The sequence below is a fragment of the Clostridium sartagoforme genome, assembly GCF_004794105.1.
GTDB classification, from domain to species: Bacteria; Bacillota; Clostridia; order Clostridiales; family Clostridiaceae; genus Clostridium; species Clostridium sartagoforme_B.
In genome coordinates this window covers 1-112888 of record NZ_SRYR01000009.1, presented here as the reverse complement: position 1 = coordinate 112888, position 112888 = coordinate 1, and the positions used below count along the sequence as shown (strand labels likewise).

The window sequence follows — 112888 nt, the reverse complement described above, 5'->3', positions numbered from 1 at the left end:
AAAGTGTAAATTACATTAATTGAAAGCTTATATATCTTTTAATTTTTATATAAGTTGATTCTGTATTTACTTAACTGAAATATTTTTTATATGAACTAATTTAATAAAATGTAAAAACTTTATTACAACTTATATATTAATAATGTTTTGCAGTTATTAATAGAATAGTTTAAATGAAATAAGTATTTAGAAATGATGGTATATAAATGTATTGCTATAAAATAAATTTAAGCACAATTTATAAATAGATTACATAGTAAATATTAAATTACAGTTTATACGTAAAATATAAGGGTAGAAGTTCTCTATAGGATGAAGGTGTGATATATGAAATTAGATTTTAATTTAAATCTTACCCAAGAACAAAAGTTAATAATGACACAGCAAATGCAATTATCTATTAAGCTACTACAAATGTCTACTTATGATCTAAGAGAGCATATAGAAAAGGAGTTTTTAGAAAATCCAATTCTTGAAGGTGACTTTGATTTTATCCAAGAAGATAAGAAGTTTGAAGATAAAATAGATTATAAGGAAATGATTAAGTACTTAGAGTTTGATAATTACGGAAACCAAAGTTATGGCGATTATAATAAGGATGACGAAGTTTCACCCTTTAATTTTATATCTAAAAGTGAATCTCTTACTGAATACTTACAAGAGCAACTTATTGAATCTGATGAAGATGAATACAAAAAGGCTATAGTATCATATATGATAGAAAATATTGATAGTAGAGGATACTTGGACATGCCTCTAGAAGAGATATGCAAGGAATTAGATATTAATATTGAATTAGGTGAAGAGGCTTTAGAAATTCTGCAAGATTTAGACCCAGATGGAATTGGAGCTAGGGACTTAAAAGAATGCTTAAAAATCCAATTAATAAAAAAGGGAATGTTAGATGAAAATCTAGAAGAGATAATAGATGAGTATTTAGATTTAATTGCAGATAATAAATTTGCTGTTATTGCTAAAAATTTAAATATAACTCCAAAAGAAGCGCAGGATTTAGGCGATATTATAAAGGGTCTTGAACCAAAGCCATCAAGAGGATTTTTTACAGGAGATGATGTTAAATTCATAATTCCAGATGCAGCAATTAGAAAAATAGATGGTGAATACTTTGTAATAATGAATGAAGGTGTAATACCAAGGCTTTCAATAAGCAATTTATATAAGGATATTATTAATAATAAGGAAGATGAAAGTACTGAAAGTTATGTAAAGGAAAAACTTAATAGTGCAATGTTCTTAATTAAAAGTATAGAACAAAGAAAAAGTACATTACTTAGAATTTTAGAACAGGTAGTAGAAAAACAAAAGGAATACTTTGATAAGGGACAAAAATATTTAAAACCAATGACATTAAAGGAAATGGCTGAAATATTAAAGATCCATGAATCAACAGTTAGTAGAGCTATAAAGGATAAATATATTTTAACTAGTTTTGGCACTGTTAAAATTAAAGATTTATTTACTGGTGGATTAAGTACTTCAAAAAATAATTCTGAGGATGTAGCAGTTGTTAATATAAAGAAGCAAATAAAAGAAATGATAGATGCAGAAGATAAGAAAAAACCTCTATCAGACCAAATAATTTGTGATGAACTTAATAAAAAGAAATTAAATATTTCTAGAAGAACTGTTGCTAAGTATAGAGAAGAACTAGGTATAAGATCTTCAAGTAAAAGAAAAAGAATAGAGTAAATGAAAAAAGTTTATACTAGATTTAAAGCTTAAATAAAAATAAAAATTAAAAATGAGTTAAATTATAAAACTTTAGGATAATAAAAGGATTAGCATTATGAGGAAGGTATTACAATAAAGAAATATATCTTCCTCATTAATGAGAATATACTAAATAATTGTAAAAGTTTTAGAAAAGTTTAAAGAAAGTACTTTCAAAATTAATAGAAGTGTTTTATAATATTAGATGTGGGACATATATAATATATATGGGACTTTTTTTGACCAAAGGAGGGTTGGCAGTGCAGGAAATATTATATTTACAGAAAAAAATAGTTCCTGAACTTGTAGAAGTCCTAGAAAAGCGTTATAGTATTCTAAGGACAATATATTACAATCAGCCTATAGGAAGACGTGTTTTAGCAAATCAATTAGATCTTGGTGAAAGAATTGTAAGAAACGAAATAAATTTTTTAAAATCTCAAAATTTAATTGAAATTAATACACCAGGAATGACTGTTACAGAAGAAGGGGAAGAAATAGTTGATAAACTTAAAGAATTTATTCATGAAATAAAAGGTTTATCAGATATTGAAGAAAACATAAAAAATTTCCTTGGATTAAAAGAAGTAATAATAGTTCCAGGAGATGTAGAAAAAAGCAAGACTATCTTAAAGGAAATTGGAAAAGCTACAGCTCAGTGTTTAAAATCTATAATAGAAGATAACAATATTATAGCTATAACTGGTGGAAACACCATAAAAGAGTTTGTTGAAGCTATGCCAAAGATTAACAAGGTTTCTAATATTCTTGTTGTTCCAGCTAGAGGCGGAATGGGAAGAAAAGTTGAAATACAAGCAAGTACATTAGCTGCATCTTTAGCTAAAAAGTTAAATGGTGCCTATAAATTGCTTCATATTCCAGAAAATCTAAGCTTAAATCTCTTAGATACCTTATTAAAAGAAAAAGAAATAAAAGAAGTAATAGATAATATACATAAAGCAAATATTTTAATATATGGTATTGGTGAAGCCTTAGTAATGGCTGAAAAAAGAGATGTATCAAGTGATGAATTTAATAAGCTTAAATCTTTAGGAGCTGTTGGAGAAGCCTTTGGATGTTATTTTAACAAAGATTCTAAAGTAGTTTCAGAAAATACTTCAATTGGAATAAATATTAATGAAGCAAGAAAAATTAACACACATATTGCAGTGGCTGCTGGGGAAAATAAAGTAGATGCTATTATTGCAACCATGATGAATAATCATAATGCCATATTAGTCACCGATGAAGCTGCTGGAATAAAGATTATGGAGTTCATCAAAGAACACAATAAATTAGCTTAAAATTTTTAAAATTTTAAATATAACTATTTTTAGGAGGTAATTGCAAATGGTAAATGTAGCAATTAATGGTTTTGGAAGAATAGGAAGATTAGCATTAAGATTAATGATTGAAAACCCAGAATTTAACGTGGTAGCAATCAACGACTTAACAGATGCTAAGACTTTAGCTCACTTATTTAAATATGACTCTTCTCAAGGAAGATTCAACGGTGAAATCGAAGTTAAAGAAGGAGCTTTCGTTGTTAACGGAAAAGAAATCAAAGTTACAGCTGAAAGAAATCCTGCAGACTTACCATGGAAAGAATTAAACGTTGACGTAGTATTAGAATGTACTGGATTCTTCACTTCTCAAGAAAAAGCTGGTTTACACTTACAAGCTGGTGCTAAGAAGGTTGTTATTTCAGCTCCTGCAACTGGAGACATCAAGACTGTTGTTTACAACGTAAATAATGATATATTAGATGGAAGTGAAACAGTTGTTTCAGGTGCTTCATGTACTACAAACTGTTTAGCTCCAATGGCTAAAGTATTAAACGATAAGTTCGGAATTCAAAAAGGATTCATGACTACAATCCATGCTTACACTAATGACCAAAATACATTAGATGGTCCTCATGGAAAAGGTGACTTAAGAAGAGGTAGAGCTGCTGCTGCTAACATCGTTCCAAACTCAACTGGAGCTGCTAAAGCAATTGGTTTAGTTATTCCAGAATTAAAAGGAAAATTAGATGGTGGTGCTCAAAGAGTTCCAGTTACTACAGGTTCATTAACTGAATTAGTTGTAACTTTAGACAAGAAAGCTACTGTAGAAGAAATTAACGCTGCTATGGCTGCTGCTGCAAACGAATCATTTGGTTACACTGAAGATGAAATAGTTTCATCAGACGTAATCGGAATCACTTACGGTTCATTATTCGATGCAACTCAAACAAAAGTTATGACAGTTGGAGAAGAGCAATTAGTAAAAGTTGCTGCTTGGTACGATAACGAAATGTCATACACTAACCAATTAATAAGAACTTTAAAGTACTTCGTAACTAGATAATTAAATAGTTAGTAATACTTAAAATAGAGCATTAATTATGGGTCTGGTTTTATAGAAAATCTATGAGGCCAGACCTATTTTAAATTAAGAATAGATACTTAAAGGTGCTGTCGCACAATTAAAAATTAATAAAGGCGGCTTCATGCTTATAAATATAAATGAAACATAAAAGTTTCAAAAAATAAATTAAGAGGTGAAATCAATGAGCTTTAATAAGAAAACTATAGAAGATATCGATGTTAAAGGCAAAAAGGTTTTAGTAAGATGTGACTTCAATGTGCCACTAAAAGATGGTGTTATCACTGATGAAAATAGATTAAATGGTGCATTACCAACTATAAACTATTTAATAGAAAATGGTGCAAAAGTTATCCTTTGCTCACACTTAGGAAAAGATGCTTCTAAATCTTTAGCTCCAGTTGCTAAGAGATTAAGCGAAATGCTAAACAAAGAAGTAGTTTTTGCTAGAGATGAAGAAGTAGTAGGAGCTAACGCTAGAGCTGCTGTAGAAGCTATGAAAGATGGCGATGTTGTATTATTAGAAAATACAAGATGCAGAAAAGAAGAAACTAAGAACGTAGAAGATTTCTCTAAGGAATTAGCTTCTTTAGCAGATATATTTGTTAACGATGCATTTGGTACAGCTCACAGAGCTCACTGCTCAACTGTAGGAGTTACAGATTACTTAGATACAGCTGTATGTGGATACTTAATTCAAAAAGAATTAAAGTTCTTAGGAGAAGCTGTTAATAATCCAGTTAGACCATTCGTAGCTATATTAGGTGGAGCTAAGGTTTCAGATAAGATAGCTGTAATCAACAACTTATTAGAAAAAGTTGATACATTAATCATCGGTGGAGGAATGGCTTACACATTCTTAAAAGCTCAAGGATACGAAGTTGGATCTTCTTTAGTAGAAGCTGATAGAATTGACTACGCTAAGGAAATGATCGAAAAGGCAGCTGCTAAGGGTGTTAAGTTCTTATTACCAGTTGACCACAGAATTGCTGCAGAATTCAAAGATGTAGAAGCAGTAGTTACAGAAGATCAAAACATCCCAGCAGGAAACATGGGATTAGATATCGGACCTAAGACTGAAACTTTATATGCTGATGCAATTAAAGATGCTAAAACAGTTATTTGGAACGGACCTATGGGAGTATTCGAATTTGATAACTTCAATAAGGGAACAATTGCAGTTGCTAAAGCTATGGCTGATGCAGATGCAACAACAGTTATCGGTGGAGGAGACTCAGCTGCCGCTGTTAATATCTTAGGATTTGGAGACAAGATGACTCACATCTCTACAGGTGGTGGAGCTTCTCTAGAATTCTTAGAAGGTAAGGCTTTACCTGGAATAGAAGCACTAAATAATAAATAAAAACAAGTTTTATTTATTAATGAAAGAATGAAAAAATGAAAGAATGAAAGAATGGAAATGATTAAAAGCATGGTATTCTAAAAAGAGATTTTTATTTTATTATTTAACGTTGTTGAATAATAACCTTAATTTTTTAATTTCTTAATTCTTTCATTCTTCCAATTAATAATAATACGGGGTGATTTAAATGAGAAAACCAATAATAGCTGGAAACTGGAAGATGCATTATACTCCAGCTGAGGCTGTAAAAGTTGTAGAAGAATTAAAACCATTAGTAGCTAATGCTACATGTGATGTTGTAGTATGTCCTACTTTTGTTTGTTTAGATGCTGTTTTAAAAGCAGTTGAAGGATCAAACATTAAAGTTGCTGCTCAAAACATGCACTTTGAAGAAAAGGGAGCTTTCACAGGAGAAGTTGCTCCAGGAATGCTTGAAGCTATGGGAGTTAGCTATGTTGTATTAGGACATAGTGAAAGAAGAGAATACTTCAATGAAACAGATGAAGCTTTAAACAAGAAAGTTAAAGCGGCATTTGCTCATAACTTAACTCCAATCCTTTGCTGTGGAGAATCTTTAGAGCAAAGAGAAAACGGAACAACTAATGATGTTGTTGGAGCACAAATTAAAGCTGATTTAGAAGGATTATCTAAAGAATTAGCAGAAAAAGTTGTTGTTGCTTACGAACCAATCTGGGCAATCGGAACTGGAAAAACTGCTACAAACGAGCAAGCTAATGAAACAATTATGGCTATAAGAGCTGTATTAGCAGAAATGTTTGGAAAAGAAGTTGCTGATAAGATAAGAATTCAATATGGTGGATCAGTTAAGCCAAACACAATTAAAGATCAAATGGCTATGTCTGACATAGATGGAGCTTTAGTTGGTGGAGCTAGCTTAGTTGCTGCAGATTTCTCACAAATAGTTAACTTTTAATTAATTAAAGCTGTGCAATAATTATTAGATAATTATTACACAGCTTTTTAATTTATAAAAAGTATAGCTATGAAAAGTAAAGTGAAACAGAATAAAACGAAATACAATGAAATAGATAGATACAGAAAGTTAAATTTTTTTGTAATGATAAAGATAAAAAGTAAATATATTTATAGAATTTAGGTGAAATTCAAGTGATTGTATTATTAATTAATAATTATTATCAAAAATATTTTCTTGCAAAGGTTTAACTGGCTTGTACATTTATTGTTAAAATGAAGTAATTGTAGTATAATAAAGGTGAAATTAAAGAAAGATAATATTATATAAGTTGTGGTAGATATTTTGCATTAATTGAATTGTAGTTTAATTTAATAGCGTTTAAGTAAAGTAAGTATTTTAGAGACTTATATAAAGACTAAAATATATATGATTTCAATCTTATTATTTCATTTAAATAAGTTTAATAATTTTAACTTTATAATACATAAATAATATAGATTTAATTGATACATATATATAAGTATTGTCAATATAATTTCAAATATAGATTAAGTAAATTTTGGAGGGAATTATGGCGAAAAAACCTGTAATGTTAATGATATTAGATGGATTTGGAATAGCTCCAAAGTCAGATGGAAATGCTGTAGAAGCAGCACAAAAACCAAATTACAATAGATTAATGACTAAATACCCAAGCACACAATTACAAGCTAGTGGATTATTTGTTGGATTACCTGATGGACAAATGGGTAACTCAGAAGTAGGACATTTAAATATTGGTGCTGGAAGAATTATATATCAAGAATTAACAAGAATAACTAAGGAAATAGAAGAAGGCGGATTCTTTAAGAATGAAGCTTTAACATTAGCAGTAGAAAATGCTAAGAAAAACAACTCTGCACTACATTTATTAGGATTATTATCAGATGGTGGAGTTCACTCACATATTGATCACTTAAAAGGACTATTAAGATTAGCTAAAGATGCTGGATTAACTAAGGTATATGTTCATGCATTTATGGATGGTAGAGACGTTCCACCTTCATCAGGAAAAGATTTCATAGTTGAAATCGAAAAGTACATGAAGGAAATTGGAGTAGGTAAAATAGCTACTGTATCTGGAAGATACTATGCAATGGATAGAGATAACAGATGGGAAAGAGTAGAACTAGCTTACAATGCAATGGTTCTAGGAAAAGGTGAAATTTCTTCATCTGCAGTAGAAGCTATTGATAAGTCTTACCATGATAATAAGACTGACGAATTTGTATTACCATCAGTAGTAGATTCAGAAGGAACTATTAAAAATGGAGACTCAGTAATATTCTTTAACTTTAGACCAGATAGAGCTAGAGAAATAACTAGAGCTATTAATGATAAGGAATTTGCTGGATTTAATAGAGAAGCTTTAGATTTAACATTTGTAACTTTAACTCAATATGACAAGACTTTAGAAGGAGTTAATGTTGCTTACAGACCAGAAGGCATTAACAATACTTTAGGAGAATATGTTTCAAATAAAGGATTAAATCAATTAAGAATTGCTGAAACTGAAAAGTATGCACACGTTACATTCTTCTTTAACGGTGGAGTTGAAAAAGAATATCCAGGTGAAGATAGAGCATTAATTGCATCTCCTAAGGTTGCAACTTATGACTTAAAGCCTGAAATGAGTGCTCATGAAGTAACAGATGAATTACTTAAGAGATTAGATGAAGATAAGTATGATATGATTATCCTTAACTTTGCTAACCCAGATATGGTTGGTCATACTGGAGTTATGGAAGCGGCAGTTAAGGCTATAGAAACTGTTGATGGATGCCTAGGTAAGATTGCAGATAAGATCTTAGAAAAAGATGGAACTTTATTTGTAACTGCAGACCATGGTAATGCAGAGATCATGATTGATTTCTCAACAGGAAACCCATTCACAGCTCATACAACTGACCCAGTTCCATTTATATGGGTATCAAACAATACTGAAGGTAGAAGCTTAAAAGAAGGAAAACTTGCTGATATAGCTCCTACAATGTTAAATGAAATGGGATTAGATAAACCAGCTGAAATGACTGGAGAATGTTTAATAGTAAATAACTAATTGTTATAGAAGCGTAGCTTAAGGCTGCGCTTTTTATTTTTTTAATTTTTATTGAAAATAGGATACTTTAAGAAGAATGACTGGAAGATTTTAAGATTAATTTAACAAATATTAACAGAGATTATGGACAAGACATCTTTATGTATGTATACTTAGTTTTATAAAAGAAAACGTTTTAAAAAGGGGGGAGAAGAAATGAGTAATTATATAGTCTTTGATATAGGTGGATCATCAGTAAAATGGTCTGTAATTAATAACGAAGCTATTATATTAATTAGTGGAAAAATAGAGATATCTGAAACTATAGAAGGATTTTTTTATGATTTATCTAGTAAGGTAAATGAACTAAAGGAAAAATATAGCCTAGAAGGTATTGCATTAAGTGCACCTGGAGCAGTAGATAATGAAACAGGAATTATTGGAGGGATGAGTGCATTACCATATATACATGGACCTAATTTTAAAGAAGTATTAAATAAAATGACAGGACTACCAGTTGAAATAGAAAATGACGCAAATTGTGCGGCATTAGGGGAATGTTGGATTGGAGCGGCTAAGAATGAAAATGATTGTGCTTTTGTTGTTTGTGGAACAGGGATAGGTGGGGCATTAGTAAAAGATAAAAAAATACATTCAGGTGTTCATAAACATGGAGGAGAATTTGGATATTGCTTAGTAGATATAGATGTTCATAACCAAAAATATTTATCATGGAGTAGAGCTGGTTCAACTTTTGCAGTAACAAAATTTATTGCAGATAGAAAAGGAATAAGTATGGATAACTTCAATGGTATAAAAGCCTTTGAGTTATATGATAATGGTGATGAAATAGCTGTAGAAGAAGTAAATAAATTTTTTAGATATATGGCTATAGGTATATTTAATATTCAATATACCTACGATCCAGAGGTTATAGTTTTAGGTGGTGCTATTTGTGAAAGAAAGGGATTCTTAGAGGAAGTAAATAAAAAGATAGATGAAATTAAGAATTCCAATTCAGATGCTAAAATAAGACCAGTAGTTAAGATTTGTAAGTATGGAAATGATGCAAATAAATTAGGTGCTTTATATAACTTTTTACAAAAGCAAAATTTAATATAATTACAAAGGATAATGAGAATAAATAATAAAATGATTAAGAAATGTTTTAATATATAGATTTGATAGAAGGTGTATGAGTATATAATTTGATTTACTTATGCACCTTTTTTATTAGATTAATTTAATGAAGTTTAAAAGAATGATACAAATATAGTCAAATTAAGAAAAGATATATAAATAAAGTTTAAATTCGTATAAAATTTAGTTTCGATTTATTTTTAGAAATAATTACGTATATATAAAACTACATTTAACTAAGAAATAATATGGTATAATTTACTAGAGAAATGTTATATTAATAAATAGTTATTATTCCAAATTTTATTTTTATGACTATAATAATTATTTAGATTTCGAAGGGGAAAGGGATACGATGGATAAGCTTTATGAGAATCAGTTTAATAATAAATCAATAGATATAGATGAAAGGTTTTTAAGGGTTTTTAGAGGCAGAGCTATGAAAAATATTGCTATTGGCTTTATGTTTACTTTATTTACTTTTAATTTTTTATGGTTACAGTACATATTACCAACATTAGCAGCAGTGCTTTTATATATTGGCTTCCGTGATTTAAGAAAGGAAAACAAAACTCTTAAATTAGCTTGGAAATTTTCTATTATAAATATGGCATTTAATGTATTAAGCTTGATATATAAAAGTACACCTTTAAGTGTCAATTTTAACAATGTTTTTTTATCAGCATTAATATTAATAGTCTTTCATATTACTTTTCTTATTATTTTTAGAAAAGGTATAAGAGAAGTTTTTAGTAAAGCTAATGTGGAGCATAAAAAAGATCCTATTATGAGATTAATAATTTGGAGGATTATAGTTACAATAATTGCTATAACAGAATTAGGTCAAATTTGGTTTATTTCTATTCCTATGATTATATATTACTTCTATATAATTAGATTGCTATATAAATTAAGTTATGATATTGAAAGTATCAATTGTATGACTTCAAATACCAAAATAAGATTTAGTAATAAAAGTTTGATATTGGGATATATTACAAGCTGTATTTTCTTAGTTGCAATTAGCTGTGTTCTATCTAATCATATTAGATTAGATTCTGTTGAAGTAACACCTGTTAAGGAATATAGTAATAGAAATTTGTTAATAGATGAAGGAATTCCATTGAAAATTGTTAGAGATATTATAGATGAAGATATGGCTGTCCTTAAGGATATAGTAAATATAGAGACAGTTAATATTGATTTTGATTTCGATAATGATACAGAAAAGGATTTAGAAGCAATAACTATATTTATTGAACTTAAGTATAATGAAATGTATGCAATTGAATACTTTGATTGGGGAGATAATGGACCTTATTGGCAAGATGGAATTGCCATTAGTAATTCAAGAGAGTTAGAGCTTATAAATGGAAGATTAATATATGAAAATAAAGGTATAAACTACGCTTCAGCAATACCTAGATTAAATGGAGGAATAGTAGGAAGCACTGATATTTTTGGTCAGTTAAGTCAAGAAAATAAAATAACAGGAACAATAAATTATCCTCTTAACTCTAAAGAACAAAGAGGTTATATTTTCTACAAAATAAATATGGAAGAAGGTGCATTATTGGGAACGAATATAGCAGACTATATGCACTATAGCCATCCTTTTAGAATTCCTTATACAGAAATTGAAAAAAGTAATTTAAGTTTTAGTAATAATTTAAGACAAAATGCATCCAATTATAGGACTAAAAGTAGGATAGAGTTAGAAAAACAGAATAGTTTATAAGAGTATGATATTACAAAGTGAATCAAAACTATTCATATAGAGGGAGGCAAGTTTTAATGGAGTTTTTAATAAGACCAATAGAAGTTGGAGACGGCAAAGGAGTAAATGCCCTTAGGCGTATGCCAGGGGTATTTGAAAATATACTTGGGATTCCATCAGAAAGAGTAAAACGTAATGAAGATTTCATTATGAATATGGACGGGAACCAACACCAATTTGTAGCTGTAGTTCAAAATAAAAATGGTGAAGAAGAAATAATAGGAACGGCAGGATTAACTATAAATTCAAACCCACGTTTACGTCATAGCGGTGGCATTGGAATTATGATTCATAAAGATTATCAAAATATGGGGGTTGGCACTGCTTTAATGGAAGCTCTACTTGATGTTGCTGATAATTGGCTAATGCTTATTCGCGTTGAGTTAGGAGTGTTCGAAGATAATAAAAGAGCCATTCATCTTTATGAAAAGCTTGGTTTTAAAAAAGAAGGTCTTAAACGTCTAGCAGCTATAAGAAATGGAAAATATGAAAATGAATACTTAATGGCAAGAATTAATCCATCATATATCAAAGAATAAATATGTAGATTATTATATTATCAATAAAAAGGAAAACTATAATAATTATAGTAGTCTAGATTTATAAATACTAATTTGGAGTATTACTAATGTATATTTTAATAAAAGATTATTATAAATACTGCACCAGTCGGAAATGAGAATGCAGTATTTTTATTTTATTTAAATATATTCAATAATTAGAGTTGATTCTTAGATTGTTAATAATGGACTTCTCTGACAATTTGAGCAACATTAATTTAGAAAAATATGGTACACTTAATTATTACTGGAAGATAATTATAATTAATAAGGAGGAGGAAAATGAACTTAAATCGGTTTTCTATTCTAACAATTATATTTGGGATACTTTGTATTGTTTCCATGATATTTTACTTTTTTAATAAGTTAGACAGTAATTATATAGTTTTAATGCTTGGATTAACTCAGTTATTTAGTGGATTAAGTCACATAAAAACATCTAAAAGTTTAGATGGAAAAGAAGGATATAATGGCAATAAGATAATTGGAGTTGTAATTTCAATTATGGGACTATTTTTAGTGATTGCTTCTTGTATTAAAATATTAGAAAAGTAATAAATTTATTAGTAGAAATACTTATGTTCATTTTATGACTTCCTAAGTTCTAGATCGTGTCAGGGGGAGGGGGATATAATATCTTTCACAGAATTATATTTTGAATATCAAAACATTTGACAATGGAATAAATCGAATATATAATATCAGTACAAAATGAAATTTAGGAGTTGAAAAGTATGAGTATAAAATTAATTACGGATTCAGCATGTGATTTATCTATAGATTATATAAGAGAAAATAATATTGATGTAGCATCTTTAATGGTTAATTTAGATGGAGAGTTTATTCTTGATGATCTAGGACAAACTTTAAGCCATAAAGATTTTTATAAAAAAGTGAAAGAGGGAGCTATGCCTTCAACTACACAAGTTAATGTGGGAACTTTCCATGAGCTCTTTGAAAGATATGTTAAGGAAGGTAAGACTATTTTATATATTGGATTATCATCAGGCTTAAGTGGTACAGTTAGCAGTGCAGTAACAGCTAGAAAGATGATATTAGAAGAATATCCAGAAGCAAGTATTAGTATATTAGATTCTCTAAGTGTATCTGTAGGAGAAGGTATATTAATATATAAGGCTGTGGAAATGATAAAAAATAATAAGACTGTTGAAGAAATAGTTAACTATTTAGAATCAATAAAGAGAAAAGTTATCCATGGAATCACTGTAGATGATTTAAATCATTTAAAGAGAGGTGGACGTATCTCTGGGGCAGTTGCAGTAGTTGGTGGATTGCTTGGAATAAAGCCAACTTTAAAAATTGATAATGATGGTGGTGTAGTGCCTGGGGAAAAACTAAAAGGTAGAAAAAAAGCTCTAAAGTATTTAGTTAATCAAATTAAAGAAAAGGGAGAAAATATAGAAGATCAAGCTATATTTATTGCCCATGCAGATTGTTTAGAAGATGCATTAACTGTTAAAGAAATGATATTAAGTGAGTATAATGTTAAGGATGTAATAATCAACTCAATTGGAGCAGTTATTGGAACTCATGGAGGACCTGGAACTCTAGGGGTTGTATTTATAGGTAATGAAAGATAATTTAAGATGCTAGAAATAATGGAATAATTAAAAATGAAAAATTTAAAGAATAAAAGAATTGTTGATAAAGTTTTTTAGTAGCACTGAAAGAATTACATAAATAATCATTAATTTTTAATTATTAACTAGGCTGTTTTTTGAAACAGCCTTTTTTGTGCTTTTATATTTCTCACAAAGGATAATTTAACGCATAAACTAATTACGGGTTGTTATATTTGTAACATTAAAAATAAATTAAAAGATTGAATCACTTTTTAAGGTTTCTGTAAATAATCTATAAGAATAAATAAAAGGCAATTATGTTTTTAAGATAATATTACTCTTAATAGTAAAAAGGTTTAATAATAAATTTAAGTCAATAGCACTTTCAATACTAATTAATAATAAAAACTTTCAAATAAAAATAGAAGTTAAAAATAGGAAGAACTCTATTGACAAAAATAAACAGTATATATAAAATATAGAATATAAGAAATAAAACATATCGGAATAGTAGGAATAGCGAAGCGGGAGTAATGAAAGGTTTAGGAAAAACAAAGAGAGAAGAAAATTGTATTTTAGTTTACGTATTGTGAACTTAACTGATTTTACAATGGGGGAATGTAAATGGACATAGATTTTAATTTTATTAGAGAGATTATACCTACATTTATGCAAGGTACAATTATGACTGTAAAGCTTGCAGTAGTTTCTATAATTTTATCTATTACAATTGGGCTATTAATAGAAACAGCAAGATATTTTAATTTAAAGATTTTAACTATAATTTCTAAGGTGTATATAGAATTCTCAAGAAATACGCCTTTGCTAATTCAAGTTTTTTTTCTTTATTATGGATTAACTAAGTTTGGTATAAAGCTTAGTGGTTTTGCTTGTGGAGTAATAGGACTAGCCTTTTTAGGAGGAGCTTATATGGCTGAAAGCTTTAGAGGAGGAGTTCAAGCTGTTTCAAAATCTCAAATTGAAAGTGGAGAAGCTTTAGGGCTTAGTAAGAAGCAAATATTAACGAGTATCATACTGCCAATTAGTTTTTCAATTTCAATACCATCGATAGTAGCTAATGCTATTTTTTTAGTTAAGGAAACATCAATTATTGCATCAATTGCAGTAGCAGAGCTTATGTTTGTAACTAAGGATGTTATTGGAATGTACTATAAGACAAGTGAAGCATTAATATTAGTAGTTATATTTTATCTTATTATCTTACTTCCAATCTCAATATTTAGTAGATTTCTAGAAAGGAGGTTAAGGTATGGGGAATTTGGCAAATAATGCAATATTTAATATAGATAATTTAAAAAGATTAATGGAGGGACTAGCTGTAACATTAAATATAGCTTTAGTTTCAGTAATACTATCAACTATTTTAGGAATTTTATTTGGAATCATTATGACTAGTAAAAACAAGGTTATTAAAAGCATTTCCTTTATATACCTTGAAAGTATAAGGATTGTACCTATAATGGTATGGCTTTTTATATTTTACTTTGGAATACCTAAAGTTTTAAATATCCATATAGATTCAATATTAGTTGGATATATAGTTTTCACATTATGGGGAACGGCTGAGATAGGAGATTTAGTAAGAGGTGCAATAACCTCTATTCCTAAAATATATTATGAATCTGCTATGGCATTATCTTTAAATAAGGTAAAAACTTATAGATTTATTATAATTCCAATAAGTATAAGGAGGGTTTTGCCTGGAATAATCAATTTAACTACAAGAATGATTAAGACCACTACTTTAATGACCTTAATAGGTACAGTAGATTTAGTTAAAGTTGGCCAGCAAATTATTGAAAGATCTATTTTAACAGAGCCTCTTACTCCATTTTGGATTTATGGCTTTATGCTAATAATTTATTTTATTATTTGCTTCCCTATTTCATTAGGGGCAAAAGCTCTTGAAAGAAAGTTAAACTAAGGGGGAGAAGAATTATGAGTGAAGATGTTTTATTAAAGGTAAAAGGCCTGGAAAAGAAATATGGAGATATAGAAGCTTTAAAAGGAATAGATTTAGAAGTTAAAAAAGGCGAAGTTGTAGTAGTACTTGGACCTTCTGGCTGTGGAAAAAGTACATTTTTAAGATGTATAAATGGCTTAGAGGAAATAAGTAAGGGAGAAATCCATCTTGAAGGCTATGGTTTACTAGGGAAAGAGATACCTTTTGAAAAGGTAAGAGGAATAGTAGGGATGGTTTTTCAAAGCTATGAATTATTCCCTCACTTAAATGTAATAAATAATATACTTCTTGGGCCAACTAAGGCTCAAAATAGAAAAAAGGAAGAAGCAGAAAAACAAGCAGATGAATTACTTAATAGAGTAGGTTTATTTAATAGAAAATTTTCTTATCCAAGAGAATTATCAGGAGGTCAAAAGCAAAGAATTGCAATAGTAAGAGCTTTATGCATGAACCCCGAAATAATGCTTTTTGACGAAGTTACAGCAGCTTTAGATCCAGAAATGGTTAGAGAGGTATTAATGGTATTATTAGAGCTTGCAAAGAATGGAATGACTATGATAGTTGTAACTCATGAATTAGAATTTGCAAAGCATGTAGCGGATAAGATAGTTTTTATGGAAGAAGGAAAATTAGTAGAAGTAACTACTCCTAAAGAATTCTTTAATAATCCAAAAACTGAAAGGGCTAAAAGCTTTTTAGCATCTTTTGATTTATATAAATAAGCAATAAGTAATAAAATATTAAAAATATAAAAAGGGATGGTGTAAATAAAATGAAGAAACTATTATCAATAATTTTAACAATTGTATTAGCAGTGGGGGCGCTAGTTGGATGTAGTCAAAATCCTGCGGAAAATCAGTCATCAATTGATAAAATAAAGGCTGAAGGAAAAGTAAGAATTGGAGTATTTAGTGATAAACCTCCATTTGGATTTGTTGATGAAAAGGGTGAAAATCAAGGCTATGATGTATATTTAGCAAAGAGAATAGCTAAGGATTTACTTGGGGATGAAAACAAGGTTGAATATGTATTAGTTGAAGCTGCTAATAGAGTAGAATACTTAGAATCAAATAAAGTAGATATAATCCTTGCAAACTTTACTGTAACTCCAGAAAGAAAAGAAAAAGTTGACTTTGCAAATCCTTATATGAAGGTTGCTTTAGGGGTAGTATCATCAGATGGATCACCTATTAAATCAGTGGAAGAATTAAAGGGGAAAAAGCTTTTAGTTAATAAAGGAACTACAGCAGAAAGCTACTTTACTAAAAATCACCCAGATATAGAATTAATTAAATATGAACAAAATACAGAAACTTTTGCAGCTTTAACAGATGGTAGAGGAGATGCTTTAGCTCATGACAATACTTTATTATTTGCTTGGGCAAAAGAAAATCCAGGATATACAACTTATATTACTTCATTAGGTGATGAGGATACAATTGCTCCAGCCGTTAAAAAGGGAGATACTGAACTTTTAGAATGGTTAAATAAGGAAATAGATACTTTAACTAGTGAAGGATTCTTTAAGGAAGCCTTTGAAAAGACTTTAGTTCCAGCTTATGGAGATACTGTAAAACCAGAATCAGTTATTTTTGAATAAAGATTTGTTATAATATTTCCAAGGAAATAATAGTATATAGTAATAATAATTTTTGGGGAGAGTTTTATGCCTAGAAGCTATTCTTATTCAGCAGATTTTGATTCAGAAACGGAGGAACTTTTTAAAAGTGCTGAATTTCTTGGGGAGGGTCATAATGGAATAGTTTATGAACTTCCAGGAAATAAAGCAATTAAGATCTTTAAGGAGTCAAAATGTTGCAAGGAAGAAGGAGAAATCCTTAAAAAGGTTAGTAGATCAAAATACTTCCCTAGATTGTACAATATAGGTAGTTTTTATATGGTAAGAGACAAGGTTCATGGGAATAGGTTAGATCATTATATTAAGAAAAAAGGTTTTAATTATGAAATATCAGAAAGCTTATATTATTTAATTGAAGAGTTTAAAAATTTGAAATTTGTTAAACTTGATGCTAGATGCAGAGATATTTATATAACAAATGATAATAAAGTTATGGTAATAGATCCTAAGCAATGCTATAAAAAGAAAGTAAGCTATCCAAGACATCTTATGAAGGGCCTTGATAAAATTGGAGTATTAGATAGTTTTCTTGAAGATATAAATATTATAGATAAGAAGGTAGCAAAAAATTGGAGAAAAAAATACAATCAGTATTTACAAAATAGAGATGATGAAAAATAGTGATTATCTTAGCTGTCTTTGAAATAGCTTTGTTAAATGAGTTGCCAGAATGGTAGCTCATTTTTCAGTTAATAATAAAGATAGAGAAGGTGTTATTTAAGAAGGATTTTCTATAAAGTAGTCTGTTGCAGAAAACGCATTTCTTGATTGGAAGATAATACTTTAATATGATTTTATGACCTACTATTATATGGTGAAATTTTAACTTATGTATTTCTAGTAAAGTGATTTATTAAGTGAAATTACAAATAATGAATTACTAAAGTATCAATTATCGTAACATTATAGAAGAAAATAAGGTATAATTACATTAATATACCTGTATTTACAATGTTTATGTATATAATCATTAATTAATGTAAGCAAAATACTTATAATACGGATTTAAAATAAATTTAATAATAGGGTAATTGTTTACATAAGTAAATACGTATTGAAATATATGGGCAAAGTGGTATAATAATAGTGAAAATGTGATAATGATTATTATTTGCTAAAAAATGTTATTTATTTTAAATTTTTCTTAGTATTTATGCTTTTATGAATAATTCTGTCGCTGATAGAAATAATAATAATGGTATGAATAGAAAAAGGTAAATAGTAACATTAAAATAAAGGAGGAATAAACGTGAAAAATTATAACGAAATAGTAGATGTTGTGGCTAGACAAATTCTTGACTCAAGATGTTTCCCAACAGTAGAAGTAGAAGTATACTTAGAAGATGGTACTGTAGGAAGAGCAGCTGTTCCATCAGGAGCATCAACTGGTATGTATGAAGCAGTTGAATTAAGAGATGGAGATAAGAGCCAATACTTAGGAAAAGGTGTTTTAAAGGCAGTTCAAAACGTTAATGATACAATTGCTGAAGAGTTAATTGGATGTAACGTATATGATCAACCATACATCGATAAGTTACTTATTGAATTAGATGGAACTCCAAACAAAGCTAAGTTAGGTGCTAACGCTATCTTAGGTGTTTCATTAGCTGTTGCTAATGCTGCTGCTAAATCTTTAGATTTACCATTATACCAATATGTTGGTGGAGTAAATGCTAAGGTTTTACCAGTTCCAATGATGAACATAATCAATGGTGGATCTCATGCTGATAACTCAGTAGATTTACAAGAATTCATGGTAATGCCAGTTGGAGCTAAGACTTTCAGCGATGCATTACAAATGTGTGCTGAAGTTTACCATACATTAAAGAAAACTTTACACGATAAAGGATATTCAACAGCTATCGGTGATGAAGGTGGATTTGCTCCAAACCTTAAGTCAAACGAAGAAGCTATTGAAGTTATCATAGAAGCTATAACTAAAGCTGGATACAAAGCTGGAGAAGATATGTTCATAGCTATAGATGCTGCTTCATCTGAATATTACAAAGATGGAAAGTATGTATTAGAACATGAAGGAAAGACTTTAACTGCAGCTGAAATGGTTGATTTCTTAGAAGCTTGGGTTGATAAGTATCCAATTATCTCAATCGAAGATGGTATGGCTGAAGAAGACTGGGAAGGTTGGAAGCTAATCACTGAAAGATTAGGTAAGAAAGTTCAATTAGTTGGAGACGATCTATTCGTTACTAACACTGAAAGATTAGAAAGAGGTATTGACTTAGGAGTTGGTAACTCAATCTTAATTAAGTTAAACCAAATCGGTACTTTAACTGAAACTTTAAATGCTATCGAAATGGCTAACAGAGCTGGATACACAGCAGTAATTTCTCACAGATCAGGAGAAACTGAAGATACTACTATAGCTGATTTAGTTGTAGCTGTTAATGCTGGTCAAATTAAGACTGGTGCTCCTGCAAGATCTGAAAGAGTTGCTAAGTACAACCAATTAATAAGAATTGAAGAAGAATTAGATGATGTTGCTGAATACAGAGGAAGAAGAGCATTCTTTAACATAAAGAAATAGTTTTATTCTTAATAAGCAATAAGAATTAAAATAGGAGATATAATAAGATTTATTAGTTTAAATCTGTTATATCTCCTTTTAGTATTTTAGAGGCTTTTAGTTAATAATAAGTTGTAATAAAGTTTTTATAACTTATTAAGTTATATTTTATGTATAAAATATTTTGGACATGAAATTGCATACTCAACTTATATACAAATAAAAAACATATGATTTCAAGTGCTGTGCTGTACTTTATAATTATATTTACTTAAAGTTACATAAGATGTAGATTATTTATTGAAATACATATAGAATAAAAATGTTTAATTTAATTATATTTGACAATAGTTACTTGTAAAATTATCATCATTATGATAAGATAACCTTATGTAAATACGACCATTTATATCTAGTTGGGAGGTATAGCGATGAAGAATCTTTTATTAGTGTTAGAAGCAGTGTTAGGACTAGTAATTATAATATCAGTATTATTGCAACCAAGTAAAACAGATGCATTAAGCGGATTGATTCAAGGAAGTAGAACTGAAACATTCTTCTCTAGGAATAAGGCTAAGACAAAGGAAGCTATGTTGTTAAAGTTAACGATTGTTACGATGGCTTTATTTGCCGTTAATACAATAGCTTTAAATTTAATATAGGGATTTAAATGAGCTGCTTAAATTATTAGTGGCTCTTTTATGTTTTTATGAGGATTTTTAATGTAGCTGTTTCTGTGATAGTCATAGCAGTAAAATTAGAGTTAAAACTACTGATTTTTTATTTGATTTTGCAATAAACTATTAATGTGAATTATAATAATAGTAAGTGGTTCTGTCGCACAATGTAAAATTAAAAATGTATGATAGCTCTTTAATTTTATAAATAAGAATTGAAGGTATATTTAAGTCTATAAATAAGATCTATGTTAGTTTTGAATTTATAAATAAGTACTATATTTTAGGGTTAACTTTATTTTAACTATATAGTATTTATGAACTGGTGATTATAAATAAGAACTATATTTTAAGTTCAACCTTATAAGTAAGATTATAAGTTAGATTTAATTTAAGAAATGGTTAGTTTAAAATTAATGAATAATATAAAAAAACAAGGAGGGTGTTTTTATGGGTATATTTAATGGTTTAATGGGAAATGCTTCTGAAGTGAATCTGGAAAGCTTAAGAAAAGATTATGAAAAGATACTATCGCCAGGGGAGAGTATTGAAAAGGGGTATAAGCTAGTAAGAGACTTGTTTTTATTTACAAATAAGAGATTGATATTAGTAGATAAGCAAGGGGTAACAGGTAAGAAAACAGAATATCATTCAATACCTTACAAATCAATAACTCATTTCAGCATTGAAACATCTGGTCATTTTGATTTAGATGCAGAACTTAAAATCTGGATATCTGGAACTGCATTACCTATTGAAAAGCAATTTAATAGTAGCTTAAATATATATGAATTACAATCTGTTTTAGCAGAGTATTGTCTAAAATAGTGAAAATATAGATTGGTTAAATATTAACATGAAGATAAAAAGAATATTAAATTTGCAGATAAGAAAAAAAGTGAATAAGTTAAATTTAATATAAAGAGAAACTATAGATGATATATATAAAGATAAAATCATAGATAATAAAAGATTATTAAACTTATATATGGATAAAATATAGAAGTATAGGTAAAAAAGATAGGTCTATATTTATAATAAAGGAAGTGAAAAAATGGGAATAAAGCAAACGGTATTAAGTTTTATGAGAGAAGAAGCTTATAGACCAATGGATATTCAAGAATTAGTATCAGTATTTGATATAAATCCTGATGAATATAAGTCTTTTAAAAAAGTTTTAAAAGCAATGGAAAAAGAAGGCTTAATAGTTAGAACTAAGAAGGATAAGTTTGGAGTGCCAGAAAGACTTGGACTTATCAAAGGAAAGTTAGAGGTCCATCAAAAAGGATTTGGATTCTTATTACCAGAAACTGAAGGAGAAAAGGATGTTTTCATACCTAGTTCTTCAATGAATGGTGCTATGAATGGAGATAAGGTATTAGTTCAAATTACAAGAGAAGACTTCAATGGTAAAAAGCGTGAAGGTGAAGTAAGAGAAGTACTAGAAAGAGTAAATTCTAAGATAATTGGTGTTTATGAAGATAGTAGAAACTTTGGCTTTGTTGTACCTGAGGATACTAGAATAAATCAAGATATATTTATATCTAAAAAAGATAGAAATGGTGCAAGTGAAGGCGATATTGTAATTTGTGAAATAGTAAAATGGGGAGATAAAAGAAGAAGCCCAGAAGGAATAGTTAAAGAGGTCCTAGGTAAAAAAGGTGATAAAGGATTAGATATATTAACTATTATTAAGAAATATGGACTGCCAGAAGAATTTTCAGAGAAGGTTCTTAATTATGCAGAAAATATTGAAGAAGAAATAGATGAAAAAGAATATAAAAGAAGATTAGATCTTAGAGATTTAAGAATGGTAACTATAGATGGAGAAGATGCTAAAGACTTAGATGATGCTGTGTCTATAGAAAGGCTTGAAGATGGAAAATTTAAACTTGGAGTTCATATAGCAGATGTATCTCATTATGTACGAGAAAAGAATCCTTTAGATAAGGAAGCATTAAAGAGAGCAACTTCTGTTTATTTAATAGATAGAGTTATTCCAATGTTACCAAAGAAATTATCTAATGGAATTTGTTCATTAAATCCTAAGGTTGATAGACTTGCCTTAAGTTGTTTTATGATTATAGATAACAAGGGTAAGGTTATAAGACATGAAATTCACGAAACTGTAATAAGAACTTCAGAAAGAATGACTTATACAGATGTAACTAAGATTCTTGAAAATAATGATGAAGAACTTATTAAAAGATATGATTATTTAGTAGATGACTTTAAAGCTATGGAAGAGTTATGTACTATTCTTCGTGGAAAGAGATTCAAAAGAGGAGCTATAGACTTTAACTTTGAAGAGTCTAAGATAATATTAAATGACTTAGGTAAGCCAATTGATATAAAGCCATATGATAGAGCTATTGCAAATAGAATAATAGAAGAATTTATGCTAGTTTGTAATGAAACTATAGCTGAGCATATGTATTGGACTAATTTGCCATTTGTATATAGAATTCACGAAGATCCAGATGAAGAAAAATTAGAAAAGTTCAAAGAATTTGTATACAATTTAGGTCATGTAGTTAAGTGGGGACAAGAAACTCACCCTAGAGCCCTTCAAGATATACTAGAAAAGGTTAAGGGTAAGAAAGAGGAAACTGTAGTTAGTACTTTATTACTTCGTTCAATGATGCAAGCTAAGTACTCTCCAGAATGTGTAGGACACTTTGGTCTTGCAGCAAAATACTACTGTCACTTTACTTCACCAATAAGAAGATATCCTGACCTTCAAATTCATAGAATCATTAAGGAACAACTTAATGGTAAGATAGATGAAAAGAGAAGTGCAAAACTATCTGGAATAGTAGAAATAGCATCTAAGCAATCATCAGAAATGGAAAGATTAGCTCAAGAAGCTGAAAGAGAAGTAGATGATTTAAAGAAGGCAGAATATATGCAAGAAAGAATTGGAGAAGAGTTCTCAGCAATTATTTCTTCAGTGACTTCCTTTGGATTATTTGCGGAACTTCCTAATACTATAGAAGGACTTATCCATATTACAGCTTTAGATGATGATTATTATATTTATGATGAAGCTCATCTATGCTTAATAGGGGAAAGAACTAAGAAGGTATATAGATTAGGTGATGAAGTTAAGGTAAAATGTAGTAGAGTAGATATAGACAATAGAGAAGTATATTTTGATTTAATAGAAGAAGATAATAAAGAAGAAATAGTTCCAAGTGAAAAATTAAGTGAAGAAATTCAAAAAGCAAAGGCAGATATACAAAATGATTTAATTGATGAAGAAGAGTAGTTTTAAGATGCGAATAAAACCGCAAATATAAATAGAATATGCTCCATAAGACAAATGGCTGCAAAAAGAAGCTCTAATGCTCGTAAAAACTACTAAGCCAAGAGTTTTGGTAGAGCTCGCATGCGCTTAGACAAACCAACAACTCTAAGACTTAGTAGCTTTTACTTCACCAAGAGCTTCTAATTTTCCGCCATATGCTTATTTCACATATTATATTTATATTTGCTAGTAGTTCAGCATCTAAAATTAAAATTAAGAATTGAAAGAATGAAAGTGCTGTCGCACAATGAAAAAATTAAAGAATGAAAAAATGAAATTTGTGGTGGATATTATGGTAAGAAAGAAAAATAGTAATTCATTAGCTGAAAATAGAAAAGCAAGGCATGATTATTTTGTTGAAGAAACAATTGAAGCTGGAATAGCATTAGTTGGAACAGAAGTAAAATCAATAAGAGCAGGAAAGTGTAACTTAAAAGAAAGTTATGCTGATGTTGAAAATGGAGAAATAACAATTAAAGGTATGCATATTAGTCCTTATGAACAAGGAAATATTTTTAATGTTGATCCATTAAGAGAAAGAAAGCTTTTACTTCATAAAGAGCAAATTTCAAGATTTGCAGGTCTTGTATCTCAACAAGGATTTACTTTAGTGCCACTTTCTTTATACTTGAAAAATGGAAAGGTTAAAGTAGCTCTTGGCTTATGTAGAGGTAAAAAGAATTACGATAAGAGAGATTCTATGCTTGAAAAAGCTCATAAGAGAGATATTGAAAGACAATTAAAGAATTCAACAAGATATTAATTTAAGAATCAGATAAAGTGATTCTTATAGGAACCAATCTAGGTGCATAGCAGTGCTTAGCCCCCACTTTGAGAAGATGGGAGTATTAACAGTGGCAGAGATTGGATAAATAATTTGGATATTAATATTAAATCTAGATATATAAATAGACATATCAAAATAATTACTTTGATATGTCTATTTTTTTATTAAATGAACTTGATACAAACTCCGCTTTCGATGGCAAATTCTTTATCAGCCTTAGTTAACTTACCTGTTTTAATATCTCTATGGAAAATAGTAATATTATGTGTAAGTTGATGAGGGATAATTAAAAACTTTCCACTTGGATCTATAGTAAAGTCTCTAGGATGGGAGCCATTTGTTTCTGTAATTTCAACTAAATTAAGTTTAAAGCTATTTTCATCTATAGAGAATACAGCAATAGAGTCGAAGCCGCGGTTAGATGTATATAAAAATTTTCCGTCTGGTGATATAGAGATTGCAGCTGCATCAGTTTGTCCTCTGAAATCCTCAGGAATAGCTGAAATTCTTTGAATTATATTAAAGGTACTATCTTCAATATTATAAGATAATACAAAAACTTCTGAAGTTAGTTCACTAAGTAAAAATGCAACTTTATTATTTTCATGAAAAGCCATATGTCTTGGGCCTGCTCCATCTGGAAATTTAATAGAACGTAAAGTATCTTCTTTTAAAATTCCATTTTCATAATCATAAACAACAAGTTTATCAATACCTAAATCGATAGCAAGAAGTTTTTCTTCATTAGGAGTAAGACATACAAAATGTGGATGAGGCTTTTCTTGCCTTTCTTTATTTACTCCAGAGCCAGTATGATAATTTCTAGATTTTAAATCACCTATAGAACCATCAGCTAGTAGAGAATAGCAAGATATTTCACCATTATGATAATTTGCAGTAAATAAGAATGAGTTTTTACTATCAGTAATTAAATGACATGGTGAAGCTCCAGTGGAAATCTTGTAATTTAGAAGAGATAAGCTTAAATCCTCATTTATTAAATAAGAAGCAACTCCTCCCTCATTACCTTTCTTTATTATTGAATATAAAAATTTCTTATCTTTAGAAATGGCTAAGTAAGTTGGGTTCCCAATCTCGCTAGCAAGTTCTATAGAGTCTATTTCGCAATTTACATTATTGAAAGAAAATTTATAAATTCCTTTGCTATTTCCTTTAGTATAAGTTCCTATAAAGCCTTTTGAAATAGTATTTATATCTATTAAAAACACCTCCTAAAAAATAGTTTAATTATATAACATTACTGAAAATTAGTTTGATCATATAACATTACTTAAATATACACTTTAATTATATAACATTTATTAGGGGAAATGCTGAAAATATACAATGTTTATTGGAATATATGATTTAAATGTATGATATTTACTGATATATATAAGTTTAAATAATTATAAATAGATAGTGATAGAGTATAAGTTTAAGAAAGAGGTTTAAAAAGAATTTAGAAATGTTATTAAGATAGTATAGATTAATAGGGGGATTTTCATCTAAAATATCACTATTACAGAAAAATGTAGTAAATATGTATGAAGGAGTTTCAAAAAGGGTTATAGAGGTAGATAAAGTGAAGGATTTAACGATTTTATTTAATGAAAACATTTGTATAAAAATTGGATTTTCATAAATAATGAGTAAGTAGAAAATAAATTCTATAAATTTAGGGAGGTAGTATAGAACTTTTTACATTTATAAGAGAAGAGAATTATATCATGTAGAAGGAGTATTAGAAGCATTAAATTAGACTAGTACATATTATTAATAAATTTTTATATATAAATATATGATTAAGAATTGTATGAATATTAAAAAAATGATAAGATAAAAGTATGTTAAAAATAAAACAGGGGGTACAACTATGTATAAAGTTGTTAGTAAGAGGGAGTTAACTGATAATATATATCTTATGGATATAGAAGCACCAAGAGTTGCTAAGTCAGCTAAACCAGGACAATTTATTATTATTAAAAATGATGATAAGGGTGAAAGAATACCGTTAACTATTGCTGACTATAGTAAAGACAAGGGGACTGTAACTATAGTATTTCAAGCAGTTGGTAGAGGAACAAAGGAACTTGCAAGTTTTAATGAGGGAGATTATGTTGCTGACTTTGTTGGTCCATTAGGACAACCAAGTGAATTTGTTTATGAAGATATAAATGAATTAAAAAGAAAAAATATCATCTTTATAGCAGGTGGTGTGGGGGCAGCACCTGTATATCCGCAAGTAAAATGGATGCATGATCATGGTATTGATTGTGATGTTATAGTTGGAAGTAGAAGTAAGGAATTATTAATATTAAAAGATGACTTAAAGAAGGTTTCTAAGAATTTATATATATCAACAGATGATGGTAGCTATGGATTTAATGGAAGAGTTACTGATTGCTTAAAACACTTAGTAGAAGAAAAAGGTAATAAATATGACCATGCAGTTGTAATAGGACCTATGATAATGATGAAGTTTATGGCTAGTCTTACTAAGGAGTTAAATATACCAACTACAGTAAGTTTAAATCCTATTATGGTAGATGGTACAGGCATGTGTGGTGCTTGCAGAGTTACTGTTGGAGGAAAAGTTAAATTTGCCTGTGTAGATGGACCAGAGTTTGATGGACATTTAGTAGATTTTGATGAATCTATGAGAAGACAAGCTATGTATAAAACTGAGGAAGGTAGATCTCAGTTGATTATAGAAGAAGGAGATACTCATAATCATGGTGGTTGTGGTTGTAAGGTGGATTAGTTATGAATATGCAAGATAGAATGAAAAGGGTACCTATAGCAGAACAAGCTCCAGAAATTAGAGCTAAGAACTTTGAAGAGGTTTGCCTTGGATACTTAGATGAGGAAGCAATAAGGGAAGCTAATAGATGTTTAGGCTGTAAGAATCCTAAATGTGTTGATGGATGTCCAGTATCTATAAATATTCCAGGGTTTATAGGATATATGAAAGAAGGAGAATTTGAAAAAGCTGCTAAAGAAGTTGCAAAATATAGTGCATTACCAGCTGTTTGTGGAAGAGTATGCCCTCAAGAAAGCCAATGTGAAGGTAAATGTGTACTTGGGATTAAAGGTGAAGCAGTATCTATTGGTAAGCTTGAAAGATTTATAGCAGATTGGTCTAGAATAAATGAAGTTGATCTTTCTGAGAGGGAAGAATTAAAAGGTAAGAAAGTGGCAGTTATAGGAAGTGGTCCTGCGGGATTAACTTGTGCAGGAGAATTAGCTAGAAAAGGCTATGATGTAACTATTTTTGAAGCATTACATGAACCAGGTGGAGTATTAGTTTATGGGATTCCTGAGTTTAGATTACCTAAGGATGATGTAGTTAGACCTGAAATTGAAAATATAAAGAAGCTTGGAGTTAATATAGAAACTAACGTTATAATAGGTAGAACCATTACCATTGATGAACTTATGGCTGAGGAAGAGTTTTCGGCTGTCTTTATAGGTTCAGGAGCAGGACTTCCTAAATTTATGGGGATTCCAGGAGAAAATGCAAATGGAGTATTATCTGCTAATGAATTCTTAACTAGGGTTAATTTAATGAAAGCCTTTAAAGAAGAATATCATACACCAGTAAAGATAGGTAAAAAGGTAGCTATAGTAGGTGGAGGAAATGTTGCTATGGATGCAGCAAGAACTGCCTTAAGATTAGGATCAGAATCGCATATAGTTTATAGAAGAAGTGAATCTGAATTGCCAGCAAGAGCTGAAGAAGTACACCATGCTAAAGAAGAAGGAGTGATTTTTGACGTTTTAACTAATCCAACAGAAATCTTAGTAGATGAAAATGGATGGGTTAAGGGAATGAGATGTGTAGAAATGGAGCTAGGAGAGCCAGATGAATCAGGAAGAAGAAGACCTGTAGTTAAAGCAGGATCTGAATATATTATGGATGTAGATACAGTTATAATGTCTCTTGGAACTTCTCCAAATCCGTTAATATCTTCTACTACTGAAGGTCTTGAAACTAATAAGTGGAAGTGTTTAATTGCAGATGAAAGAGGTCTTACTACTAAAGAAGGAGTTTATGCTGGTGGAGATGCAGTTACAGGAGCAGCTACTGTTATACTTGCAATGGGAGCAGGGAAAAAAGCTGCAAATGCAATAGATGAGTACTTAAATAATTTAGATAAAAATTAAGCTAAGCAGCTAGATAAAAGTCTAAGTTAAGTAAATTACCATCTATAACAAAGTCTAAGTTTGAAAATCAGTCTAGATGAAAAATTAAGTTAAGTAAATTAAATAAGAATCTTAGATAAGAAAACTTAAATAATTTGTTTAGATAAAAAAAGATAAATGATTTAAGTAAAAAGCTTTGATATATAACTTAGATTTAGAGGATAAATTAGTAATAAGAAGAAGGAAAAATAGTTCTAGAAAAATTTTTGACATATTAATAAGTTATTAATTTAAAAGAATAATGATGTTTATATGGGTGCTTATAATAGTAAAATCTATTAGGATTCTACTTAAAGACACCCATAAAACAACATAAAATTATAAGATACTATAATAAATGTATGAAATATTAAATTTTTGTAAATAATATATGGTTGATTTAGTAATTAATAGGTGAAATATAGTATAATTAAATAGAAAATTTTATTTAATTTATTTTGCGAATATGTTTACTTTTAAAGTTATTAGCTATACAATTTTTATATTGAAAAAGTTTAAATAAAATTTTTTATAAATGTCCTCAATTACTAGTAGGATTATCTTAAACGAAAGAGGGGTATTAAAATGTATTTATCCAAATTTACTGATTATTCATTTAGATCACTAATTTATCTAGCAGAAAACAGAGACAAACTTTGTACTGTTGAAGAACTTGCAAAAAAACTAGAAATATCAGAGCATCATTTAAAAAAGATAATACATAAAATGGCGAAGACAGATTTAGTTATTTCTATGAAAGGTAGAACAGGTGGATTAAAACTTGGATTAGAGCCTTCAGATATAAATTTGGGAGAAGTTATAAAGATAACAGAAGACAATTTAAATATTGCACAATGCTTTAACAAAGAGAATTGTTGTCCTTATGTGGGGTCAGGATGTAAGATAAAAGGAATAATGAGAAGCTCATTAGATGCATTTATAAATGAGTTTTCTAAATATACATTAGAAGATGTATTATAAGGATTAAATTATAAATAATAGATTAAAATGAAATATACATTTGAGGATAATGTTAAATTTCACTTATAAATAAAGAAAGAGGAACTGAATTTGTACTAAACTTAATTAATAGGTTGTATTTCAGTTCCTTTTTTTTATACAATAGATATATGGAATAATATAACATAAAAATGGAGGGCAGTATGGTTAATATAGGAATAATAGGAACGAACTTTATTACTGATAGTTTAATTGCAGGTGCTAAGGAAGTTAAGGATGCAAAGATTTCAGCTGTTTATTCAAGAACTGAAGAAAGGGCAAAAGAGTATGCAAAGAAATTTGGGATAGAGCATACCTTTACTAATTTAGAAGAAATGGCAAAGAGTGATTTAATAGATGCAGTTTATATAGCATCACCAAATTCACTACATGCTAGTCAAGCAATTTTATTTTTAAAGAATAAGAAGCATGTATTAGGGGAAAAAGCTTTTGCTTCAAATACTAAAGAAGTAGATGAAATGATTAAGGCTGCTAAAGAAAATAATGTAGTTCTTATGGAAGCTATGAGAACTACAGTGTTACCAAATTTTAAAGCTATAAAAGACAACTTATATAAGATTGGAAAGATTAGAAAGTATTTTGCAAGCTACTGCCAATACTCTTCAAGATATGATAAATATAAGGCTGGAGAAGTGTTAAATGCCTTTAAAAATGAATTATCTAATGGAGCTATTATGGATATAGGAATTTACTGTATAGCACCTATGGTTAATCTTTTTGGAAAGCCAAATACAGTAAAGGCTAATGGAGTAATGCTAAAAACAGGTGTAGATGGAGAAGGAAGTGCAATCTTTGGTTATGACGATATGGAGGCAGCAGTTATTTATTCAAAAATAAGCAATTCATATCTTCCATCAGAAATTCAAGGGGAAGAGGGAAGCATAATAATTAATAAAATCAACAACTTTGAAAATGTAAAGATTATTTATAGAGATGGAAGAGAAGAAGATTTAACTTTAGAGCATAAAAAAGAAAATATGTGTTACGAAGTTGAAGAGTTTGTAAACTTAATTCAATCAGGAGAAAAAGAATCTACGATAAACTCCCTAAAGGTTTCAAGAGATGTAATAGAAGTAATAGAAGAAGCTAGGAAGCAAATAGGAGTTATATATCCAGCAGACAGAGACAATTAACAGTTAACAATTAGAAATTAACAATTTAGGAGATAATTCAGGTAAAAAGTAAAAGAGATTATAAGATATTCTTAGAATCAGTATGAAATGGATTATTAATTATATGAAACATTTATATTTAATTAGTGGGACTATGGGAGTAGGAAAAACTACAACATGTCAAATCATGAAGAAAAAACTAAATAGTAGTGTTTTTCTTGATGGAGATTGGTGTTGGGATATGGATCCCTTTATAGTAAATGATGAAACTAAGAAAATGGTAATAAATAATATTTGCTTCTTATTAAATAATTTTATTGAAACGTCGGTATATGAAAATATTATTTTCTGTTGGGTTATGCATGAGCAGAGTATTATAGAGGATATTCTAGCAAGGCTAAATACTGAAAATTGTAATTTACATTTAATATCTTTAGTTTGTGATAAGGAATCTTTAAAGAATAGGTTAGAAAAAGATATAGATAAGGGTGTTAGAACTGAGGATATTATTAATAGAAGTTTAGAACGACTTAAACTTTATGAAAACTTATTAACACAGAAAGTTGATGTATCAAGACTGACTCCAAGGGAAGTAGCTGATTATATTATTATAAATTGTTAATTAGGAAGTAGGGGGAATTTATGAATAGAATTAATATTATTTGTTTAGGTGTTAGAGATATGAAAAAATCTATCCAGTTTTATAGAGATGGACTAGGATTTCAAACAGATGAAAAGGAAGATAATCCAGCTGTAATATTTTTTAATACAACAGGAACAAAGTTTGAATTATATCCTTTAAATCTTTTAGCAGAAGATATTAGCTCTGATAATCCACCTAAAATAGGTACAGGATTTTCAGGTGTTACTTTAGCACTTAATGTTAAAAGTAAAAATGAAGTAGATGAAGTAATTGAACTAGCTAGAAAAGCAGGAGCAACAATAGCAAAAGAACCTCAAGATGTTTTCTGGGGGGGATATCATGCTTACTTTGCAGATCCTGATGGATACTACTGGGAAGTAGCTTGGGGTCCAAATTTTAAGTTTGATGAAAATGATATGCTTGTATTTTAAGTATATTAGAGAGTTATTATGGAGTAGATAAAAGTGTATTAGTTTATTATTGTTCTAAAGACAAAAGTTTATTATCCATTAGGAATTAATAATAAAAAATTTCTAATGGATAAAGTAATTTGTTTTAAATTACAAAAAATAAATTGATTACATACTATGAGATTAAGCTAGAGTAAAAGAAAGAATACTTATATTATAACTAAGATATAGTATGAGTTTTATAAAGGAACTATAAAGTCAGGCTAAAACTATAATTATCCTCAAAATAAATGAATTATTTAGCTAAGTATTTAAGACTATGTAATTTAGGGAAATCATAGTTAAAATGCATGATTCAAGGCTGTTGACAGAAAAAAAATTATAATATATAATTACAACACGGAATGAAAATTGAATATTTCGCGTTAAACTAATTTTAACCTGGGGGCGTTTTGGCTTCGACGGGGGTAAGATGGGTTTGATAAGCGAGCCGAGGCAAGCATGTCACCTCGATAATAAAGTATGCATTAAAGATAAACGCAGAAGACAATTTTGCATTAGCAGCTTAATATAGCCGCTCATCAGCCCGAGGTCCCCACGCTTCGGATCACTGGTGTCATTGAAGTGGGAAACGAAGTTTAGCAAAGCTTTGAGCTAAAGGGGTATTAATGAAGCTAGGGAATTAGGAGTTTGTTTGTGAGCGAACTAAGGACCGAAATTTTAGTCACAAACTACGCTCGTAGAAAGTCAGATTGGTCTGCTTTCGGACAGGGGTTCGATTCGTAAGATGAGTCGCCTTATGAAGTGATTCATAAGTGATAACTTGGCTTTATCGGTGAACCCGTAACAGATAATGCTGACGGCAATACCGAGAGGTATGTGAAGAAATTCAACAGCCTCGTATCGACTTATAGGTTCCTAAAGTGAAAGCGATGGAATACTAGGATAGAAGACATAAACTATACTGAGCTTCTATAATACGCCAAGAGTGTACAGAACTTGTACACTAAGATATAGTCAGTGCCATTAAGAAATTATGGACGCACATGACCCCTCGCCTCCACCATGAAATCCACGATAGAGATGTCGTGGATTTTTACTTTATACCAATAAATTCATTATAAAATTCTTCTTTCTCAACTAGCATTTCTTCCGTATATCTACCATTCCTAGGAGTAAGAGATTTATATTTCTTTAAAATCAATTCAGTCCTTTTTCTTTTAACATCAATTACTAGATATGGTTCTATATCTATCAATAAAGAAATAGCATAATTTCTTCGTAAGACGTAGCTATAACAATCTTTATGTATTTCTAAATTATAATTTTTCTTTTTAGTAATAGTACCTTTTCCTACTACTTTCTTAATCCATTCTAATAATTCTAAAGTGGTTGAAGCTATTGATATACAAGGAGATGGATGTTCATTTTTATGTATTTTTTGTAGCATAACGCTGCCCTCACCATCTATAATTCCAGCAATATAGGCTTTTTCTGTTTCAGTCATAAAGTAACCTTTTTCTAAGAATTTTATTTATTAATAATAGTATGTGACTTTAAATAGAAAACATTTCTTGGAATTAGACAATTATTCATACTAGTAAAATCAATAACCTTACAATCTTTTTCATTTATAATCTCTATAGTATCAGCAGGTTTTACAATCCATACATACTTTTCATATCCAAAGGCTAATTTAATAAATCTGATTAAAACATAAATAAGATCTATTACATATTCTTAAAACAATAGAATTTATAGCTATTTCATTATATTCATAAGATAAATTCACATTAGTTTTATATAGGGGTAATATAGTATAGCTAGGTTAATTTTAAGGTGGGATTTTAATGGGGACATTTAAAAGAGCATGGTTATATAACTAGAAAGAAAGTTAAAAGTATTATTATGTTTTTTATATTACTTGGAATAGCAACAGCTCCATTAGATGAACTTTCAATAAAAAAGGCTACATTAGCTAATAAACAACTATGATCATTAGAATCATAAGTACTATTCACTATAATAATTTAAGTAAAGTAACTGTAATAAAGTCAAAGCTTTGTTACAGTTATTTTACGTATAAACTTTAATGAAAAACTATCTGATTATTTTTTGTACAAATATAATAAAAAATCTAGAAAAATAAAAATAAATATTATAATATATGAATGTAAATTTGTGAGAATATGTTACTACTAAGAGTAAAGAAGCAAAATGCTATTAGTTAGTGTAATGGTAATATTAATGATATTCTCAATTATGCCATTTAAAGCTTATGCAAATTAGGTTAGTGAAAATATCAAAGTTAATAGTCTTTTAGATTATGATTAAATTTATGGAGGGGCTAGTGGTACTAAATCATCTAGTGTCTAAGAAGACTTAAGTAAAAATAAGGAAATGAAAAATATAGGTGTTTTTCAAGATGACTAAAGATTTTAATATGAATGGCATTGATAATTTTGTGAGCCTAGGTGATTTTAAAGGAAATTTTAATGGACAAGGCTGTAAATAATATTTAATTCTAAAAATATATTTAAATTAATGTAGCATAGACAAGTTTGATTTTTTATTTTAAAGGTATTTAGATAATATCAGTGTGCTAAGGAGGTAAATTAAAATGACGGGTAAAAAAAGGATTGCTTTTGGGTTAGCAGTGATTATTGGATTGAATAGCTCCATATATATGTTGCCTAATAAAGTTTATGCCACAGAAATATCAACTGAAGAAAAGTTAGGTATTGAAATAGATAAAAAAGAAGAAGAGAATTCTATTGAAAAAAATGAGAATAGGCAAGATTTACAAGATAATATTAAAGTAGAAAATACAATAGCAGAAAAGAGTGCTGCTAATGGGAAAGAAGTAAGCAAGAGGACTAAAGATGTTTTACAAGGGGTTAATTATTTTAACGATAAAACTATTGCTGACTTATTGGCACCAAATAGGTTTTCTGCTGCAGATAAGTTAAATAAACAGGTGGAAATATCAAAACGTGACAATATACCAATTGCAAGTGTGACAGAAGAACAGGTATTGAGCGAACTAAAAGCAGAGAATGTACATGTTATGTCCTATGGTGAATCTTTTTCAAAAACACAAAAGAATATTGAAAGTATTATTGAGAAACTAGTTGAAAATTCTACAATTGAAAAAGGGTATGTAGGCGATTCTAATGAATATTTCATAAACAAAATAACAAATAATAAGGAAAAATTGCTTTTGGGAATTTCCTATATTGATAGATTATATGATTTCAACATTGGAAGTGAAAATATAAAAGAAATTTTGACATATACACCTAGCTATTATGGGAAACAAGTTGATCCTCTAGATTGGCTTATTAGAATTGGTGGAGCTGGTGGCGAGATGCTAAAGGTATCTAATAACACGAAAGCTTATAAGAGTCTATTTAAAGGAGTAATTACAGATAAAGAGTCGTTATTATCCTTTTTAGAAGATAATAAAAATAAATTTGAACCAAATAGTACAATGGATGAATGGTTTAAGAAAACAAGTAAAGCAATTATTGTAGAAAGTCCTACACAGATAAATCTAAATGCCAAAACTTCTTTATATTCTAAGTTGAGTTCAGAAGCTTATTTGCAGGAGCATATTTTGCTATTGCTTACTGTATCTGAGAATAGCATTTATGTTATATCTAATTTCACTACAATTACATATGGACTTGTGGATACTTATGTAGATAAAAGTTTAAAACAAAATAATAATGCTCTTTATCAGGAAAAATTTAAAGAGTTTAAATCACAAGTTGAAAAGGCAGCAAGTCAACAAAATAATTTTATAGAACTTTGGCATCGAATAGGAAAGGCAAATGTACAGCATTTATTATCAACAAATCGCTTAGTTATTGATAGCTTACGTATGTATAATAGTGGTACAGTAAACGCATCTCAAGAATGGTCTCCTAAATTTGGAGATAAGGCTGCAACAGGGGTAAAAGAATTTATAACTCCATTAAATTTATACGCAAATTATTTTGGTGCAGATGGCCAAGCTGAGGGGGGACAAATTCGTCTTTTTTTAGCAAAAGCGCTAGATGAGAGAGGATTTTCAACTTATACACATGAATTGACACACTTATTAATTGGGACATTTTTTCTCAATAATAACGGAGTAAGAGATGGGTTAGAGACAGAATTTTATCCAAGGGGTTTATTCGAAACTTATGGGATAAATGGACCTACTTTAAATTTGAATTTGATATATGATCATAAAGGGCAAGAAAGATATCATAATGCTTCACCAGAACGTTTTAAAACAGAGAAGGATTTTCAAGAATATATGAGTGGAGTCTTCGATGTTATATATACATTAGATTATGCAGAAGCTAATGCTATATTAAAGAAGGACAAGAATGATAAGCAAAAATGGTTCCATAAATTAGAGCAGAAAAATGACCCAAGAAATAGATTTAATCAAGGAGATTCAAATGCAACTCACAAAATTGATAGTGTAAGAAAAATATCAATTGATGAAGCAAATGAGTTAAATACAATTTATGATCTTATAGATAAAAATATAATATCTTCTAGATACGAAGTTGTAGGCCTTAAAACTACAGGAGATATTGCAAGTAATGGATACTATGTCGTACCACTTTTCAGTTCTAATTATGCAAGTGTAGAAAATAATAATGGAGTCTCAGGAGATGTCATGATGAAAAGACAGACATATGAATTACTTGCTGAGTATGGGTATTATGGTGGAGTGGTGCCTTACATATCAAATCAATATAAAGGCCAAGCCACAAAAGATGGTGTTGTATTATCAGATGAATATATTTTAGAGAAAATATTTAAGGGACAATATGCAACAATGACTGATTTTAAAAAGGAAATGTTCAATGAGCGTATCGGTAAAAAAGATCAGTTAAAGCCTATTTCATTTCAATGGGAAGGTAGAAAAGTTACATTAGATAATTTTGAAAAAATAAATGAATTAATGACAGAAGCTGTAGAGAGTGACTTAAAAAATGTACAAGAGTTACCTCATGGATGGAATAATATACTTGCAGAATATACGAAAGTTGAGCTTTTGAAAAAAGAAATTTTTAAAGCCTATTTAAATGATACAGATGATTTTAAACAATCAATCTATCGTGAAGATGAATCAAAGCCAGTAGTAATTCCAGTAACCAGTGTTACACTAAATAAGACAAAAGAAAGTTTATTAAAAGGTAAGACTACTACATTAGCAGCGACAATAAATCCAAGTAATGCTACAAATAAAGGAGTTACATGGAGTAGCAGTAACAATAGCGTTGCAATAGTTGACCAAAGTGGAAAAGTTACAGCAGTAGGAAAAGGAACAGCAACTATAACAGTAACTACAAAGGATGGAGGAAAGAAAGCTACCTGTACTATAACAGTAACAGAAGAATCAAAACCAGTAGTAATTCCAGTAACTAGTGTTACACTAAATAAAACAAAGGAAAGCTTATTAAAAGGTAAGACTATTACATTAGTGGCAACAATAAACCCAAGTAATGCTACAAATAAAGGAGTTACATGGAGTAGTAGCAATAATAGTGTTGCAACAGTTGATCAAAGTGGAAAAGTTACAGCAGTAGGAAAAGGAACAGCAACTATAACAGTAATAACGAAGGATGGATCAAAGAAAGCAACATGTACTATAACAGTTACAGAACCAGTAACTAATACAGTGATACAAGGGGAAAGGGTATATGGAAGTGATAGATATGAAACATCCTATAAATTATTTGAAAAGGGATGGAATACTTCTAATACTGTAATCTTAGCTTATGGATTTGATTATCCAGATGCCTTATCAGCTGCTCCTTTAGCTGGTAAAAAAAATGCACCTATATTATTAGTTAAAAATAGTGGATTAAAATCACAACCAAGACTTAAACAATTGCTAATTAATAAATCAGTTAAAAATGCAATTATAGTTGGTGGAACAGGTGTTATATCTTCTGAAATTGATAAGGACTTAAAATCTATGGGCATATCTGTTAAAAGATTAGGTGGAAAAGATAGGTATGAAACTTCAGTTTTAATAGCAAAGGAAGTTGGTATAAACACTGGAGAAGTGGCTTTAGTAAATGGATTAAGCTTTGCAGATGCTTTATCAATATCTTCAATAGCTACTAAAAAGAAGATGCCAATTTTATTAACAAGAACAGATGTTATACCAGTAAGTATAAAAAGATATTTAGATTCTAATAGCAAATCTATATCTAAAAGTTATGTCATTGGATCAACTGGTGTAGTATCAAATAATGTTTTAAATAAATTAAAAAGCCCAGTAAGATTAGGTGGAAGCGACAGGTTTAAAACTAATAAAAGCGTTTTAGATAGATTTAAAGGAGAATTAAATCTAAGCAATGTATATATTGCTTCAGGACTTGATTTCCCAGATGCTCTTTCAGCATCAGCTTTAGCTGGTAAAAATAATAATTTTCTATTATTATCACATACAACAAGAGCAGAGGAAGCTGTAAAAAGTGAAATATCAGAAAATAAAGGTAAGATTAGTAAAGCATATATATTAGGAAGTAAGGCTGTAATTTCAGATGAAATTATAAAAGGTCTTGGAGTAACTAGCATTAAATAAGTTTAAGGAGTAGTATTTAGTTTAAATGCTACTCCTTTTTGAATAGTATTTAAAGTTATCCAGATGCAAAAGATAGAGTTTTGTTTTAAATATTTATTTTATATAAATAAGCATTATTTTAGAGTAAGGGATAAGTATATATGAATGAAATAGTAAAATCTTATTAAGATTATTTATGGAGAAGTGTATAATAATCGTAACATCTTGATCGGTATTTTATAAAATAGAACTTATAATATGAACCTATAAAAAGAGTCTTTTTTTATAGCTGCTATTTTTGTACAATAAAGATATTAATTTAGGTTTGTAAGGTAATTCAATGAAGTAGGGAAAGAGGATAAGGTTAATGAAAAAGAGGGAGTTTATAGCTCAGGATATTATAGGGAAGATATATCAGAAAAAATTTGAAGGTAATAAGTTACCAACACAAAGAGAGTTAGCTAAAGAATATGGAGTTTCACGTTACACTATTCAAGAAGCTCTAAAAAGATTAACAGATATCGGGGTTGTATATGCTAGACAAGGAGATGGGATATATATAAAGGATAATATCTATAGCAATCCATTGATATATAATTCTATGACAGAAAATTCTTATGAGGATATTATATCTAAAACTATTTATTTGAAAAAGGTTGAGCCATCATTAGAAACTCAGAGAATGTTTGGTTTAAAGGAAGGTGAATTAGTTTGGGAATTTCAGCGTATTAGAATTGTAAAGTATCAAATTACTCAGATAGAAACTTCTATACTTCCATGTTATCTTTTTCAGAAATTAAGTAAGGAAGATATTGAGGGCTCAATTCAGAATTATGTTCAAAAGAAATATAAAATTTCTCATTATATAGTCAATTATGAGGCTATTAATATATCTAAAGAGCAAGCAGAGTTATTACAATGTAAAAAGGGTGTTTCTGCTATGGAAATTACTAATAGAGGTATATTAGATAATGGTACAATATATCAATTTAGCAAAGTTATTGCATTAGATTATAATTGTACATATATATTGCCATTTAATAAAGAGAAACATAAAGAAAGGCAAAAAATTAAAAGATAATTATATTTTAAAGGAGCTGTCGCATTATCAACTCAAATTAGGAATTATTCATTCTTAATTTTACATTGTGTGACAGCACCTTAGGTTTATGAGGTAAAAAGTGTTCCGTCTGGAAATATAAAATACCTACCTATCAAACATTTTGTTCAACTTTATGGGGTAACAAGTGTTCCGTCTGGGATACGACTTTGAGTCCATTCATGTGGACGATACTGTACAGGATATTTTACTATCTCAGTTTCAGAAATATCAACTCCAATACCAGGTAAATCAATAGGATAGAAGAAGCCATTTCTTGCTTCTGGAATTCCTAAAAATACTTTGCGAGTAGTTTCATTGATTTCAATATTTTCTTGGATAGCAGCATTATGAAGGTGAATATTTAAGTGAATATTTACAGCAACTCCAATAGGCGTTATATCAGATGGTGTATGCCAAGCGATTCTAACTCCAAAGGCAGCACATAAGGCTCCAAGTTTTAAAGCAGGTGTAATACCGCCAATTTGTGAAACGTGACAACGAATGAAATCTATTTGTCTATTTGCTATTAATGATTTCCACTCCATAGGATTGTTAAATAATTCGCCTGTGGCTAAAGGAGTAGAAGTTTGGCTTCTAAGCTGAGATAACCATTCATTTTGATCAGGAGGTAAAATATCCTCTATGAAATATGGCTTATACTTCTCTAAATCTTTTGCAAACTGAATTGCTTGATTTGGGAAAAGCCTTTCGTGAACATCATGAAGAATATGGAATTTATTTTTATATTTAGCTCTTAAATCAGCAAACATGGAAATAGTATTATTCATATAGTCATCTTGGTCAAAATAGCTTCCAGGAGTAGGATTATCAGTAGTATGGAAGTCAGTTGAGTTACCTCCGTAAAATCCTAATTGACATCTTATATGCTTATATCCTTTTTCAAGTATTTTATCAATTTCTTTATATAAATCTTCTATGTTATCTGCTACAGCATGAGTATATGCAGGGATTGCATCTCTTGATTTTCCTCCAAAAAGTTGATAAAGTGGCATATTAGCTAATTTACCTTTAATATCCCAAAGGGCCATATCAATACCTGCAATTGCATTATTTATTACTGGTCCATTTCTCCAATAAGAATTTACCATCATCATTTGCCATAAATCTTCTATATTATTTGCATCTCTCCCTATTAGAAGAGGTTTCAAGTATTCAGATACCATTAAACTAACAGCTTTAGGTCTTTGTTGAAAAGTAGCACATCCTAATCCATATATTCCTTTATTTGTTTCTACCTTTACTACTACCAAATTATGTCTGTCTGGTTTCGTTATATAACATAAAATATCAGTAATTATAGTTGGTTCCATATTAGTACCTTCTTTCTTAAATAATAGTTCCTTACTAAATTTAATCATTAATTTTATACTAAAGTCAAACTGGATTTTTTAAATGCGAAAAATATCATATTTAGCAGTCCAATTTTAATAAAAATCCTTATAAAGCATTGAAAAATAAGGCTTTTTGAAAATGTTAAGCTATTTTTGGACTACTTTTATTTTAAAAAAAGTTATGATAATATTTAGCTTGTAAACGGAAACAAAGTTAATTTGTGAAAGGGGTAATTTTATGAAAAAAGAAGATGTTATAAAAAATATTATTAAAAGCGTAGGTGGTAAAGACAATATCAATAACGCTTGGCATTGTATGACGAGACTACGTTTTGACCTAAAAGATTTAACAAAGGTTGATGAAGAAGCAATTAAAAGTTTAGATGGGGTTATCGGAACTGCATTTAATAAAGAGCAATTTCAAATAATTATTGGAACGGCAGTAGATAAATATTATAATATTTTACTTTCTGAACTAGGTGTGGAATTTGGTAATGCATCAAAAGAAAATAAAGAAGAAGGTAAAAATAGTTTAGTAACTAAATTTATGAATACAGTATCTGGTGTATTTAGGCCAATAGTACCTGCTATTGCTGGAGCAGGTATGATAAAAGGATTAATATCTGGTTTAATTGCATTAAATGTTATATCAGGATCTAGTGATACAGTTAAAGTAATTGATATGATGGCTAGTGGTGTATTTACTTTTCTACCATTCTTTTTAGCAGTTTCTGCTGCAAAGAAGTTCAAAACTAATGAATATTTAGCTGTAGCAATAGCAGCAACTGTTATGTTCCCTACAATGGTAGATGCGGCCAAGGCTGGAGAAATAAGCGCCTTTAGCTTTGCAGGACTTATACCTATACCTGTGTTTAACTACTCAGGAAGTGTTATTCCTATAATCTTTGCAGTTTGGATGTTAAGTTATATTCATAAGATTGTTGATAAATATATTCCAGATGTAATGCGTACAGTATTTACACCAACAATAACACTATTTATCTCAGGATTCTTAACATTAGCATTAATTGGACCAATAGGAATTTATTTAGGAAAAGGCTTAGCTTTAATTGTTAGTGGATTATTTGATATTTCTCCTATTTTTGCAGGTATTATCGTTGGAGCAATTCGTCCTATTGCTATATTAACAGGAATGCATCATGCTATGACACCAATTGCACTACAAAATTTTGAAACACAAGGTTATGATATGCTTATGCCAATGATGTTAATGGCTAACCTTGCAATTACTGGGGCTGCAGCAGCTATTTACTTTAAGGAAAAAACAAAGCAAGAAAAATCAGTAGTAGTATCTTCAGCTGTTTCTGGACTTTTTGGAATAACTGAACCAGCATTATTTGGAGTATTAACAAAATATAAGAAGGCATTTTTAGCAGCAACAATTGGAAGTTCAATTGCATCTGCATTTATAGGAGCTTTTGGGGTTCGTATATATGGATATGTTTTATCAAGCGTATTTAGTATTCCTGCTTATATAGGACCATACTTTATTTATGCAATATTAGGAATGCTTATGGCTTTAGGTATCTCATTTGCATTAGCATATATTATGGTTGTTAAGGCTGATAAAAAGAGTAAAGCGTAATTAGGAAATAGATTTCTAAGATAATAAATTTATTTTCAAGTGTAATTAGAAGTTAAAACTACTATTTATTTTAGGATAATCTAAAATAAATGAAAGGATAAATACTATGAATAAAGTGAAAGTTTTAAAAGAAATAGAGAACTGTGGCATTGTTGCTGTTGTAAGAGGAGATTCTAAAGAAGTTGGAATAAAGATATCAGAGGCTTGCATTAAGGGTAATGTTAAAATAATAGAAGTAACATACACTAATAAGTTTGCTAGCGATATAATTAAAGATTTAGATGCAAAGTATAGTAAATATGAAGATGTTGTTATAGGTGCTGGTACAGTGTTAGACTCTGAAACTGCAAGGCTTGCCATCTTAAGTGGAGCTAAGTTTATAGTTTCTCCATGTTTTAGTAAAGAAACTGCAAAACTGTGTAATAGATATAGAGTGCCGTATATGCCAGGTGTAATGACTATAAATGAAATTGTTAAAGCATATGAGCTAGGGGCTGATATTGTAAAAGTATTCCCAGGCAATGTTTTAGGAAGAGAGTTCGTAAAATCTCTAAAAGGACCATTACCTTATGCAAGTATTATGGTTACAGGTGGAGTTAACCTAGAAAATATAGATTTGTGGAAAAAGTCTGGGGTAGATGTAATTGGAATAGGTGGAGAAATAAATAAGCTTGGGGTTAATGGTAAGTTTGATGAAATAACAGAATTATGTACAAGCTATGTGGAAAAATTTAATGAAGTGAGATAATGATAATATGAGAGTAGTTAGTTTAGGTGAAATAATGATGAGGTTATCTACCGATAAAGGTGTACTTCTTTCAAACACAAGTAATTTTAATGTTAATTATGGCGGTGGAGAAGCCAATGTACTTATATCATTATCAAAGTTTGGAATTGGAACAAGATTTATAAGTAATATTTCTAATAATTCTATTGGACAAGCTATTTTAGATTATTTAGATAGTAAAAAAATAGACACAAAATTTATTTCTAGAAGTGATGGAAGAACTGGCATATATTTTTTAGAGATGGGAAGCGGTAATAGAAACTCTAAGGTTATATATGATCGTAAGAATTCATGTTTTTCTAACATAAAGTTATCAGATATAAATATTGAGGAAGTCTTAAATGATGTAGATATTTTTCATTTTTCAGGTATAACATTAGCACTTTCAGAAGAGTTAAGAAGGATAATATTAGAAATGCTAAAAGTTTGTAAGGAAAAAAATATTTTAGTAAGTTATGATTCTAACTATCGTTCTACATTATGGTCTCTAGAGGAAGCGAGAGAGGCTACTTTAGAAATATTACCTTATGTAAATATTTTATCAGCAGGGATACTTGATGCAGAAAATATATTGAAGCTTAATTGTGAATATGAGGATAAATATGAAAAATTAAATTATTATTATAATCATATTTCAAATGACTATCCTAATATAAAGTATATATATTCTTCGTTTAGAGATATAAAGTCCTCATCAATTAATACATTGCAATGCAATTATTTTATAGATAATAAATTATATTCATCTGAAATAAGAACTATAGATGATATTGTTGATAGAGTTGGTGGGGGAGATGCATTAGCAGCAGGTATTATTTATTGTATTTTAAATAATAAAGAGCCAAAATATACTGCTGAATTTGCAAATTGCGCATCAGTATTAAAACATACTATTTATGGTGATGCTAACTTGGTATCAGTAAAAGATGTTGAAAACTTAGTGAATAATGGGGTAGGTAAAATAAATAGATAGCAATAAAGAAAATATAGAAGTAATCAGTTAAAGAAATTAATGCACTTACAACGGAGGTTGTAGGTGCATTTTTGGTTTCACTAGATGTTAAAATAGTTGGTTTAATATTTTACTTTTTTAATTTACCATCTTGAATAAGGTTTAGTTGATGAACTGTATTACAAATGATATACTTCAATAAAGTGGTAATAATACAATATTATGGAGGTTATCTATATGTCTAATGAAATAAATATTAAAAGCGATGTTTTTTATGAAGTGGTGAGTTTATTAAAACAAATAAATATTAGTTTGAATTATAGTATTAATAAAATAAATAATGAAGGAAATAAACTTGCTAATACATGGGATAGTAAAAGTGGAAGTAATTTTAATGAGAAACACAAAAAACTTATATCCAATATGAAGTTATTAAGTAATGGTATAGGAGATTTAGCAGTAGAATTAAATAATATAAATTCAATTTATGAAGAAACAGATAATTTAATATCATCTAAGATAAGTTTTTAAAGGAGGATTTATGAAAAGCTATTTAATAAATAAAAGAAGACAGAAAGAGAAAAGTCTTAAAGCAATAAATGATCTGCAAAAGGTGATAGGAACATTAAATAATAAATGTATAGATATTGATAGTTGCGTAAAAATTGTAACATATGGGATACAGAGTAGCTTAAAAGGTGATAATACAGGAAGCCTATCAAGTTTATCAGCTAATATTAATAAAAATAATTATAGAAAAATTAATGAAAGTATTAGTTTAGCATCTACAGCTAAAGTAAAGATTCAGTCTGAAATTGATAGTATAGATAGACAAATTAGAGAAATTGAAAGGCGAGAAGAAGCAGAAAGAAGACAAATGCAATTAGAAAGAGAAAGAAGACGAAGGGAAGAAGAAGAAAGAAGAGGAAGATAAGAAGAAGGAAAAAATAAATAGGGGTGAAAAGTTGATTAAGTCTAAGATAAGTGCTCTATATAAAATTGTAGGGATTATTTTAATGATGGTTTTAGGAAGTTTATTTGTTGGATGTAATATAACTAGTGATAATGATTATAAAAAAGCGGCACTTGAAACACTAGAGGAAAGATATGGTGAAGAGTTTGATATAAAACAATTAGAGGGAACCTTTGGAGCATTAAATAAAACGAAAAAATTAGTATGCTATCCAGTTAGTAGTCCTGATAAGTTTTTCTATGTTGAAGTAGAAAAAGATTTATCTGAAGTTCATGATAATTATATTAATAGAATTATGGAAGAAAAATTAAATGAAATGTTAACACCAATTGCTAAAGAGATATTTGGAGAAGAAGTTAAAGTACAATCAATGTTTGATCATCAATATAATGAATATGATTCATTAGATATGAATGTTGTTGATTTTATGAATATAAATTATAGATGTACTTACGTATTAAATATATTTATAGATGGTGGAGAAAATATAGATAAATCACAAGAAGCTGAAAAAATTAGTATCTTTGGACAGAAGTTATTGGAAAACAATTTGTTTAGTACAAACTCAGTAAATATATGGTATACAAAAGATGATGAATACAATAATGTTGAAAGTAAATATTATGACATAGCATTTGAAGGTAGCATAGTTGAATATTATTTGAATGAAGATAAAATATATAATACAGCTTGGTTTAAAATAGTTGATAAGAAGATGCATCATACAACAGAAGATATAATAAATTCATTTAAATATTAAATGTGGCAGGAGGTATATATGAGTTCTATAAAAGATATTACTTTAAGTGAATTTGCTAATTTATCATACGTTGATTTACCATTGAGCTTAGATGAAGATTTAAAGAAAGGTGTAAAAATAACTTTAAAGGATTTAGCAGATAGCAAGATAGATTATTACTTAGATAGAGAAAAAAGTGGAGAAATATCTTATCAAGAGCAAGAGATTTTAAATGTATTGAAGAAATGCCAAAGTGGAGAGTATAAAGATTTTTTGGTAGGTGCTTTAGACTAATTATAAGGACATTATTAGATAAAGAAAAAGAAAATAAGAAAAATAGAAAGATAAATAGGAGGATGAAAAGTTGATAAAATCTAAGAAAAAGATTTTACAGAAAATAGGAGGGATTATTTTAATGATGGTTTTAGGAAGTTCATTTGTTGGATGTAATATAACTAGCGATAATGATTATAAAAAAGCGGCACTTGAAACACTAGAGGAAAGATATGGTGAAGAGTTTGAGATAAAACAATTAGGGGGAACCTTTGGAGCTTTAAATGATACTAAAAAATTAGTGTGCTATCCAGTTAGTAGTCCAGATAAGTTTTTCTATGTTGAAGTGGAAAAAGATTTATCAGAGGTTCATGATAATTATATTAATAGAATTATGGAAGAAAAATTAAATGGAATGTTAACACCAATCGCTAAAGAGATATTTGGAGAAAAAGTTAAAGTGCAATCATTTTTTGATAATCAATATAATGAATATGATTCATTAGATATGAATGTAGTTGATTTTATGAATAGAAATTATAGATGTTCTTATGTATTAGCTATATTTATAGATGGTGGAGAAAACATAGACAAATCACAAGAGGCAGAAAAAATCAATTTATTTGGGGAAAAGTTGTTAGAAAATAATGTATTAAATAAAAATTTTGTAAATGTATGGTACCTTAGAGAGGGGGAATTTTCAAAGGTTGAAGATAAATATTATGATTTAACATTTGACGGGGAGAACGTTAAATATTATTTTAAAGAAGATAAAATATATAATATGACTTGGTTTGAAATAGTTGATAAGAAGATGCAAAATACAATAGAAGATATTATAAATTCATTTAAATATTAATGGACATAGGGGGAGGGATATATGAGTTCTATAAAAGATATAACATTAGGAGAGTTTGCAAATTTATCATATGTAGATTTACCAAGTGAGTTGATGGCAAAAATTGATTCGGAAATAGGAGTAACATTAAAGGAGTTGGCAGATAGCAAAATAGATTATTACTTAGATAGAGAAAAAAGTGGAGAAATATCTTATCAAGAGCAAGATATTTTAAATGTATTGAAGAAATGTCAAAGTGGAGAGTATAAAGATTATAAAATAAAGAAATATAAAAATGGCAATAACAAAACAGGTTTTGTAGGCTACGCCATCGAAACCAAGCCAGGTGAGCTTATTATTACATCAAGAGGAAGTGAGGTTCCAGGGGAAAGTGCTGATAAAGGCTGGGAAGATTGGATTGATAATGTTCAAATATCAACTAAATATGAAACAGATCAGCAAAAAGCAGCTAAGGACTTTTTAAATGAAGTAGGGTTAGAATATAAATCCATTTATTTAACAGGACATTCTAAAGGCGGAAATAATGCTTTATACGCTACTATAGCAGCAGATTCCGATATAAGGTCAAAAATAGAAAATTGCGTTACTTTTAATGCACCAGGTTTCAGTGACAAATTTATGAAAGATCAAAAATATGTAATAGATCAATTAAATAAAAAGGGAATTTTTAGAGAATATCAAGGGAGTAGCGATCTTGTATCTTCAATTATGAACAATGTTTCAATGCCACTTATAATAAATCAAAGAGATTTAGATAAGACTTTTCTAGAAAGGTTAAAAGCCTTTGATGATCATTATATTTATGCTATGGAGATTGATGGAGATACTTTTATTTTAAACAATGATGGAAAAAAAGCATTGATACCTGTCTTTGTAAATAATTTAGTTGCAGGTTTAACAGGGACTTTAACAGATAAAGAAATAGATGAGATTATATCTTTAGTTTACAATATAATCAATAAAGATGAGGATACAGGGGCAGTAGATATATTTAAAATGATTTTAAATTCAGGTGTAGATATATCAACAGCAAAAATTATATTACTTCAAGTAATAAGTGAAGCAAATGTTATTTACTTAAAAGAAAGTCCCATTGCTTTGGTATCAGGAATAGGATATATTGCAGATTTATATAGGGATACAAGAACCTTTATCTATGCGAATATATCTAGAACTAAAAATTACATTATAGATGGGTTAATAAAATTAGGGAAAAGTATAGGAAAAGTAGGTTTAAACAATATAAAAAATAAACTGAATTTAGGATTTAAAATGAGCATAGCTAGTAGTATATTTACAGGAAATACATCTCTTACGATTACAGATTTAATCGGAGGTGTAATAAGTCCAAATAAGTGTTTAGTAACAATAGATGATATTAACACTTCATTAAGGGTATACAAAGCAGAGCTAATTAATATTAAAGAAGATTTAAAAAAAGTTGATTTTGCCATGAATAAATTAGCGCAATTTGGCTGGAGTGGAGAGGCTAGCCAGGCATTTTATTCATCTAAATTCATAATGATTAAATCATCAATGGGTAAAATAGAATCACAATTAAGTTATATGGTTAGACACCTAGAAAAAGCTAAGAAGAGCTTTGAAAGTATAAAGTTAGAAGAAGATGCTTTAGTAGGTATTTTAGCTTAAATTACAAGGAGGAAGATATGGGAAAGATAGGTGTGTATTATAGTGCAAGTTCTACGTTAATAAAGAATATAGGTAAATGTAGAAATCAATTAAAGAAGCAAAATGATGATGTAAGCAAAGCTTTAAGAAAATTAGGAGAAATAAATGAAAACTATTATGAATTAAATAGAATATATGACAACTTGAATAGTGTAAAAAATAAGAGTAACTCAGACATAGTAAAGTTGGAGAAGTTTGGGGAAAAGTTAAATAATTATGTTGAGATGGTCAAAAGGAGTGATAATGATATATATAATGTACTTTAAAGTACATTAGTTGTTTTGCTATAGTATACAGTTATGTAGAAACATTCATTAAAAAGTTTTTAGCAGAATACAATATAGTGTAATTGTATATAATATGCTGAAATGTATCCAAGCCTTAGTTATTAGACATAAAATCTACGACAGCAATTGTCGTGGATTTTATTTAAATATAGTTTATATTTGACTGTACTTTTAGTAGTATAGTTTTTTTATTTCTCTTGTATTTGGGCATATGGTATATTAAGGGGTATAATTGGAATGTATAATGAAAAAGGAGATGATAAAGTGAATTTATATAATAAATATATTAAAAAATATAAACTTCCTTTTTTAACTGCTATTATTTGTGTAGCTCTGGAAGCAATATGTGATTTATTGGGACCAACCCTTATGTCTAATATAATTAATTCAGGAATAGATGGAGGAAGTCTTTCAAATGTTTATTACTGGGGTGGATTGATGCTTATGGTTACAGTTATTGGTGCCTGTTTTGCCATAACTAGAAATATCCTAGCATCTAAGGTTTCTCAAAGAGTTGGTGCAGATTTAAGATATGACTTATTTAAGAAAATATTATACTTTTCGGAAAATGGAGCTGACAAAATTGAAAGTGGTTCCCTTATTACCCGTATGACTAATGATACTTCGCAGGTTGTGCAATTTATAAATGGAATTATGCGTATTTTTCTAAAAGCTCCAATAACCTGTATAGGAAGTATTATTCTTGCAAGTATTCTTAATTTTAGGCTTTCTCTAGTTATTTATGGAGTCGTAGTCCTAGTGGGTATTGTTATATTTATCAGCATGAATCTTAGTTATCCACGTTTTTATAAGCTGCAAAAGGCAATGGATAAGGTAAACTCAGTTGTGCAAGAGTATCTTATTGGTGTTAGATTAGTTAAAGCCTTTGGTACCTATGATAAGGAAAAAGAGAAGTTTGGGGAGACTAACGATAATTTAATGGAGAAGGGGATTTCCTCTCAGATAATTATAACCTTAACAGCACCTCTTATGACCTTTATTGTTGGTATTGGAACTGTAATTATACTCTTTATTGGAAGTAAGCTTTTTTCCTTAAACCTTGTGAATCCTGGAAATATAACAGCATTTACAATTTATATGGCTCAAATTCTTACATCTTTAATAATGATAACTAATATATTTAATACCTTTGTTAGAACAAAAGCATCTAATGCTCGTATTGAAGAAGTTTTAAATTGTGAAGAGGATTTTTCTTACTATGGAGAAGAGTTAGAAGGAGAAAATATAGAGGGGAAAAATACAGATTGGAAAGATTCAGAGTTTAATGGTGCAGTGGAATTTAAAAATGTTACCTTCGCTTATCCAAATGGAAGTGGTTTGCCTGCTATTAAAGATTTAAGCTTTTCATTGAAATCTGGGGAGAACCTTGCAATCATAGGACCTACAGGTAGTGGAAAATCAACAATAGCATGGCTATTATTAAGATTTTATGATGTTAATGAAGGAAGTATATTAATTAATGGAAGGAATATTAAAGATATAGGAGTGGACACTCTTAGAGATAATGTTTCTATTATTCCTCAAAAGCCAATGTTATTCTCAGGGACAATTAATGAAAATATTAAATGGGGGAATAAGTATGCATCCAATGAAGAAGTTAAATTAGCAGCTGAAAGAGCAGAAGCCTCCTTTATAGAGAACATTCCAGATGGTATTAATTCACTTCTAGGTGGGGGAGGAGTTAATTTATCAGGAGGTCAAAAGCAAAGAATTTCTATTGCCCGTGGAATTATTAAGGATTCTAAAATTCTTATTTTAGATGATGCCACTAGTGCTTTAGATGCAGTTACTGAAGCTAGGGTTATAGATAATCTTAATTCCATGGAAGAGAATAAAACTATTATCACCATTACACAGCGTTGTGGTACTGCAATGTTCTCAGATAAAATTCTTGTTATGGATAATGGTGAAAAGGTTGGCTTTGGAACCCATAGGGACCTTATGGAAAGTTGCCCTATTTATAAAGATATTTATAGAACTCAAATAGAAAGTAGTAAGGAGGTGTGATAAATGGGACAAGTATATAATAAACCAGAGATAAAGATGCCTTCAGTTGGAAGATTTGGCGGTGGTGGAGGACCAAGTAGATTTGCTCCAAAGGCAAAGCCTAAAAATGCTAAAGATACTTTAAAAAGAATTGTGAAAATATATATGAGATGGGGAAAAACTATATTATTAGCTATGGTTTTAACAGTTATAGCTTCCTTAATAACTGTTAGTATTCCTTACTTTGTTGGGAAGACTTTTAACTATCTTAATATGAGTACTAGAACTGTGGATAGTAGTATGTTTTTAACACTTTTAATGATTATAGCAGCTCTGCATTTATCTAATTTAATTATTTCAAGTGCCAATGGAGTAATTATGCTTAAAGTATCTCAAAAACTGGTTCATGCTTTAAGAACTGAATTTTTTAATAAGATGCAACGTCTGCCTTTGGGATTCTATGATACCAGATCTCATGGGGATACTATGAGTAGGATTACTAATGATGTAGATAATATAAGTTCTACCATAGCTCAAACTACTACACAGCTTATATCAAGCATTTTAACTCTGGTTGGTTCATTTTTAGTAATGATAAATTTAAACAGCATTCTTACTTTAGTGGTGCTTTTATGTGTTCCCTTAGTAGTATTATTAACTAAAACAATTGCATCTAGAAGCAAAGCTTATTTCTTAGATCAGCAGCAAAGCCTTGGTTCTTTAAATGGTGTTATTGAAGAAAATATTTTAGGGTTAAAAATGGTTAAAGCCTTTGGAAAGCAAAAGGATATTTTAGAGAACTTTAAAGAAATTAATGAAAGCCTTTATGAAAGTAGTAATAAAGCTCAAATATGGTCTGGTTATATGATGCCTTTAATGAATGTTATTAATAATTTTATATTTGCTGTAGTTGCCATTGTTGGAGGAATACTATCTGTGGGATATGGCTTGGCAGTGGGGACTGTTGTTAGCTTTTTGAGTTATTCAAAGCAGTTTGCCCAGCCTTTAAACTCTGTAGCTGGAATGTTTAATACCATACAATCTGCCCTTGCTGGTGCTGAAAGAGTTTTTGAAATTTTAGATACAGCAGAGGAGAAAGAAGACGTAGAAGGAGCAATGGAACTTGAAAATCCAAATGGGGAGGTAGAGTTTAAAGATGTATGTTTTTCATATGACAAAGCTACTCCTATTTTAAAGAATGTGAGTTTTAAGGTTAAGGCAGGAGAAGTTGTAGCCTTAGTTGGAGAAACAGGTGCAGGTAAAACAACTATAGTTAATCTTCTTACTCGTTTTTATGACAGTGACAGTGGAGAAATTCTTATAGATGATGAGCCTATAACAAATTTAAAAAGAGATAGTCTTAGAGAATGCTTTTCAGTAGTCCTTCAAGATACATGTTTATTTACAGGAACAATTATGGATAATATTAGATATTCTCAAAGCTCTGCATCTGATGAAGAGGTAATTAAGGCTGCTAAAATAGCTCATGCACATGATTTTATAAGTAAATTGCCAAATGGTTATAATACCATAGTTTCTGGAGTCACTGATAATTTAAGTCAAGGCCAGCGCCAGCTTATAGCAATTGCTAGGGCAGTTTTATGTGATAGTCCAATTCTTATTTTAGATGAGGCAACCAGTAGTGTTGATACTAAGACAGAGAAGGATATTCAAAATGCATTAGTTAGATTAATGAAAAATAGAACTAGCTTCCTAATTGCCCATAGACTTTCTACCATTAGGGATGCTGATAATATTATGGTTATTGGTGATGGTAAAATACTTGAAAGTGGAAACCATAAAACCTTAATGGAGAAGAAAGGACGTTACTTCGAAATGGTAATAAGTCAGAGGGGAAAGATAAAAGTTAATTAACATATTAATAATAATTTTATAGGAAATGTTTAAAACAATACTTTTAACATAACAAAATATATAATGAAGTCTGATTATTTTTATATTAAAGTTAAAATGTATCAAAGCCTTAGTCATTAGAGATGAAACCCTTGATAATACAGAAATGTGTTGGCAAGGGTATTATTTTAGAATTAAGAATGATAAACCATATCTGAGTAAGGATTTAAATCTTTTATACAAATAAAAAATATTCATAAAAAAAGGTTTACAAGAATATGTTGAAATGATATTATAAAAATAAGGATTGTAACTGATAATGCAGGCAAAACCAAACATATATGTATATACATATATAGGGTAGGTTTTGCCTTTTTTTATTAACTAGAAAATTGTATTTTTTAATCTGTGAATAAATATGAGAGAGAACAAAAAAACAAAGTCTAAGGAGTAGATTTTGTTCCTATATAATTAAGGAGGTAAGTGAATGCTTATAGATAAGGTATTAAATAATAATGCATTTATCTCATTAGATGAGAATGGTGAAGAAATAGTTGTAATGGGAAAAGGAGTTGCATTTGGAAAAAAAGGTAATCAATATGTGGATTTAAGCAACTTTAACTATAAGATATTTTCTAATAAAGACAAGCAACTTAATGATAAATTTATATCTGTAATTTCAGATATACCAGAAGAATATTTATCAGTAACTACAAAAATTGTAAATGGATATGAAGCAGAGTATAGTAAAAAATTAAATGATATTGTATACATAAGTCTTGCAGAACATATCCAGGGGGCAGTGGAAAGAACTAAGAATGGTATAAAAGTAAGTAATCCTCTATTTTTAGAGATAAAGAGATTATTCCCAAATGAATACAAGGCAGGAAAGAATGCTCTTGAATTAATTAAAAATGAATTAAAAGTAGAGTTTAATGAAGATGAAGCTGCATATATAGCACAACATATAGTAAATGCAGAGCTTGACAATGATATCAGTAATATTACAAACATAACAAAGTTAATGCAAGAAATTACACATATTGTTAAGTACTATTTTAGAGTTGAGTTTGAAGAAGATTCTAATGCGTATTATAGATTTGTAACACATTTAAAATTTTTTGCTCAAAGAATATTTAAAAATAATAGCTATGAAGATAATGATAACGATTTATTTAATATCTTAAAAGAAAAGTATTCTAAGAGTTACAAGTGTGTTGTTAAAATAAAAGAGTTTATAGAAAATACATATGATTACAAATTATCAGAAGAAGAACAGCTTTATTTAATTATACATATAGAAAGAATAGTAACTAAGGCAATAATTTAAGTGGTAGTATGCTGGTAAATCCACCAGCTTATTATATATAGTAAGATTGTAACTACGCTATAGGTAAAACCTATATATGTAGGCAAAACTTCATTTAATTTTATATGAATGGAGGAATTTAAAAATGGATTACAAATTATTAGGACAAAAAATTCTAGAACTAGTAGGTGGAAAGAACAATGTAGAAAGCGTTGTCCACTGTATGACAAGATTGAGATTTAAGCTAAAGGATGAATCTATAGTTAATGATGATCTTGTTAAAAAGACTAAAGGTGTCATTGATGTAATGAAAAAAGGTGGCCAATATCAAATTATCATTGGAAATGAAGTGGCTTCAGTTTACAAAGAAATATGTAGACTTGGAAACTTCAAAGATGATACTAGTAAAAGTAGTAATACTAGCGAAAACAAAAATAAAAATGTATTTGTTGGGATATTAGACACAATCTCAGGAGTAATGTCACCGGTAATACCAGCTATTATAGGTGCAGCTATGATAAAGGTACTGCTAACTGTATTACCTATGATAGGTTTATTAAGTGATACTAGTCAAACATATCAATTATTATCAGTTATTGGAGATGGTGCATTTTACTTTATGCCTGTTTTAATAGGTATGTCAGCGGCAAAAAAATTTGGAGCTAACCCATATTATGCAGTAAGTATTGCATTAATGCTTCAACATCCAAACTTTTCGGCAATGATGGAAGGTATAAAGAGTGGAGAGGAAACATTAAAATTCTTTGGGTTTATACCAGTAACATATGCTTTTTATGCATATTCAGTTATTCCAATAATAATGTCAGTTTGGATATTACCTCATATAGAAAGATTTGTTGATAAAATAACTCCAAGCATTACAAAGAACTTCTTAAAGCCAATGTTAGTTATGTTAATTATAGGACCAATAGTTATGGTTGCAGTAGGGCCGTTAGGTTCAATATTTGGTAATGTTTTAACAGATATAATATATTTTATTCATGATAAATTAGGATTTATTGCAGTTGGGTTAGTTGCAGCCATATTCCCATTTGTAGTTATGACTGGTATGCATCATGCGTTCACACCAATTAAAATAGGGGTTTTAGCAGGGACAGGATTTGAAGCATTCATATGTATAGCAGAGTTTTGCTCAAATATGGCTCAAGGTGCAGCAACATTAGCAGTTTCTGTAAAGTCAAAAAATAAAGATGTAAAACAAAGTGCTGGTTCAGCAGCATTCTCAGCATTGGTTGCTGGTATAACTGAACCTGCATTATATGGAACAACCTTAAGATATAAAAAGCCTATGATAGGAGCATGTATAGGTGCAGGTTTAGGTGGACTTGTAGGTGGTTTCTTCCAAATGAAATCTTTTGGAGTAGCAACACCAGCTTTAGTAACTATTCCACAATATATAGAAAAAGGAAATCCAAAGAGTCTTTTATTTGTATTAATAACAGCAGCAGTAACTATAGTAGTATCATTTATAGCAGCTTATATTATTGGGTTTGAAGATCCAGTTGAAGAAGCAGTTGAAGAGGCAGCTCAAGAAGAAAAAAAAGTAGAAGCTTTAAATACAACAATAAAAATAGGAAGCCCAATCCAAGGTGAAGTAGTAGGTTTAGAACAAGTAGATGATGAAACTTTTGCTAGTGGAATAATGGGAAAAGGAACAGCAGTAATACCAACAAAAGGACAAATCGTAGCACCTTTTGATGGAGTTATAGAAGTATTTTTCAAAACAAAGCATGCATTAGCTTTAAGAAGCAATGATGGGGTTGAAATGTTGATTCATGTAGGAATTGATACTGTAAACTTAAATGGAAAATATTTTACTGATAAAAAGTCACAAGGTGATAAGATAAAGACTGGAGATGTTCTTCTTGAATTTGATATCGAAGGAATAAGAAGTGAAGGATATAATGTAGTTACTCCAGTTATAGTAACTAATAGTGATAACTATTTGGATGTTGTAGAATGTGACAAAGATAGAATAAATATAAATGAAAATATATTAACATTAATTTAAATATAGGTAGGTGATTAAATATGAAAAACTTTACAATCCCAGAAGGGTTTTTATGGGGAAGCGCATCAGCTGCTTATCAAGTAGAAGGTGCATATTTAGAAGACGGTAAAGGATTAACAAATTGGGATAAATTTGTAAGGATTGAAGGAAAGACATTTAAGAAAACTACAGGAGATGTAGCAGTAGATCATTATCATAGATATAAAGAAGATATAAAGTTAATGGCAGAAATGGGACTTAAAACATATCGTTTTTCTATTGCATGGGCGAGAATAATTCCGGATGGAAATGGAGAAATAAATGAAAAAGGTCTTAAATTCTATGAAGATCTTATAGATGAATGTTTAAAATATAATATAGAGCCAATGGTTACTATTTTTCACTGGGATCTTCCACAAGCATTAGTTGACCAATATGGAGGTTTTGAAAGCAGAAAAATAGTTGATGATTTTGTAAGATATGCTACTATCTTATTTGAGAGATTTGCCAGTAAGGTTAAGTACTGGATTACATTAAATGAGCAAAATATATTTACAACATTAGGGTGGTTAACAGCAATGCATCCTCCAGGTAAATTTGATGATGAAAAAACTTTTTATCAAGTAAATCATCATGCATTTATTGCTCATGCAAAAACTGTATTAGAGTTTAAAAAGATAATTCCAAATGGTAAGATAGGAGCAAGTTTTGCATATAGTCCAAGTTATTCATTAAATTGTGATCCGATTAATGCAATGTCTAAGATGGACTTTGATGATATGAAAAACTTTTGGTGGATGGATATGTATGCATATGGACGTTATCCAAAATCAACATTTACTTACCTAAAAAATAAAGGGGTGGAACCAACTTTTGAGCAGGGGGATGAAGAAATCTTAAAAGAAGCTGCATTGAAGGTTGACTTTATGGGAGTAAACTACTATCAAACAAGTGTATGTGAATATAATCCAATAGATGGAGTAACTCCTTATGGTACATTTAATACTACAGGGGTTAAAGGTACAGGTCAAGTAACAGGTCAACCTGGTTTATTTAAGAATCCACCAAATCCATACCTGAAAACAACTGATTGGGATTGGAGTATTGACCCAATGGGATTAAGATATGCTTTAAGGGAAATTACAAGTAGATATAATCTTCCTATAGTAATTTCAGAAAATGGATTAGGTGCCTTCGATAAAAAAGAAGAAGATAATTCAATTCATGATCCATATAGAATAGCATTTTTAAAATCTCATATAGAGGAAATGAAAATTGCAATGTCTGAAGGGTGCGAAGTAATAGCATATTGTACTTGGTCATTTACAGATTTATTAAGCTGGTTAAATGGATACCAAAAGAGATATGGTTTTATCTATGTTGATAGAGAAGAGGAAGAAGGCTCATCAATGAATCGTTACAAAAAGGATAGTTACTATTGGTATAAAGATGTAATAGCATCAAATGGAGAAAAATTATAGCAAACTATATGCTCCTAGTAAAGTGAATAAACTTTACTAGCGAACAGAATTACATTCGAGGTCCAGTTTTTTACTGAGTACAAGTAGTATAATAATTTGAACAATGAAACTGTAATAGAACTAAAGCTCTATTACAGTTTTTCATTTTATTCAAGTTCTAAATAGTCTTTGCCAAAGGGAGTAGCATAAACCATCTATTCTATTTCTATTAAATATTTTCGCTACTTACTATTTTCAGGCAATTATTCAAGAAAAGACAGCTTTTATAATATCTGTTGGAAGGGGACTTGTAATTAGTTGCTTACTTATGTAATTATTACTAATTGTTCTAGGAAGTCAATCATTATGGTATGCAATGTTTATAACAGAATTAATAGTAGCTATTTATACTGTTTACAAAATGTCAAAGAGTACAAAGGAGTTTGTATAGTATAACTAAATAAATAGATAGTTATAAAGAAAATATAGAATTGTTTAGTAAAGATTAATGCACTTACAACGGAGGTTGTAGGTGCATTCTCAGTTGTACAATTTATAAATGTAATTATGCGTATTTTTCTAAAAGCTCCAATAACTTGTATAGGAAGTATTGTTATTGGTAGGAAAAGAAGAAATTATCTAGTGAGATTTTATTCATTATAATTAAAAGTTTTCTATCAGTTAGTATTGAGGATAACAGTTCCAAATAAAAAGTAGCCTCATAGGATATTATAAAAAGTAAATTTAGAGGTTAAGAATGAAAGAATATCAAAGACAGGAACAAAGTTCATATAAGTACACCATAGCTAATACTAATCTAAGAAAAGAAAAGTCTACTTCTTCTTATATAATCACTGTAATACCAGCAGGGTCTAAGGTTCAAGTTAACGACGCTGAAGAAGATTGGTATGAAGTAACATATAATGGACAAACAGGATATGTATACAGTGATTATTTATCCCAAACAAAATATGCATGGACAGATGTTACTTTAAGGTCTTTTCCATCTGCTGAGTCAAAGCCAGTAACTGTAGTTCCTTTGAAGTCTATGGTACAGGTGCTATCTGTAAATGGAGATTGGAGTAATGTTATCTATGATAACCAAAGAGGATATATATTTAGCTATTTTCTTTCTGATGATGGGAATCCACCTGAAGGATATGATTTTAAGTACTTTTACACTGATATGACAAGGTTTGTAAATGAAAATCAAATTAAAAGTCCTACTATAAATTTAATTACAACAAACTTAGAAAATAAACTTACTTATATATTTGAAAAAAATGATAGTGGTACATGGGATTTGTTGTATAAGTGGTCTTGTACAGTAGGTAAACCAAGTACACCAACTATTAAGGGAACTTTCTATGTTAGTGGTAGAAAGCCATACTTTGGATCTGATACTTATAGAGTAAAGTATGCTACTAGAATTCGAGGTAGTTATTACTATCATTCAATTTTATTTAATTCAGCAGGAACTGAAATAATTGATGATAGACTTGGCATGGCCTTGAGTCATGGATGTATTAGATTAGATGTGAAAAACGCTCAATGGATTTATGATAATGTATTAGATAAAACTACTATAATAATAAACTAATTTAATATGTAGGCTCTGTGGAGTGATTAGCTAACAGAGCCTATATTTATGGATTCAAAAATTACTAGTAAACAGCTAGATAGTTACATAGTAAATATAAAAGTATATTTATATTTGCAATAAGTGAAAAAATTAAAGAGGACAATAAATAAGAACTCTTTGAAATACTATTTATTAATAAATACTAGTCAAAAATAAATCATAAACTGAATTCTACCATAGGTAGTTAGTTACGCTTATACAAAGCAATCACCTCAGCTGCCTTCTTCTTAATAATCTCTATAGCTTCAATTGGCTCTACAATCTCTACATCTTTCCCATATCCAAAGGCAAACTCTATGCCTTGATAAAGAGCATCAAACTTTATATCAATATAGACCACATCATCTTTAACTACAGTATTACTAATAGTGATAAAGGGCCTTTCTTTAATATTATTAAGAATAGAAGGATTAACTTTAAAGGTAAATAAATGTTTTGGAATAGAATCTTTAAATTTGCTAGTACTAGTTTTCCAGTACTTTTCTAAATTAAAATCATTAGGTCTTTGGAATATTTCATCTGTTAAAGAGACAGTTTCTATCGAGCTAACTCTATAAGTTTTAATAATCTCATTATTTTCACCAATTAAGTACCAATTACCTCTTTTACATACTAATCCAAGGGGATTTAAGATTACAATTTTTGTTTCATTTATTTTTCTATATAGAATATTTAAAACATTATTATTCCATATACTATTTTGCAAAGTAGAAAGAATATCTTTATCAATTTTATTTGGATTTTCGCTCCAAGTGTACATATCTATATAAATATAATTTTGTATATTTTTAATTTCATTTATTTGATGAGTGGATGAATTACCTAATAATTTAAGTAGAGTATTCTCTTTAACTTTTTCGATGCCTAAATCTTCTAAGATTTTATTGCCAGTAGGAATAAACAATGAATAAAGCTCATCTTTATTAATTCCATTTAGGGTAGTTTTATAATCGCCTAATAATTTTACCCCTCCATTTACACCTCTATCTGTAAATATTGGTATTCCTAAGCTGCTCAAAGATTCAATATCTCTATAAATAGTTCTAACTGATACCTCTAGCCTTTTAGCTAAATCATTTGCTGTTAATTGTTTATGCATTTGCAATAACATAAGTATTGAAATCAATCTATCTGCTTTCATAAATAGTCCTTTCTAATATGACATAGGATGTCAGTTATTATATCTTATAATATATTTTGTATCAAGGATATGGATTTAGTAAATAAGAAATACTACAATAAGAAATAATTCAATTAAAATAAAATGGAGGATAAGAATATGAGTGGGAAAATAATATTGAATTTAGCAATAAGTTTAGATGGATATATAGCAGATGAAAATGGAGGATATGATTGGATAGTTGGAGATGATAACTCTAAGTTAAATACAGAAAATAAATCAGATTTTGCTAAGTTTCTAGAAGGTATTGATGTAGTAGTTATGGGAAGAAATTGTTATAATCAAAATTTTCATAAAGACTATAAGGAGAAAGATGTCTATATAGCAACATCAGAAAATATAGCTGACTATGAAAATTATCATTTTATGAATGGAGATATCTGCAAAACTATAAGTGACTTAAAAAATCAAGGGAAAAATATATTTCTATTTGGTGGAGGAGTAGTGATTGATAGCTTTGTTAAAGAAGATATTATAGATGAATACATTATAGGAATAATACCTACTATCTTAGGAAAGGGAAGAAAGTTATTCTTAGAAAATAATCCTAAAATTGATTTAAATCTTCAGGAATATTCAGTTGAAGATGGCATTATAGTTATGAAATATTCAAAGAGAAATAAATATGAAAATTAAATATTAATGATAAGTGAGTATAATATAAGATAAGGGAATGAATATATATTATACTTTCTTTTTTATATTTCAATGAATTATAAAATCTTCATAAAACCAACAAAAATAATTAATATAATATCACTAGTAGAGAGGAAGTGAATTCAGATGAAATTGAAAAATACATTAATCATATCAGTATGTGTAATTGTCATTATATTTGGTGGGATTAAGGTGTTTGATAAGGGATTAAATGAGATTAAAAGTAAAAGGCTAGGACTTGATAAGACTAAAAGCGAAGAGGTAGCAAGTAATCAGATTAAAAGAAGGGCTTTAGGAACTGATGAAGGTAAAAGTAAAGATTTAGATAATGATGAAATTAAAAGTGAAATAGAGGAGTTAGAAAAAGTAAAAAGTGATACTATTACTAAAACTTTTGATGGTAGTTATATGAGTCCATTAGTTACGGTTTCAGAGTACAAGCCTCAATTTAACATTAAATTAGATGGTATTGATAAGGACAGTGAATTAATACTTATAAATTCTTACTCTGGAGAGATGATTAAAATGGATTATAATGAAGATGGAGAATATATATTAAGTACTAGCTTGGAAAAAGATGTAGACTATGGAATATTAGTTGATTATAGATTAACAGGATCAATTAGGGTAGTTAATGATTTGAAAGAAATAAATGATGAAGAAATATACAATGAGATAATGGAAAATTTACAATGCGGTTTATAAAAAAGGAGAAAGTTTAATTATGAATTATATACTATTATTTTTAGAAGGGATACTAACATTTATATCACCATGTATCTTACCTATGGTACCAATATATGTATCATATTTTATGGGAAAGGATTCGGATAACAAGAAAAATAGAGCGTTAATAAATTCCCTAGGCTTTGTCTTAGGATTTTCAATTATATTTGTTTTATTAGGGGTTGGTGCAAGTGCACTTGGACTAAGCTTAAATAAATATATAAGAGAACTAAATATATTTTCAGGAATAATAATGATATTTATGGGCCTTAATTACCTAGGAATATTAAAGATTAACATACTTCAAAGAACCTTTAAGCTGAAAAATAAGGTTGATAAAAATAATGTGAATTTAGCATCATCTATTTTATTTGGAATGATATTTAGTATAGGATGGACACCATGTGTTGGACCTTTTCTTGGATCAGCTTTAATGATGGCCACTAATTCAAGTCATATTATGGAAGGTGTATTAATGCTACTTACATATAGCTTAGGTTTTGGGATTCCGTTTATACTATCTGCTTTATTAATTGATTCATTAAAGAGCACATTTAACTTTATTAAAAGAAATTATAATATTATAAATAAAATATCAGGTATAATCTTAATAATCGTAGGTGTAATGATGATGACTGGATATTTAAATATGTTATTATCTATGTTAAGTTTCGTATAAGTTAAATAGTATAAGGAGAGCTAAAATTCCTGCTAATAAGAGATTTGATTTAAACTATTTGTAAGTTAAATAATATAAAAGGAAGAGAAATTATGAAAAAAATATTAAGTAAGTATATAAGAAAATTAAGTATAAAAAAACTTAGCAATTATCTAATAAATATAGGAATAGTTTTAAGCATATTAAATATAGTTATGATTTATATTTCTAGAAGTACTTTGCCAGAGGGAGTATGTCCTATAGATGAAAACAATAATTTTATATTACTATCTATTGGGGTTTCAGGGCTAGGATTAATTTTATCATTTTTTGATAGTGATACGAAAAATAAATTAATTTAGGTATTTAATAATGGTAAAGAATAATAGACCAATTTAGGTATTTAATTAAGAAATAGAGTGGGAAAAATAAAATTATCTCTAGTGATTTTAATAATAGGTAAATAGATAAAATAGCAAAGGATAAAATTAAGATATAGGGAAAAGATTAAGAAAAGGAAATAGAGGTAGTGTAAAGTTTTATATAAAAAATTTGAGCTAGTCAGAATAAATAGGAGATTAGGTGTATGAAAAAGTTAAAAGTTATATTGATAGTGCTTTTAATGGTACTATTGATATTTTTAGGAAAATTAGGTTATGATTATCTAACTGGTGTATATGAAGAAGAGGGAACAAAAGTAAGTAGTGGGAATAATGCTAGTATAGGTGGTAGTATAAAGGAGGATAAACCTTTAGAAAAAGCAAAAGATTTTACTGTTTATGATGAAGATAATAATGAAGTGAAATTGTCAGATTTTATTGGAAAGAAAAATGTAGTAGTAAACTTTTGGGCAAGTTGGTGTCCTCCATGTAAAGCAGAAATGCCATATTTTGATGAGGCTATGAAGACTTATAAGGATGAGGATGTAGAAATTTTAATGGTTAATCTTACTGATGGAATGAGGGAAACAAAAGAGACAGCAAAGGCCTTTATAGAGGAAGAAGGATATGATATGGATATAGTTTATGACTTAGATAGTGATGCAGCTATGACATATTATTTAAATGCAGTTCCAAGAACTTTATTTATAGACATAGATGGAAATGTGCAGTACGATCATACTGGAATGATTACTAATAGCGTTCTAAATAACAATATAGAAAAATTACTAAATAAATAATAATATTGAAAAGTTATATAAGTTGAAATAATATAAATTCTAAAAATGTAGATTAATTATTTAAAGATAGAATAAATAAGTAAGCTTTTAATTAGATATGTATAAGGATATGGAGATGAGTGTGGTGCCGAAGAATATACTTGTTGTAGATGATGAAATAAAAATAGTTGAAGTTATAAGTCTATACTTAAAAAATGAAGGATATGAAGTAGTTTTTGCAGCTAATGGTAGGGAAGCCATAGATAAATATAAATCAAATGATATAGATTTGATTATTTTAGATTTAATGCTACCAGATATATCAGGGGAAGATGTTTGCAAGGAAATAAGAGAAATATCTGATGTTCCTATTGTAATGTTAACAGCTAAAACTGATGAAAGCAGTATATTAAATGGGTACTCATTAGGTAGTGATGATTATATTACAAAACCCTTTAGTCCAAAGCAACTAGTGGCTAAGGTAAATGCTTTATTTAAAAGAGTTATAAAAATAGAATCAAGGAAAATATCCTTTAATGATGATCTTATAATAGATCTTAAAAGTAGTGAGGTTACAAAGAGTAATAATTTAGTGAGTCTTACACCATCTGAATACAAGATATTAACCATATTAGCAAAACATCCTCAGCAAGTATTTACTAGAGAAGAGTTATTAGATTATATAATAGGTGAAAATGATTATGTTTATGACAGAATAATAGATAGCCATATAAAGAATTTAAGGGCAAAAATAGAGAGCGATAGTAAGAACCCAAGATATATAAAAACTGTTCGTAGTTTAGGATATAAATTTGATGATAACTAAGGTTAAATTAAAAAATAAACTTATATGTATTTTTATCATATTTTCTATATCTATAATATCACTAGTAAGTATTATAAATCGTATATATATTGAACATAACTTTAATAAATATGCTGAAAATAAAATGGAGAGAAGTAAAGAAGAAATTTATGAGAAAATAACAACAACATATAAAGATGGTGTTTGGAATATAAATAGCATTAATTTTGCTGGATATAATGCATTAAGAGAAGGATTATTAATTAGTATTAAAGAAAAAGATGGAAATACTATATGGGATGCAAGGGAATATAATAACATAGAGTGTGAAACGATTTTGGCTAAAATTAGGTACAATACTAATAAAATAAATCCAAATTCTGATACAGTTAATACAATAGAAGAATATGAAATAAAGGTTAATAACGAAGTAGTTGGAACTATAAAACTAGAATATATAGGGCCACTTTTCTTTGATGATTCAGATGTTATATTATATGAAATGTTAAATGATATTTTACTTATATTAGCTATAGTCTTTTTAGTATTTTCTATAATACTTGGGATAGTAGTATCTTCATCATTAAATAAACCAATTTTAAAAGTTATAGAAGCTACTAAATCAATATCAGGTGGAAATTACTCAAAAAAGATATTAGAAGAAAGTAATATAGAAGAGGTAAATGAATTAATTACATCTGTAAATAAAATGGCAGAAAATATAAAGCATCAAGAAAACTTAAGGAAAATCATGACTAGGGATATATCCCATGAACTTAGAACACCACTAACGACTATACAAGCTCATCTAGAAGCAATAATGGATGGGTTATGGGAACCATCTCATGAAAGATTAAAAAGTATCCACGAAGAAATACAAAGATTAAATAGATTAATAGTGTCCTCAGATGAGTTATTTAAATACGATAGTGGAGAAATGATGCTAAATAAGTCAGAAGTTGATATTTCAAATATTGTATATACTATACTTATTAATTTTGAAAAAGAATTCTTAGATAATAAAATTAAATTAGAGATGAATTTGAATAATTGCAGGGCATTTGTTGATAAGGACAAAATAAGCCAAGTTATAATAAATATAATTTCCAATAGTATAAAATATACTGGACCTGGAAAGAAGATAATAGTTAATTGTTATGAAGATGAGGATAGAGCCTTTATATCAATTAAAGATAATGGTATAGGAATTAGTGAAGAAAACTTAGAATTTATCTTTGAGAGATTTTATAGAGTAGATAAATCAAGGAATAAAGATTCAGGTGGACTAGGGGTAGGATTAACTATTTCAAAAGCAATAGTGGAGGCTCATAAAGGAGAGATTAGCGTTAATAGTAGGGTTAATGAGGGTTCTAACTTTATAGTATCGCTTCCAAAATAGAAATGTTGATGTTTATTAGGATATATTAGCATATAATTACTATGTTAATACATCCTTTTATACTTATATAAATAATTAATTTTTCAATAATATTTTAATTCTATTTAGTTCATTAGTTAGTTCTTGTACTTGATCTTCTAATTCTTGAAGTCTATTTATGTTAATATCATTAGTTTGTGAGGTAGAATTTTTTGAAGAAGCTGATGTGTTTGATGTATTTGAGGTATTTGATGTATTAGCACTTGGACTTGCGGGATTAGTGCTGCAAAATGGATTAACAACATTATAATTTTTAAGGTCGTAATATCTACCTGGACCTGCTTGGAAATATTGTTGTTGAGCATTAAAGGTTAATATTGCTTGACCAACTAACTGTAACCAATTTCCAATGGCGTTTTGGACATTAAAAGGAGTATTTCCAGCTATTATATTTCCAAGTAGCTCACCTATTAATACAAAAAGCTCAGGATGAAGAGTCTGGAATCCATTTGGTATATCGTTGCATCCAAGGTTATTTTCATTATCAGAAGAATTAGTATAACCGCAAGCTCTTAATAAATCTTCAAAATTCCCCCATCCATTAAAATTCATTTTATTACCTCAATATAAGTGATTATATTTAGTATATTAAACTTATACTTAAAAAGTACTAGATATATTTATTGAGATGAATCTGAAGGATATATTAATCAATGTATTGGATATGGTAGAGATGCCAAGATATCTAATAATAATATGAATGTTAAAGAAATAAAGATATTGAAAATAGCTATTGATTTGGCAAGGGAAAATGATAGTAATAGTGAAATTTATCATGGGTATGTATCAGATATGACTTTCAACGATAAAGTTATGATGGTATATTTAATTATGATAAATGTAAAAAAGAAATATAAAATTAAAAAGTGGCTTTGTTACTGAAGTAATTTATACGAAGGTAAATCAATGAATTGGTCAATTGACTTTTGTGGTGGTATAGAGATAATTGAAACACCAGGTCATATGTCAGGACATATATCAATTTACATTAAGGAAAGTAGAACATTAATAGCAGGAGATGCTTTAGTTATTGAGGATAACAAATTAACCATAGCAAATCCACAGTATACTTTAGATATGGGAGAAGCTAAAAAATCTATAAATAAGTTACTAAATTATGATATTGATAAAATAATATGTTATCATGGAGGAGTATATCAGACAGATATAAAAGAGGCATTAGAAAATATATAACATAAATAATCAAAAACATAGATATATAAATTCAAGATTAATATATTATAGAATAAGATATTCGGGTAAAATATTAGTCTATATTAATAATTAATTAGAGTATAATTTATTATTGATATGATTTTGCTAAATTTCTTTTACTAAGAGATCCACGATAGCAATCGTGGATTTTTACTGTATAAATTAAACTCATTAAGAACTTCTTATTTAGATATTAATATCTTTTTGGAGTGCATACTATTCTTTGGAGTAAGTGATTTATATTTTTATAGCATAATACTACCTTACACATTAATATTAGTTTTTTCTGTATATATAGTAAAGTTATCGTTTATAAAATTTCATAACGGTAATATAATTAGAATCTAAGAAAAAATGATTTTAAGAAGAAATAATTTTTCAAAAAATGTTGACAAGTCACTAAAAAGGTGTTATCGTATTCATGCAAGGACTGTTACTGATTCGATCAGGCATGACCAAAAATTAATGTGATTATTTGTGTATAATTATATTAATGTTTGGTCATTTTTTATTTTTTAAAACAAATAAGGGGGGAGATACTAAAGATGAAGATATTAAAAAAGTTAAATAACAATGTTGTATTAGCTTTAAATGATAAGGGAGAAGAAATTATAGTTACTGGAAAGGGATTAGGATTCCGTAAAATGCCATATATTTTAGAGGACCTATCTTTAATAGAGAAAAAGTATGTAATTCCTCAAAATACAAAAGCTTCTGAAATATTAGAATCTATCCCTAATGAAATTATAAAAGTAACAGAAAAAGTTATAAGAAGTGGTTATAAAGAACTTAATATGGAGTTTAATGCAGATATTTTATTAACATTATCTGACCATATTAATTTTGCTATTCAAAGAAGTAAAGAAGGAGTAACAATGAGAAGCCCACTTCAATGGGAAATCAAACATCTTTATCATAAGGAGTATGAGATAGGATTTCAGTCCCTAGATATTATTGAAAATGACCTTGGAGTTAAATTAGATAAAAATGAAGCAACTTTTATAGCACTTCATTTTATAAATGCTCAGATTGGTAAACATGATATGACTGAAACAACTAAGATAACAACTATTATGGGAGAAATTCTTAATTTAATAAAATATAAGTTTAAAATAGAGTTTAATGAAGACTCCTTTGAATTTACTAGATTTGTAACTCATATAAGATATTTTATTATAAGACAAGTAAACAAGAAACCATTAGATAATGATAATAATGATATGTTTTCTCTTATGAAGGATAAGCTAACAGAAGAGTTAGAGTGTGTTGAAATAATAGAGAAACATTTAAATAAAAATTATGGATGGAAGTGTACAAATGATGAAAAGTTATATTTAATGCTTCATATCCAAAGAATAAGAAAAGAAAAAAATTAGGACTGTTACTGATTCGATCAGGCATGACCAAAATAACCTATATATATATGGGCTTATTTTGGTTATTTTTTATGGAAAATTAGATTTATACCTTCTAATTGTAAGGTTTAAGAAGCAGAAAAATTGTTATTACAAAGTAGATATGCGCAGCTACTTTTTATATACTACTGTATTTCAAATGCTAGTTAGAAATACTATAAATACTATAAATTTTTAAAGATAAGGAGTAGAGATATGACTAATAAAGAATTAGCTTCACAAATATTAGAGTATGTTGGTGGAGAAGAGAATATAACATTTTTAACTCATTGTGTAACAAGATTAAGGTTTAATTTAAAGGATGATAGTAAGGCAGATATTAAGGTGTTATCAAGCTTAGAAGGGGTAATAACAGCACAAAATAAAAGTGGACAATTACAGGTTGTAATTGGAGCAAAAGTTAATAAAGTATTTGAAGAGTTAGAAAAAATAGTTAAAATATCTAATTCTAATGAAGGTGCTCAAGAAAAGAAAAAGAAGAAAAATCCAATTAATGCTTTTTTAGAAACTATAGCAGGGATATTTACACCTATACTTCCAGCATTAATAGGTTGTGGGATGTTAAAAACAGTAGCAGTATTATTAAAGCAATATGGATTAATTGATTCTATGTCTGGAGTTGCCCAAGTTCTAGATATGGGTGGAGATATAATTTTTTACTTTATGCCATTTTTCTTAGCAGTAAGTGCAGCCAAGAAGTTTAATACAAGTTTAAACATGGCTTTATGTTTAGCAGGTGCATATATGTACCCTACTATTTTGGATGCAGCAAAGGCAGTACCAGCAGGTCAAACTGCAACAATAGATTTTTTAGGACTACCAATATTATTAGTTAAGTATAGTAATACAGTATTTCCAATTATAATGTCAGTTTATGTATTAAGTATTATCTATAAGAGAATAGATAAAGTGATACCAGAAATGGTTAGAACAATATTTACCCCAATGATTGTATTGCTTATAATGATTCCATTACAATTAATCGCTTTGGGACCTATAGGTTCATATTTAGGAGTTGGAATCGCAAATGGAATAGAATGGTTATTTACTACAGGCGGTATTTTTGCAGCATTTTTATTAGGTGCATTAAGACCTGTACTAGTTATGTTTGGATTACACTATTCAATTATGCCAATTCAAGTTCAACAACTTGCAGAGCTTGGTAATACTGTATTATATCCAAGTGCTGTATTTTCAAACTTAGCACAAGCTGGAGCAGCATTAGGAGTTTTCTTAATTTCAAAGAACAAGAAGGCAAAATCAGTAGCAGGATCAAGTGGATTATCTGGATTATTAGGTATTACAGAGCCAGCTATGTATGGAGTAAACTTAAAATATAAGAAACCATTCTATGCAGCTATTATAGCAGCAGGTGTTTCATCAGCATTATTCTTTATGTTCAAGGGAACAGCAATAGCATTAGGTATGCCAGGAATATTTGCTTTAGGGAACTTACAATCAAATAATGGATTAAGTCTTCTTATTTGTGTTGCAATATCAATATTATTAGCAGCTGGATTAACTATGATTATGGGAATAGATGAAGATGTAGAAGATGTAGAAGATGCAAAGAAAGTTAGCGCAAGAGATAGCGTAACTTCTGCAAAAGAAAATTGCATTTTAAGTCCATTAAAAGGTGAAGTTAAAGCATTAAGCGAAGTTAATGATACAGTATTTGCACAAGGAGTTATGGGAAAAGGTATAGCAATTGAACCAACAGAAGGTAAGCTATATGCACCATTTAATGGTAAGGTAGATGCAATATTTAATACAAAACATGCAATAGGATTAACATCAGATAATGGAGTTGAAGTTTTAATTCATATTGGTATTGATACAGTTAACTTAGAAGGAAAGTATTTTACATCTCATGTTAAGCAAGGAGATACTATAAAAGCTAATGATTTATTAGTAGAGTTTGATATTGAGGCTATTAAGAAGGAGGACTATGAAGTAACCACTCCTGTAATAGTTACAAACCATGATTTATATAAAGAACTAAACATAACTGATAAAAAAACAATAGAAAAAAATGAATTATTAATAGAACTTAAGTAATAAGAATATGGAGGAATAATTATGAAAAATAAGTTTCCAGAGAATTTTTTGTGGGGAGGTGCCTTATCAGCTTGTCAAGCTGAGGGTGCATATAATGTAGATGGTAAGACACTTACTGTTCCAGAAGTAATGCCATTTAATTCTAAAAATGATAGAAAAGTAACTAAGCAACTTAAAATTACAAGAGAAATGATAGAAGAAGCTAAAAATGATCCGGATACAGTAAAGTATCCAAAAAGAAGAGGAATAGATTTTTATCATACATATAAGGAAGATATGGCTCTATTTAAAGAAATGGGATTTAAAGTATTTAGATATTCAATTTCTTGGGCACGTTTATTTCCAAATGGTGATGATAAAGAGCCAAATGAATTAGGATTAAAATTCTATGATAATATTATAGATGAATGTTTAAAATATGGTATGGAACCATTAATAACAATATCACACTTTGATTTTCCAATAGTTCTAATTGAGAAGTTTGGTGGATGGTATAATAGAGAATTAATCGATTTATACCTAAGATATTGCGAGGTAATATTCAATAGATATAAAGGAAAAGTAAAGTATTGGGTAACATTTAATGAAATAAATATGAGTATTAAAGCAGGTCCTAAAACTATGGGTGTAATAGATGAAGGACAAGATAACTATGAAGAAATGTTATTCCAAGCTCTTCATCATCAATTTGTTGCAGCTGCAAAGGCTACAAAGCTTGCTCATGAAATAGATAAAGAAAATAAGATAGGTAGCATGGTAGCATACTTTACTACTTATCCTTATACATGCAAGCCAGCAGATGCTTTAGCAATGCAAAAAGATGATCAAATGAAAAATCTATTCTATCTAGATATTTTAAATGGTGGTAAGTATCCATATTATTCAAAGAAATATTTTAAAGAACATAATATTAATTTGGATATAGAAGATGGAGATTTAGAGGTTATAAAAGAAAATACAGCTGACTTTGTAGGTATGTCATATTATAACTCTATGGTATCTAGTAATGATGGAGATCAATTAGAGCTTACTGCTGGTAATGTTCATAGCGTTTATAAAAATCCACATCTTGATGCAAATGAATGGGGATGGCAAATTGACCCAATAGGACTAAGATATACATTAAATCACGTATATGATAGATTTGGATTACCTGTATTTATACTTGAAAATAGTTCAGGATTCTTTGATGAATTAACAGAAGATAATAAAGTACATGACCCATATAGAGTTGAGTTTTTACGTAAACATATTGAACAATTAAAGCTTGCTATTGAAGATGGGGTAGAAGTTATTGGTTACACAATGTGGGGACCAATTGACATGATTTCATCAGGAACATCAGAAATGTCAAAGCGTTATGGATTTATATATGTAGATCAAGATGATTATGGTAATGGAACAATGAAACGTTACAAGAAAGATTCATTCTATTGGTATAAGAATGTTATAGCTACTAATGGAGAAGAACTTTAATAGTTATAAAAATATTAAAGAGTATTAGGAAGGTATCAGGGGGACTACTTGTAGTTCCCCTGATACTTTCTGCAATAATAAATACTTTTTTTTCTGAGATTTTTCAAATAGGTAATCCAACAACAGCATTTTTCGCAAGCTTTATGCGCCAGCCATAGTAATACTTTTACCTTTTATGGGAATATGCTTTGGTAGTAGTATAAACTTTATATTAGCCCTAAAAGCAGGAGTATCAGGAATAATTCTTACAGCAATATTCTATTTAATAAGCCTTTTACCTCTACTTTTAATAGATAGAAAAATTATAAAAAGACCTGGTTATGTATCTAGTACAATGTCTCAGATAGCATTAGCATCAATAATAACAAGTATAATGACCCCAATGATAATTAAATATATAGTAAAGAAATAAGAAATGTACAGATATCTTTCGTTTTAGGTATCTGTTATTTTTTATTTAAAAAATATATTATTAAAAAAAAATTTTTATCCATTTATAGCTCATGGAGTAACAAGTTAGATATGAAATCTATCCAAAGCATCATGCAATGATATACACAGGAGATGGATTTATATTAGTAGCTGCAGGTGTGGTATTTATATTTAATAAAAAAGCAAAGGCTACAAAATAATAGAAGATTTAAATAATAATTAAATAATAAAAATCAAAATGGATTATATCTTTAGTTTTAAGGATATAATCCATTTTGATTTAGAGTTTTAGTAAAAAAGAAAATAGAATAACTATATTTAAAGCTGAAGAAAATTAAATTATTGAAGATATTATTAAAGTTTGTAAAATTGACAAAATATTATCTGTTAGTTGGTCCTAAGAAATATACTAACTAATATAATAACAAAAACTAATAAGTTTAACGTGAACTTAACATTAATTTTACATTCAAGGTTTATATTAAATAGTATTATTTACTATAAAGCTAAATGTACTTACAAGAGATATGGATAAGGAGCGTGTTATTATGGAAATGCGAGAGACTAAATTAGGATTAACGAAAGAGGAAGTATTAGAGAGAAAGGAAAAAGGAAAAATTAATATTGTAGATGAAAAGACTGTAAAATCCAATTGGGAGATTATTTCAGGAAATATATTTACATTGTTTAATTTGTATAATTTTATTATTGCTATTGCCTTAATGTCTGTTGGAGCTTATTCTAATTTAGCTTTTATGCTGATAATTATATTAAATATATGTATTGGAAGTTTTCAAGAAATACATGCTAAAAATATGGTAGCTAAATTATCAGTACTTACAGTATCAAAGGTGGATGTAATAAGAGATGGAATAAAAACTAGTATAGGTGTAGATGAAGTAGTTTTAGATGATGTAACTATACTTAATATGGGAAATCAAATTTGTTCAGATTCGGTTGTTATTGATGGAAAAATAGAAGTAAATGAATCTCTACTTACTGGTGAATCAGATACAATTATAAAAATGCCAGGAGATAAATTATTTTCAGGAAGTTATGTTATTAGTGGAAATTGTTATGCAAGGGTTGAAAAAGTAGGTAAAGATAATCTAGCAGCAGAAATTACATTAAAAAGTAAAAAGCACAAAGGTATAAATTCAGAATTAGTAAAATCTATGAGGAAAGTTACAAAGATAACAAGTTACATAATAATACCAGTAGGTTTATTGCTATTTTTAGAAGCATACTTCTTTAGAGGTGAACTAATAAAAAGTTCTGTAGTATCAACATCTGCAGCATTATTAGGAATGCTTCCTAAGGGGTTAGTTTTATTAATTAGTATATCTCTTGCAACAGGGGTAATAAAACTTGCTAAAAGAAAGGTGCTTGTTCAAGATTTATATAGCGTAGAGACTTTAGCTCATGTAGATACATTATGTCTTGATAAGACTGGTACTATAACAGAAGGTAAGATGCAAGTTTCTAATGTTGAAAAGTTTAATGAAGAAATAATGCCAATTTCTATAGATCAGGCCTTAAGTGCTTTCGTTAATGAAATGGGAGATAATAATGGTACTTTTCAAGCCTTAAAAGATTACTTTAAAGGAAATAATAAATTTGAAGTTGATTATAAGAATTCATTTTCATCTGAAAGAAAATGGAGTTCTATTTCATTTAAGAATATAGGTTCCATAATAGTTGGAGCACCTGAAAAATTAATGGCAAAAAGTGATTTTGAAATGAAAGAGAATATGATAGAATCACAAAAGCAAGGAAAAAGAGTGCTACTTGTAGGGTTTTCTAAAGATATAGTGGAAGATGTGTTACCTAATATAGAAGTTGTTGCAGCAGTAGAATTATCAGATCCATTGAGAAAAAATGCAAGAGAAATGCTTGGATTCTTTAAAGGTGAAGGTGTTACAGTAAAAGTAATTTCAGGAGATAATCCAATAACTGTTTCAAGTATAGCAAGGCAAGCAGGATTAGAGGATTATGAATCATATATTGATTTATCTACTATAGAAAATGATGATGAAATAATAGATATAGTAGATAAGTATAGTATATTTGCAAGAGTATCACCAAATCAAAAGAGTTTATTAGTACAAGCATTACAATCAAAAGGGCATACTGTTGCAATGACTGGAGATGGAGTAAATGATGTTATTGCATTAAGGCAAGCTGATTGTAGTATAACTCTTCCAGAAGCAAGTGATGTAGCAAAGCAAGTTTCACAGATAGTACTTTTAAATTCAGACTTTGGGGTCTTAAAAGATGTTTTAATGGAAGGAAGAAGAGTTGTAAATAATATTACTAATGTAGCTAGAATATTCTTTATAAAAACGTTATATTCAGTTATGTTATCAATATTAAACATTATTACTTTTACAGCTTTCCCATTTATACCAATACAAATAACGTTAATAGATCTTGTTATTGAAGGATATACATCATTCTTTATATCTTTCGAGCCAAACGGAAAACAGATAAAAGAAAGTTTCTTAAAAAGTGTACTTAAGAACTCATTCCCATATGCTTTAGTGATAATAATAAATATCATAACACTATATTTCTTAGCCCCAGCTTTAAATATAGAAGTACCACAAATGACTACAATTATGTATTGTATGATTGGATTTACTAGTATTTTAGCAGTAATAAGAGTATGTAGACCATTTAATAAAATGCGTATTTTCTTATGTACAACAACTGCTATAGGATTTTTTGTAGCAGCATTTTTATTTAAAAATATATTACATTTAAGTAACTTAGGAATACAGGAATTCACAGTGATTTTATCGATGGCTACACTTAGTACAATATTGATTTTAATAAAAAATTATTTAATAAGAAGTAAATAATAATAATAATAATAATAATAATAATAAGCTAGTAACTTATGTAAAATGGTTACTAGCTTATTTGCAATAATATTTTAATTTTATTTATTTTATTAGGTAATTCTTGTACTTGTTTTTCTAAATCTTCAAGATAATAAAATCAATTAAAATGCATTTTATCACCTTAATACAAGTGATTATGTTTATTATATTAAACTTATAATTAAAAGGTACTAGATTATAAAAATATAAGTATTTTTATTTGATAGAGATTACAATTTATAGTATTTAATATATGGAAATTGAAAACAAGCTTTAGTTATCTGGAAGCAACTCTTGTTATTACTTGTTTCTCTTTCCAAATACCTTTCTTAAATCTTATAAGGTAGAGAATGCCTCTTACAGCCCAGTCAACAAACATTCCACACCAGACACCTATAAGACCTAAGTTTAGGTTGATTCCTAAAAAGTAACCAAGGGTAATCCTAAATAACCACATACCTATTAAGGCAGTAACCATTGTGTATTTTGCATCACCTGCTCCCTTTAATCCAGCAGGAAGAACAAATGATATAGACCATATAGGAATGAATATTGCATATAATATACATACATTTCTGCTTAAATTAATTATATTAGTATCGCTAGTATATAATCTAGGAGCTAAACCTGAAAAAGGCAGGAATAGTAAAGCCATAGCTGTTAATGAAACAGTTGATAATTTTGTTATATAAGCTAAAGTATCACTTGCTTCCTCGGTTTCACCCTTACCCATATGTTGGCCAACTAGAGCTGTAGCAGCTATGCATAATGCATTTCCAGGGATATTAAGCATACTGCCAATGGAACTGGTTATAGAATTAGAAGCTATAGAAATTGTACCCATATCAACAATAAATACTTGAGTTATTAATTTTCCTCCATTAAACAATAGGGATTCTATACTTGCAGGTACTCCAATTGAAAAAATTGGTTTTAATAGAGTAAAATCAAATTTGAATTTCTTAAGGTTTGTTAATTTTAATACACTTGAACCCTTTAATAGAACAAATAAAACAATAAAGGCACCTATACTTCTAGCTAAAGCTATACCTAAAGCTGCACCTATTATTCCAAGTTTTAAAATATTTATAAATGTAAAAGTGAAAATAACATTCATTATATTCATAAATATTGTTATCTTCATAGGAGTTTTAGTATCTCCTGCACCTCTTAAAATTCCATTACAAATAAGATCCATTGTAATTAAGGGATAAGTTAGTAGAGTTATAGATAAATATGTATTTGCTGAACTTATAACTTCAGCCTCAGCAGCGCCAAAAAGAAAAGAGAGTATAAATCTTTTGAAAATAAACATTAGTAAAGTAATAATTATAGATATAAGTATAGATGAGTAAAGAGCCTGCTTCATAGAGGCATTTGCTTTTTTTATATTAGATTGTCCTATGAATTGAGCCACAACTACCATTCCACCAACTGCAAGAGCAGAAAAAAAAGCAATCACTATATTGTTTATGGAATCCACCATACCAATTGCTGAAACTGCCTCTTTTCCTATATGACCTGCCATCATTGTATTTACCATTCCCATGGATATTACGAATAATTGTTCAGCTAATATTGGCAAGGTTAAATTAATAACATCTTTTCGGATAAATTTCATTTGTTCACCTTTAATAATATCCTTCCGTATCATATTTTAATTAATATATTAATTATATACCTATGAAAAATATTATCAAAGTTTGTATACTTCCATTGAACCAGAAGAGGGGTCATCATAAAGAAATAAGTTGGAATTTCTACTTCATTTTACCTATTATTACATTTCTAACTTAATATATAAATTATATTTAATTTCAAATCTATTAATTGCAATCTTAAATGTATAAAATTTCCTCAGAACTATAATTATATATAGATTTACCATTAGAAATGAATCTTTTTATCATACCATCACTAATTACATCTTTTTATTACTATGTCATAAAAAATGTGTAGTTGATTAAGTTCAGAACATTATATAAAATATAACCATTCATAAGAAGTTAAAAAAGAAAAATAAATTAAGAAAGAAGGTATCTAAAATGGATGCAATAACAATGATAAAAGAAAGAAGAAGCGTTCGTAAATTTAAGAATGAAAAAGTAGATAGAGAAACTATGAAAGAGATTATATCAATTAGTAGATGGGCTCCATCATGGAAGAATTTACAGGTGGCAAGATATACATTAGTTGATGATGAAGCGATTATTAAGCAACTTGCAAGTGAGGGTGTTAATGGATTTGTTTATAATATTAATACTTTAAAAAATGCAAAAGGTGTTTTAGTATTGAGTTTTGTTAAGGGTAAAAGTGGTAAAATAGATAAAGATAACTATGCAACTTCAAAAGCTAATTCTTGGGAAGTGTTTGATGCTGGTATTGCATGTCAAACATTCTGCCTAGCAGCTCATGCTAAAGGTGTAGGTACATGTATCATGGGAATTATTGATGAAGATTCAATAGCTAAAATTATAGGATTACCGGATGAAGAAACAGTAGCAGCACTTATTGTTTATGGTTATGAAGATGAACATCCAAATGCAACTGCCAGAAAAGATGTTGATGACATAATACGTTTTATAGGGTAATAAAGTAAAGGATACTAATATGAACAATAAAAAGTAGCTAGCACTTTCAATTTTAGTCTGTTAGTGCTAGCTATTTAAAAAAAATATTATTTTGTATAATTATCGAAATAACCTTGGATGAAGATTATAGGAGTTCCTTTATCTCCACTTCCTGATGTTAAGTCAGATAATGATCCTATAAGATCAGTAAGTCTTCTTGGAGTAGTACCTTGAGATTCCATAGATCCAACTAAATCTGACTCTTTGTTTTTAATATATTCTGATATTGCATTTTTAAGTTCTTCACCTTTTAAATCAGCAAAGTTATTATCAGCAAGATATTTTAATTTGATTTCATTTGGAGTACCATTTAAACCTGCTGTATATGCTGGTGAAACAACTGGATCAGCAAGTTCCCAAATCTTACCTACTGGATCTTTGAAAGCTCCATCTCCATAAATCATAACTTCAACATCTTTTCCTGTCTTTTCTTTAAGAATAGCTTGTATATTATCAACTATTGGTTGACAGTCACGAGGGAAAAGTTTAACAGTTTCTTCTGTTGATTTGTTTGAACCTAATAATCCATAAGCTTCGTTACATCCGCTTCCATCAATAGATTCACATAATATATTATCAAGGCTGTAAATTTTTTCTCCGCCATTTGCTTTTAAAATTTTCTTAGTTCTAAATCTTGTATGAATGTCACAAGTAAGAACACTCTTTGTATAATTTAATATAGTTTTAGGATTGTTTGAGAATATTACTTCACACTGAACACCATATTCTTCTATTAAAGATTTATAGTAATCAATGTAGTCAACTCCTGTGAAAGTATGTTTATTATATCCAAATAGATTACGGAATTCTTCTTCTGTTAAAACATCTGTCCAAGGATTAACTCCCTTTTCATCTAACATATCTAAATCAACTAAGTGATTTCCAACTTCGTCAGATGGATAGCTTAACATTAATACTATTTTCTTAGCTCCCTTTGCTATACCACGAAGGCAAATTGCAAAACGGTTACGACTTAAGATTGGGAATATTACACCAATAGTATCGTCACCAAATTTAGCTTTAACATCTGTAGCAATATTATCTATAGAAGCATAATTTCCTTGAGCACGTGCAACTATTGATTCAGTTACAGTAACTATATCTTTATCATTTATAGTAAAGCCTTCAGCTTCTGAAGCTTTAAGTACGCTTTCTACAACGATATCTTCAATTTTATCCCCTTCTTTAATGATTGGGCAACGAAGACCTCTAACAACTGTACCAACAACTCTTTCCAAAACAATCTCTCCTATCAATTTAAAATTTATTTTAAATATTTCATACTCTTGTAATATACACCAATTAATGATATAAGTAAAATAAATAGAATGAATACATGGTATAAGGAGTACTTATATGATTACTAAATTAGATTTATATAAAGTTTTTTGTCAGGTTGGAAAAAGTAAAAGCTTTTCAAAGGCATCAAAGGAGCTTTACATGACACAGCCAGCAGTGAGTCAAGCTATAATGCAACTAGAAAGAGAATTAGACATTAGGCTTTTTAATAGAACACCAAAGGGGGTATCCTTAACTAATGAAGGAAGCCTTTTATTTGAATATGTAAATTCAGCAATCAATTTAATAAGTGCTGGAGAAGAAAAAATATTAGAATTTAAAGATTTAACTGTAGGAGAGTTAAAGATTGGAGTAGGAGATACTATATCTAAGTATTTTTTGCTACAATATTTAGAAGTTTTTCATAATAAATATCCTAATCTTAAATTTAAGATTATAAATGGCACTACCATAGAACTTTGCGCTTTAATTAAGTCAGGAGAAATTGATATTGCAATATGTAATTTGCCAATAGATGATCCTTCATTAGAAATAAGGCCTTGTGGAGAAGTTAGAGATATTTTTGTTTGTGGAGAGAAGTATAAGGATTTATCAAAGAAGAAAATTTCCTTAGAAGAAATGGTTAAACATCCTTTAATATTTCTAGAGCCTAGCTCCAATTCAAGAAAGTATGTAGAGAAGTTTATGATATCTAAAGGGATAAAAATATCTCCAGAGTTTGAACTTGGATCCTTTGATTTGCTATTGGAGTTTGCAAAGATAAACTTAGGAATTGCTTGCGTAGTAAAAGAATTCTCAAGAGATTATTTAGAAAGAGGATTATTATATGAAGTTAAAACTTTAGAAGAAATCCCTAGTAGAAGTATTGGTGTTTGTTATTTAAAGAGCGTTCCACTTTCATTAGCTTCTACTAAGTTCGTTGAGATATTAGAAGGCTAATTAATTTTAAAATTATTTGTATATTATTAAAGTATATATTTCAATAAATAACCTATATTTTTAAGGTTACGAAATTTTAAGTGAAAAGTATTTTAAAGTAAAGTACTTAAATTGAAAGCATAAATTGTTTAATTGGTATATAAGCTAAGTATTAAATTCCTTATCTAAAAAATTTTACACATGAACTACTCTAATATAATGTGAAAAATTTTATTACAACTTATATAATATAATTTATAGATGATAACAATGTTATTAAAAATAATAGAGAATCTAGGTTTAATAATAGTTATTATGCATAATATGTAAGTTTAAATGTTATGAAAAATAGCAGAAAATCAAGGCCTATATTAATCAGTATTTGAATTACATACGACTAATTTTAATAGCTTAGTTTTAATTACAATAAGTATTAATATTAATTAAAATAATGTATAATTGATGTTAGTAAATTAATTGTGAATCTGAAAATTAAGAGATTTGTAATTAAAATAATTTTTCAAATTAAGGATAAGAAATGGATAATAGAAATTTAACTATAAAAGATATAGCAGAAATGGCTGGAGTTGCAAAAAGTACAGTTTCTAGATATTTAAATGGTGGTAAAATAAGTGAAAGTACAAGTAAGAAAATAAAGGCTATTATAGATGAATATAATTATGAGCCTAATGCTTTTGCTCAAAGCTTAAAGGCAAAGAGAACAAAATTTGTTGGAATAATAGCACCTTGTTTAGATTCAGTAGTTACATCAAGAGTAATTATGTCTATTGATGAAAGACTTAGAGAAAAAGGATATAATTCATTAATATTAAATACAAGCTTAAATAAAGAAAGTGAAGTTGAAAATATTGAGAATTTATCTAGACTTAAGGTTGATGGGATTATTCTAATAGCTACAGAAATAACTAATAAGCATAAGAAAGCTATAAGTAAATTAAAAATTCCTATTATTATAGTAGGGCAAAAGTATGATAAAGCGATATCTATTATTAATGATGACTATAATGCAGGAAAAGTTATAGGTGAGTACATATTAAAAAATGGACATAAAAAAGTATTATATCTAGGCGTTGAAGAAGATGATGAAGCAGTTGGAATCATAAGAAAAAAGGGCGTAAAAGAATCCTTACTTAGAGATAAAAATGTAATATTTAAAGAAATAACTACAAGTTTTAGCGCTGAAAGATCTGAAAAAATAGTTAATGAATTAATAAATGATTTAGAGGAAACTGTTATTATTTGTGCTACAGATAAAATAGCTTTAGGTGCTTTAAAAGCTATCAATAAGAATAATAAAAGGGTTCCAGAAGATTTTTCCTTAGTTGGTTTTGGAGGGTATGATATTTCAACAATGATTACTCCAAGCTTAACTACTATTAGATTTAACAATGATGAAGCAGGTATAATTTCTGCAAATACAATTATAAATTTAATAGAAGAAAAAGAAGTTGAAAATTTACATGTAATAGGATTTGACTTTATTAAAGGAGAAAGCGTTAAAGAACTTGTTAAACAATAAATAAATAAATAAATAAATAATGGAAAAAATTAAAATAAGAGTATAATGGTTACTACTTCTTTTGTGGTTAAAGTGGATAAATATAAGTTTAGATTGGCTTGGATAGAAGCAACGGAAGCATATATTTATCCACTTTTATCATATTAAGAAAAGAATTACCCTTGAAAATGTTTTCTGAATCTATTGCATATAGGTAAATAATATGATAATATCTAATCATAGATTTTAGGAACCGGTTCCACTAATTAAAAAAGAAAAGTACAGGGGGAAGAAGCCATGTCAAATAAAAGTGAACAATATAAGAAAATTTCTGAAGAATTATTAGTACATATTGGCGGAAAAGATAACGTCCAAGGCGTTGCACATTGTGCTACTAGATTAAGAATAGTTTTAGAAGATACTAAAAAAGTTAATATGAAAGAAATAGAAAATGTTGACCTAGCTAAAGGTGTATTTATAGTTGGTGATCAATTACAAATAATATTTGGAGCAGGTACTGTTAATGATGTATATAAAGTATTTGCAAAAGTATCAGGAAAAGAGAATATGTCTTTAAAGGATGTTAAGGCAAAATCTGCTGAAAAGCAAAATGGATTTCAAAAAGCTATTAAATCTTTATCAGACGTATTTGTAGATATTATTCCAGGATTACTTGCAGCTGCATTATTAATGGGTATTACAGGATTATTAACTCAACAAGGAATATTTGGAGAACAATCAGTAGTTGAGATGTTCCCATCTTTAGCTGGATTCAATAGATTTATGCAAATAACATCAACAGGAATATTTACTATATTACCACTACTAGTAGTATACTCTGCTACTAAAAGATTTGGTGGAAATCCAGTTTTAGGTTTAGTAATTGGAGCAATAATGCTACATCCAGACTTAGCTAATGCTTATAGTGTTGCTAATGGGTCTGTAGAACCAGAAGTTATTAATATTTTTGGACTAAAAGTTGAGCTTGTTGCTTTCCAAGGTGGAATAATCATTGCATTAATGATGGGATTCATAACTGCAAAGCTTGATAATTTCTTTAATAAGGTAATTCCTGATTTAGTTAAGTTATTCTTATCACCATTAGCAACTGTAACAGTTGGAGCATTTTTATTATTTACTATAATTGGACCAGTTGGTCGTGGATTAGCAGATGTTGTGACGAACTCATTATTATGGACAACAACAAATTTAGGTATTTTCGGATATATGATTTTTGCTGGTATTCAACAAATAGTTGTAATAACAGGATTACATCACGTAATAGGTGCAGTAGAAGCTCAATTAATTGCAGATACAGGAAGAAACTTCATAATGCCATTAATGTCAGTAGCATTAATTGGTCAAGGAGGAGCGGTATTAGGGTACTTAGTAGCTAACTGGAATAATATGAAGGAAAGACAAATCTGTATATCTTCATTTGGATCGGTATTATTTGGTATATCTGAACCAGCAATATTTGGTGTAACATTAAAAAATAAATTTCCTCTAGTAGCTGGATGTATAGCAGGAGCTTTAGGTGGAGCTTATATATACATAACAAAGGTAACTGCAATAGGATTTGGAGCTACAGCTATACCAGGACTTGCAATAGTTGCAGCTGAAAATTCAGGACATTTAAATTACTTAATAGCTCATGGAATAGCTCTATTAGCAGGTGCAATTTTAACAATTATCTTTGCTAAAGCTAAGAAAAAAGCAGCTTAAAATACAGTTTGGGGGTTAAGATGATAATTTATAAGGAAGAAAAGCATAGAACAATAATCGAAGCAACAGAAGCAGAACTTAATGAACTTAAAAATAAATCAATAAATGATCCATGGAAACCTAATTATCACATTCATCCTGAATTTGGTTTATTAAATGATCCAAATGGATTAGCCTACTATAAAGGTAAGTATAGATTATTTCATCAGTGGTACCCATTTGGAGTAACCCATGGAATGAAGCATTGGGCTCAATTGGAATCAGAAGATTTAGTAAATTGGAAAAGGGTAGGGGTAGCACTTACTCCTACTGAAACTTATGAATCTCATGGAGCTTATTCAGGAACAGCTATAGAGATTGATGGAAAGCTATATTTATATTACACAGGTAATATTAAATTTGGAAAAGAAGAGAGAAGTGCTAATCAATGCTTAGCGATTATGGATGAAGATGGAAAAATTGAAAAGTATGGCAATAACCCACTAATATTAGGAGTACCTGAAGGATATACAGGTCATGTAAGAGACCCTAAGGTATTTAAAAAAGATAATAATTACTATATGATTTTAGGGGCTCAAAGATTAGATGAGACTGGCACATTTATTATGTATAAGTCAATTGATGGTTTAGAGTGGACTTTCCTTGGAGAGTTAAGCTTTGAAAACTTTGATAATAACTTTGGATATATGTGGGAGTGCCCAGATTATATAAATATAGATGGAAAAGATGTATTAATATTTTCTCCACAAGGGATAGAACCAGTAGAAAACAAATATCATAACATATTTAACGTTGTTTATGTAATTGGAAAGTTTGATGTAGAAAATTTAAAATTTATTGTGGAAAGCTACGATGAATTTGATGCTGGATTTGATTTTTACGCACCTCAAAGCTTTAAAGGTAAAATGAATCAGCCATTATTATTTGCATGGGCAGGTATGGGGGAATTCAAAGCTCCTACTGATGATAATCTATGGGCAAACTGTTTGACTTTCCCTAGAGAATTATCTATAAAAGGTGATAAGTTATATCAAGTGCCAGCTAAAGAATTAGAGCTTTTAAGAGATAATGAAGTCAGTAATAGTGGAATAGCTAATGAAAGAATAGAAATTTTAAGTGATAATAATTGTTATGAATTAGATTTAACTATTGATTCATTAGAAGCAAACAAGTTTGGAATTGAATTCTTAGTATCAGAAGAAGAAAAGTTAACATTAACCTTTAATAAGGATAATAAGAGTGTTATTTTAGATAGAAGTAATATGGTACATCAATATGCAGAAGAATATGGAAATGTAAGAGAGACAACAATAAAATCCTTTGATAAAGTAAATGTAAAAGCTTTAGTTGATAATAGTATAATAGAAATATTTATTAATAATGGAGAAAAAGCATTTACATCTAGGATATTCCCATTAGAAAATTCTAAGGGAGTAGAAATCTTTACTAATAGTGAGATAAAATATAGTTATAGCAGATATTCTTTAAAAAAAGGGATATAAATTTGGAGGTAATAAACTATGAATAATATATATTGTATTGGCGAATTATTAATAGATATGGTTTCTCTAGATGGAGATAATTACTTAAAGAAACCAGGTGGAGCACCTGCCAATGTTGCTGTAGCTATAAGTAAATTAGGTGGAAAGTCTTACTTTTTAGGGCAAGTTGGAAAAGACAATTTTGGAAGCTTTTTAAAGAAAACTTTAATAGAGAATAATGTTGATACATCATTTATGAAAGATGAAGGAAAGACAACTTTGGCATTAGTTACTTTAGATAAAAGTGGAGAAAGAAGTTTTGAATTTTACAGAGGAAGTGATAGCAAATATGTTATTGATCCAGCAAAGATATCAATAGATAATAAAGATATCATACATTTTGGATCTGCTACGGTATTCCTAGGAGGAGAGGTTCAGGAAACTTATTATTCACTTTTAAAAGAAGGAAAATCTAAAGGTGCATTAATTACTTTTGACCCTAATTATAGAGATGTACTAATAACAGAAGATTTATTAGAAGAATATAAAAAGCATTGCTGGAACTTTATGAAGGAAGCTGATTTTATTAAATTAAGTGATGAAGAAGCTATGCTATTAACAAATACTAAGACATTAGAGGAATCAATACAATCATTGAAAGACTCTAATCTTCAAACTATTGCAATAACTTTAGGTAAAAAAGGAACTATGTTAATAGAAGGAAACAAATCAATTATCATAGGTTCAATAGATATAGAGCAAAAGGATTCTACAGGTGCAGGAGATGCTTTTGTTGGAGCAGTATTATATGGATTAACAAGAAGTGAAAATAGAGATTATGAACAAATAATAGAGTTTGCAAATGTAGTTGGAGCTATGACTTGCGAGGAATATGGAGCAATACCAGCAATACCAACCTTGGACAAAGTAATTAAAAGAAAAGGCAAAGTTGAGTTTTAGTTATACATAAAATATAATAACTGAAGTTTAAGACCTAGAGGTTAAGAAATTTTTTAACTTCTGGGTCTTATTTAGGCTAAAGATTTAATTTGTTTTGAGAGAGATTATTGAGATAAAAAACCAGGAGATGAAGCTTGACGAATCCTTTAGTTAATAGATGAATAGAATAACTATGAGACAAAGAAAATAGAGATTTAAATTTATAGTATTTATTTTATATTTCTACATAATATAAATAAATGAATAACATAATAAAGATAAGTATAAATTATGTAATAAGAAAGAATAGTAGAAATTATAAAATTAAGAAATATAAATAGAGTTTATAAAGTTAGAAATAAAAAATCTATTTATAGAATAAGGGGAAATATGTGTACAGCATTAACTATTAGATCAAATAAAGGCAATAATTTTTTTGGAAGAAATATGGATATAGAGTATTATTTTAATCAATCTGTTATGGTTGTTCCAAGGAATTATAAATACCAAGATAAGGTTACTGGCAATATGGTAAAGGGTAGGTATGGCATTATTGGAATGGGAACTGTTATTGATAATCATGCTGCATTAGCTGATGGAATGAATGAAAAAGGGTTGGCTTGTGCAGGATTAAACTTTGCAGGCTTTGCTTATTATGAAAAAGAACCAGTTAAAGGAAGAGTAAATATTGCACCTTACGACTTTATACTTTGGGTTCTATTTAATCATGAAACAGTAGATGAAGTTAAGAAAGAAATAAAAAATATAGAGTTAGTAGATGTACCTTTAAATGAAAAATATCCTGTACCTACTCTTCATTGGATGGTAGTAGATAAAACAGGAAAATCCATAGTAGTAGAAAAAACTAAGGATGAGTTTGCAGTTTATGATAATAATATTGGGGTACTTACTAACAATCCAACCTTTGATTGGCATATAATTAATTTAAGTCAGTATGTAGGTATTACAGAGGTGTATCCAAAAGAAACTAGATGGTGCAATCAAGAATTAGAACCTCTAGGTGTAGGAGCAGGTACTATAGGAATCCCAGGAGACTTTTCTTCCGTTTCAAGATTTGTAAGAATTGCATTTATTAAATCAAGATTGCCAAAAGTAGAAGATGATTTAAGTGGTATTAGCCAATTCTTCCATATGCTTGATTATACAGCAATGGTAAAGGGTGGGGTTATGACTGTGGAAGGAAAAGAAGACTTTACTGTATATTCTTCCTGCATGAACCAAGAAAAAGGAATCTATTATTACAAGACATACAATAATAATAGAATAAATGCTATTGATATAAATAAGGAAGACTTAGATGGAAGTAATATTAAGGTTTTTCCTTATTTAATAAAGCAAGATATAAATTACGAAAATTAAATATAAAATATTATTAATGAGAAGTGGATCAAAATTGTGACCCACTTTTTTTGTGTGTTAAGAACTTAGTTTTACGATAATGAATAGAAGATTTAAGTATGCGATAATAAGGAATTAAGAACATATTTCATATCTAAGTCTTCACTAACAAATTCATTTGTCCAAGGAATATGAATGTCAACTTGAACTCCTTTTCCTGTAAGCCCTTCTCCTTTATCAATAGCATCAAGCCTCGATGTTGGATACATAAACTGAAAATCAACATAATCTGATATAGCAAGATTACTATAATCTGTTACTCCCATAGTATTACGTCCAACAATAGTTCCTTCTATTTGAAAGTCAAAGTAGTTATCATATCAATTACATAGGATAAAGTCATTTAAAAGACAATAGACATTCTATAATACTAGTGAAATAAATGTATTCTTAGAGAAATTGCCGCATCTAAATGTAATACATGAAAATTAGTAGCATAATAAAATTTTAAGAATAATATAAATTATGAAAAGTAGTAGGGGATAGGTAATTAAAATGAAAGTGAAGATAATAAAAGGTACAAATATAGAAAAATTAGAATGTGATGTTAATGAGTTTATAAAAGATAAATCTATTATAAAAATTAGTCATGAGATAGTAGTTTCTAAGCTCTATGATAGAAGTATAAATATTTTGGTATTTATAATTTTATACGATGAATACAATCATGGCGGATATTTAGATCTTGATTCAATAGTAGATTTGAAAAATAACAAAACTAATTAAAAGATAAATAACGGAGGGCAAAAGATGAAAGTTGTTATACTTGCTGGAGGCAAAGGAATTAGAATGAGTCAGTTAACAATGAATATACCTAAGCCTTTATGTGAGGTTGGGAATATGCCAATAGTATGGCACATAATGAAAATATATAGTCATTATGGATTTAATGATTTTATGTTTTTATTAGGCTATAAGGGTGAAAAAATAAAAGAATATTTTATAGATTATTCATGGAAAACTAGAAATTTTCTTTTAGATATGAAAAGTGGAGATATTAATATAGATTCTGAACCAGAGCCATGGAGGATAAATTTTGTTGATACAGGTATTGAAACTATGACAGGGGGAAGATTAAAAAGGGCTCAAAAGTATATTGGAAATGAAACATTTATGTTAACTTATGGAGATGGACTAGCAGACATAAATATAGATGAATTATTAAAGTTTCATAAAGAACAGGGGAAAATAGCAACAGTTACAGGAATATACAAGAAAAGTCAATATGGAATTTTAACTATAGAAGATGGATTAGCTAAATCTTTTGATGAAAAGAAGAGTACTGATGGAATAATAAATGGTGGATTTTTTGTTTTTGAGCCAGAAATATTTGATTATTTGGAGAATGATACAACATGTGTTTTAGAACAAAATCCATTAAAAAAATTAGTTAAAGATAATGAAATGGCAGTATATATTCATAATGGTTTTTGGACTGCTATGGACACTTTAAATGATATAAATAATGTTAATAAAATTTGGAACGAAGGAAGAGGAGATTGGAAAATATGGTAAATAAGTTTTGGAATAATAAAAATGTTTTTGTAACGGGTGGTACTGGATTTTTAGGAAGTTATTTAGTTAAAAAATTAGTAAACTATGGGGCTAATGTAACTATCTTAGTAAGAGATTATATACCACAATCCAATATATATATTGGAGAAGAATATAAAAAGGTTAATGTTGTACAGGGGATGTTAGAAGATTATTTATTAATAGAAAGGGCACTTGGAGAATATGAGATAGATACAGTATTTCATTTAGCAGCCCAGGCTATTGTTGGAGTTGCAAATAGAAACCCATTAGGAACTTTTAAGTCTAATATAGAAGGAACTTGGAATATACTTGAGGCAGCAAGAAAAAGTCCATTAATTAAACAGGTAATAATAGCATCTAGTGATAAAGCTTATGGGGACCAAGAAAAACTTCCATATGATGAAAATATGCCACTTCAAGGAAAGCACCCCTATGATGTTTCAAAAAGTTGCACAGATTTAATTGCTCAAACTTATTATGAGACTTACAAGCTACCAGTATGTATTACAAGATGTGGAAACCTTTATGGTGGTGGAGATTTAAATTTCAATAGAATTATTCCACAAAGTATTCAATCTATATTAAACAAAGAAGCTCCTGTAATAAGAAGTGACGGAAGCTTTATTCGTGATTATTTCTATATAGAGGATGCAGTAGACGCATATATTAATTTAGCTGAAAAAGTTGTAGAGCTTAACTTAGGGGGACAAGCTTTTAATTTTAGTAATGAAATACAATTAACAGTTTTAGAACTAGTTAATAAAATATTGAAGATTATGGGCAGTGATATAAAACCTATAATATTAAATCAAGGAAGTAATGAAATAATACACCAATATTTATCAGCAAAGAAAGCAAGAACTGTATTAGGATGGAGTCCAAATTATACAATAGATGAGGGGCTAAGTAAAACTATAGAATGGTATAAAGATTTCCTTAAAAAGGAGAGATAAATAATGCAAGAAAGTGTTTTTTGTATGGTTGTATCAAGGACTAGATTAATTCAGGCAATTGCATGTTTTTTATCTTTGTATAAAACTATGGATAATTTTAAAGTATATATCCTTTGCGTAGATGAGAAATGCTATGAATTTCTTAAGAAAATAAATTTTGATAAAATAGTGTTAGTAACAATTTCTGAATTAAATAGAGAAGATTTGTTAGCAATCAAAGCTTCAAGAAAATTAAATCAATATTGTTGGACATTAAAGCCTGGTTTTATAAAGTATATTCTTACTTTAGAGGAATCAATTAAAAGAGTAACTTATATAGATTCAGATTTATTCTTTTATCAAAATCCTAATGTAATATTTGAAAATCAACCATATGATTCTGTATTACTATCTAGTGGAGAAGTGTTTTTGCCTATGTATTCGAAAGAGGTTAATAATACTATACAATCTCTCACTGGAAATTTTAACTCGGGATTTATTAGTTTTAAAAAAGATATTGATGGACTATCCTGTGTTAATTGGTGGGATAAAATGTGCGTAGATAGTTGTACTTCAAATCCTGAAGATAATAAATTTGGAGATCAAAAATATCTTGATGATATGCCATTCCTATTTAATAATGTTTACGAAATAACAACTCAAGGAGTAAATATTGGACACTGGAATAGTTCGAAATATAAATTTACAGTTTTAAATGATACTATAATGGTTAATAATAACAAATTAATATTTTATCACTTTAGTGGTTTTAGAATAATTAGTAAATATGATATTAGGCAAGTTCATGAACAAGATAGAGTTAATACACCATTCATTTACCAAATATACAGGAGAGCATTGGAAAAAATTATTAATGATGTTGAAAAAATAGATCCAGATTTTAAGGGATATTTTACTGTAGATGCTGTTGATGATAATTAGAAAAGATTAAGGATGGAGGAAAAAGTGATGAAAGCAAGTGTTATAATACCAGCATATAATTCTAAAGAGAGATTATACTACAATCTTATATCCTTAAATAATCAAGATTGTGGCTTCAATATTTTTGAAGTTATTGTAGTAGATAATGGATCTAGTGATAATACCATAGAAATGTTAGAAAATTTTAAAGCTAAATTTAACTTTAAATTTGTTAGACTTGAAGAAAATAGAGGAATAGCTCGTGGAAGAAATGAAGGAATAAGAAGAGCAGTTGGTGATATTCTAATATTTCATGATAGTGACATGATAGCAAGTAGAGATTTTATAACTAGGCATTTAAAAAATCATGAAGAAAAAAATATAGTTGTATGTGGAATTCTGTGGAAAAGGATTTTTACTTTTTATTACAAAGAATTAAAATTAAGCATTGAGAATTATTTAAATACAACAGTGAGTAAGCCAGATGGAAATTTTAATCTGATAGATAAATACCCATTAATAGATGTTGAATCAATAATTGATGGAAGTTATTTAAATAAATCTTTTGACTTAGATGCAGAATTTATACGAGGGTTAAAAGAGATATTAAAAAATCACAATGACGAATTAAAAGACTATCTTCTACCCTGGAGATTTTTTTTAACTAATAATGCTTCTGTAGAAAGAAATAGAGTTATAGAAGTAGGAATGTTTGATGAAAATATAGTTGGATATGGATTTGAAGACTATGACTTAGGAATAAGACTATATAAATCTGGTAGCAAATTTATATTTGATAAAAATATATTAAGTGTTCACCAAGAACATCCTACAAATAATAATATATTTGAAACCCGTGAAAATATAAATTATATATGTAAAAAATACAATAATAATTATTTTATAGATGTAATATTAGTTTGTACGGCTGGCATAACATCAATTAATGATTATGATTTTAATGAATTAACTAAAGATATAAATAATATGATAGCTGTAAGCTATTTCAGGCCTCTTTTAGATATATTTTTAGAATTACTTCAGACATGTAGACGACGCTACGTTATAGAAGGTGTTACGGATATAAATAAAATTATGCCAACTATAGATATAGATGTAAACAAATTAATTATGGAAGTCAAAATTTTAAGGGATATGTTTGGAATTAAATACTTTACAGAAGCCATGTTAGCGTTAATAAGAGATATTTATAATGTTTATTATTAAATTCTGAAAATGTACTGAAGAGGGGGTTGCCTATGAATAAATATCATTTATCAATGATATTATCGGGATCAAATTTATTTAAATTAATACCAATGTATGTTTCTTTAGAAAACTATTGTAGTGATTTTAAGTTGTTTATTCTATGTATGGATGACTCTGTTTACAATATACTAAATAAAATAGCTTTTAAAAATATAATTTTAGTACAACTAAAGGATATAGAGGAAAACAATCACGATTTAGAAATAGCTAAGTCTAATAGAATATTTCATGAATATTGTTGGACACTAAAGCCTATTTTTTTATATTATATTGTTAATAAATATGACAATGCAGAATATTATGCACATGTAGATGCAGATTTATTCTTTTTTTCTGACTTAGATCATATTTTTAATGAGAATCCTGAGGCATCAATTTTTCTTATAGATCATAGAAACTCAGAAGAATTTAGGCACTATTATGAATTAAGCGGATTATATAATACAGGATTTGTGGGATTTAAAAATAATAATGAAGCAAAAGCTGCAGTAAAACTATGGGAAGATAGATGCTTAAAAAAATGTACCATTGAATATGATGTAGTTAATAAAACCTTTGGAGACCAAAGGTATGTAGAAGATTGGCCTAATATATTTAAAAATGTTCATATAGTAAAATCTATTGGAGCAAATGCTGCATTGTGGAATATAAAAAATTATAAAGTCTCAAAAAAGAACAATGTAGTGTATTTAGATGATTCACCTCTATTATTTTACCATTTCTCTGGGGTAACGTTATTGGGAGCAAGAGAATTTGACTTATGTCCTTATTATCGCATAGAGGACGAGAATTTAATAAATTATATATATGACCCTTATGTTAGATGGCTATCGAAATCAATAGAAAATGTAAATAAAGAATTTCCATGGTTTAATGCAGGATTTGCTGATAAGGCTAATATTGTAAATTTGCATAACTATAAAATATAATTAATATATAAGGTGTAATTAAGTTTTTACATTTTATGAAGTTTTATTTAGTATTGAAAATAATTAATATATCAAGGTATCTAAACAACTTATATTTATATTAAAAGATCGATTCTTTCAATTTAGATAATTTACTAAAGAATTATTTTTATTTTATAATAATATAAAACTATAGATGTAGATTATTAATTGAAAACTATATAAATTATGTACAATAAAATAGAAAAAATGTTACTATAGTTAAGAATTTATATAAATGATAGTGGAGGGTTCTAGTATTTAAGCGGGTACTCTACTATTAAACCCAGGACGATACAGAAATAGTTTGTCCTGGGTTATTATTTTAGAATCGAGAATAATGAACCGTACCAAAAAGAAAAGTTTTATTATTAGAAAGGCTAGGATATAAATTAATTGCATAAACTAATATAACATATTTTGATTTAGCAAAGAACGATGATTTTATATGGAGTAGTTTGAGCAGGGATGCTAAATGTTGTAGAGCCATAAACAACAATTAGGTTTCTATTTCCAGGGTATCTATTAAAAATCTGATCATTTGTTAGAATTACCTCTGTAGATGGGGCAATGTTTAGTTTTAAATTTCCATCGCTGCTTATAAGTTCACTATTAAAATAGTCTACAGTAACATTTTCAGATTCTGTGTTTTTAGACATAACAATTGCACGATATTGTGGAGGATAAATAAGGGGGATAGGTGCATTTGCATCATAAAATCCGGTTACTTTGTCGCCTAACTCAATCACTGCATGATTTACAAAGTAAGTTTCCGGAGAAATTATAAAATTTGCAATCCCCATGTCCACGTTTTCTAGCGACATAAATTTATAACATCCCATTGATGAATCATTTTGACCTGTGTAAAAATCTTCAATCATTGTAACTGTGCCACTAAAGGATGCAAATTTTTGTGTTATGTTTCTCCAGGATGAATTGAAGGAGAGATAAGCATCTTGATTCATGGGATAGGGACAAAAGAAATATTGGTTAGTATACATATGATACTCCTTTATATTGATACTGGTATAAGCTTCATCATTAGTAGTATATTAGCGACTCTTAGTAGTGTTACTTAATAATTAAATTTTAAGGACCTAAACAACTTAGTGTAGAGAAGAATAAAGAAATGTGAAAGATTTATATCTATATTTAGAGGTTAAGTTTTAAGTTACTTTCTTTTCTCTATAGATACAAGAAATTGATTAGTTTTACCCATATTGTAAGCTAATTTTATCATGCCTATTTCTTCAGAGGTTAATTTTTTATTATACATTTTTTCAATTTGAAGAATCAAGCAGTCATAATTAACTATTTTCTTAGGCTCTGCCTTTATTCTAATAGGTGTATTTATATAAATTTTTGGCTTTATTAAATCATTATATAATTTTTTAAATATTTCAGCCGTATAACAAGCATCATTAAAAGCGTTATGAAATTCAGAGCTTATATCTATACTTAAAAAATCTAATGCATTTCTTAATCCAATCCTTTTCCCACCAGGAACTTTAAAATATTTGCTAGTATAATCTTGAATATCTATAAAAAGTTTAGGGAGATTTTCAGTGGAAAGATTGAAGTAAATAATGTTTTTATGTAATTCTCTTAAATCTACAATTCCCCAAATAATAAATATAGTATCTTCTTTTCCAATAAAGTTTATAAAGTCATAATAAATATCTATAAAATTTTTAGCAGTAGAAACTATTTCATTAGTAATTTTCGTTAAATCTTGAATGTAAGGAAGAACTGTTTTATAGACAGAAGGCTTTACTAATTCATTAAAAGTTGAAATAGTTTTAAAGTCTTCATCAAGTTTTAAAGCTCCAATTTGTATTATTTCAAAAGGTAATTGGTGAACCCTATCTTCTTTATTAGAACTTTGATTAAATTCTAAATCAAATATAATATACTTCAAATTTTACACCTCTTTTAAAGATAGTATGCTCAAATAGAGGTTTAATACTGCTTTTAATTATAAATATTAAAATTAATTTTTCACCTCAATATAAGTGAGTATTTTCATTATATTAAACTCATACTTAAAAAGTATTGGATTAAAAAATATAAAAAAATATTGTATTTTATTTATAATACCTAGAAGTTAAGGTATATCTGACAAAGTTAAAATACTGTAGTAAAATAAATGTGTAATTAGAAAAGTTTAAGTAATTTATTTGAAAAGGAAGTTATACTATGGGACAAAATGTAAAAATGAGATACCCAGGATATTTTAAAGAATTTAAGTGTATAGGTGGAAATTGCAAAGATAGCTGTTGTATTGGTTGGGATATAGATATAGATAAGACTACCTTTAGACAATATTATAAAGTTCAAGACAAAGAAATGAAAAGAATGTTTCAAAAAAATGTTCATAATAATGAATATTGTACAAGTTATGATGTGGATTATGGAAAAGTAAAATTAAAGGGTGATAAAAGGTGCCCTTTTTTGGATGAAGAAAATTATTGCATTATTTATTCTAAGCTTGGAGAAGAATATCTTTCAAATGTTTGTACATCTTTTCCTAGAATAATTAATAAAATAGATGGTTATTATGAAATGTCCCTTGATGTAGCCTGCCATGAAGCTGCAAGAATTCTTTTGTTAAAGGAAGATGGAATTAAGTTTGAAGAAAGTGAAGAAAGCTTAGGAAAACATATAATATCAAGTGAGATAGATACTAAATCTAAAAAATATAATAATTCACCAATAAAGTACTTTAAAGAAATTAGAGCTCTTAGCATTAAAATACTTCAAAATAGAAAATTAAATTTAAGTGAAAGACTTTATATATTAGGTGATTTTATAAATAAATTAGTGGACGAAATCAACGATAATTTTAACAATGTACCTAAGTTTATTAAAAAATATAATATAAATCTAGTTAATGATTGTTATGAAAAAAATCAATTAAATTATCTTATTCAAATTGATTTTTTTAAAAAAATGTTGGAACTTTTAAATGTATCTAAAAAGGTGGACAGCCGTACTTTTAAAGAATATACAAAGCAAATTATAGCTGGATTTAATTTTGATAAAAATGTTGAAATAAGTAAAGATTCAAGATTATACATAAAAGCATTTGAAGATTATAATGAAAAATTTATTAGTAATAATAGCTATATTTTTGAAAATTACTTAGTAAATTTCATATACAATAATATTTTCCCATTTACTGAATCTGAATCAATATTTGATGGATATATTATGCTTTTAACAAGATATTCATTTATTAGATTTTATCTTGTTGGGAAATATCTACATAATAAAGAGGAATCTAAAGAAAGCATAGTTGAATTTATTCAAGTTTTCTCTAAAACTATAGAACATCACAAAAGTTATTTAATTGATTCATTAGAATATATAAAAGAAAATGAATTTGACAACATGGAATTTGCTAAAACACTGTTATAATAAAGTAATAAGAAAAAGTAGCTACAATTAGCAGATTTTTACCTGTTAATTTAGTAGCTACTTTTAAATAGCTTCTACAAAATTTGTTGAGATATTAGAATAGTGAATGATTTTTATATATTTTGAAATATGTTATTATGATTAGGGAATTTTCATATTAAGATTGACTATCTTAAATTGAAATAAAAGTAAAAATAAAAAATTATGTAATATAAAGAAAAGTGTAGATAAGATAATTTTCGTAAATAGAAAGGATATGTAGTTTTGAGAATAAATAAACTATTAAGCAACTATGGATATTGCTCAAGAAAAGAAGTAAGTAGATTAATTGAAGATAAAAGAATAATGGTTAATGGAAAACTCTGTGAGCAAGGACAGTGGGTTGAAGAAAGTGATGATATATTATTAGATGGAGAAAAAGTTAAGCAAAAGGAAAGGGTATATATAGCATTAAATAAACCTAAAGGAATAGTTTGTACTTCATCAAGAGAAATAAAAGATAATATAATTGATTTTTTAAACTATGAGGAATATGTTTTTCCAGTTGGACGATTAGATAAAGATTCTGAGGGGCTTATATTAATGACTAATGATGGAGATCTTGCGAATAAAATATTATCTTCAGAAAGTTATCATGAAAAGGAGTATATAGTAACTTTAGATAAAGACTTTGATGATGACTTTATTTATAAAATGTCAAATGGTGTTAATATACTAGGAACAGTTACAAGACCTTGTAAAGTAGAAAGAGTAGATAATAATACATTCAATATAATTTTAACTCAAGGGTTAAACAGACAAATAAGAAGAATGTGCAAAACTTTAGGATATAATGTTATTAAATTAGAACGAATAAGGATAGTAAGCATACTTTCTAAGGGAATAGAACCAGGAAAGTGGAGAGCTTTAACTAAAGAAGAAATAGAAAAATTAAATCCATAAAGACTGAATTTGAAGTTGGAGTTATTATATGAACAAAATAGAAAATATTTTAAAGATAAAAGAATACGATAAATTTAAGTGTATAGCAGATAAATGCAACTTCACTTGTTGTACTGGTTGGGATATTAATGTAGATACTAAGACTTATAATAAATGGAGAGAAAATAAAGATCTTAAGTATCTTTTAGATAATGTAAGGTTTATAAAAGGTCATGGGAAAAATAAATTTTTAATTAAGAAAGAAACAAATGGAGTGTGTCCATTCTTAAGTAATGAAGGATTATGTAATATAGTTACAGATCATGGAGATGAATATTTATCTTTGACTTGTAGGAGCTTTCCTAGAATAGAAAATGATTTTGAAGATGTAAAAGAGCTTACTTTATCATGTTCTTGTCCTGAGGTAGTTAATATAATTAGCCATATGGAAGAAAAAATTTATATAGAGTCTAATAATTCTCTCTCTTATATTGAAGATTTAGGTTGTTTAAAAATAAGGGAGAGTTTAGTTAATATACTTCAAAAAGAAGACATAAGGATAGAAAATAAACTTATTCTTTCTTATGATATGCTTTTTAATATGCTTGATAATGATGATTTAACTTATGAAAACTTAATAGAGTTTTTAGATAATTATAAATCTAAAAATTATATAAAAGAAGAATTAAATAAATATAAAGACTATGAAAATAAAGATACTATAGAATACTTAAAAGAAGTAAATTCATTATTTATAGATATAATAGAAAACTATAGAAATGTCCCTAGTTTTAAGGAAGCTTTAAAGGATATTTATAAATTTACTGAAGAAATTAATATAGAAAAGTTTGTTAAGAATTGGAAAGAATTTAAGGATTTATTTAAAGAATATGATAATTTAATCGAAAACTGCATCGTATCAAAAGTTTTAAGTAGTTGTGTTAGTGATGATTTAGAAGAGATGATTATTTCTTTTGAAATGATTATATTGGAATACCTATTAATAAGACATGCTGTATTTTTAAGATATTATATTAATATAAAAAAAGAAATTAGTATCCAAGATGTAAAAGATTATATTGTAATTTTTTCAAGGATTATAGGTAATAATTCTGAGGCAGTAATAGAATTTTTATTAGATATGTATGAAAGTGAAATATTAGAATTTGATTATATATGTTCTTTAATTTTAATCTAATAGAAATAAAGCTACAATAAAATATTAACAAATATGAACTTATTTAATGGAATATATACTATAAAATAACCTTTGGAGGAAGAAGATGAATAAAAAAATAATAGAGTGAAATTAAGTGGAGAAGCTATTATAGTTCTTAAAGGAGAATTGTATTTATAAAGATAGAATTTTATATGAAAAAGTCTTAATAGATTAAAAACTATCAAAGAAAAGATTATTTTTAATAAGTAAAAAATAGTAAACTAGAGTTAAAAAGGGAGAGAATATAAATGGAAGAATTGAAAAATAGAATAAGAAAATTTAGAGATGATAGAGAATGGTCTAAGTTTCATACTCCTGCTAATTTAGCAAAGGCAATAAGCATTGAATCTGGAGAGTTATTAGAGCATTTCCTTTGGGATGATAATTACGATAAAGAAGAAGTATGTGAAGAATTAGCAGATGTTATGATTTATTGCTTACATATGGCAGATTCTTTAGGTGTTAATATAGAGGAAATAATGGATAAGAAAATGGACAAAAATGAAAAGAAATATCCAGTAGAAAAGGCTAAAGGAACAAGCAAAAAATATACTGAACTTTAAAGGGATGAGATTGAACTAAAAAGGACTATATTGGAGTAGGGATATTAGGAAGGATTATATATCAATTTTATTATTATAAAATACTATATTTTTGTTTAGTAAAAAACTGACGTCTTACTTCACTAGTGTAAAAATATAAAAGAAAAAACATTGTATATAGAATAAATAAGAATATAAAGAGAAAAGAGATATAGCAATTTTTAGTATATGTAAGAATATGATAAAGTAAGAAATACTTATAGATATTTAAATAGATGAATAAGAATGACAAAAATTCTTAAGATAAATTGTACCAAAAGCAGAGAGGAGGTACACAATGACATTATCTATAAATGAAAAGAAATTAAGTGAAAAATTAATTAAGTATAGACGTGAATTACATGAGCATCCTGAACTATCTATGAAGGAATATGAAACAACAAAGCGTATTCGTAAGTGGCTAGAAGAGGAAAATATTAAAATTTTAGATTTACCACTAGAAGTAGGAGTGGTTGCTGAAATAGAAGGGGACTACCCTGGTCCAACTATAGCTTTAAGAGCTGATATTGATGCTCTTCCAATTGTAGAAGAAACAGGTTTAGACTTTGCATCTAAGAATTTAGGAGTAATGCATGCTTGTGGTCATGATTTTCATACTTCATCAATTTTAGGAGCAGCTATTCTTATAAATGAGAGAAAATCTGAATTACATGGTAAAGTTAGAATTATATTTCAACCAGCAGAAGAAAATGCAAAAGGGGCAGATATTATTATTAAGGCAGGAGCCCTTGATAATGTAGAAGCCATATTTGGAATGCATAACAAACCAGATCTTCCAGTAGGTACAATAGGTATAAAATCAGGAGCACTTATGGCAAGTGTAGATAGATTTGAAATAGATATAATTGGAGTAGGTGGACATGCTGGTATTCCAGATAACAGTATTGATCCTATTGTAGTAGCAAGCCAAATAGTTTCCAGTTTGCAAACAGTTGTAAGTCGTAACCTAACTCCATTTAGCAATGTAGCTATAAGTATAACAAGATTTCAAGCAGGTAACACTTGGAATGTAATACCTTCAAAAGCTGAACTTGAAGGTACAGTAAGAACATTCCAAAATGATGTTCGTGATATTATTCCTAATTTAATGAAAAGAAATGTAGAAGGAATAGCATCAGCCTTTGGTGCAAAAGTAGACTTTAGATGGTATCCCTATGCAGCATCAGTCTATAATGATGAAAAATATACTAAAGTAGTTACTGAAGCTGCAACAGAACTAGGATATAAGGTTGTAGAAGCTAAACAAAGTGCAGGTGGTGAGGACTTTGCCTTATATCAAACTAAAATCCCAGGCTATTTTGTATGGATGGGAGTTGGAGGAAGTAAGGAATGGCATCATCCATCTTATAATTTAGATGAAGAGGCTTTGATTGTGGCGGCTAGGTATTTTGATAGAGTAGTAAGGAAGGTATTATCATAAGTTAAATTTGAAGAGATATAATAGAACAAAAAGTTGATATAATTTAAATATTATTTAATATATATAAATTCATTCTATAGAATAATTGAATTACAAAGTCATAAATTTGTTTTAAATAAGCTAGTAGTTATTAAAAGACTATTAGCTTATTTTTTATATTAATCATTAATATTAATAGATGTACTAAGTAATAATAATACAAAGTTGTAATTTTATATGAAAATACTATAATTAATAATAAAGAAGGTGATTTATTACGAAAAATAGGATGAAAAATAATTTTATAGAAGAAAACAAAAAGTTTAGTGGAAAGGAATTTTTTAAATTTGTAGGACCAGGAATATTAGTAACAGTTGGATTTATAGATCCAGGAAATTGGGTATCTAATATTTCAGCAGGATCTGAATATGGGTATAAATTATTATGGATAGTAACATTATCAACAATAATGCTGATAATATTGCAACATAATGCAGCACATTTAGGGATAGTTACAGGTCTATGTATTTCAGAAGCCATAAGCGAATACATAAAGCCTGCTATAGCTAAAATAATAACTTCAACAGCAATATTAGCAGCAATAGGAACAGCAATGGCAGAAATTTTAGGTGCTGCTATTGGTCTGAAAATGCTTTTTAATATTCCTATAAAATTAGGATCATTACTGGCATCAGTATTTATTATATTTATGCTATTTTCAAATTCATACAAAAAGATAGAAAAAATTATAATTGGATTCGTATCATTAATTGGAATTTCATTTATATTTGAAGCTGTTTTAGCCAATGTTAATTGGGGAGAAGCTGTTAAAGGGTGGGTAACACCGTCTATTCCAAAAGGTTCTCTTCCAATAATAATGAGTGTATTAGGAGCAGTAGTTATGCCACATAACTTATTCTTACATTCTGAAGTAATTCAAAGTAGAAAGTGGAATCTTAAAGATAAGTCTATTATGGAGAGTCAATTAAAATATGAATACATGGATACAATTTTATCTATGATAATAGGTTTTATTATTAATAGTGCAATGGTTCTTGTATCAATAACATTCTTTAGAAATAATATTTCAGTAACAGAACTTGAACAAGCACAAGAATTATTAAAACCATTATTAGGAAATTCGGCAGCGATAATATTTGCAATAGCATTACTTTTTGCAGGAATAGCATCTTGTGTTACCGCAGGAATGGCAGGTGGATCTATATTTGCAGGATTATTTAAAAAATCCTATGATATAAAGGAGAAACACACTAAGATAGGTGTACTATTAACAATGATTTTGGCATTAGTAATAATATTCTTTATTACTGATCCATTCAAAGGATTGTTATATTCACAAATGCTATTAAGTGTACAACTTCCAATAACTATTTTCACTCAAATATTTTTAACATCATCTAAAAAGGTTATGGGAGAGTATAAGAATACCTTAAGAGAAAATATAATGCTATGGACAATTGGAGGAATAGTGACTGTTTTAAATATTATGTTGCTAATAAGTTATATATAAGCCTTATTAAAAGGTACCTTAAGAGCTATATTTTATTATATAAGAATTATTTATAATAAAAAATAAATCTACTACTAGTTTAAATATTAGTAGTAGATTTATTTTGTTTCCATTGATTCTAATATATTCTGTCACCATTGAAAATCGAATTTTTAACAACTACATAATCAACAGTTCTTATTGCATCTAGTTTTTTGCCTCCTGCATAGGAAATAGATGATTGAAGGTCTTGTTGCATTTCTATTAAGGTATCTTTTAAGGAACCTTTATAATCAACAAACATTTTCTTTCCTTCAACATTCTTTCTTTCACCTTTTTGGAATTCAGAAGCCGAACCAAAGTATTCTTTATAAAGCTTTCCGTCTCTTTCTATAGTTTCACCTGGAGATTCTTCATGCCCAGCAAATAGTGAACCTATCATAACCATAGAAGCACCAAATCTAATTGATTTAGCTATATCCCCATGAGTACGAATACCTCCATCTGCAATAATTGGCTTAGTTGCAGCTCTTGAACACCAACGAAGTGCAGCTAATTGCCAACCTCCTGTTCCAAAGCCTGTTTTAATTTTAGTAATACATACTTTTCCAGGACCAATCCCTACCTTTGTAGCATCTGCACCAGCATTTTCTAGTTCTCTTACAGCTTCTGGTGTTCCTACATTTCCTGCAATAACAAAACTTTCAGGTAAATGCTTTTTTATGTGTTGAATCATATTAATAACTGCATTAGAATGTCCATGAGCAATATCGATTGTTATATATTCAGGTGAAAGATTTTCTGCCTCTAATTGTTCAATAAATGAATATTCTTCATCCTTAACTCCAACACTTATAGAGGCAAATAGGTTTTTCGCTTTCATATCTCTAATAAATTCTATTCTTCTCTCTGGCTTAAAACGGTGCATTATATAAAAATATCCGTTTTCAGCTAGATAAGTTGCAATTTTTTCATCTATAATTGTTTGCATATTTGCAGGAACTACAGGTAATTTGAAAGTCCTTCCTCCAAAAGTTATAGATGTATCACATTCAGAACGACTGTTTACTATGCATTTCGCTGGTATTAGTTGTATATCTTCATAATCAAATACGTTATCCATTTTTACCTCCACTATATACGAATAATTTTCATAAATACAAATTTATAGTTCGTACAACAATTTATTATACATATATTTTGTATAAATGTCAAAAAAGTGATTTAAGCCACTACTAGGAAATTCAGTAGCAATAATATTTGCAATGGTATTACTTTTTAAAGGAATAGCCTCTTGTGTTACAGTAGGAATGTCAGGAGTATTAATATTTGCAGGACTATTTAAAAAATCCTATGATATAAATGAGAAAAACACTAAGACGGTGTGCTATTAACAATGATTTTTGAATTAGTAATAATATTCTTTATTAGTGATCCATTTAAATGATTGTTATATTCACAAATGCTATTAAGTGTACGACTTCCAATAACTATTTTCACACAAATATATTTAACATAATCTAAAAAGGTCATGGGACAGTATAAGAATACCTTAAGAGAAAATATAATGCTATGGAGAATCAGAGGAATAGCAACAGTTTTAAATATGTTATTGGAATTAGGTAATTTAATTAAATAATCGAAAATCTAAATTACATAGGGAAGTTAGAATTATATTTCGACATTCATAAGCAAAATAAAGTGGAGGTGGAGAAGAATTTGCTTTTGAAAAACTATAATTCTGGGTTTCTTTGTCTGAACTTAAGTTTGAAGAATCAAAGAATGGAATAATCTATTTTATAATTTAAATGAATGGGCATTGATTGTGGCATTTAGGTATCTTGCTTGTTTGATTAGAAAGGTTCTATCTTAGATTATTAATACAGGAGTATATTGAGTGATAAGAAGTATTAACTCTGAATATATTCCTATACTAAATTATAGAATGCTATTTTTAGATTATGGTATATTATGATAGTTTTTAATCAAATATTGTTATGCAAACTGTTGGGGAATAGTGCTAGAATATTAAAAATATAGTATAATAGACATATAAATAAAATTTGGATAATTTGGAAGTAGGTTGCATAATAAGCCACTTATTATTGAATTATAAAACATATGATAAATTAAAATATACAGAGATTTCAGGGTTAGATTAAAGAAAATTTATTGGAAGGATGGATAATGATGTTTAGTAAAGAAAGTATTCCATTTGCACCGAGTTTAATTGAATCAATGAGATCATTAGGTTATTCTTTTGAGTCTGCTATTGCTGATATTGTTGATAATAGCATAAGTGCAAATGCTAATAAAATAGATATTAAAGTTTCATTAGGAAACAAGCCTTATGTTATTATCTTTGATAATGGGTGCGGAATGAATAAAAGTGAGCTTGAAGAAGCTATGAGATATGGAAGTAAAAATCCATTAGAGAAGAGAGCTGAAACAGATTTAGGACGATTTGGATTAGGGTTGAAATCGGCTTCATTATCTCAATGTAGAAAATTGATTGTAGTTAGCAAGAAAGATGGACAAATTTCATGTTATTCATGGGATTTAGACTATATAATTAAAAATGCTTCTTGGTCTATGATTGGATACACTAATCAAGAAGTGAAATTATTCCCTGAAATTGAAATGTTTAATGATGTTGAAACAGGAACATATGTATTATTAGAACAATTTGATAGAATTGAGGAATCAACTAATGATTTACATAAAACGTTAACTAATAAAATTGATAGTATGATTAATCATTTGTCATTGGTATTTCATAGATTTCTTGAAAGAAAGGTTGAAATTTCCGTTAACAATAAAAAGATTGATGGTAGGGATCCATTTTTAAGTTATCATAAAGGAACTCAAATTAAGAGAAGTCAAAATGTTAATATTAATGGATTTAATATAGTAGTAAAACCATATATATTACCACATTTAAATAAGCTAACATTGAAAGATATCGAAAAGGTAGGGAGCAAAGAAAGTCTAAGAAACGAGCAAGGATTTTATATTTATAGGAATGAAAGACTTATTATATGGGGAACCTGGTTCAGGTTAGAGAGAAAAGACGAACTAAGTAAATTAGCAAGAGTAATGGTTGATATACCAAGTGATTTAGATTATATGTGGAATATTGACATTAAAAAGAGTTCTGCTAATTTACCGGATATTATAAAAAGGAATTTATATAATTGTGTAATTGAAGCAGTAGGGGGAAGTGAGGCTGTTCATACATATAGGGGAAGAAAAACTAAATCTACAGATATAAACCATATATGGGAACGTATTGAAGTTAGAGATAATTGTTATGAATATAGAGTAAACAGGGATATTCCACAACTAAAGATTTTAGAGGCGTCGCTTAATTTGAAGCAAATAAAGTATCTAAATGAGGTTATTACACAATTAGAAGAAGGGTTTCCTATAACAAGTTTATATGTTGATGTAGCGAAAGGAAAAGTGGTAGAACAATCAGCAGAAGATGAGGAAAGAATAGAGGAGTTATATACGCAGGTAAAAGAGCAAGTAGAGTATGCAAAAGAAAATGGAATGGACTATAAAGTTATAGCGAAGGCTTTTATTAGTACTGAACCATATTGTAATTATAATAATATAATAAATAAAATTAAGGGGGTATATGAGATTGAATAATGATCCAAAACAATTTTTATATAGTTTGGTTTTAACAACAATTATTAATGAAAAGACTGAAGAAGAGGATATTATTGATACGTATATTGAACAGTATTCTATGATGCCAATGTTAATCGGAAAGATAACAGAAGAAGATAAAAAGTACGTTAAAAATAGAATTACTGCTGAAAGATCTATAAAGCTAAGTAAAGGCTATGTTTTAGAAGGAGAAGAGAGACATCAAAAGTGGTTTCTAAGTAAAAAGGCAGAATTAAGTATGGCTTACTGGGATAGATATAGTAAGTATTTAATAGAAGAGAAACATTTTGCACCTAATGTGGTTAACACTATGGATGAGATGTTAGATAACCTAACAGATCTTTTAGGAAATCCAGAGATAGAAGGAAAGTTTCAAAGAAGAGGATTGATTATTGGTGATGTTCAATCAGGAAAAACATCAAATTATACAGGATTAATATGTAAGGCTGCAGATTCAGGATATAAAGTCATTGTATTATTGACAGGAGTTATTGAGAAGCTTAGAAAGCAGACACAATTAAGAATAGATGAAGGCTTTGTTGGTATGGATAGTCAAGCGTTGATGAAAGGAAAGAATGATAATATTATAGGTGTAGGAAATTATAATCCAAGTGTATATCCAGTTGTTTTTACAACAACAGAATTTGATTTTAAAACTAATCTAGCTAATACAGTTGGGATTAAAATTGGACAAGTAAATCAACCAATGGTTTTTGTAATCAAGAAAAATGTTTCTACTTTAAGAAATTTAAATAAGTGGTTGAAAATGTTTAATGCAAATGGAGAAGATAAAATTGATAGTTCAATACTAGTTGTTGATGACGAATCAGATAATGCATCTGTAAATACTAATAATGAAGATCAAAACCCAACAACTATTAATGGTAAAATACGAGAGTTATTAGCAATGTTTAAAAGAGCAAGCTATGTAGGTTTTACTGCAACACCTTTTGCTAATATATTCATTGATCCAGAATCAAATGATTCCATGAAAAATGAGGATTTATTCCCAAAAGATTACATTTATTGTTTGAATGCACCAAGTAATTATATTGGAGCTAGAGATATTTTTGGAGAAGATGGAGAACATAGAGGAATGCTTAGGAAAATAGATAAAGACGCAATTGAGCTACATATTCCATATAAGCATAAAAATGGTCATGTATTAGATGCAATGCCATCAGATATGATAGAGGCTATAGAGACATTTTTATTGGCAAATGTAATAAGAGATTTGAGAGGTGATATTAAAAAACATAGATCTATGCTTATAAATGTTAGTAGGTTTACCAATATTCAAAATTCTCTTGCTGTGTTAGTAAATAATTATTTAAAAGAGATACAAGCAAGTGCAAGAATTTTTTCACATTTATCAGCAAGTGAGGCCTTAAATAATAGTGTATATTTTAGAAGTCTATATAAGACTTTTGAAAAGCAATATTCTCATCTAGAGTTTACTTGGAAAGAGATTTCCCAACAACTATATAAATCAATAGCTCCAATAATCACAACTACAGTAAATAAAGACAATAGTAACGGTCTTAATTATGAAGAATACGAAGAAGTAGGGTTAAGAGCAATAGCAATAGGCGGGCTAAGTTTATCTAGGGGGCTTACTTTAGAAGGTTTAATAGTAAGTTATTTTTATAGAAACTCAAAGATGTATGATACGTTAATGCAAATGGGACGTTGGTTTGGATATAGAGTTGGATATGATGATTTATGTAGGATATGGATGGAGGAAGATGGAATAGAGTGGTATAAACAAATAAATAGAGCTACAGAAGAGTTAAGAAATGATTTGAAAAAGTATAATAAATCTGGGAGAACTCCAAAAGAGTTCGGTATCAGAGTTAGATCGGATGTTAATACTTTATTAGTCACAGCTAGAAATAAAATGAGAACAGCAAGTAATATGGAAGTTTGCATATCACTTAGTGGAGAGGTAATTGAAACTCCATGCATTTATAACGATATTACAATGAATGAATTAAATAAAGAAGCAGTTAATGTTTTGAAAGAAAATTTATTAAATAATTATAAAATAGAAAAATTAGGTAAATCAATAGGGTTCAGAAATGTTGATAAATGTTATATTACACAAATGTTAAGCAACTATAATGTTTCAATACTGAATAATTGCTTTGATTGTGATAGCATAAAAGAGTTTATAGAAGCATACACAGGAAATGAATTAGATAAATGGGATGTTGCATTTGCTTCTGGAAGTTCAGTGAAAAATTTTTATGTTGATACTTTTGGAATTAAAAAAGTAGAAAGAAAATACTCATTAGATAATGATAATAAAATAATTAAGCTATCAGGAAATAAAAAAAGGTTGGGTAGTCCAAGCGATGGTGCATACTTCTTATCTGCCGAAGAGATAGAAGAGATAAAAAGAGAATATGAGAAGGATAATGAAAAAGAAGTATCTACACTAAGTCAAAAAACATATTTTAGATATGGAAAAAGAAATCCACTATTAGTAATATATTATGTTGATTTAAGAAAAGATGAAGATTCAGAGGAGATTAAAAATACAAATATATCTGAAGATATAGTAGGATTAAGCATTGGGATACCAAATTTATCTGGAAGTAATTCACACTATGCAAGATATAAAATAAATAAAATTCAGAGAGAACTATTACAATTCGGGGATCTTAATGATTACGGAGATGACGAGTAATGCTTATAATGGATAAAATTGAGAATGAGAAATTAACTAGAACTTATAGGCGCGTAGATGAAGATCATCCAGTAGATATATATTTAGGATATTCTGAAGATAATTTTCCATCAATGAGTATTTATTTAGAGGGAAGACCTGTCAAGGTAAATTCATCTAGTGCAATAGAAGTTGAGTTGAGAAAGAAAAATGAAACTAGTGTTAATCTTACATTTAAATTGTTAGATAAGGATAAATTAACAATTTTTTATAAGTTTTGTGAAGATATCATTGAATCAACAAGAAATGCAAAGTGTTCATCATACTTAGCTTATATTATAGCCAGATGGAATAAATGGAGAAGTATGTTTAAAAGACAAAATACAGAATTATTAACAGAAAATCAAGTTGTTGGATTAATTGGTGAGTTATTATTCTTGAGAGACTATATGATTATTACTTATGGGAAAAAGGATGCTCTTATATCTTGGGGCGGGCCTAGCAAAAGTCATAAGGACTATGAAATTAAGGATACTTGGTACGAAATAAAGACGGTAAGGCAAGGCGCGTCAAAAGTAAAGATTAGTTCAATTGAACAATTAGATTCAAATCTGGAAGGAAATTTAGTAGTGTACACTCTAGAGGCAACTAATGAAAATGTTGAAGGATGTATCAGATTGAATTCATTAGTTAACGAACTCTTAATTATATTTGAAGAATTTGAAATGATGTCTTTATTCCAATCAAAGCTTATTGAAGTTGGTTATAGTTGTGAAGAAGAGTATGATAATTATAATTATAGATTTATAAATAGGACTATCTATACAGTGAAAGAAGGATTTCCAAGGATCTCTTTAAGTGATTTAATTGAAGGTGTTGTAGGTGTAAGTTATGATATTTCATTAGAAAATATTAATAAGTTTATAAGGGTGATTTAGTATTATGAATATAAATGAGTATAAAGAAGCGGTACTGGGAGATATAAGAGTAGAAGCAGATGTAAATATAAGTGATCCAACGAGTGAATTTATAAAATATGCAACAGGGTTACTTGAGACAGCTGAGGAATTTGAAGATTTTATTGAAACTTATTTTGAAGCAACAGGAAATAGAAATAGAAAAATGCAAATAGATGGATTTACATATGATGAAGCAGATGAAAGTTGTATATTGGCAATAACTGATTTTACAAATTCAGATGACTTAATACCTATAAATAATGGAGAGATAGAGAAGCTGTATGGAAGATTAGAAACATATGTTATACATGCTTTAAATGGTTTTATAAGGACTAGATGTGAAGAAAGTAGTGAAGGGTATGGATTTGCTAGAACTATAGAAGAGAGAATTGATAGAATTACTAAATTTAAGTTTTATATATTAACTGATAAAGTTTTAAGTAACAGAGTTAAAACTATTAAAACTAATCCAATTGAAGGGAAGGATGTTGAAGTCAATGTGTGGGATTTAACTAGGTTTTACAATTTAGTTAAGTCTAAAATGCAAAAAGAAGCGATAGAGATTAATATTTGTGATTATATGGATCATGGACTTCCATCTATCTTAGCTGTGGATTGTAAAGAAGAAAAATATAAATCATATTTAACTGCTGTGCCAGGAAATGTATTAGCAGATTTATATATTGAGTATGGATCAAGGTTATTAGAGGGTAATGTAAGGTCATTTTTAAGCATTAGGGGAAAGGTTAACAAGCAAATAAGATCAACTATTTTAAATAAGCCGGAAATGTTTTTTGCGTATAATAATGGTATTGCAGCAACAGCGACAGCAGTGGAATATGAAATTGGTGAAAATGGATTAGTTATTACTAAGTTAAAAGATTTACAAATAATAAATGGTGGACAAACTACAGCCTCAATAGCAAATGCAGTGATTCAAGATAAAAAAGATGTTTCCAATATTATGGTTCCTATGAAGTTATCTATTGTAGATACAGAAAAGGCTGAAGAGATAATACCAGTCATTTCACGTTGTGCCAATAGTCAGAATAAGGTGGATGAAGCTGATTTCTTTTCAAATCATCCTTATCATATCAGAATGGAACAATATTCAAGAAAGATATTTGCACCAGCGGTAGATGGAAATCAATATCAGACTATTTGGTTCTATGAGCGTGCTAGAGGGCAGCATACACAAGAGCAAATTAAGTTAACCTTGGCTGAAAGAAAGAAATATTTATTAAAAAATCCTAAGAATCAAGTTATAAAGAAAGTTGATCTAGCAAAGTATATGAATACCTATGATGGTCATCCAGATATAGTAAGTAAAGGTGCTCAGTATAGTATGAGAGAATTTGCTAGTAGAATTGATAAAGAGTGGAATAAATCAGATGCGTTTTTTAATGAGTATTATTACAAAAAAACAGTTTCAGTAGGTATAATTTTTAAAGAAACAGAAAAGTTAGTTTCTAATTTGGGTTGGTATAAAGAGATTAAAGCCTATAGAGCGAATATTGTAACTTATAGTTTAGCAATAATATTCAATTATATTAGAAATAATACTCCAACTATGACTTTTGATTTTAAGCGTATTTGGAATAATCAAAAAATATATAAGGAGTTAGAGGAGCAATTAGAGATATTAACTAAAGAGGTATTTGATTTTATTACCAGAAAAGATAAACTTACTATGAATGTAACAGAATGGTGTAAAAAAGAGCTATGTTGGACGCGTGCTAAAGCTGAAAAGTGGACAATAACAAGCAGTTTTTTAAGAACATTGATTCCTAAAGAAGAAGAAAAAACAGAAATAAAAGAAGAAACTAAAAATAGAAAAATTGAAAATGAGATAAATGTAGAGATGGAAGTGTACAAGCTTGGTGCAAAATATTGGGGGAATATACTTACTTGGGGAATGAAAAGGAATATTATATCACCTATGGAACAATCAATATTAAAGATTGCAGCTAACATGGAGTTATCAGGAAAATTTCCTAGTGTAAAACAATGTCTAACATTGTTAAAGGTAAAAGATAAGGTTCATGATGAAGGATATAGTGCATAATTGCTATATAATGAAATTAGATTTTTTATAGAAACTTTGATAAAATTACAATGAAGATGAAGTTTGATTTTTTTTGAAGGGTAGGACAAAAATAGTGTTAAGAGTTGTAGAATCATTTAGCGGAATTGGAAGCCAAGTAAAAGCATTAAAAAATATTGAAATCGAACATGAAATTTTAGCAACAATGGATTGGGATATAAACGCTATTATTGCTTATGATATTATTCACCATGGTCCGCCTGTATTAGATGAATATAATGAGATGACAAAAGATGAATTAGTAGATATTTTAAAAGAATATACATTAAGTAGTGATGGTAAATCACCAATGACTAATTCAGGGCTAAAGAGAATGTCTAAGATAGAATTAGAACATTTATTAGCTGCTATTAGGAGAAGTAATAATTTAACTAGTATCACAGATATTAGGGGGAATGATTTACCAGAAGAAATTGATTTATTTACATATTCATTCCCTTGTCAAGATTTATCAATAGCAGGTGCTTGGCATGGAAATAATACAGGTATTAATAGAAATGTAGATAATAGATCAGGGATGCTATGGGAAGTTGAAAGAATTTTATTTGAAAGAAGAGATTTAAATTTAGAACTTCCTAAATTTTTATTGATGGAAAATGTAAGTAATATATTATCCGCAACTCATAGGGATAATTTTAATGATTGGAAAAATACATTGGCGGATATGGGGTATTATAATAAAGTATATAATTTAAATGCGCAAGATTTTGGAATTCCACAAAAAAGACAAAGGGTATTTATGTTAAGCGTAAAATGTAATAATGTTAATGAAAAAATACTAGTTGAAAATTATTTTGCCAATCATGATTTAGGTAGTGGTTTCTATAGACAAGAATTAAATATTGCACATAAACATATTAATGAAATACTAAAAATTAATTATAATAATGAATTATATAAAACTGAAGCTAATAACAGTCAACCCAATGATACACCATCTAGAAATAAAATATTTGAGGAAAATGATAAAATCTATTATAGGAATAATTATAACGTAAATATTATATCAACTATTACAACAAAGCAAGATCGAAATCCAAACTCAGGGGTTATTGAATATGATAGTGGAAGAGAAGGAAAAAGCAAATTTAGATATTTGACACCACGTGAATGTTTTATGTTAATGGGATTTGATGAAGATGATTTTCAGAAGGTAATTGATAATAATTTTTTTATTGGTAAGAACAAAAGATTTTTTACATATAATAAATTGTACAAGTTGGCTGGTAATAGTATTGTCGTTAATGTACTAGAGTATATCTTTAAGCAAGTTGATTATGTAAATAATAATATACTATAAAATTAAAAAGGTATCTATAGACTATTAATATTAAACTGTACCTTTTGGCGAGGATATCTAAAAAAGAGCAAACCAATTTAAAAGATGATTTCTGTATTGAACAGAAATTATCTTTTTTTTATATTGAAAACCACTGGCTATGCCAGTGGATAAAATGGCTTAAGCTCTGAACAGAA

At 28.6% G+C, this 112888-nt stretch carries 94 protein-coding genes, 1 other RNA gene and 1 pseudogene; 85 read left to right on the top strand and 11 right to left on the bottom strand.

Translation table 11 applies throughout. The features are described from left to right. The first annotated feature begins 327 nt into the window (after positions 1–327). The 21 genes from rpoN to smpB all read left to right on the top strand — a co-directional run bounded on the left by rpoN (position 328) and on the right by smpB (position 24429). The gene (rpoN, locus tag E5347_RS13695) at positions 328–1710 is read left to right on the top strand and encodes an RNA polymerase factor sigma-54 (protein WP_136007791.1); all 1383 of its coding nucleotides are present in this window, start codon (positions 328–330) and stop codon (positions 1708–1710) included. Positions 1711–1991: 281 nt separating this feature from the next. Next, a complete protein-coding gene (locus tag E5347_RS13690) occupies positions 1992–3035 on the top strand; it encodes a sugar-binding transcriptional regulator (RefSeq protein WP_136007790.1) in 1044 nt (347 codons plus the stop codon). A 46-nt stretch (positions 3036–3081) separates the two neighbouring features. Further along, positions 3082–4080 (top strand): type I glyceraldehyde-3-phosphate dehydrogenase, encoded by a 999-nt coding sequence (gene gap / locus E5347_RS13685; RefSeq protein ID WP_136007789.1) that lies wholly within the window; start codon positions 3082–3084, stop codon positions 4078–4080. A gap of 202 nt (positions 4081–4282) precedes the next feature. Then, complete coding sequence (locus E5347_RS13680) at positions 4283–5461, top strand: phosphoglycerate kinase (protein ID WP_136007788.1); 1179 nt, start codon at positions 4283–4285, stop codon at positions 5459–5461. A gap of 187 nt (positions 5462–5648) precedes the next feature. Then, positions 5649–6395 (top strand): triose-phosphate isomerase, encoded by a 747-nt coding sequence (gene tpiA, locus E5347_RS13675; protein WP_136007787.1) that lies wholly within the window; start codon positions 5649–5651, stop codon positions 6393–6395. Positions 6396–6969: 574 nt separating this feature from the next. After that, entirely contained in the window at positions 6970–8496 is a 1527-nt protein-coding gene (gpmI, locus tag E5347_RS13670; RefSeq protein ID WP_136007786.1) for a 2,3-bisphosphoglycerate-independent phosphoglycerate mutase, read from the top strand. A 195-nt stretch (positions 8497–8691) separates the two neighbouring features. Next, positions 8692–9597 carry an ROK family protein gene (locus tag E5347_RS13665; protein WP_136007785.1) on the top strand — a complete coding sequence of 302 codons (906 nt, stop codon included), beginning with the start codon at positions 8692–8694 and terminating at the stop codon, positions 9595–9597. Between the two features lie 373 nt (positions 9598–9970). After that, the gene (locus E5347_RS17015; RefSeq protein ID WP_136007784.1) at positions 9971–11353 is read left to right on the top strand and encodes a hypothetical protein; all 1383 of its coding nucleotides are present in this window, start codon (positions 9971–9973) and stop codon (positions 11351–11353) included. A gap of 56 nt (positions 11354–11409) precedes the next feature. Next, positions 11410–11931, top strand: a complete 522-nt coding sequence (locus E5347_RS13655) for a GNAT family N-acetyltransferase (RefSeq protein WP_136007796.1) — start codon at positions 11410–11412, stop codon at positions 11929–11931. A 303-nt stretch (positions 11932–12234) separates the two neighbouring features. Next, complete coding sequence (locus E5347_RS13650) at positions 12235–12507, top strand: hypothetical protein (protein ID WP_136007783.1); 273 nt, start codon at positions 12235–12237, stop codon at positions 12505–12507. Positions 12508–12686: 179 nt separating this feature from the next. After that, positions 12687–13553, top strand: a complete 867-nt coding sequence (locus E5347_RS13645; RefSeq protein WP_136007782.1) for a DegV family protein — start codon at positions 12687–12689, stop codon at positions 13551–13553. 606 nt (positions 13554–14159) lie between these two features. After that, positions 14160–14825: an amino acid ABC transporter permease gene (locus E5347_RS13640; protein WP_136007781.1), complete on the top strand. Its 666-nt coding sequence runs from the start codon at positions 14160–14162 to the stop codon at positions 14823–14825. Then, a complete protein-coding gene (locus E5347_RS13635) occupies positions 14806–15480 on the top strand; it encodes an amino acid ABC transporter permease (protein ID WP_136007780.1) in 675 nt (224 codons plus the stop codon). The genes E5347_RS13640 and E5347_RS13635 overlap by 20 nt, the downstream gene beginning before the upstream one ends. A gap of 14 nt (positions 15481–15494) precedes the next feature. Further along, the gene (locus tag E5347_RS13630) at positions 15495–16241 is read left to right on the top strand and encodes an amino acid ABC transporter ATP-binding protein (protein ID WP_136007779.1); all 747 of its coding nucleotides are present in this window, start codon (positions 15495–15497) and stop codon (positions 16239–16241) included. 50 nt (positions 16242–16291) lie between these two features. Beyond that, entirely contained in the window at positions 16292–17119 is an 828-nt protein-coding gene (locus E5347_RS13625; protein WP_136007778.1) for a cysteine ABC transporter substrate-binding protein, read from the top strand. A gap of 66 nt (positions 17120–17185) precedes the next feature. After that, on the top strand, positions 17186–17779 hold the full coding sequence (locus tag E5347_RS13620) for a protein kinase (protein ID WP_136007777.1): 594 nt from the start codon (positions 17186–17188) through the stop codon (positions 17777–17779). A 628-nt stretch (positions 17780–18407) separates the two neighbouring features. Then, a complete protein-coding gene (gene eno / locus E5347_RS13615) occupies positions 18408–19703 on the top strand; it encodes a phosphopyruvate hydratase (RefSeq protein WP_136007776.1) in 1296 nt (431 codons plus the stop codon). 410 nt (positions 19704–20113) lie between these two features. After that, on the top strand, positions 20114–20344 hold the full coding sequence (secG, locus tag E5347_RS13610; RefSeq protein WP_136007775.1) for a preprotein translocase subunit SecG: 231 nt from the start codon (positions 20114–20116) through the stop codon (positions 20342–20344). 465 nt (positions 20345–20809) lie between these two features. Then, positions 20810–21187: a PH domain-containing protein gene (locus E5347_RS13605; protein WP_136007774.1), complete on the top strand. Its 378-nt coding sequence runs from the start codon at positions 20810–20812 to the stop codon at positions 21185–21187. Positions 21188–21413: 226 nt separating this feature from the next. Next, positions 21414–23627 carry a ribonuclease R gene (gene rnr, locus E5347_RS13600; RefSeq protein WP_136007773.1) on the top strand — a complete coding sequence of 738 codons (2214 nt, stop codon included), beginning with the start codon at positions 21414–21416 and terminating at the stop codon, positions 23625–23627. A gap of 331 nt (positions 23628–23958) precedes the next feature. Further along, entirely contained in the window at positions 23959–24429 is a 471-nt protein-coding gene (gene smpB / locus E5347_RS13595; RefSeq protein ID WP_136007795.1) for an SsrA-binding protein SmpB, read from the top strand. Between the two features lie 188 nt (positions 24430–24617). Here smpB and E5347_RS13590 read toward each other — a convergent pair whose 3' ends face one another. Continuing rightward, complete coding sequence (locus E5347_RS13590; RefSeq protein ID WP_136007772.1) at positions 24618–25682, bottom strand: lactonase family protein; 1065 nt, start codon at positions 25680–25682, stop codon at positions 24618–24620. A gap of 647 nt (positions 25683–26329) precedes the next feature. Here E5347_RS13590 and E5347_RS13585 point away from each other — a divergent pair. The 7 genes from E5347_RS13585 (at position 26330) to ssrA (ending at position 32606) form a co-directional block, all read left to right on the top strand. Further along, complete coding sequence (locus tag E5347_RS13585; RefSeq protein ID WP_136007771.1) at positions 26330–27217, top strand: sulfide/dihydroorotate dehydrogenase-like FAD/NAD-binding protein; 888 nt, start codon at positions 26330–26332, stop codon at positions 27215–27217. A 2-nt stretch (positions 27218–27219) separates the two neighbouring features. Then, complete coding sequence (gltA, locus tag E5347_RS13580) at positions 27220–28620, top strand: NADPH-dependent glutamate synthase (RefSeq protein ID WP_136007770.1); 1401 nt, start codon at positions 27220–27222, stop codon at positions 28618–28620. A gap of 603 nt (positions 28621–29223) precedes the next feature. Continuing rightward, positions 29224–29619, top strand: a complete 396-nt coding sequence (locus tag E5347_RS13575) for an RrF2 family transcriptional regulator (RefSeq protein WP_136007769.1) — start codon at positions 29224–29226, stop codon at positions 29617–29619. Positions 29620–29801: 182 nt separating this feature from the next. Beyond that, positions 29802–30791 (top strand): Gfo/Idh/MocA family protein, encoded by a 990-nt coding sequence (locus E5347_RS13570; RefSeq protein ID WP_136007768.1) that lies wholly within the window; start codon positions 29802–29804, stop codon positions 30789–30791. Positions 30792–30894: 103 nt separating this feature from the next. After that, positions 30895–31392 (top strand): AAA family ATPase, encoded by a 498-nt coding sequence (locus E5347_RS13565; RefSeq protein ID WP_136007767.1) that lies wholly within the window; start codon positions 30895–30897, stop codon positions 31390–31392. A 20-nt stretch (positions 31393–31412) separates the two neighbouring features. Beyond that, a complete protein-coding gene (locus tag E5347_RS13560; RefSeq protein ID WP_136007766.1) occupies positions 31413–31844 on the top strand; it encodes a VOC family protein in 432 nt (143 codons plus the stop codon). Between the two features lie 430 nt (positions 31845–32274). After that, positions 32275–32606: a transfer-messenger RNA gene (ssrA, locus tag E5347_RS13555) on the top strand. Between the two features lie 313 nt (positions 32607–32919). Here ssrA and E5347_RS13550 read toward each other — a convergent pair. Continuing rightward, positions 32920–33330 carry an LAGLIDADG family homing endonuclease gene (locus E5347_RS13550; protein WP_136007765.1) on the bottom strand — a complete coding sequence of 137 codons (411 nt, stop codon included), beginning with the start codon at positions 33328–33330 and terminating at the stop codon, positions 32920–32922. 1113 nt (positions 33331–34443) lie between these two features. Here E5347_RS13550 and E5347_RS13545 point away from each other — a divergent pair. Both E5347_RS13545 and E5347_RS13540 read left to right on the top strand, forming a co-directional pair. Further along, entirely contained in the window at positions 34444–38421 is a 3978-nt protein-coding gene (locus E5347_RS13545; RefSeq protein ID WP_136007764.1) for a ZmpA/ZmpB/ZmpC family metallo-endopeptidase, read from the top strand. A 346-nt stretch (positions 38422–38767) separates the two neighbouring features. After that, positions 38768–39481: a GntR family transcriptional regulator gene (locus E5347_RS13540; RefSeq protein WP_136007763.1), complete on the top strand. Its 714-nt coding sequence runs from the start codon at positions 38768–38770 to the stop codon at positions 39479–39481. 152 nt (positions 39482–39633) lie between these two features. On the opposite strand, the gene E5347_RS13535 is transcribed toward E5347_RS13540, so the two are convergent. Next, positions 39634–40833, bottom strand: coding sequence for an enolase C-terminal domain-like protein (locus E5347_RS13535; RefSeq protein ID WP_136007794.1), 1200 nt, complete (start codon positions 40831–40833; stop codon positions 39634–39636). A 259-nt stretch (positions 40834–41092) separates the two neighbouring features. On the opposite strand from E5347_RS13535, the gene E5347_RS13530 reads away from it, so the two are divergent. The 16 genes from E5347_RS13530 to E5347_RS13455 all read left to right on the top strand — a co-directional run bounded on the left by E5347_RS13530 (position 41093) and on the right by E5347_RS13455 (position 59260). Further along, on the top strand, positions 41093–42460 hold the full coding sequence (locus E5347_RS13530; protein WP_136007762.1) for a PTS transporter subunit EIIC: 1368 nt from the start codon (positions 41093–41095) through the stop codon (positions 42458–42460). Positions 42461–42566: 106 nt separating this feature from the next. Continuing rightward, entirely contained in the window at positions 42567–43208 is a 642-nt protein-coding gene (locus E5347_RS13525) for a bifunctional 2-keto-4-hydroxyglutarate aldolase/2-keto-3-deoxy-6-phosphogluconate aldolase (RefSeq protein WP_136007761.1), read from the top strand. 7 nt (positions 43209–43215) lie between these two features. After that, a complete protein-coding gene (locus tag E5347_RS13520; RefSeq protein WP_136007760.1) occupies positions 43216–44220 on the top strand; it encodes a sugar kinase in 1005 nt (334 codons plus the stop codon). 216 nt (positions 44221–44436) lie between these two features. Then, on the top strand, positions 44437–44730 hold the full coding sequence (locus E5347_RS13515) for a WXG100 family type VII secretion target (protein ID WP_168354971.1): 294 nt from the start codon (positions 44437–44439) through the stop codon (positions 44728–44730). 10 nt (positions 44731–44740) lie between these two features. After that, positions 44741–45133, top strand: coding sequence for a hypothetical protein (locus E5347_RS13510; RefSeq protein WP_136007758.1), 393 nt, complete (start codon positions 44741–44743; stop codon positions 45131–45133). A gap of 31 nt (positions 45134–45164) precedes the next feature. Next, complete coding sequence (locus tag E5347_RS13505; RefSeq protein ID WP_136007757.1) at positions 45165–45932, top strand: hypothetical protein; 768 nt, start codon at positions 45165–45167, stop codon at positions 45930–45932. A gap of 18 nt (positions 45933–45950) precedes the next feature. Then, on the top strand, positions 45951–46205 hold the full coding sequence (locus tag E5347_RS13500; RefSeq protein ID WP_136007756.1) for a hypothetical protein: 255 nt from the start codon (positions 45951–45953) through the stop codon (positions 46203–46205). A 70-nt stretch (positions 46206–46275) separates the two neighbouring features. After that, positions 46276–47043: a hypothetical protein gene (locus tag E5347_RS13495; RefSeq protein ID WP_136007755.1), complete on the top strand. Its 768-nt coding sequence runs from the start codon at positions 46276–46278 to the stop codon at positions 47041–47043. A 21-nt stretch (positions 47044–47064) separates the two neighbouring features. Beyond that, entirely contained in the window at positions 47065–48693 is a 1629-nt protein-coding gene (locus E5347_RS13490; protein ID WP_136007754.1) for an Mbeg1-like protein, read from the top strand. Between the two features lie 17 nt (positions 48694–48710). After that, positions 48711–48998, top strand: a complete 288-nt coding sequence (locus E5347_RS13485) for a hypothetical protein (protein WP_136007753.1) — start codon at positions 48711–48713, stop codon at positions 48996–48998. Positions 48999–49283: 285 nt separating this feature from the next. Further along, complete coding sequence (locus E5347_RS13480) at positions 49284–51047, top strand: ABC transporter ATP-binding protein (protein ID WP_136007793.1); 1764 nt, start codon at positions 49284–49286, stop codon at positions 51045–51047. A 3-nt stretch (positions 51048–51050) separates the two neighbouring features. Beyond that, the gene (locus tag E5347_RS13475) at positions 51051–52901 is read left to right on the top strand and encodes an ABC transporter ATP-binding protein (RefSeq protein ID WP_136007752.1); all 1851 of its coding nucleotides are present in this window, start codon (positions 51051–51053) and stop codon (positions 52899–52901) included. 466 nt (positions 52902–53367) lie between these two features. Beyond that, positions 53368–54210 carry a BglG family transcription antiterminator LicT gene (licT, locus tag E5347_RS13470; protein ID WP_136007751.1) on the top strand — a complete coding sequence of 281 codons (843 nt, stop codon included), beginning with the start codon at positions 53368–53370 and terminating at the stop codon, positions 54208–54210. Between the two features lie 124 nt (positions 54211–54334). Further along, on the top strand, positions 54335–56221 hold the full coding sequence (locus E5347_RS13465; RefSeq protein WP_136007750.1) for a beta-glucoside-specific PTS transporter subunit IIABC: 1887 nt from the start codon (positions 54335–54337) through the stop codon (positions 56219–56221). Between the two features lie 20 nt (positions 56222–56241). Then, positions 56242–57681 (top strand): glycoside hydrolase family 1 protein, encoded by a 1440-nt coding sequence (locus tag E5347_RS13460; RefSeq protein ID WP_136007749.1) that lies wholly within the window; start codon positions 56242–56244, stop codon positions 57679–57681. Positions 57682–58417: 736 nt separating this feature from the next. Further along, positions 58418–59260: a L,D-transpeptidase family protein gene (locus tag E5347_RS13455; protein ID WP_136007748.1), complete on the top strand. Its 843-nt coding sequence runs from the start codon at positions 58418–58420 to the stop codon at positions 59258–59260. A gap of 226 nt (positions 59261–59486) precedes the next feature. On the opposite strand, the gene E5347_RS13450 is transcribed toward E5347_RS13455, so the two are convergent. Further along, positions 59487–60443 (bottom strand): helix-turn-helix transcriptional regulator, encoded by a 957-nt coding sequence (locus tag E5347_RS13450; protein WP_136007747.1) that lies wholly within the window; start codon positions 60441–60443, stop codon positions 59487–59489. A gap of 138 nt (positions 60444–60581) precedes the next feature. Here E5347_RS13450 and E5347_RS13445 point away from each other — a divergent pair, with 138 nt between their 5' ends. The 7 genes from E5347_RS13445 (at position 60582) to E5347_RS13415 (ending at position 65886) form a co-directional block, all read left to right on the top strand. Continuing rightward, positions 60582–61118, top strand: a complete 537-nt coding sequence (locus tag E5347_RS13445; protein ID WP_136007746.1) for a dihydrofolate reductase family protein — start codon at positions 60582–60584, stop codon at positions 61116–61118. A gap of 147 nt (positions 61119–61265) precedes the next feature. Next, a complete protein-coding gene (locus tag E5347_RS13440; RefSeq protein ID WP_136007745.1) occupies positions 61266–61844 on the top strand; it encodes a hypothetical protein in 579 nt (192 codons plus the stop codon). A 19-nt stretch (positions 61845–61863) separates the two neighbouring features. Continuing rightward, entirely contained in the window at positions 61864–62544 is a 681-nt protein-coding gene (locus tag E5347_RS13435; protein ID WP_136007744.1) for a cytochrome c biogenesis CcdA family protein, read from the top strand. A gap of 92 nt (positions 62545–62636) precedes the next feature. Continuing rightward, the gene (locus E5347_RS13430; protein ID WP_136007743.1) at positions 62637–62885 is read left to right on the top strand and encodes a hypothetical protein; all 249 of its coding nucleotides are present in this window, start codon (positions 62637–62639) and stop codon (positions 62883–62885) included. 224 nt (positions 62886–63109) lie between these two features. After that, positions 63110–63703 carry a TlpA family protein disulfide reductase gene (locus E5347_RS13425; RefSeq protein ID WP_136007742.1) on the top strand — a complete coding sequence of 198 codons (594 nt, stop codon included), beginning with the start codon at positions 63110–63112 and terminating at the stop codon, positions 63701–63703. A 124-nt stretch (positions 63704–63827) separates the two neighbouring features. Further along, positions 63828–64508 (top strand): response regulator transcription factor, encoded by a 681-nt coding sequence (locus E5347_RS13420; protein WP_136007741.1) that lies wholly within the window; start codon positions 63828–63830, stop codon positions 64506–64508. Then, positions 64498–65886, top strand: a complete 1389-nt coding sequence (locus E5347_RS13415) for a sensor histidine kinase (protein WP_136007740.1) — start codon at positions 64498–64500, stop codon at positions 65884–65886. The genes E5347_RS13420 and E5347_RS13415 overlap by 11 nt, the downstream gene beginning before the upstream one ends. A gap of 75 nt (positions 65887–65961) precedes the next feature. Here E5347_RS13415 and E5347_RS13410 read toward each other — a convergent pair whose 3' ends face one another. Beyond that, complete coding sequence (locus E5347_RS13410; RefSeq protein WP_136007739.1) at positions 65962–66477, bottom strand: hypothetical protein; 516 nt, start codon at positions 66475–66477, stop codon at positions 65962–65964. A 144-nt stretch (positions 66478–66621) separates the two neighbouring features. Here E5347_RS13410 and E5347_RS13405 point away from each other — a divergent pair, with 144 nt between their 5' ends. The 8 genes and pseudogenes from E5347_RS13405 to E5347_RS13370 all read left to right on the top strand — a co-directional run bounded on the left by E5347_RS13405 (position 66622) and on the right by E5347_RS13370 (position 75382). Next, entirely contained in the window at positions 66622–66807 is a 186-nt protein-coding gene (locus E5347_RS13405) for a hypothetical protein (protein ID WP_136007738.1), read from the top strand. Between the two features lie 33 nt (positions 66808–66840). Next, positions 66841–67119 (top strand): annotated as a pseudogene (locus E5347_RS13400) (MBL fold metallo-hydrolase); the annotation flags it as partial. Between the two features lie 566 nt (positions 67120–67685). Next, a complete protein-coding gene (locus E5347_RS13395) occupies positions 67686–68516 on the top strand; it encodes a PRD domain-containing protein (RefSeq protein WP_136007736.1) in 831 nt (276 codons plus the stop codon). Between the two features lie 234 nt (positions 68517–68750). After that, the gene (locus tag E5347_RS13390; RefSeq protein WP_136007735.1) at positions 68751–70613 is read left to right on the top strand and encodes a beta-glucoside-specific PTS transporter subunit IIABC; all 1863 of its coding nucleotides are present in this window, start codon (positions 68751–68753) and stop codon (positions 70611–70613) included. A 21-nt stretch (positions 70614–70634) separates the two neighbouring features. Continuing rightward, on the top strand, positions 70635–72089 hold the full coding sequence (locus E5347_RS13385) for a glycoside hydrolase family 1 protein (RefSeq protein ID WP_136007734.1): 1455 nt from the start codon (positions 70635–70637) through the stop codon (positions 72087–72089). Further along, positions 72089–72247 carry a 2-keto-3-deoxygluconate permease gene (locus E5347_RS17110; RefSeq protein WP_207670490.1) on the top strand — a complete coding sequence of 53 codons (159 nt, stop codon included), beginning with the start codon at positions 72089–72091 and terminating at the stop codon, positions 72245–72247. The genes E5347_RS13385 and E5347_RS17110 overlap by 1 nt, the downstream gene beginning before the upstream one ends. A gap of 17 nt (positions 72248–72264) precedes the next feature. After that, positions 72265–72501 carry a 2-keto-3-deoxygluconate permease gene (locus tag E5347_RS13375; RefSeq protein WP_136007733.1) on the top strand — a complete coding sequence of 79 codons (237 nt, stop codon included), beginning with the start codon at positions 72265–72267 and terminating at the stop codon, positions 72499–72501. 568 nt (positions 72502–73069) lie between these two features. Beyond that, positions 73070–75382 (top strand): cation-translocating P-type ATPase, encoded by a 2313-nt coding sequence (locus E5347_RS13370; protein ID WP_136007732.1) that lies wholly within the window; start codon positions 73070–73072, stop codon positions 75380–75382. Between the two features lie 298 nt (positions 75383–75680). On the opposite strand, the gene E5347_RS13365 is transcribed toward E5347_RS13370, so the two are convergent. Then, the gene (locus E5347_RS13365; RefSeq protein ID WP_136007731.1) at positions 75681–77024 is read right to left on the bottom strand and encodes an MATE family efflux transporter; all 1344 of its coding nucleotides are present in this window, start codon (positions 77022–77024) and stop codon (positions 75681–75683) included. A gap of 424 nt (positions 77025–77448) precedes the next feature. Here E5347_RS13365 and E5347_RS13360 point away from each other — a divergent pair, with 424 nt between their 5' ends. Then, positions 77449–77994 carry a nitroreductase family protein gene (locus E5347_RS13360; RefSeq protein ID WP_136007730.1) on the top strand — a complete coding sequence of 182 codons (546 nt, stop codon included), beginning with the start codon at positions 77449–77451 and terminating at the stop codon, positions 77992–77994. 86 nt (positions 77995–78080) lie between these two features. Here E5347_RS13360 and E5347_RS13355 read toward each other — a convergent pair whose 3' ends face one another. Then, positions 78081–79271, bottom strand: coding sequence for a coenzyme F420-0:L-glutamate ligase (locus E5347_RS13355; protein WP_136007729.1), 1191 nt, complete (start codon positions 79269–79271; stop codon positions 78081–78083). Between the two features lie 118 nt (positions 79272–79389). Here E5347_RS13355 and E5347_RS13350 point away from each other — a divergent pair, with 118 nt between their 5' ends. From E5347_RS13350 to bsh, 6 genes are all read left to right on the top strand, one after another. Further along, positions 79390–80271, top strand: a complete 882-nt coding sequence (locus E5347_RS13350; protein WP_136007728.1) for a LysR family transcriptional regulator — start codon at positions 79390–79392, stop codon at positions 80269–80271. 517 nt (positions 80272–80788) lie between these two features. Next, complete coding sequence (locus tag E5347_RS13345) at positions 80789–81790, top strand: LacI family DNA-binding transcriptional regulator (protein ID WP_136007727.1); 1002 nt, start codon at positions 80789–80791, stop codon at positions 81788–81790. A 276-nt stretch (positions 81791–82066) separates the two neighbouring features. Beyond that, positions 82067–83494 (top strand): PTS transporter subunit EIIC, encoded by a 1428-nt coding sequence (locus E5347_RS13340; RefSeq protein WP_136007726.1) that lies wholly within the window; start codon positions 82067–82069, stop codon positions 83492–83494. Positions 83495–83514: 20 nt separating this feature from the next. After that, positions 83515–84996, top strand: coding sequence for a glycoside hydrolase family 32 protein (locus tag E5347_RS13335; RefSeq protein WP_136007725.1), 1482 nt, complete (start codon positions 83515–83517; stop codon positions 84994–84996). 18 nt (positions 84997–85014) lie between these two features. Next, a complete protein-coding gene (locus E5347_RS13330) occupies positions 85015–85935 on the top strand; it encodes a carbohydrate kinase family protein (protein WP_136007724.1) in 921 nt (306 codons plus the stop codon). 369 nt (positions 85936–86304) lie between these two features. Next, positions 86305–87294 (top strand): choloylglycine hydrolase, encoded by a 990-nt coding sequence (gene bsh / locus E5347_RS13325; RefSeq protein WP_136007723.1) that lies wholly within the window; start codon positions 86305–86307, stop codon positions 87292–87294. Positions 87295–87386: 92 nt separating this feature from the next. On the opposite strand, the gene E5347_RS13320 is transcribed toward bsh, so the two are convergent. Beyond that, complete coding sequence (locus E5347_RS13320) at positions 87387–87599, bottom strand: hypothetical protein (RefSeq protein ID WP_136007722.1); 213 nt, start codon at positions 87597–87599, stop codon at positions 87387–87389. Between the two features lie 229 nt (positions 87600–87828). Between E5347_RS13320 and E5347_RS13315 the strand changes: the two genes are divergently transcribed. The 6 genes from E5347_RS13315 to E5347_RS13290 are packed head-to-tail and all read left to right on the top strand — an operon-like array spanning position 87829 to position 92920. Then, complete coding sequence (locus tag E5347_RS13315) at positions 87829–88059, top strand: hypothetical protein (protein ID WP_136007721.1); 231 nt, start codon at positions 87829–87831, stop codon at positions 88057–88059. A 24-nt stretch (positions 88060–88083) separates the two neighbouring features. Further along, complete coding sequence (rfbF, locus tag E5347_RS13310) at positions 88084–88848, top strand: glucose-1-phosphate cytidylyltransferase (protein ID WP_136007720.1); 765 nt, start codon at positions 88084–88086, stop codon at positions 88846–88848. Beyond that, complete coding sequence (locus E5347_RS13305) at positions 88842–89822, top strand: GDP-mannose 4,6-dehydratase (RefSeq protein WP_136007719.1); 981 nt, start codon at positions 88842–88844, stop codon at positions 89820–89822. Before rfbF ends, E5347_RS13305 begins: the two co-directional genes overlap by 7 nt. 3 nt (positions 89823–89825) lie before the next feature. Then, positions 89826–90743: a hypothetical protein gene (locus tag E5347_RS13300; RefSeq protein WP_136007718.1), complete on the top strand. Its 918-nt coding sequence runs from the start codon at positions 89826–89828 to the stop codon at positions 90741–90743. 27 nt (positions 90744–90770) lie between these two features. Continuing rightward, the gene (locus E5347_RS13295) at positions 90771–91949 is read left to right on the top strand and encodes a glycosyltransferase family 2 protein (protein WP_136007717.1); all 1179 of its coding nucleotides are present in this window, start codon (positions 90771–90773) and stop codon (positions 91947–91949) included. Positions 91950–91981: 32 nt separating this feature from the next. Further along, entirely contained in the window at positions 91982–92920 is a 939-nt protein-coding gene (locus E5347_RS13290) for a putative nucleotide-diphospho-sugar transferase (protein ID WP_136007716.1), read from the top strand. 443 nt (positions 92921–93363) lie between these two features. On the opposite strand, the gene E5347_RS13285 is transcribed toward E5347_RS13290, so the two are convergent. Together E5347_RS13285 and E5347_RS13280 are read right to left on the bottom strand one after the other, a co-directional pair. Continuing rightward, the gene (locus tag E5347_RS13285; protein ID WP_136007715.1) at positions 93364–93939 is read right to left on the bottom strand and encodes a hypothetical protein; all 576 of its coding nucleotides are present in this window, start codon (positions 93937–93939) and stop codon (positions 93364–93366) included. Positions 93940–94109: 170 nt separating this feature from the next. Further along, entirely contained in the window at positions 94110–94856 is a 747-nt protein-coding gene (locus E5347_RS13280) for a 3'-5' exonuclease (RefSeq protein WP_136007714.1), read from the bottom strand. Between the two features lie 278 nt (positions 94857–95134). Here E5347_RS13280 and fliB (E5347_RS13275) point away from each other — a divergent pair, with 278 nt between their 5' ends. From fliB (E5347_RS13275) to E5347_RS13250, 6 genes are all read left to right on the top strand, one after another. Next, positions 95135–96355 (top strand): flagellin lysine-N-methylase, encoded by a 1221-nt coding sequence (gene fliB, locus E5347_RS13275; RefSeq protein WP_136007713.1) that lies wholly within the window; start codon positions 95135–95137, stop codon positions 96353–96355. Between the two features lie 264 nt (positions 96356–96619). Next, positions 96620–97297 (top strand): pseudouridine synthase, encoded by a 678-nt coding sequence (locus E5347_RS13270; RefSeq protein WP_136007712.1) that lies wholly within the window; start codon positions 96620–96622, stop codon positions 97295–97297. A 28-nt stretch (positions 97298–97325) separates the two neighbouring features. After that, a complete protein-coding gene (gene fliB / locus E5347_RS13265; RefSeq protein ID WP_136007711.1) occupies positions 97326–98474 on the top strand; it encodes a flagellin lysine-N-methylase in 1149 nt (382 codons plus the stop codon). A 269-nt stretch (positions 98475–98743) separates the two neighbouring features. After that, positions 98744–99058, top strand: a complete 315-nt coding sequence (locus E5347_RS13260; RefSeq protein WP_136007710.1) for a nucleotide pyrophosphohydrolase — start codon at positions 98744–98746, stop codon at positions 99056–99058. Between the two features lie 316 nt (positions 99059–99374). Beyond that, the gene (locus tag E5347_RS13255; RefSeq protein ID WP_136007709.1) at positions 99375–100517 is read left to right on the top strand and encodes a M20 peptidase aminoacylase family protein; all 1143 of its coding nucleotides are present in this window, start codon (positions 99375–99377) and stop codon (positions 100515–100517) included. 268 nt (positions 100518–100785) lie between these two features. Then, a complete protein-coding gene (locus E5347_RS13250) occupies positions 100786–102027 on the top strand; it encodes an Nramp family divalent metal transporter (RefSeq protein WP_136007708.1) in 1242 nt (413 codons plus the stop codon). A gap of 118 nt (positions 102028–102145) precedes the next feature. Here E5347_RS13250 and guaC read toward each other — a convergent pair whose 3' ends face one another. Then, positions 102146–103129, bottom strand: coding sequence for a GMP reductase (gene guaC, locus E5347_RS13245; protein ID WP_136007707.1), 984 nt, complete (start codon positions 103127–103129; stop codon positions 102146–102148). A gap of 1064 nt (positions 103130–104193) precedes the next feature. Between guaC and E5347_RS13240 the strand changes: the two genes are divergently transcribed. The 5 genes from E5347_RS13240 to dcm all read left to right on the top strand — a co-directional run bounded on the left by E5347_RS13240 (position 104194) and on the right by dcm (position 112712). Further along, positions 104194–105660 carry an ATP-binding protein gene (locus E5347_RS13240; protein WP_136007706.1) on the top strand — a complete coding sequence of 489 codons (1467 nt, stop codon included), beginning with the start codon at positions 104194–104196 and terminating at the stop codon, positions 105658–105660. Further along, positions 105653–108370 (top strand): Z1 domain-containing protein, encoded by a 2718-nt coding sequence (locus E5347_RS13235; protein WP_168354970.1) that lies wholly within the window; start codon positions 105653–105655, stop codon positions 108368–108370. The genes E5347_RS13240 and E5347_RS13235 overlap by 8 nt, the downstream gene beginning before the upstream one ends. Positions 108371–108378: 8 nt before the next feature. Beyond that, on the top strand, positions 108379–109287 hold the full coding sequence (locus tag E5347_RS13230; RefSeq protein ID WP_168354969.1) for a PD-(D/E)XK motif protein: 909 nt from the start codon (positions 108379–108381) through the stop codon (positions 109285–109287). A 4-nt stretch (positions 109288–109291) separates the two neighbouring features. After that, the gene (locus tag E5347_RS13225; protein ID WP_136007703.1) at positions 109292–111373 is read left to right on the top strand and encodes an AIPR family protein; all 2082 of its coding nucleotides are present in this window, start codon (positions 109292–109294) and stop codon (positions 111371–111373) included. Positions 111374–111467: 94 nt separating this feature from the next. Beyond that, positions 111468–112712 carry a DNA (cytosine-5-)-methyltransferase gene (gene dcm / locus E5347_RS13220; protein ID WP_136007702.1) on the top strand — a complete coding sequence of 415 codons (1245 nt, stop codon included), beginning with the start codon at positions 111468–111470 and terminating at the stop codon, positions 112710–112712. The last annotated feature ends 176 nt before the right edge of the window (positions 112713–112888 follow it).

What these genes read in the sequence shown, in the direction of transcription:
- E5347_RS13315 (WP_136007721.1), top strand. Translation starts at nt 87,829, where the DNA reads ATGAAAGTGAAGATAATAAAAGGTACAAATATAGAAAAATTAGAATGT.
- E5347_RS13385 (WP_136007734.1), top strand. Translation starts at nt 70,635, where the DNA reads ATGAAAAATAAGTTTCCAGAGAATTTTTTGTGGGGAGGTGCCTTATCA.
- E5347_RS13365 (WP_136007731.1), bottom strand. Translation starts at nt 77,024, where the DNA reads ATGAAATTTATCCGAAAAGATGTTATTAATTTAACCTTGCCAATATTA.
- guaC (WP_136007707.1), bottom strand. Translation starts at nt 103,129, where the DNA reads ATGGATAACGTATTTGATTATGAAGATATACAACTAATACCAGCGAAA.
- E5347_RS13395 (WP_136007736.1), top strand. Translation starts at nt 67,686, where the DNA reads ATGAAGATATTAAAAAAGTTAAATAACAATGTTGTATTAGCTTTAAAT.
- E5347_RS13500 (WP_136007756.1), top strand. Translation starts at nt 45,951, where the DNA reads ATGAGTTCTATAAAAGATATTACTTTAAGTGAATTTGCTAATTTATCA.
- E5347_RS13290 (WP_136007716.1), top strand. Translation starts at nt 91,982, where the DNA reads ATGAATAAATATCATTTATCAATGATATTATCGGGATCAAATTTATTT.
- E5347_RS13430 (WP_136007743.1), top strand. Translation starts at nt 62,637, where the DNA reads ATGAAAAAAATATTAAGTAAGTATATAAGAAAATTAAGTATAAAAAAA.
- E5347_RS13625 (WP_136007778.1), top strand. Translation starts at nt 16,292, where the DNA reads ATGAAGAAACTATTATCAATAATTTTAACAATTGTATTAGCAGTGGGG.
- E5347_RS13605 (WP_136007774.1), top strand. Translation starts at nt 20,810, where the DNA reads ATGGGTATATTTAATGGTTTAATGGGAAATGCTTCTGAAGTGAATCTG.
- E5347_RS13515 (WP_168354971.1), top strand. Translation starts at nt 44,437, where the DNA reads ATGTCTAATGAAATAAATATTAAAAGCGATGTTTTTTATGAAGTGGTG.
- E5347_RS13640 (WP_136007781.1), top strand. Translation starts at nt 14,160, where the DNA reads ATGGACATAGATTTTAATTTTATTAGAGAGATTATACCTACATTTATG.
- E5347_RS13475 (WP_136007752.1), top strand. Translation starts at nt 51,051, where the DNA reads ATGGGACAAGTATATAATAAACCAGAGATAAAGATGCCTTCAGTTGGA.
- E5347_RS13410 (WP_136007739.1), bottom strand. Translation starts at nt 66,477, where the DNA reads ATGAATTTTAATGGATGGGGGAATTTTGAAGATTTATTAAGAGCTTGC.
- bsh (WP_136007723.1), top strand. Translation starts at nt 86,305, where the DNA reads ATGTGTACAGCATTAACTATTAGATCAAATAAAGGCAATAATTTTTTT.
- E5347_RS13535 (WP_136007794.1), bottom strand. Translation starts at nt 40,833, where the DNA reads ATGGAACCAACTATAATTACTGATATTTTATGTTATATAACGAAACCA.
- E5347_RS13435 (WP_136007744.1), top strand. Translation starts at nt 61,864, where the DNA reads ATGAATTATATACTATTATTTTTAGAAGGGATACTAACATTTATATCA.
- E5347_RS13415 (WP_136007740.1), top strand. Translation starts at nt 64,498, where the DNA reads ATGATAACTAAGGTTAAATTAAAAAATAAACTTATATGTATTTTTATC.
- gltA (WP_136007770.1), top strand. Translation starts at nt 27,220, where the DNA reads ATGAATATGCAAGATAGAATGAAAAGGGTACCTATAGCAGAACAAGCT.
- E5347_RS17015 (WP_136007784.1), top strand. Translation starts at nt 9,971, where the DNA reads ATGGATAAGCTTTATGAGAATCAGTTTAATAATAAATCAATAGATATA.
- E5347_RS13360 (WP_136007730.1), top strand. Translation starts at nt 77,449, where the DNA reads ATGGATGCAATAACAATGATAAAAGAAAGAAGAAGCGTTCGTAAATTT.
- E5347_RS13550 (WP_136007765.1), bottom strand. Translation starts at nt 33,330, where the DNA reads ATGACTGAAACAGAAAAAGCCTATATTGCTGGAATTATAGATGGTGAG.
- licT (WP_136007751.1), top strand. Translation starts at nt 53,368, where the DNA reads ATGCTTATAGATAAGGTATTAAATAATAATGCATTTATCTCATTAGAT.
- gap (WP_136007789.1), top strand. Translation starts at nt 3,082, where the DNA reads ATGGTAAATGTAGCAATTAATGGTTTTGGAAGAATAGGAAGATTAGCA.
- E5347_RS13565 (WP_136007767.1), top strand. Translation starts at nt 30,895, where the DNA reads ATGAAACATTTATATTTAATTAGTGGGACTATGGGAGTAGGAAAAACT.
- gpmI (WP_136007786.1), top strand. Translation starts at nt 6,970, where the DNA reads ATGGCGAAAAAACCTGTAATGTTAATGATATTAGATGGATTTGGAATA.
- E5347_RS13575 (WP_136007769.1), top strand. Translation starts at nt 29,224, where the DNA reads ATGTATTTATCCAAATTTACTGATTATTCATTTAGATCACTAATTTAT.
- E5347_RS13320 (WP_136007722.1), bottom strand. Translation starts at nt 87,599, where the DNA reads ATGGGAGTAACAGATTATAGTAATCTTGCTATATCAGATTATGTTGAT.
- E5347_RS13570 (WP_136007768.1), top strand. Translation starts at nt 29,802, where the DNA reads ATGGTTAATATAGGAATAATAGGAACGAACTTTATTACTGATAGTTTA.
- E5347_RS13425 (WP_136007742.1), top strand. Translation starts at nt 63,110, where the DNA reads ATGAAAAAGTTAAAAGTTATATTGATAGTGCTTTTAATGGTACTATTG.
- fliB (WP_136007711.1), top strand. Translation starts at nt 97,326, where the DNA reads ATGAACAAAATAGAAAATATTTTAAAGATAAAAGAATACGATAAATTT.
- E5347_RS13460 (WP_136007749.1), top strand. Translation starts at nt 56,242, where the DNA reads ATGAAAAACTTTACAATCCCAGAAGGGTTTTTATGGGGAAGCGCATCA.
- E5347_RS13525 (WP_136007761.1), top strand. Translation starts at nt 42,567, where the DNA reads ATGAATAAAGTGAAAGTTTTAAAAGAAATAGAGAACTGTGGCATTGTT.
- E5347_RS13240 (WP_136007706.1), top strand. Translation starts at nt 104,194, where the DNA reads ATGATGTTTAGTAAAGAAAGTATTCCATTTGCACCGAGTTTAATTGAA.
- E5347_RS13650 (WP_136007783.1), top strand. Translation starts at nt 12,235, where the DNA reads ATGAACTTAAATCGGTTTTCTATTCTAACAATTATATTTGGGATACTT.
- E5347_RS13545 (WP_136007764.1), top strand. Translation starts at nt 34,444, where the DNA reads ATGACGGGTAAAAAAAGGATTGCTTTTGGGTTAGCAGTGATTATTGGA.
- E5347_RS13655 (WP_136007796.1), top strand. Translation starts at nt 11,410, where the DNA reads ATGGAGTTTTTAATAAGACCAATAGAAGTTGGAGACGGCAAAGGAGTA.
- E5347_RS13485 (WP_136007753.1), top strand. Translation starts at nt 48,711, where the DNA reads ATGGGAAAGATAGGTGTGTATTATAGTGCAAGTTCTACGTTAATAAAG.
- E5347_RS13680 (WP_136007788.1), top strand. Translation starts at nt 4,283, where the DNA reads ATGAGCTTTAATAAGAAAACTATAGAAGATATCGATGTTAAAGGCAAA.
- E5347_RS13445 (WP_136007746.1), top strand. Translation starts at nt 60,582, where the DNA reads ATGAGTGGGAAAATAATATTGAATTTAGCAATAAGTTTAGATGGATAT.
- E5347_RS13530 (WP_136007762.1), top strand. Translation starts at nt 41,093, where the DNA reads ATGAAAAAAGAAGATGTTATAAAAAATATTATTAAAAGCGTAGGTGGT.
- secG (WP_136007775.1), top strand. Translation starts at nt 20,114, where the DNA reads ATGAAGAATCTTTTATTAGTGTTAGAAGCAGTGTTAGGACTAGTAATT.
- E5347_RS13305 (WP_136007719.1), top strand. Translation starts at nt 88,842, where the DNA reads ATGGTAAATAAGTTTTGGAATAATAAAAATGTTTTTGTAACGGGTGGT.
- E5347_RS13490 (WP_136007754.1), top strand. Translation starts at nt 47,065, where the DNA reads ATGAGTTCTATAAAAGATATAACATTAGGAGAGTTTGCAAATTTATCA.
- E5347_RS13335 (WP_136007725.1), top strand. Translation starts at nt 83,515, where the DNA reads ATGATAATTTATAAGGAAGAAAAGCATAGAACAATAATCGAAGCAACA.
- E5347_RS13390 (WP_136007735.1), top strand. Translation starts at nt 68,751, where the DNA reads ATGACTAATAAAGAATTAGCTTCACAAATATTAGAGTATGTTGGTGGA.
- E5347_RS13520 (WP_136007760.1), top strand. Translation starts at nt 43,216, where the DNA reads ATGAGAGTAGTTAGTTTAGGTGAAATAATGATGAGGTTATCTACCGAT.
- rpoN (WP_136007791.1), top strand. Translation starts at nt 328, where the DNA reads ATGAAATTAGATTTTAATTTAAATCTTACCCAAGAACAAAAGTTAATA.
- E5347_RS13260 (WP_136007710.1), top strand. Translation starts at nt 98,744, where the DNA reads ATGGAAGAATTGAAAAATAGAATAAGAAAATTTAGAGATGATAGAGAA.
- E5347_RS13330 (WP_136007724.1), top strand. Translation starts at nt 85,015, where the DNA reads ATGAATAATATATATTGTATTGGCGAATTATTAATAGATATGGTTTCT.
- E5347_RS13510 (WP_136007758.1), top strand. Translation starts at nt 44,741, where the DNA reads ATGAAAAGCTATTTAATAAATAAAAGAAGACAGAAAGAGAAAAGTCTT.
- E5347_RS13300 (WP_136007718.1), top strand. Translation starts at nt 89,826, where the DNA reads ATGCAAGAAAGTGTTTTTTGTATGGTTGTATCAAGGACTAGATTAATT.
- E5347_RS13455 (WP_136007748.1), top strand. Translation starts at nt 58,418, where the DNA reads ATGAAAGAATATCAAAGACAGGAACAAAGTTCATATAAGTACACCATA.
- rnr (WP_136007773.1), top strand. Translation starts at nt 21,414, where the DNA reads ATGGGAATAAAGCAAACGGTATTAAGTTTTATGAGAGAAGAAGCTTAT.
- E5347_RS13540 (WP_136007763.1), top strand. Translation starts at nt 38,768, where the DNA reads ATGAAAAAGAGGGAGTTTATAGCTCAGGATATTATAGGGAAGATATAT.
- smpB (WP_136007795.1), top strand. Translation starts at nt 23,959, where the DNA reads ATGGTAAGAAAGAAAAATAGTAATTCATTAGCTGAAAATAGAAAAGCA.
- E5347_RS13285 (WP_136007715.1), bottom strand. Translation starts at nt 93,939, where the DNA reads ATGTATACTAACCAATATTTCTTTTGTCCCTATCCCATGAATCAAGAT.
- E5347_RS13350 (WP_136007728.1), top strand. Translation starts at nt 79,390, where the DNA reads ATGATTACTAAATTAGATTTATATAAAGTTTTTTGTCAGGTTGGAAAA.
- tpiA (WP_136007787.1), top strand. Translation starts at nt 5,649, where the DNA reads ATGAGAAAACCAATAATAGCTGGAAACTGGAAGATGCATTATACTCCA.
- E5347_RS13465 (WP_136007750.1), top strand. Translation starts at nt 54,335, where the DNA reads ATGGATTACAAATTATTAGGACAAAAAATTCTAGAACTAGTAGGTGGA.
- E5347_RS13645 (WP_136007782.1), top strand. Translation starts at nt 12,687, where the DNA reads ATGAGTATAAAATTAATTACGGATTCAGCATGTGATTTATCTATAGAT.
- E5347_RS13230 (WP_168354969.1), top strand. Translation starts at nt 108,379, where the DNA reads ATGGATAAAATTGAGAATGAGAAATTAACTAGAACTTATAGGCGCGTA.
- E5347_RS13620 (WP_136007777.1), top strand. Translation starts at nt 17,186, where the DNA reads ATGCCTAGAAGCTATTCTTATTCAGCAGATTTTGATTCAGAAACGGAG.
- E5347_RS13665 (WP_136007785.1), top strand. Translation starts at nt 8,692, where the DNA reads ATGAGTAATTATATAGTCTTTGATATAGGTGGATCATCAGTAAAATGG.
- E5347_RS13375 (WP_136007733.1), top strand. Translation starts at nt 72,265, where the DNA reads ATGGGAATATGCTTTGGTAGTAGTATAAACTTTATATTAGCCCTAAAA.
- E5347_RS13585 (WP_136007771.1), top strand. Translation starts at nt 26,330, where the DNA reads ATGTATAAAGTTGTTAGTAAGAGGGAGTTAACTGATAATATATATCTT.
- E5347_RS13345 (WP_136007727.1), top strand. Translation starts at nt 80,789, where the DNA reads ATGGATAATAGAAATTTAACTATAAAAGATATAGCAGAAATGGCTGGA.
- rfbF (WP_136007720.1), top strand. Translation starts at nt 88,084, where the DNA reads ATGAAAGTTGTTATACTTGCTGGAGGCAAAGGAATTAGAATGAGTCAG.
- fliB (WP_136007713.1), top strand. Translation starts at nt 95,135, where the DNA reads ATGGGACAAAATGTAAAAATGAGATACCCAGGATATTTTAAAGAATTT.
- E5347_RS13255 (WP_136007709.1), top strand. Translation starts at nt 99,375, where the DNA reads ATGACATTATCTATAAATGAAAAGAAATTAAGTGAAAAATTAATTAAG.
- E5347_RS13405 (WP_136007738.1), top strand. Translation starts at nt 66,622, where the DNA reads ATGAATGTTAAAGAAATAAAGATATTGAAAATAGCTATTGATTTGGCA.
- E5347_RS13250 (WP_136007708.1), top strand. Translation starts at nt 100,786, where the DNA reads ATGAAAAATAATTTTATAGAAGAAAACAAAAAGTTTAGTGGAAAGGAA.
- E5347_RS13450 (WP_136007747.1), bottom strand. Translation starts at nt 60,443, where the DNA reads ATGAAAGCAGATAGATTGATTTCAATACTTATGTTATTGCAAATGCAT.
- E5347_RS13370 (WP_136007732.1), top strand. Translation starts at nt 73,070, where the DNA reads ATGGAAATGCGAGAGACTAAATTAGGATTAACGAAAGAGGAAGTATTA.
- E5347_RS13635 (WP_136007780.1), top strand. Translation starts at nt 14,806, where the DNA reads ATGGGGAATTTGGCAAATAATGCAATATTTAATATAGATAATTTAAAA.
- E5347_RS13225 (WP_136007703.1), top strand. Translation starts at nt 109,292, where the DNA reads ATGAATATAAATGAGTATAAAGAAGCGGTACTGGGAGATATAAGAGTA.
- E5347_RS13340 (WP_136007726.1), top strand. Translation starts at nt 82,067, where the DNA reads ATGTCAAATAAAAGTGAACAATATAAGAAAATTTCTGAAGAATTATTA.
- E5347_RS13440 (WP_136007745.1), top strand. Translation starts at nt 61,266, where the DNA reads ATGAAATTGAAAAATACATTAATCATATCAGTATGTGTAATTGTCATT.
- E5347_RS13560 (WP_136007766.1), top strand. Translation starts at nt 31,413, where the DNA reads ATGAATAGAATTAATATTATTTGTTTAGGTGTTAGAGATATGAAAAAA.
- E5347_RS13295 (WP_136007717.1), top strand. Translation starts at nt 90,771, where the DNA reads ATGAAAGCAAGTGTTATAATACCAGCATATAATTCTAAAGAGAGATTA.
- E5347_RS13630 (WP_136007779.1), top strand. Translation starts at nt 15,495, where the DNA reads ATGAGTGAAGATGTTTTATTAAAGGTAAAAGGCCTGGAAAAGAAATAT.